This window comes from Mycolicibacterium sichuanense, assembly GCF_033741125.1.
In the GTDB taxonomy this organism is placed as follows: Bacteria; Actinomycetota; Actinomycetes; order Mycobacteriales; family Mycobacteriaceae; genus Mycobacterium.
On sequence record NZ_JAWQPU010000004.1, the window covers coordinates 112,078 to 225,294 of the forward strand.

113 protein-coding genes, 4 tRNA genes and 2 pseudogenes (2 of these 119 cut by a window edge) are annotated in these 113,217 nt (G+C 68.2%); 54 read left to right on the forward strand and 65 right to left on the reverse strand.

Annotation, left to right across the window (positions count from 1 at the left end; all coding sequences use genetic code 11):
* Nucleotides 1-1,046, reverse strand: partial view of an alpha/beta hydrolase gene (locus tag SBI80_RS13835; RefSeq protein WP_318975364.1) — the 5' portion only. It extends 526 nt beyond the left edge of the window; only the first 1,046 of its 1,572 coding nucleotides appear in the window; its start codon is at nt 1,044-1,046; its stop codon lies beyond the left edge, outside the window.
* Between the two features lie 67 nt (nt 1,047-1,113).
* Nucleotides 1,114-1,908 (reverse strand): pyrimidine reductase family protein, encoded by a 795-nt coding sequence (locus SBI80_RS13840; protein ID WP_318975365.1) that lies wholly within the window; start codon nt 1,906-1,908, stop codon nt 1,114-1,116.
* A gap of 25 nt (nt 1,909-1,933) precedes the next feature.
* Here SBI80_RS13840 and zapE point away from each other — a divergent pair, with 25 nt between their 5' ends.
* Nucleotides 1,934-2,968, forward strand: a complete 1,035-nt coding sequence (gene zapE, locus SBI80_RS13845; protein ID WP_318975366.1) for a cell division protein ZapE — start codon at nt 1,934-1,936, stop codon at nt 2,966-2,968.
* On the opposite strand, the gene SBI80_RS13850 is transcribed toward zapE, so the two are convergent.
* The 12 genes from SBI80_RS13850 to SBI80_RS13905 form a co-directional block, all read right to left on the reverse strand.
* Nucleotides 2,969-3,499, reverse strand: a complete 531-nt coding sequence (locus SBI80_RS13850; RefSeq protein ID WP_318975367.1) for a GNAT family N-acetyltransferase — start codon at nt 3,497-3,499, stop codon at nt 2,969-2,971.
* A gap of 28 nt (nt 3,500-3,527) precedes the next feature.
* Complete coding sequence (locus SBI80_RS13855; RefSeq protein WP_318975368.1) at nt 3,528-4,022, reverse strand: hypothetical protein; 495 nt, start codon at nt 4,020-4,022, stop codon at nt 3,528-3,530.
* A gap of 48 nt (nt 4,023-4,070) precedes the next feature.
* Entirely contained in the window at nt 4,071-4,493 is a 423-nt protein-coding gene (locus tag SBI80_RS13860; RefSeq protein ID WP_318975369.1) for a PPOX class F420-dependent oxidoreductase, read from the reverse strand.
* A 38-nt stretch (nt 4,494-4,531) separates the two neighbouring features.
* Nucleotides 4,532-5,017 carry an SRPBCC family protein gene (locus SBI80_RS13865; protein ID WP_318975756.1) on the reverse strand — a complete coding sequence of 162 codons (486 nt, stop codon included), beginning with the start codon at nt 5,015-5,017 and terminating at the stop codon, nt 4,532-4,534.
* 51 nt (nt 5,018-5,068) lie between these two features.
* Nucleotides 5,069-5,533, reverse strand: coding sequence for an Rv1352/Rv1906c domain-containing protein (locus SBI80_RS13870; RefSeq protein WP_413232721.1), 465 nt, complete (start codon nt 5,531-5,533; stop codon nt 5,069-5,071).
* Between the two features lie 48 nt (nt 5,534-5,581).
* Nucleotides 5,582-5,821, reverse strand: coding sequence for a hypothetical protein (locus SBI80_RS13875; RefSeq protein ID WP_318975370.1), 240 nt, complete (start codon nt 5,819-5,821; stop codon nt 5,582-5,584).
* Between the two features lie 137 nt (nt 5,822-5,958).
* On the reverse strand, nt 5,959-6,129 hold the full coding sequence (locus tag SBI80_RS13880; RefSeq protein WP_318975371.1) for a CsbD family protein: 171 nt from the start codon (nt 6,127-6,129) through the stop codon (nt 5,959-5,961).
* Nucleotides 6,130-6,590: 461 nt separating this feature from the next.
* Entirely contained in the window at nt 6,591-6,725 is a 135-nt protein-coding gene (locus SBI80_RS13885; protein ID WP_318975372.1) for an ANTAR domain-containing protein, read from the reverse strand.
* Nucleotides 6,726-7,309: 584 nt separating this feature from the next.
* Nucleotides 7,310-7,384 (reverse strand) — tRNA-Val (locus tag SBI80_RS13890).
* 15 nt (nt 7,385-7,399) lie between these two features.
* Nucleotides 7,400-7,470, reverse strand: a tRNA-Cys gene (locus SBI80_RS13895).
* A 27-nt stretch (nt 7,471-7,497) separates the two neighbouring features.
* A tRNA-Gly gene (locus SBI80_RS13900) sits at nt 7,498-7,570 on the reverse strand.
* A 199-nt stretch (nt 7,571-7,769) separates the two neighbouring features.
* Nucleotides 7,770-8,279 carry a DUF6636 domain-containing protein gene (locus tag SBI80_RS13905; protein ID WP_318975373.1) on the reverse strand — a complete coding sequence of 170 codons (510 nt, stop codon included), beginning with the start codon at nt 8,277-8,279 and terminating at the stop codon, nt 7,770-7,772.
* Nucleotides 8,280-8,389: 110 nt separating this feature from the next.
* On the opposite strand from SBI80_RS13905, the gene SBI80_RS13910 reads away from it, so the two are divergent.
* Nucleotides 8,390-8,461 (forward strand) — tRNA-Val (locus SBI80_RS13910).
* Between the two features lie 379 nt (nt 8,462-8,840).
* Nucleotides 8,841-9,275 (forward strand): pyridoxamine 5'-phosphate oxidase family protein, encoded by a 435-nt coding sequence (locus SBI80_RS13915; RefSeq protein ID WP_318975758.1) that lies wholly within the window; start codon nt 8,841-8,843, stop codon nt 9,273-9,275.
* 203 nt (nt 9,276-9,478) lie between these two features.
* Here SBI80_RS13915 and SBI80_RS13920 read toward each other — a convergent pair whose 3' ends face one another.
* Nucleotides 9,479-9,877 (reverse strand): hypothetical protein, encoded by a 399-nt coding sequence (locus tag SBI80_RS13920; RefSeq protein WP_318975374.1) that lies wholly within the window; start codon nt 9,875-9,877, stop codon nt 9,479-9,481.
* An 808-nt stretch (nt 9,878-10,685) separates the two neighbouring features.
* On the opposite strand from SBI80_RS13920, the gene SBI80_RS13925 reads away from it, so the two are divergent.
* Complete coding sequence (locus SBI80_RS13925) at nt 10,686-12,119, forward strand: sensor histidine kinase (protein ID WP_318975375.1); 1,434 nt, start codon at nt 10,686-10,688, stop codon at nt 12,117-12,119.
* On the opposite strand, the gene SBI80_RS13930 is transcribed toward SBI80_RS13925, so the two are convergent.
* From SBI80_RS13930 to SBI80_RS13940, 3 genes are all read right to left on the reverse strand, one after another.
* The gene (locus SBI80_RS13930; RefSeq protein ID WP_318975376.1) at nt 12,054-12,725 is read right to left on the reverse strand and encodes a response regulator transcription factor; all 672 of its coding nucleotides are present in this window, start codon (nt 12,723-12,725) and stop codon (nt 12,054-12,056) included. The two genes, SBI80_RS13925 and SBI80_RS13930, sit on opposite strands and share 66 nt — an antisense overlap.
* Nucleotides 12,726-12,844: 119 nt before the next feature.
* On the reverse strand, nt 12,845-14,101 hold the full coding sequence (locus SBI80_RS13935; protein ID WP_318975377.1) for a COG4705 family protein: 1,257 nt from the start codon (nt 14,099-14,101) through the stop codon (nt 12,845-12,847).
* Between the two features lie 618 nt (nt 14,102-14,719).
* Nucleotides 14,720-15,502 carry a hypothetical protein gene (locus SBI80_RS13940; RefSeq protein ID WP_318975378.1) on the reverse strand — a complete coding sequence of 261 codons (783 nt, stop codon included), beginning with the start codon at nt 15,500-15,502 and terminating at the stop codon, nt 14,720-14,722.
* Nucleotides 15,503-15,880: 378 nt separating this feature from the next.
* Here SBI80_RS13940 and SBI80_RS13945 point away from each other — a divergent pair, with 378 nt between their 5' ends.
* The 5 genes from SBI80_RS13945 to SBI80_RS13965 all read left to right on the forward strand — a co-directional run bounded on the left by SBI80_RS13945 (nt 15,881) and on the right by SBI80_RS13965 (nt 20,246).
* A complete protein-coding gene (locus SBI80_RS13945) occupies nt 15,881-16,135 on the forward strand; it encodes a winged helix-turn-helix domain-containing protein (protein ID WP_318975379.1) in 255 nt (84 codons plus the stop codon).
* Nucleotides 16,136-16,648: 513 nt separating this feature from the next.
* Nucleotides 16,649-17,020: a hypothetical protein gene (locus SBI80_RS13950; RefSeq protein WP_318975380.1), complete on the forward strand. Its 372-nt coding sequence runs from the start codon at nt 16,649-16,651 to the stop codon at nt 17,018-17,020.
* A gap of 702 nt (nt 17,021-17,722) precedes the next feature.
* A complete protein-coding gene (locus SBI80_RS13955; RefSeq protein ID WP_318975381.1) occupies nt 17,723-18,409 on the forward strand; it encodes a sensor domain-containing protein in 687 nt (228 codons plus the stop codon).
* 24 nt (nt 18,410-18,433) lie between these two features.
* The gene (gene pip / locus SBI80_RS13960) at nt 18,434-19,405 is read left to right on the forward strand and encodes a prolyl aminopeptidase (protein ID WP_318975382.1); all 972 of its coding nucleotides are present in this window, start codon (nt 18,434-18,436) and stop codon (nt 19,403-19,405) included.
* 130 nt (nt 19,406-19,535) lie between these two features.
* Nucleotides 19,536-20,246: a type III PLP-dependent enzyme domain-containing protein gene (locus SBI80_RS13965; RefSeq protein WP_318975383.1), complete on the forward strand. Its 711-nt coding sequence runs from the start codon at nt 19,536-19,538 to the stop codon at nt 20,244-20,246.
* Here the strand turns inward: SBI80_RS13965 and SBI80_RS13970 are convergent.
* From SBI80_RS13970 to SBI80_RS14005, 8 genes are all read right to left on the reverse strand, one after another.
* Nucleotides 20,237-20,941, reverse strand: a complete 705-nt coding sequence (locus SBI80_RS13970) for a response regulator (protein WP_318975384.1) — start codon at nt 20,939-20,941, stop codon at nt 20,237-20,239. The two genes, SBI80_RS13965 and SBI80_RS13970, sit on opposite strands and share 10 nt — an antisense overlap.
* Nucleotides 20,938-23,457 carry a DUF4118 domain-containing protein gene (locus SBI80_RS13975; RefSeq protein ID WP_318975385.1) on the reverse strand — a complete coding sequence of 840 codons (2,520 nt, stop codon included), beginning with the start codon at nt 23,455-23,457 and terminating at the stop codon, nt 20,938-20,940. The genes SBI80_RS13970 and SBI80_RS13975 overlap by 4 nt, the downstream gene beginning before the upstream one ends.
* Nucleotides 23,458-23,475: 18 nt before the next feature.
* Nucleotides 23,476-24,399 carry a potassium-transporting ATPase subunit C gene (locus SBI80_RS13980; RefSeq protein ID WP_318975386.1) on the reverse strand — a complete coding sequence of 308 codons (924 nt, stop codon included), beginning with the start codon at nt 24,397-24,399 and terminating at the stop codon, nt 23,476-23,478.
* 2 nt (nt 24,400-24,401) lie between these two features.
* Nucleotides 24,402-26,555, reverse strand: coding sequence for a potassium-transporting ATPase subunit KdpB (gene kdpB, locus SBI80_RS13985; protein ID WP_318975387.1), 2,154 nt, complete (start codon nt 26,553-26,555; stop codon nt 24,402-24,404).
* A gap of 1 nt (nt 26,556) precedes the next feature.
* On the reverse strand, nt 26,557-28,227 hold the full coding sequence (gene kdpA / locus SBI80_RS13990; protein ID WP_318975388.1) for a potassium-transporting ATPase subunit KdpA: 1,671 nt from the start codon (nt 28,225-28,227) through the stop codon (nt 26,557-26,559).
* The gene (locus SBI80_RS13995; RefSeq protein ID WP_318975389.1) at nt 28,227-28,316 is read right to left on the reverse strand and encodes a potassium-transporting ATPase subunit F; all 90 of its coding nucleotides are present in this window, start codon (nt 28,314-28,316) and stop codon (nt 28,227-28,229) included. Before SBI80_RS13995 ends, kdpA begins: the two co-directional genes overlap by 1 nt.
* Nucleotides 28,313-28,411, reverse strand: coding sequence for a potassium-transporting ATPase (locus tag SBI80_RS14000; protein ID WP_318975390.1), 99 nt, complete (start codon nt 28,409-28,411; stop codon nt 28,313-28,315). Before SBI80_RS14000 ends, SBI80_RS13995 begins: the two co-directional genes overlap by 4 nt.
* A 380-nt stretch (nt 28,412-28,791) precedes the next feature.
* A complete protein-coding gene (locus SBI80_RS14005) occupies nt 28,792-29,340 on the reverse strand; it encodes a hypothetical protein (protein ID WP_318975391.1) in 549 nt (182 codons plus the stop codon).
* A gap of 658 nt (nt 29,341-29,998) precedes the next feature.
* On the opposite strand from SBI80_RS14005, the gene SBI80_RS14010 reads away from it, so the two are divergent.
* Nucleotides 29,999-32,044: a cellulase family glycosylhydrolase gene (locus tag SBI80_RS14010; protein ID WP_318975392.1), complete on the forward strand. Its 2,046-nt coding sequence runs from the start codon at nt 29,999-30,001 to the stop codon at nt 32,042-32,044.
* Nucleotides 32,045-32,123: 79 nt separating this feature from the next.
* Here SBI80_RS14010 and SBI80_RS14015 read toward each other — a convergent pair.
* The 3 genes and pseudogenes from SBI80_RS14015 to SBI80_RS14025 all read right to left on the reverse strand — a co-directional run bounded on the left by SBI80_RS14015 (nt 32,124) and on the right by SBI80_RS14025 (nt 35,883).
* A pseudogene (locus SBI80_RS14015) lies at nt 32,124-33,093 on the reverse strand (IS481 family transposase).
* A gap of 119 nt (nt 33,094-33,212) precedes the next feature.
* Nucleotides 33,213-34,505 (reverse strand): HNH endonuclease signature motif containing protein, encoded by a 1,293-nt coding sequence (locus SBI80_RS14020; protein WP_318975393.1) that lies wholly within the window; start codon nt 34,503-34,505, stop codon nt 33,213-33,215.
* A gap of 64 nt (nt 34,506-34,569) precedes the next feature.
* Entirely contained in the window at nt 34,570-35,883 is a 1,314-nt protein-coding gene (locus SBI80_RS14025; RefSeq protein ID WP_318975759.1) for an alpha/beta hydrolase, read from the reverse strand.
* Nucleotides 35,884-36,089: 206 nt separating this feature from the next.
* On the opposite strand from SBI80_RS14025, the gene SBI80_RS14030 reads away from it, so the two are divergent.
* Complete coding sequence (locus tag SBI80_RS14030) at nt 36,090-37,400, forward strand: glycosyltransferase (protein ID WP_318975394.1); 1,311 nt, start codon at nt 36,090-36,092, stop codon at nt 37,398-37,400.
* Nucleotides 37,401-37,412: 12 nt separating this feature from the next.
* Here the strand turns inward: SBI80_RS14030 and malQ are convergent, their stop codons facing one another.
* The 7 genes from malQ to chvE form a co-directional block, all read right to left on the reverse strand.
* On the reverse strand, nt 37,413-39,419 hold the full coding sequence (gene malQ, locus SBI80_RS14035) for a 4-alpha-glucanotransferase (RefSeq protein WP_318975395.1): 2,007 nt from the start codon (nt 39,417-39,419) through the stop codon (nt 37,413-37,415).
* A gap of 194 nt (nt 39,420-39,613) precedes the next feature.
* A complete protein-coding gene (locus SBI80_RS14040) occupies nt 39,614-39,784 on the reverse strand; it encodes a CsbD family protein (protein WP_318975396.1) in 171 nt (56 codons plus the stop codon).
* Nucleotides 39,785-39,855: 71 nt separating this feature from the next.
* A complete protein-coding gene (locus SBI80_RS14045) occupies nt 39,856-40,275 on the reverse strand; it encodes a CsbD family protein (protein ID WP_318975397.1) in 420 nt (139 codons plus the stop codon).
* A 399-nt stretch (nt 40,276-40,674) separates the two neighbouring features.
* Nucleotides 40,675-40,956, reverse strand: a complete 282-nt coding sequence (locus SBI80_RS14050) for a hypothetical protein (RefSeq protein WP_318975398.1) — start codon at nt 40,954-40,956, stop codon at nt 40,675-40,677.
* Nucleotides 40,957-40,958: 2 nt separating this feature from the next.
* Nucleotides 40,959-42,194, reverse strand: coding sequence for a multiple monosaccharide ABC transporter permease (gene mmsB / locus SBI80_RS14055; RefSeq protein WP_318975399.1), 1,236 nt, complete (start codon nt 42,192-42,194; stop codon nt 40,959-40,961).
* Complete coding sequence (mmsA, locus tag SBI80_RS14060) at nt 42,195-43,703, reverse strand: multiple monosaccharide ABC transporter ATP-binding protein (protein ID WP_318975760.1); 1,509 nt, start codon at nt 43,701-43,703, stop codon at nt 42,195-42,197.
* Between the two features lie 32 nt (nt 43,704-43,735).
* Nucleotides 43,736-44,848, reverse strand: coding sequence for a multiple monosaccharide ABC transporter substrate-binding protein (chvE, locus tag SBI80_RS14065; protein WP_318975400.1), 1,113 nt, complete (start codon nt 44,846-44,848; stop codon nt 43,736-43,738).
* Between the two features lie 279 nt (nt 44,849-45,127).
* Between chvE and SBI80_RS14070 the strand changes: the two genes are divergently transcribed.
* Genes SBI80_RS14070 through SBI80_RS14110 form a run of 9 tightly spaced genes read left to right on the forward strand, consistent with a single transcriptional unit; the run spans nt 45,128 to nt 55,713 of the window.
* Entirely contained in the window at nt 45,128-46,114 is a 987-nt protein-coding gene (locus tag SBI80_RS14070) for an ABC transporter substrate-binding protein (RefSeq protein ID WP_318975401.1), read from the forward strand.
* A 7-nt stretch (nt 46,115-46,121) separates the two neighbouring features.
* Nucleotides 46,122-47,678: a sugar ABC transporter ATP-binding protein gene (locus SBI80_RS14075; RefSeq protein WP_318975402.1), complete on the forward strand. Its 1,557-nt coding sequence runs from the start codon at nt 46,122-46,124 to the stop codon at nt 47,676-47,678.
* On the forward strand, nt 47,675-48,772 hold the full coding sequence (locus SBI80_RS14080; RefSeq protein WP_318975403.1) for an ABC transporter permease: 1,098 nt from the start codon (nt 47,675-47,677) through the stop codon (nt 48,770-48,772). Before SBI80_RS14075 ends, SBI80_RS14080 begins: the two co-directional genes overlap by 4 nt.
* Before the next feature lie 7 nt (nt 48,773-48,779).
* On the forward strand, nt 48,780-49,781 hold the full coding sequence (locus SBI80_RS14085; RefSeq protein ID WP_318975404.1) for an ABC transporter permease subunit: 1,002 nt from the start codon (nt 48,780-48,782) through the stop codon (nt 49,779-49,781).
* A gap of 11 nt (nt 49,782-49,792) precedes the next feature.
* Nucleotides 49,793-50,806, forward strand: a complete 1,014-nt coding sequence (locus SBI80_RS14090; RefSeq protein ID WP_318975405.1) for a LacI family DNA-binding transcriptional regulator — start codon at nt 49,793-49,795, stop codon at nt 50,804-50,806.
* Nucleotides 50,803-52,470 (forward strand): ribulokinase, encoded by a 1,668-nt coding sequence (gene araB, locus SBI80_RS14095; protein ID WP_318975406.1) that lies wholly within the window; start codon nt 50,803-50,805, stop codon nt 52,468-52,470. Before SBI80_RS14090 ends, araB begins: the two co-directional genes overlap by 4 nt.
* Nucleotides 52,467-53,180: an L-ribulose-5-phosphate 4-epimerase gene (locus SBI80_RS14100; protein WP_318975407.1), complete on the forward strand. Its 714-nt coding sequence runs from the start codon at nt 52,467-52,469 to the stop codon at nt 53,178-53,180. Before araB ends, SBI80_RS14100 begins: the two co-directional genes overlap by 4 nt.
* On the forward strand, nt 53,177-54,688 hold the full coding sequence (gene araA / locus SBI80_RS14105; RefSeq protein ID WP_318975408.1) for an L-arabinose isomerase: 1,512 nt from the start codon (nt 53,177-53,179) through the stop codon (nt 54,686-54,688). The genes SBI80_RS14100 and araA overlap by 4 nt, the downstream gene beginning before the upstream one ends.
* A gap of 14 nt (nt 54,689-54,702) precedes the next feature.
* Complete coding sequence (locus tag SBI80_RS14110) at nt 54,703-55,713, forward strand: zinc-dependent alcohol dehydrogenase (protein WP_318975409.1); 1,011 nt, start codon at nt 54,703-54,705, stop codon at nt 55,711-55,713.
* Between the two features lie 131 nt (nt 55,714-55,844).
* Here the strand turns inward: SBI80_RS14110 and SBI80_RS14115 are convergent, their stop codons facing one another.
* Nucleotides 55,845-56,303, reverse strand: a complete 459-nt coding sequence (locus tag SBI80_RS14115) for a hypothetical protein (protein ID WP_318975410.1) — start codon at nt 56,301-56,303, stop codon at nt 55,845-55,847.
* Nucleotides 56,300-56,875, reverse strand: coding sequence for an RNA polymerase sigma factor (locus SBI80_RS14120; protein WP_318975411.1), 576 nt, complete (start codon nt 56,873-56,875; stop codon nt 56,300-56,302). The genes SBI80_RS14115 and SBI80_RS14120 overlap by 4 nt, the downstream gene beginning before the upstream one ends.
* 196 nt (nt 56,876-57,071) lie before the next feature.
* Between SBI80_RS14120 and SBI80_RS14125 the strand changes: the two genes are divergently transcribed.
* The 8 genes from SBI80_RS14125 to SBI80_RS14160 all read left to right on the forward strand — a co-directional run bounded on the left by SBI80_RS14125 (nt 57,072) and on the right by SBI80_RS14160 (nt 60,395).
* Nucleotides 57,072-57,533 carry an Asp23/Gls24 family envelope stress response protein gene (locus tag SBI80_RS14125; protein ID WP_318975412.1) on the forward strand — a complete coding sequence of 154 codons (462 nt, stop codon included), beginning with the start codon at nt 57,072-57,074 and terminating at the stop codon, nt 57,531-57,533.
* A 21-nt stretch (nt 57,534-57,554) separates the two neighbouring features.
* On the forward strand, nt 57,555-57,875 hold the full coding sequence (locus SBI80_RS14130; protein WP_318975413.1) for an Asp23/Gls24 family envelope stress response protein: 321 nt from the start codon (nt 57,555-57,557) through the stop codon (nt 57,873-57,875).
* Nucleotides 57,872-58,147: a hypothetical protein gene (locus SBI80_RS14135; RefSeq protein ID WP_318975414.1), complete on the forward strand. Its 276-nt coding sequence runs from the start codon at nt 57,872-57,874 to the stop codon at nt 58,145-58,147. The genes SBI80_RS14130 and SBI80_RS14135 overlap by 4 nt, the downstream gene beginning before the upstream one ends.
* A 65-nt stretch (nt 58,148-58,212) precedes the next feature.
* Nucleotides 58,213-58,392 carry a hypothetical protein gene (locus SBI80_RS14140; RefSeq protein WP_318975415.1) on the forward strand — a complete coding sequence of 60 codons (180 nt, stop codon included), beginning with the start codon at nt 58,213-58,215 and terminating at the stop codon, nt 58,390-58,392.
* On the forward strand, nt 58,385-58,768 hold the full coding sequence (locus SBI80_RS14145; RefSeq protein ID WP_318975416.1) for an Asp23/Gls24 family envelope stress response protein: 384 nt from the start codon (nt 58,385-58,387) through the stop codon (nt 58,766-58,768). Before SBI80_RS14140 ends, SBI80_RS14145 begins: the two co-directional genes overlap by 8 nt.
* Nucleotides 58,765-59,355, forward strand: a complete 591-nt coding sequence (locus SBI80_RS14150) for a DUF6286 domain-containing protein (protein ID WP_318975417.1) — start codon at nt 58,765-58,767, stop codon at nt 59,353-59,355. The genes SBI80_RS14145 and SBI80_RS14150 overlap by 4 nt, the downstream gene beginning before the upstream one ends.
* Nucleotides 59,356-59,919 (forward strand): alkaline shock response membrane anchor protein AmaP, encoded by a 564-nt coding sequence (locus tag SBI80_RS14155; RefSeq protein WP_318975418.1) that lies wholly within the window; start codon nt 59,356-59,358, stop codon nt 59,917-59,919.
* 68 nt (nt 59,920-59,987) lie between these two features.
* A complete protein-coding gene (locus SBI80_RS14160) occupies nt 59,988-60,395 on the forward strand; it encodes a nitrogen regulation protein NR(II) (protein ID WP_318975419.1) in 408 nt (135 codons plus the stop codon).
* 83 nt (nt 60,396-60,478) lie between these two features.
* On the opposite strand, the gene mbp1 is transcribed toward SBI80_RS14160, so the two are convergent.
* From mbp1 to SBI80_RS14175, 3 genes are all read right to left on the reverse strand, one after another.
* The gene (gene mbp1, locus SBI80_RS14165; protein WP_318975420.1) at nt 60,479-60,709 is read right to left on the reverse strand and encodes a microaggregate-binding protein 1; all 231 of its coding nucleotides are present in this window, start codon (nt 60,707-60,709) and stop codon (nt 60,479-60,481) included.
* A gap of 85 nt (nt 60,710-60,794) precedes the next feature.
* Nucleotides 60,795-62,234 carry a HAMP domain-containing sensor histidine kinase gene (locus SBI80_RS14170; RefSeq protein ID WP_318975421.1) on the reverse strand — a complete coding sequence of 480 codons (1,440 nt, stop codon included), beginning with the start codon at nt 62,232-62,234 and terminating at the stop codon, nt 60,795-60,797.
* Entirely contained in the window at nt 62,231-62,929 is a 699-nt protein-coding gene (locus SBI80_RS14175; protein ID WP_318975422.1) for a response regulator transcription factor, read from the reverse strand. Before SBI80_RS14175 ends, SBI80_RS14170 begins: the two co-directional genes overlap by 4 nt.
* Nucleotides 62,930-63,060: 131 nt before the next feature.
* On the opposite strand from SBI80_RS14175, the gene SBI80_RS14180 reads away from it, so the two are divergent.
* Together SBI80_RS14180 and SBI80_RS14185 are read left to right on the forward strand one after the other, a co-directional pair.
* The gene (locus SBI80_RS14180) at nt 63,061-63,750 is read left to right on the forward strand and encodes a hypothetical protein (protein ID WP_318975423.1); all 690 of its coding nucleotides are present in this window, start codon (nt 63,061-63,063) and stop codon (nt 63,748-63,750) included.
* Between the two features lie 92 nt (nt 63,751-63,842).
* A complete protein-coding gene (locus SBI80_RS14185; RefSeq protein ID WP_318975424.1) occupies nt 63,843-64,271 on the forward strand; it encodes a hypothetical protein in 429 nt (142 codons plus the stop codon).
* 22 nt (nt 64,272-64,293) lie between these two features.
* Here SBI80_RS14185 and SBI80_RS14190 read toward each other — a convergent pair whose 3' ends face one another.
* Nucleotides 64,294-64,596 carry a hypothetical protein gene (locus SBI80_RS14190; protein WP_318975425.1) on the reverse strand — a complete coding sequence of 101 codons (303 nt, stop codon included), beginning with the start codon at nt 64,594-64,596 and terminating at the stop codon, nt 64,294-64,296.
* 700 nt (nt 64,597-65,296) lie between these two features.
* Here SBI80_RS14190 and SBI80_RS28240 point away from each other — a divergent pair.
* The 3 genes from SBI80_RS28240 (at nt 65,297) to SBI80_RS14205 (ending at nt 68,066) form a co-directional block, all read left to right on the forward strand.
* Nucleotides 65,297-65,599, forward strand: coding sequence for a hypothetical protein (locus tag SBI80_RS28240; protein WP_413232722.1), 303 nt, complete (start codon nt 65,297-65,299; stop codon nt 65,597-65,599).
* Nucleotides 65,600-65,727: 128 nt separating this feature from the next.
* A complete protein-coding gene (locus tag SBI80_RS14200; protein WP_318975427.1) occupies nt 65,728-66,567 on the forward strand; it encodes a L,D-transpeptidase in 840 nt (279 codons plus the stop codon).
* A gap of 200 nt (nt 66,568-66,767) precedes the next feature.
* The gene (locus tag SBI80_RS14205; RefSeq protein WP_318975428.1) at nt 66,768-68,066 is read left to right on the forward strand and encodes a PAS domain S-box protein; all 1,299 of its coding nucleotides are present in this window, start codon (nt 66,768-66,770) and stop codon (nt 68,064-68,066) included.
* A 22-nt stretch (nt 68,067-68,088) separates the two neighbouring features.
* Here the strand turns inward: SBI80_RS14205 and SBI80_RS14210 are convergent, their stop codons facing one another.
* Nucleotides 68,089-68,982, reverse strand: coding sequence for a fructose bisphosphate aldolase (locus SBI80_RS14210; protein WP_318975429.1), 894 nt, complete (start codon nt 68,980-68,982; stop codon nt 68,089-68,091).
* Nucleotides 68,983-69,157: 175 nt separating this feature from the next.
* On the opposite strand from SBI80_RS14210, the gene SBI80_RS14215 reads away from it, so the two are divergent.
* Nucleotides 69,158-69,604 carry a pyridoxamine 5'-phosphate oxidase family protein gene (locus SBI80_RS14215; protein WP_318975430.1) on the forward strand — a complete coding sequence of 149 codons (447 nt, stop codon included), beginning with the start codon at nt 69,158-69,160 and terminating at the stop codon, nt 69,602-69,604.
* On the opposite strand, the gene dosR is transcribed toward SBI80_RS14215, so the two are convergent.
* The 3 genes from dosR to SBI80_RS14230 all read right to left on the reverse strand — a co-directional run bounded on the left by dosR (nt 69,596) and on the right by SBI80_RS14230 (nt 73,352).
* Complete coding sequence (gene dosR / locus SBI80_RS14220; protein ID WP_318975761.1) at nt 69,596-70,249, reverse strand: hypoxia response regulator transcription factor DosR/DevR; 654 nt, start codon at nt 70,247-70,249, stop codon at nt 69,596-69,598. The two genes, SBI80_RS14215 and dosR, sit on opposite strands and share 9 nt — an antisense overlap.
* A 101-nt stretch (nt 70,250-70,350) precedes the next feature.
* Complete coding sequence (locus tag SBI80_RS14225; RefSeq protein WP_318975431.1) at nt 70,351-71,175, reverse strand: universal stress protein; 825 nt, start codon at nt 71,173-71,175, stop codon at nt 70,351-70,353.
* Between the two features lie 134 nt (nt 71,176-71,309).
* The gene (locus SBI80_RS14230) at nt 71,310-73,352 is read right to left on the reverse strand and encodes an erythromycin esterase family protein (protein ID WP_318975432.1); all 2,043 of its coding nucleotides are present in this window, start codon (nt 73,350-73,352) and stop codon (nt 71,310-71,312) included.
* 304 nt (nt 73,353-73,656) lie between these two features.
* Between SBI80_RS14230 and SBI80_RS14235 the strand changes: the two genes are divergently transcribed.
* On the forward strand, nt 73,657-73,974 hold the full coding sequence (locus SBI80_RS14235; protein ID WP_318975433.1) for a dsRBD fold-containing protein: 318 nt from the start codon (nt 73,657-73,659) through the stop codon (nt 73,972-73,974).
* On the opposite strand, the gene SBI80_RS14240 is transcribed toward SBI80_RS14235, so the two are convergent.
* The 6 genes from SBI80_RS14240 to SBI80_RS14265 are packed head-to-tail and all read right to left on the reverse strand — an operon-like array spanning nt 73,946 to nt 77,918.
* The gene (locus SBI80_RS14240; protein WP_318975434.1) at nt 73,946-74,437 is read right to left on the reverse strand and encodes a DUF2231 domain-containing protein; all 492 of its coding nucleotides are present in this window, start codon (nt 74,435-74,437) and stop codon (nt 73,946-73,948) included. The genes SBI80_RS14235 and SBI80_RS14240 overlap by 29 nt on opposite strands.
* A 50-nt stretch (nt 74,438-74,487) precedes the next feature.
* Nucleotides 74,488-74,721 (reverse strand): ferredoxin, encoded by a 234-nt coding sequence (locus SBI80_RS14245; protein ID WP_318975435.1) that lies wholly within the window; start codon nt 74,719-74,721, stop codon nt 74,488-74,490.
* Nucleotides 74,718-75,941: an NADH-ubiquinone oxidoreductase-F iron-sulfur binding region domain-containing protein gene (locus SBI80_RS14250; protein WP_318975436.1), complete on the reverse strand. Its 1,224-nt coding sequence runs from the start codon at nt 75,939-75,941 to the stop codon at nt 74,718-74,720. Before SBI80_RS14250 ends, SBI80_RS14245 begins: the two co-directional genes overlap by 4 nt.
* Complete coding sequence (locus SBI80_RS14255) at nt 75,938-76,498, reverse strand: ferric reductase-like transmembrane domain-containing protein (RefSeq protein ID WP_318975437.1); 561 nt, start codon at nt 76,496-76,498, stop codon at nt 75,938-75,940. The genes SBI80_RS14250 and SBI80_RS14255 overlap by 4 nt, the downstream gene beginning before the upstream one ends.
* Nucleotides 76,495-77,445 (reverse strand): FAD:protein FMN transferase, encoded by a 951-nt coding sequence (locus tag SBI80_RS14260; protein ID WP_318975438.1) that lies wholly within the window; start codon nt 77,443-77,445, stop codon nt 76,495-76,497. Before SBI80_RS14260 ends, SBI80_RS14255 begins: the two co-directional genes overlap by 4 nt.
* Nucleotides 77,442-77,918, reverse strand: coding sequence for a hypothetical protein (locus SBI80_RS14265; protein WP_318975439.1), 477 nt, complete (start codon nt 77,916-77,918; stop codon nt 77,442-77,444). The genes SBI80_RS14260 and SBI80_RS14265 overlap by 4 nt, the downstream gene beginning before the upstream one ends.
* A gap of 61 nt (nt 77,919-77,979) precedes the next feature.
* Here SBI80_RS14265 and SBI80_RS14270 point away from each other — a divergent pair, with 61 nt between their 5' ends.
* Nucleotides 77,980-78,654, forward strand: a complete 675-nt coding sequence (locus tag SBI80_RS14270) for a response regulator transcription factor (RefSeq protein ID WP_318975440.1) — start codon at nt 77,980-77,982, stop codon at nt 78,652-78,654.
* Complete coding sequence (locus tag SBI80_RS14275) at nt 78,651-79,859, forward strand: sensor histidine kinase (RefSeq protein WP_318975441.1); 1,209 nt, start codon at nt 78,651-78,653, stop codon at nt 79,857-79,859. The genes SBI80_RS14270 and SBI80_RS14275 overlap by 4 nt, the downstream gene beginning before the upstream one ends.
* 35 nt (nt 79,860-79,894) lie before the next feature.
* Here the strand turns inward: SBI80_RS14275 and SBI80_RS14280 are convergent, their stop codons facing one another.
* The gene (locus SBI80_RS14280) at nt 79,895-81,058 is read right to left on the reverse strand and encodes a serine/threonine-protein kinase (RefSeq protein WP_318975442.1); all 1,164 of its coding nucleotides are present in this window, start codon (nt 81,056-81,058) and stop codon (nt 79,895-79,897) included.
* A gap of 30 nt (nt 81,059-81,088) precedes the next feature.
* On the reverse strand, nt 81,089-81,358 hold the full coding sequence (locus tag SBI80_RS14285) for a metal-sensitive transcriptional regulator (RefSeq protein ID WP_318975443.1): 270 nt from the start codon (nt 81,356-81,358) through the stop codon (nt 81,089-81,091).
* 222 nt (nt 81,359-81,580) lie between these two features.
* Here SBI80_RS14285 and SBI80_RS14290 point away from each other — a divergent pair, with 222 nt between their 5' ends.
* On the forward strand, nt 81,581-83,080 hold the full coding sequence (locus SBI80_RS14290; protein ID WP_318975444.1) for a multicopper oxidase family protein: 1,500 nt from the start codon (nt 81,581-81,583) through the stop codon (nt 83,078-83,080).
* Between the two features lie 7 nt (nt 83,081-83,087).
* Here the strand turns inward: SBI80_RS14290 and SBI80_RS14295 are convergent, their stop codons facing one another.
* Genes SBI80_RS14295 through SBI80_RS14310 form a run of 4 tightly spaced genes read right to left on the reverse strand, consistent with a single transcriptional unit; the run spans nt 83,088 to nt 86,890 of the window.
* The gene (locus SBI80_RS14295; RefSeq protein ID WP_318975445.1) at nt 83,088-83,996 is read right to left on the reverse strand and encodes an amino acid kinase family protein; all 909 of its coding nucleotides are present in this window, start codon (nt 83,994-83,996) and stop codon (nt 83,088-83,090) included.
* The gene (locus SBI80_RS14300; RefSeq protein WP_318975446.1) at nt 83,968-84,894 is read right to left on the reverse strand and encodes a universal stress protein; all 927 of its coding nucleotides are present in this window, start codon (nt 84,892-84,894) and stop codon (nt 83,968-83,970) included. The genes SBI80_RS14295 and SBI80_RS14300 overlap by 29 nt, the downstream gene beginning before the upstream one ends.
* Before the next feature lie 6 nt (nt 84,895-84,900).
* Entirely contained in the window at nt 84,901-85,809 is a 909-nt protein-coding gene (locus tag SBI80_RS14305; protein ID WP_318975447.1) for a 3-oxoacyl-[acyl-carrier-protein] synthase III C-terminal domain-containing protein, read from the reverse strand.
* Nucleotides 85,793-86,890, reverse strand: a complete 1,098-nt coding sequence (locus tag SBI80_RS14310; protein ID WP_318975448.1) for a 3-oxoacyl-ACP synthase III family protein — start codon at nt 86,888-86,890, stop codon at nt 85,793-85,795. Before SBI80_RS14310 ends, SBI80_RS14305 begins: the two co-directional genes overlap by 17 nt.
* A gap of 248 nt (nt 86,891-87,138) precedes the next feature.
* Between SBI80_RS14310 and SBI80_RS14315 the strand changes: the two genes are divergently transcribed.
* From SBI80_RS14315 to SBI80_RS14340, 6 genes are all read left to right on the forward strand, one after another.
* Nucleotides 87,139-88,503: a wax ester/triacylglycerol synthase domain-containing protein gene (locus tag SBI80_RS14315; RefSeq protein ID WP_318975449.1), complete on the forward strand. Its 1,365-nt coding sequence runs from the start codon at nt 87,139-87,141 to the stop codon at nt 88,501-88,503.
* Nucleotides 88,504-88,650: 147 nt separating this feature from the next.
* Nucleotides 88,651-89,748 (forward strand): 4Fe-4S dicluster domain-containing protein, encoded by a 1,098-nt coding sequence (locus tag SBI80_RS14320; RefSeq protein WP_318975762.1) that lies wholly within the window; start codon nt 88,651-88,653, stop codon nt 89,746-89,748.
* Complete coding sequence (locus tag SBI80_RS14325) at nt 89,741-90,568, forward strand: FAD/NAD(P)-binding protein (protein WP_318975450.1); 828 nt, start codon at nt 89,741-89,743, stop codon at nt 90,566-90,568. The genes SBI80_RS14320 and SBI80_RS14325 overlap by 8 nt, the downstream gene beginning before the upstream one ends.
* A complete protein-coding gene (locus SBI80_RS14330; protein ID WP_318975451.1) occupies nt 90,569-91,327 on the forward strand; it encodes an NADH-quinone oxidoreductase subunit B family protein in 759 nt (252 codons plus the stop codon).
* Nucleotides 91,324-92,616, forward strand: a complete 1,293-nt coding sequence (locus tag SBI80_RS14335) for a Ni/Fe hydrogenase subunit alpha (protein ID WP_318975452.1) — start codon at nt 91,324-91,326, stop codon at nt 92,614-92,616. The genes SBI80_RS14330 and SBI80_RS14335 overlap by 4 nt, the downstream gene beginning before the upstream one ends.
* A complete protein-coding gene (locus tag SBI80_RS14340; RefSeq protein ID WP_318975453.1) occupies nt 92,613-93,086 on the forward strand; it encodes a hydrogenase maturation protease in 474 nt (157 codons plus the stop codon). The genes SBI80_RS14335 and SBI80_RS14340 overlap by 4 nt, the downstream gene beginning before the upstream one ends.
* 21 nt (nt 93,087-93,107) lie before the next feature.
* On the opposite strand, the gene SBI80_RS14345 is transcribed toward SBI80_RS14340, so the two are convergent.
* Both SBI80_RS14345 and SBI80_RS14350 read right to left on the reverse strand, forming a co-directional pair.
* Complete coding sequence (locus SBI80_RS14345; RefSeq protein ID WP_318975454.1) at nt 93,108-94,313, reverse strand: arginine deiminase; 1,206 nt, start codon at nt 94,311-94,313, stop codon at nt 93,108-93,110.
* A gap of 14 nt (nt 94,314-94,327) precedes the next feature.
* Nucleotides 94,328-95,803, reverse strand: a complete 1,476-nt coding sequence (locus SBI80_RS14350) for an APC family permease (protein ID WP_318975455.1) — start codon at nt 95,801-95,803, stop codon at nt 94,328-94,330.
* A 231-nt stretch (nt 95,804-96,034) separates the two neighbouring features.
* On the opposite strand from SBI80_RS14350, the gene SBI80_RS14355 reads away from it, so the two are divergent.
* The gene (locus SBI80_RS14355; protein WP_318975456.1) at nt 96,035-96,748 is read left to right on the forward strand and encodes a VIT1/CCC1 transporter family protein; all 714 of its coding nucleotides are present in this window, start codon (nt 96,035-96,037) and stop codon (nt 96,746-96,748) included.
* A gap of 32 nt (nt 96,749-96,780) precedes the next feature.
* Here SBI80_RS14355 and SBI80_RS14360 read toward each other — a convergent pair whose 3' ends face one another.
* Nucleotides 96,781-97,602 (reverse strand): universal stress protein, encoded by an 822-nt coding sequence (locus SBI80_RS14360; RefSeq protein WP_318975457.1) that lies wholly within the window; start codon nt 97,600-97,602, stop codon nt 96,781-96,783.
* A gap of 241 nt (nt 97,603-97,843) precedes the next feature.
* On the opposite strand from SBI80_RS14360, the gene SBI80_RS14365 reads away from it, so the two are divergent.
* The 4 genes from SBI80_RS14365 to SBI80_RS14380 are packed head-to-tail and all read left to right on the forward strand — an operon-like array spanning nt 97,844 to nt 103,326.
* Nucleotides 97,844-98,728: a universal stress protein gene (locus SBI80_RS14365; protein WP_318975458.1), complete on the forward strand. Its 885-nt coding sequence runs from the start codon at nt 97,844-97,846 to the stop codon at nt 98,726-98,728.
* Nucleotides 98,729-98,757: 29 nt separating this feature from the next.
* Nucleotides 98,758-101,358 (forward strand): magnesium-translocating P-type ATPase, encoded by a 2,601-nt coding sequence (gene mgtA / locus SBI80_RS14370; RefSeq protein ID WP_318975459.1) that lies wholly within the window; start codon nt 98,758-98,760, stop codon nt 101,356-101,358.
* A 60-nt stretch (nt 101,359-101,418) separates the two neighbouring features.
* Nucleotides 101,419-102,369, forward strand: a complete 951-nt coding sequence (locus tag SBI80_RS14375; RefSeq protein ID WP_413232723.1) for a sulfatase-like hydrolase/transferase — start codon at nt 101,419-101,421, stop codon at nt 102,367-102,369.
* Between the two features lie 24 nt (nt 102,370-102,393).
* Nucleotides 102,394-103,326 (forward strand): bile acid:sodium symporter family protein, encoded by a 933-nt coding sequence (locus SBI80_RS14380; RefSeq protein WP_318975460.1) that lies wholly within the window; start codon nt 102,394-102,396, stop codon nt 103,324-103,326.
* A 22-nt stretch (nt 103,327-103,348) separates the two neighbouring features.
* Here SBI80_RS14380 and SBI80_RS14385 read toward each other — a convergent pair whose 3' ends face one another.
* Nucleotides 103,349-103,876 (reverse strand): flavodoxin domain-containing protein, encoded by a 528-nt coding sequence (locus SBI80_RS14385; protein WP_318975461.1) that lies wholly within the window; start codon nt 103,874-103,876, stop codon nt 103,349-103,351.
* Nucleotides 103,877-104,034: 158 nt separating this feature from the next.
* Between SBI80_RS14385 and SBI80_RS14390 the strand changes: the two genes are divergently transcribed.
* Complete coding sequence (locus SBI80_RS14390) at nt 104,035-104,868, forward strand: universal stress protein (protein WP_318975462.1); 834 nt, start codon at nt 104,035-104,037, stop codon at nt 104,866-104,868.
* A gap of 7 nt (nt 104,869-104,875) precedes the next feature.
* The gene (locus tag SBI80_RS14395; RefSeq protein ID WP_318975463.1) at nt 104,876-106,297 is read left to right on the forward strand and encodes an MprF family protein; all 1,422 of its coding nucleotides are present in this window, start codon (nt 104,876-104,878) and stop codon (nt 106,295-106,297) included.
* Nucleotides 106,298-106,360: 63 nt separating this feature from the next.
* Here the strand turns inward: SBI80_RS14395 and SBI80_RS28245 are convergent.
* Together SBI80_RS28245 and SBI80_RS14410 are read right to left on the reverse strand one after the other, a co-directional pair.
* A pseudogene (locus SBI80_RS28245) lies at nt 106,361-107,790 on the reverse strand (HNH endonuclease signature motif containing protein).
* Nucleotides 107,791-107,876: 86 nt separating this feature from the next.
* Nucleotides 107,877-108,881, reverse strand: a complete 1,005-nt coding sequence (locus SBI80_RS14410) for a zinc-binding alcohol dehydrogenase family protein (RefSeq protein ID WP_318975763.1) — start codon at nt 108,879-108,881, stop codon at nt 107,877-107,879.
* Between the two features lie 248 nt (nt 108,882-109,129).
* On the opposite strand from SBI80_RS14410, the gene SBI80_RS14415 reads away from it, so the two are divergent.
* Nucleotides 109,130-109,768, forward strand: a complete 639-nt coding sequence (locus SBI80_RS14415; protein ID WP_318975465.1) for a GAF domain-containing protein — start codon at nt 109,130-109,132, stop codon at nt 109,766-109,768.
* Nucleotides 109,769-109,808: 40 nt separating this feature from the next.
* Nucleotides 109,809-111,293: a sugar transferase gene (locus SBI80_RS14420; protein ID WP_318975466.1), complete on the forward strand. Its 1,485-nt coding sequence runs from the start codon at nt 109,809-109,811 to the stop codon at nt 111,291-111,293.
* A gap of 27 nt (nt 111,294-111,320) precedes the next feature.
* On the opposite strand, the gene SBI80_RS14425 is transcribed toward SBI80_RS14420, so the two are convergent.
* Complete coding sequence (locus tag SBI80_RS14425) at nt 111,321-112,124, reverse strand: universal stress protein (RefSeq protein ID WP_318975467.1); 804 nt, start codon at nt 112,122-112,124, stop codon at nt 111,321-111,323.
* Between the two features lie 279 nt (nt 112,125-112,403).
* On the opposite strand from SBI80_RS14425, the gene SBI80_RS14430 reads away from it, so the two are divergent.
* Nucleotides 112,404-113,217, forward strand: the 5' portion of a protein-coding gene (locus SBI80_RS14430; protein WP_318975468.1) for an Rv2629 family ribosome hibernation factor. The gene runs 326 nt beyond the window's last position; the window shows 814 of its 1,140 coding nt (coding positions 1-814); the start codon lies at nt 112,404-112,406; the stop codon falls past the right edge of the window.

Sequence of the window (113,217 nt, forward strand, 5' to 3'; positions counted from 1 at the left end):
GGGAACGCCAGCGCCGTCGCGATGGCATCGGCCAGCGCGGCCACCGACGCTCCACCGGGTCCCGCGCCCTGCTTGGCGCTGGCCAGCATGGAGTCGATCGCACCCTTCGGGTCGGGGCCCAGCGGGCACGCCGAGGCGATGCACTGGCCGACGAAGGCGTCCAGGGCGGCCTGCTGGCCCTTGACCTTCTGTTCGGCTCTGGCCTCGGCGGCGATGCCGAGCGGCAGCGGAGAGTCCAGCACCAGGCGGGACACCTTGTTCGGATGCGAACCTGCGTAGGCCAGCGCGACCTGCGCGCCATTGCCAACGCCCAGCAGCGCGATGGTGGGGACGTCCCAGGTGCTGCGTAGCCGTTCGATGTCCTCGGCGGCGTGCGCGTTGTCGTAGGCCGAGTCGCCTGGGGCAATGCTGTCGGTGCAGCCGGTAGTCGCCGTCTGGACGATGGCGCTGAGGCTGGCGACCGGATCGTCACCCGAGGCGAACTGCGCCTGGTCGAACATCTCCTGCCGGCTGAACAGGTCGCGGCAGTCCAGTGCGCCAGAGGTGCCGATGCCGCGGCGGTCGACGGCGACCACGGGGTTGGTCTTCAGTACGTCGGCCCCACCGCGGGAGAGCCACACCGGCAGCTGATCCGACGACGGCAGGTCGGTTCCGGTGGTCATCACCAGGGGCCCGGCATTGGCCGGCGTGGCGGCGGACTTCGCCCGCACGACGCCGATGCTCAGCGTGCCGGTGGCGCCGCTGATGGAGTCCAGGTCGGCGTCGTAGCTGGCGCACTCCAACGTCACGCCGGGGACGGCGGGCACGCCGGCCTGACCGAACGTACGAGTCGTGCAGTCCTTCCACCCCAGCGAGTCATTCTTGGGAGCCTCGATTGGGGGTGGGCTGGCGGGGGCGGGCGTGCTCTGCGGCGCACCCTGCGGGCCGGCACCCGTGTCGGTGGCGAAGCGTGGGTTGGCGGCCAGCCCCGGCGCGCAACCCGCCAGCACGACAGCCGCGACGGTGGGCAGACACAGGGCCCTGAGCAGCTGACGATGCCGACGCATGGGCACCACATTAGCGATCACCGCGCGCGGCCCCGCCCAGCCGCCGAGCCACGTCGGGGTCGTCGCGTCATTCGTCCTTGACGTAGCGCGTGTAGAGGTAGCCGTCGTCGTCGGTTAGCAGGTGGCTCCGACGCATCCGGGTGTGGGCCTCACCCGATCCAGTGGCGATGCGGCGGGCCTGCCCTCCGACGAGCACCGGCGCGAGCGTCACGCAGAGCTCGTCGAGCAGGTCGTGCTCGATGAGCAGGCTGATGAGCGACGGTCCACCCTCGGAGAGCACGCGTCGTAGACCGCGGTCGGCGAGGATCGCCAGCACGAGCGTGGGGTCGACGCGGTCGGGGTGGGCGCCTGAGGCATCGATGACCTCGGCCAGGGACCCGAAGCGCACGGTGGCGTCGTCGACGGTGTCCCGACACGTCATGATCAGCGGCGGCACCTCGGTGCGGGTGAAGATCTTGGCGTCGTGCTCGAAGTCGGCACCGTGGGTGACCACGGCGATCGGTGGCAGCTCGGCCTGGCCCCGGCGTTGGCGTTCCTGCCGCTGGGCAAGGGACATCTGCGCGCCGGAGTAGTTCTCGATGCGCACGGTCGAGGCGCCGACGAGGACGACGTCGGCCTCCTGGCGCATCCGGGAGAAGATCGCGCGGTCCCCGAGCCCGGCCAGGCCGCCCGACTTGCCGTCGTCGGTGGCACCCCCATCGAGGCTGGAGATCATGTTGGCCCGCACCCAGCAACGGTCGAGGTCCGGCGGGTAGGCGTAGAACGCGGCGAGGCGCTCGTCGTCGTCGGTGTCGAACGGCACGCCCGACGGTCCCAGCTCTGTGAGCTCAGTCGCAGCATCGGCATCGGACACGTGGACCATTGCAGCACGCCGATACAGTGCGAGCATGTCTGGGGCCAACGGTGTCACTCATCTAACCGATCGGCATCCGAGCGTGACGCCGGAGCGGCTGGTCGAAGGCCTGGTGCCCCCGCCCACGTTCGCCGACGTCAGCTTCGACTCCTACCGTCCCGATCCGAACGAGCCGTCGCAGACGTCGGCCGTGCAGTCCTGCCGGACGTTCTGCGAGCAGGCCGTGGCGCGGCGGGCGGGCAAGAAGAAGCTCTTCGGCAAGCGCGAGGTCCTTCCCGGTGTCGGCATGTACCTCGACGGCGGTTTCGGCGTCGGCAAGACCCACCTGCTGGCTTCGACGTACTACTCGCTCGCCGATGCGGACGCCGGGCCTGCGGCCTTCGCCACGTTCGGTGAGTTGACGCAGTTGGCGGGCGTCTTCGGCTTCGTCGAGTGCATCGAGCTGCTCGCCGGCTACGTGGTGGTGTGCATCGACGAGTTCGAGCTCGACGATCCGGGCAACACCACCCTGATCTCCCGGTTGCTGTCGGCCTTGGTCGAGCGCGGGGTGTCGATTGCGGCGACGTCCAACACGCTGCCCGAGCAGCTGGGTGAGGGCCGCTTCGCTGCGCAGGACTTCCTGCGCGAGATCAACACGCTGGCAGGCATCTTCACGACGGTGCGGATCGAGGGTCCGGACTACCGGCACCGCGATCTACCGCCGGCGCCGGTGCCGCCGTCGGATGAGGCGGTGCGCGCGGCGGCCACCGAGGTGGCCGGTGCGACGCTCGACGAGTTCGACGCCCTGTGTGCGCACCTGGCAACCATGCATCCGTCGCGGTATCAGGCGCTCATCGACGGGGTCACCGAGGTCTTCATCACCGGTGTCCATCCGCTCGACGACCAGAGCGTCGCGTTGCGGCTGGTGGCCCTGACCGATCGCCTATACGACGCGGGCATTCCGGTGGTGGCCTCGGGGTCGAAGCTGGACACGGTGTTCAGCGAGGAGATGCTCGCCGGCGGGTTCCGCAAGAAGTACCTGCGCGCGACGTCGCGACTGCTGGCGCTGACCGCCGCGGGCGCGCACTGACTACAGCGGGCGAACCATCACGTAGTCGTTCTCGACGTGGCTACCGAGGCGAAAGGTCTTGGTACCGCTGGCGGTGAAGCCGTGCTTGGCGTAGAAGCGTTGCGCGCGTTGGTTTTCCTGATTCACACCCAGCCAGACGCCCACTGCGCCCAGGCTGCGGGCGGCCTCGAGCGCGGCCGTCATCAGGGTGCCCGCCACGCCGGCGCCGTGGTCGCCGGGTGAGACGTACATCTTGGACAGTTCGACGGCCGGCCGGATCGTGACTGCGCGCTGGACGTCGATGTCGTCGGCGACGCCGCGAATCAGCATGGCGTAACCCGCGATTCGCTCGCCGTCGCGCGCGGTCAACACCAGCCGATGGGAATCCGTGAGGTAGGTCGCGAAGCGCTCCCGGGACAGGTTCTCGGCGATGAAGGCGTCGACGTCGTCGGGGGACACCGCGGGCGGGCAGGCAAGCGGGAACGTGGCGGCGGCCAGGTCGGCGAGTTCGGGAAGGTCGGCGGCGACGGCCGTGCTCACGTCGACGGGCATGCCTGCGCCGATCCGGATTCCGCTGGGCTCAGAGGTTCCATTGGGCGAGGTGGGTGCCGGTGACCTTGTCGAGCAGCACCACGTTGGTGACCAGGTCGCGGTAGACGTCCCAGTACACCCCGCCGCTGACGGTGGAACCCGGGGGAGCGTTCTGAAGCACGGCCCGCAGGTCGTCGGGGACGTCGGTGGGGCGGGGCTTGTAGGCGTCGGCGATCGGCGTCACGCCGTTGAAGTCGAAGACGATCGAGGTGATGTACGGGTTGGGCGCCTTGATGACGTGCACGGTGACGTTGGCCCGGTACACCTGGTACCGCGGGCCGCGCGGCGGATAACCGAATCCCGGTGGTACGTCGACGAGGTCGACGCTGGTCACGGCGACGTCGGCCACGATGCTCATGTAGTCGACGCGCAGGACCTCACCCAGCCTGCCTATCGGCGCCACCGCGGAAGCCCGTGGGGCTGGCGCGGCCAGAACGCCCGTCATGGCTAGCCCGGCAACGAGCAATACCAACCAGCGACGCATGCCTCGCATGATTGCACACCACCCCGAGGCCGGGAAGCCGATCGGCCGTCAGGGCGCCCAGGGGCCGTGGCCGCCGACCTTGTCGATCTGGATGCGGGTCAGCAAACCTGCGGGGGAGTTGGGCGGGGGGAAGTGCTCGCTGGAACCCAGCATCGCCTCGGCCAGCTGGGTCAGCAGTTCGGGCGCACCACCCTCGACGATGCGGGCGGTGCCGGTGATCGCGAGATATTGCGTCTGCTGGCCCGGCGGCGTCGGGCCGACGACGGTGAGCGCGACCCGTCCGTCGCGACGGACGTTGCGGGTCTTCCTGTACTCGTTCAGGTGCGCGCTGACGATCTCGTCGCCCTCGGCCGTCGATTGCAGGGCGACCCAGACGAGCGACACCTGCGGGCTGCCGTCGGGGTTGATGGTCACCAGGGTGGCGTCTGCCCCGGCGCCGATGAGGGCGCGGGCGGAATCGTCGAGTTGCATGACCTCTTCTACCGCACGATGGCGCGATTCATTCCCGGTCAGCCGCGCGGGTATCCTCGCCGCACCGTCCGGTCGAGGATGCCGAGCGTGCCGCGCAGGGCGTTCTCCGACACGACCGGGAAGATGCCGGCCTCGCGCCACTTCGGGTCGATGTCGGTCCAGTCGTAGAACGAGGTCACGACGGTGGCCTGGCCGTCGTCACCCTCCGGGGTGAGGCGGTAGCCGTAGACGTGGCCGATCGGGGGCTTGATCTGGCCGAGAATCGTCCAGGCGATCACCTCGTCGCGCTCGAACTCGGTGATCGACACCGTCACGTCGTACTTACCCATCGGGAAGTCGTTGAGCGCCTCGCGGTCCATGTGCACCACGAAGCTGTCGCCCACGGCCGTCACCGGATCGCCGTCGGCGTCCTGGAGCATGCCGGTCGCGTCGATCGCGACGTGGCCCTGCGGGTCGCACAGCAGTGCGAAGACTTCCGCGGGCGGTGCGTTGATGGTGCGTTGGACTTCGATGCGATCGGCCACGACGTCGATGGTGTCAGACGCCGTCACCGACGAATTGCGTACCCGGTCGCGTCAGGGCGGGGGAGCCTGTCCGGAGGCTGCCGCCCTGGCGTTCAGCTGGGCGAGGTAGCCCTGAAGTTGTAGCCCCGCGAGAGCAGGTGGCGGCCCTGCGGCGGGCGCGGCTCCGTCGGTGGACAGCTGCCAGGGCTGGCACCCGTTGGTCTTGAACGCCTTGTCGGTCGGGTCGATTTGCACCGTCTGCGGCTTCTTCGACAGAGCGTTGTCGATCGTCGCGCCATCCGGGTTGCCGGTTCGCCTCCAGAAGCAGGTTCCATCACCGACGGGACCGGCGGAGGTGTACACCCCTGGTGCGATGTCGGTGCCAACGGCGTACGTGCCGTCGGCGTCGATGGAGGTCTTGGGCGCCGGTGGCGGGGTCGGGGTGGCGGCAGTCGGATCGGCTTCGGCGACACCGCCGGCCATCAGAACGGCCGACACGGCAAGCGCCCCCGCTGCAAAGGCCCGATTCACCCACATGCCAAACAGCTTAGACGGTCTTCGGAATGTGCGGCGCCGGGAGTGACCTCAGGCGTTGACGGTGAGCGGGTGCTCGCGGTCCTGCAGGACTTCGGTTCCCAGGGCGACGATCGCCGCCTGCGCCAGTGCCACGACGAGGATGGGCCAAGCCGCGCCAGCGGCGACGCTCATCAGCCAACCGTGCTGGGCCGGTTCCCGATCGTCCCGCAGTCGTCCGGACAGCATCGCGGCCACGACCGACGTGACGATCCAGCCGATCAGATAGCCGTACCCCAGTGCACCCACCACGAGCCCCCCTTGCAATTCGCTGGGGGCAAACTTACCAGTACGTCATTTCTGCTGCTAGAGGTTCCAGCGGATGAGTTCATGCAATTCGGCCCGCCCTCCCTGGACGGGAGGACGGGCCGAACGACGGCTACGGGCGACTATTTGAAGGCGTCCTTGACCTTCTCGCCGGCGTCCTTGAGGTTCGCCTTGACCTGGTCGACCTTGCCCTCGTTCTCGGTGCTCTTGTCGCCGGTGACCTTGCCGCCGGCTTCCTTGGCCTGACCGCCGAGATCCTCGACCTTGTTCTTGGCCTTGTCCAAAGCACTCATGGATTTCAACTCCTCCAATTGTGTCCGGCGTGATCGTCCGAACGTGGCCTTGGTATGCCACCGATCGCCGATTTCGAAACGTGCCGAGTCGTCCTTGCCTGCCGCCGCTGGGTCGACTGGTCCTTCTCGTGGCGTTGGCCCTCAGTGCGACAAGCGGTTTCGTTCGGCCAGCGGGTCGTCGAACTGGCCGGCGACATCCACCCTCTTGACGACGGCCGCTACCCCGTCGCATGCCCTTTGACGCGCTGGGACGCGTCTTGGCGACAGCGGTCGACTCGAGGGGTCAGTCGCTCGCAGCGGCGCGCGTTCCACGAGCCCGAGGCCGGCGTAGCCCGTCGCTAGGAGTGAGTCGCAGGTCTTGACCAGTGCGTTGGGCTGGTCTTGGGGAAGCCCGTCCAGTTCCTCGGTCAGTTGGCGGGCCAGGACGCGCAGCTTGACGGTGGTGGCCTGTGACCACCACTTCAGAAGGTGAAGGCACGATCGGCGTCGATGTCGTAGACCTGCATCAAGAAGCCCTTCGCGCGCTCGATGCGCACCCGGCTCACCACTACGTCGGCGAGCTGCTCGGGAGTGAGGACGGCCAGCGAGGCTCGCACGATGGCCGACCTGACGGCGTCGACGTCGACGTCGACACCGTGGAGTTCTTACTCGGCGACGGCTCCGAGAAGCAACCTATCGAAGTTGACCTCGGCCACTCCCGTCCCCTTTGGATTTCCGTACCGGACAGTGGGTCGGCCCGAGGACTGGGGAGCGATTGACGTAAGCCTACGCGCGTCGAGAAGGGGACGAGGCGCCAAGGGGTTGAATCATCGCCCGGTGGGCAAGCCCGCACGGCGACTCGGCCCCCTCCGTGCCTGCGTCGCCGCGGTGCAGGCGTCGTCGGAAGTGTGGCTCTAGCCTGGTCCGGGGGCCCGATCGTGATTGCTGCGCAATGCCTTTGGCGCCGAGGTGATGGCAGGTCAGGTCTGCGGGGTCCCGACCCGAGGGCAGCGATCGTGACAGTGATTCGCCGCCCCCGATGGACGCTCTCACGATTTCCGCGTCGACTGCGCGGAACTTGGTAGCGCTGCACCCCGGGCCGGACAAGGAGAAGCTATCGACTCATTGCGGGTGCTCATTAGGGCCTAAAGTCACTTCGACGCGGTGCAGGTGCGAGGTGACCGCGGTCCTGCTAACTAACTGGTGCGCGATACTGGGATTGAACCAGTGACCTCTTCCGTGTCAGGGAAGCGCTCTCCCGCTGAGCTAATCGCGCCGGGATCCAACTCGGAGGTGGAGACGGGAATCGAACCCGTGTGCACGGCTTTGCAGGCCGTTGCCTCACCACTCGGCCACTCCACCGCTGGGGTTGATGCTTCTACACCATCGAGCGGATGACGGGATTCGAACCCGCGACCCTCACCTTGGCAAGGTGATGCGCTACCAACTGCGCTACATCCGCGCGCCACGGGCGAGTTCGTCGCCCATCGCGAAGGATGACGATAGTGCATCCATACGCGGGCACACAAATCCCGACGAACTCCCCGGTCAGGGGCCCCAATCGTCGCCAGGACGGCCCGTCGTCGAACTGCGGGACTCGCTCCGGTGCGCCACCGTCGTCGGCGAAAGCGGGAGTAACGCAAGCACTTCAACGCACGGCGTCAGAACAGCCGATACTGCTCGCGGGCGATCGTGAATCCGTGCCGGGTGGCCGAGTCCGTACAGGTGATGCCGGTCTCCGCACTGTCACACCGCAGGGCGCCCGCCGCGATCGACTGGCCGTAGGGCAACGGCGGCCCACCGTGCAGCGCGGTGTCACCCGCGCAGACGAAGGTCGCCGGCGAACCGGCCGACAGGGTGATGCCCTGCCCGTAGTCCAGATCGCAGTCAGTCGGTCGTGGCGGGGGGCTCCAGGCGCGCTCGGCGACGTCGCAGCGGACGCTGCGCGGATCGATGAAGCAGCCCACGTTGCCCGATGGCGAGGTGAACCCCACCAGCTCCGCAATGGTCACCGCGGGCGTGCTCGACGCCGTCGCCAGCGATGCGCGCCCGCCCTCGGAGCGTGCAGGTGCCGACGGACCCGAGGTCGGCAGGGGCGATGGCTGAGCGCCACACGCGCCGGCCGCCAACACGGCGGTTGCGATGACGAGAAGGCCAGCTCGGCGCGTCATGGCCGGACGATACCGCCGCGTTCGGCCCCCGGCCCGGTGGTCGGGATTCTCGGCGTCACGCAGGTGCGTGATAATGTTCGTCGTCCATCGATGATGGATCGATGCCCCCAGGTCTCGTAGCTCAGTGGGAGAGCGTCCGCCTCACACGCGGAAGGTCGCTGGTTCGATACCAGCCGGGACCACCCCCAAGAACCCCGCTCCAGGGGTTCGTCGCAGGCATCGGTGTCCTGGCCGGCGGTCGAAGCAGCCGGCGCGGGCCTCGAAGCCGACGTCCTCGGTGCGCAGGCCGGGCAACTCGCGAACCTCGGACCGACGAGGCGGCGGAGTCGCGCAATGGTCGCGTCTGGGAACGTGCCAGTTGCGTTCTCGACGTGGTGAATTCGGGCGATACGTGCGGTGTTCATCCTCGCCGACCCCCTGTGCGGAGGGGACTTTGTGCCCGGCTCTAGGTGACCCATGCCTCGATCCGGGCAGCAGGCTACTGATTTAGGTTCGAACGCAACGCTTCCGGGGCGCTGGTGGCGGATGCTTCACGGACGGATTGGATCGAACATGACCACCTTGGGTGCAGACTCGGTCGACCACCTGACCGATCTGGAGAGCTGGAACTTACTGGGTAGCGTTGCCTTGGGGCGGCTGGCCACGAGCGTTGCAGATCGGCCGGAGATCTTTCCGGTCAACTTCGCCGTCCAGCAGCACACCATTCTGCTGCGTACCGCAGAAGGCACGAAACTGGTGCACGCGATGTCGAATGAGCATGTTGCGTTCGAGGCCGATGGCTACGACCCCCAAGAGGGCTGGAGTGTCATCGTCAAGGGACGGGCCTACGTACTGGGTGCCTCGGAGTTGGCCGAAGCCGAACGTGGGCAGGTGCTGCCGTGGACCACGACGGTCAAGGATCGCTTCATCCGCATCGTGCCCAGCCAGATCAGCGGGCGCAGATTCCGCTTCGGGGACGGTATCGAGCAACCCACTGTGCCGCAGCACATCTGGTGAATATTCCCTGATTTATACGAACTCGCTGTCACCAATTCCAGCACACGCAACTGGCTCGAGCCCTATTTCCTACCGAATTTGCCGCACGGGCTACTCCAGGTGACGATCGCCAGCCGCAGTCGTTCCACGCTCGACCGTCGTCGTCCGTCGGCGAGGCAGAGGTCGAGGAGCTCCTAGTCGGTCAAGGCGGTGAGCCACGCCCGTTAGGAAGTCGCTGCCTTCGCCGCGGCAGCATCGGCAGCTGCCTTGGCGGCCCGCCCTTCCGGGCTTGCCGCGGAGAACCCTGACTTGGTGGCCGTGGCTTCTGGGTTTTCGCAGTTCAGCGACAGCGCGACGGTCTTCCCGCTTGTCGAATGGCTGCCCTGCTGCGCGATGCTCTCGTCGCGCTGGTTGACGACCAGACACTTGTCCCTAGCCAGCTGGTCGCCGAAGGTGGCGGAAACGATGGGCTTGAAACCCGCGCTGGTCAATGTCGATGAGGCGTCCGCGAACGCTTGGCCCGTCACCGAAGGTGACGCACCGGCGTCGGCATTGGACATCGCGAACATCGACAGGGTCATTGCCACCGGGCAGGCAATCCGGACGATCGAGGGATGCAACATGTCGACCTACTTCCCGCGCTACTTCCCGCGCTGAGTGCACTTGCCTTCGCCGGCCTGGACGCGGCGCGTCCCTCGGGCGTTCTGAAGTGTGCTAGCCGTCTGCTTAAGAATCGCTGAATGGCCTTGCACCCCGACCCCGTTCGTGCACGGTGACACCACGGGAGGCCAGCAACTCCGGGCAAGCTTCAGCGGTTTCTCAGGAGTGTCCATCTACGTTCGATGGTGCGACATCGGTGGACAGGTGGCGTACCGCCGAACACGAGCTGCCGGGCCGCTTGAGTTCAGTGCATACGGAAGTTGGGATGGACACATGCGAACGAATTTCGCAGTGGCACGGTGGCGGTCTGATTGGATCCGCCGATGGGCGGCCGGACTCGGTGGTCTGGCAGTGGTGGCCATGGCAGCTCTTGGCTTGCAAGCGAACGGCACGGATGTCGGCAACGTGCACGTCCGCAGCGCCGGTGCGATGCAAACGGGCGTGACGACGAGCCAAGCGGTCGAGACGGCGTCGGTTGCGCCGAGCCTTCTGGCGACGTCAGTGGCCTCGCCCACGTTGAAGGCCACACCGGAGTGGGGTCAGCCGGCCGAGCCGTGATTCGATGGAGCCAGTTGGCGCGCCACGCACTTCGCTCCGAACGCGACGCCCAAGACCCCTCGGCGGCGCGATGAATTCCATCAGGTCCTGACCTGCCCGTTGATGACCCAGGCGAATGTTGCAGTGTCGGAGAACTTGCTGATCCGGTTGATCCCGACGGGGGCAGGTCGGTGATCGTTCGAGAGATCGCACGATCGCGGTCACACTAGAGCCATGAGCACGTCATTCTCGGTTCTTGCATCACCCTCGAAGTGGACGGTGCGCACGCGAACCACGGTGGCGTCCATGGTCGTCGTGACACTCTGCCTGATGCTCGCCGGTAGCGCGCTGCTGGTGGTGTTGTTCCAGTCCCTGGAGTCCTCTGCTCGGCTGACCGCTGACGCCCGCGTGGCGCAAGTGGCCGAACAGCTGACAACGGAACCGCCGAGCGAACTCGACGCATCCCTGCTGGCCACCGACAGCCAAGTCGGCGTGGTGCAGGTGGTCGACCCGGCGGGCAAGATCCTCGTTGCTTCTGCGGGTAGCCCCGCGTCACCCCTGTCGTCGGCGAACGTGCCGACGGGCTCCCGGCGCTACCTCGGTCGGGTCGAACTCGACAACGCCGATGACTTCTGGGTCATCGGTACGACGGTGAGTACGCCCGCGGGGCCTGCGCTGGTACTGGTTGGCGCGGACCGGGAACCGGTCGAGACGGTCGTCACCACCATCGCCGGTCTGCTCGGCATTGGTGGTCCCATCGTCGTCGCGCTGGCTGGCTTCGGTACGCACTGGCTCGTCGGAGCAGCCCTGCACCCCGTCGAGCGCATTCGGGCGCAGGTGTCTGCGATGACCAGTGGCAAGCTCGCCGACCGGATACCAGTTCCCGCCGCCGACGACGAAATCGCCCGTTTGGCCGAGACGATGAACGAGATGCTGGACCGCCTCCAGGCCGGGCAAGCAACTCAGCAGCAATTCATCAGCGACGCTTCGCATGAACTACGAAGCCCGCTGTCCACGATCACCGCGGCGCTCGAGCTCGCGCAGGGCAGGCCCGATTTGCTGGACGATGCACTGATCGACGAATCCCTCCTGCCGGAGGCGCGTCGCCTGCACCGCCTCGTTGAGGACCTTCTGCTGCTGGCCCGTTCGGACGAGCGATTCGAAGCGCATAGAGACGTCGACGTCGATCTCGACGACATCTTGGATGCCGAAGCGGACCGGGTTCGGGCGATCACCGGATTGACGGTGTCGAGCCAGATCAGTCACGTCCGCGTCATCGGCGACCCGCGAGCACTCGCTCGGCTCGTGCGAAACCTGGTCGACAACGCGATCCGTCACGCCGACAACAACATTCACCTGGAGTGCCACAGTTCCCACGCCCACGCGACGATCGTGGTCGAGGACGACGGGCCCGGGATCCCTCCAACGGAGCGCCGCAGGGTCTTCGATCGCTTCGTGCGATTGGACACCCCACGTGCCCGTGATGCCGGCGGCGCCGGACTCGGTCTGGCGATAGTCAAGCAGATCGCGGAGACTCATCACGGCACCGTCGAAGTGAGTGAATCCGCTAGCAGCGGTGCACGGTTCGTTCTGCGCCTGCCGCTAATTGCAGGCCAGCCGGTACCCGATGCCGCGCACCGTCTCGATGCCGTGATCAGCGAGCGGTGAGCTGAGCTTGCGCCTCAGGTACCCGATGTAGACCTCGACGATGTTGTCGTCACCGTCGTAGTGGCTGTCCCATACCGACCGGAGGATGTCGCTCTTGGTGACCACGGACCCACGATGGCGCATCAAACATTCCAGCACGCCGTATTCGCGCGGCGTCAGTGACAGCTCGATGCCCGCCTGCGTGACACGGTGGCGTGCCGGATCGAGTTCCAGGTCGCCAACCGTCAAGACGGCCGGGCGCTCGGGTGCACCACGACGCACCAGTGCACGAAGGCGCGCGATCAGCACCACGAAGGAGAATGGTTTGATCAGGTAGTCGTCAGCTCCCAGGTCGAACGCATCCGCCAAGTCGTACTCTCCGTCCTTGGCCGACAGCATCAGAACCGGTGTCCATACCCCCCGTGCCCGCATCTCCCGGACGATCTCGTAGCCATTCTTCCGAGGAAGCATGATGTCGAGGACGATTGCGTCGAAGCTCTCGGCGACCGCGGTGTCGAAGCCGTCGTCTCCGCGGTGTTCCACGTCGACCACGAATCCCTCGGCGACAAGGCCGCGGCGAATGGTCTCGGCGAGGTGGACCTCGTCCTCGACGACCAACACACGCATTACGGGACCTCCATGGGCGGGGATTCAGTACATCAGAGCCAGCGGTACCGATCCGATGCCTTGGTGAATCGCGCAGTCACCGCCGTATGACGATCCCGTGTCTGCGTTGCTCTGCCCGGTCACGTGAGTGAAGTCATCAGCGTCGTGAGCGTCTGCGTCTCGGTTGCCGGATCGGGGTTGCTGGCTCGTATTGCCTTGAGAGCCTTGTCGATTCGTCCGTCCAGCACCGTCCATCCGCTGTCGTCCAGCGGTTGCAGGGTCGGCTGGTCATCGTCCCAGGCCGTTTCGAGGTCCTTGATGCGGGCCGTGGCACCGGCTTGATCACCAGCGCGAACCTTGGTGAGCGTGTCCTGGACGATGGCGCGGTATTTCACCACGACGTCCGGCGGGAACTTCGCAATTGCCGACTGACCGGGGGCCAGAGTCGCCGATGTCGACGGTCCGGATTCCTCGCTGGCTGCTGCGGTGGCATGCGGTTGGCCGTTGGCCCAGACGAGCAGCGCACCGGTGGCGATGGCGACGGCCGCGTACACCCCCAGCATGACCAGCTCGCGACCGCGTTTCGTCGACGTATCGGGCACCGGGGCCGCTTCGGGTGTCGCGATGACGTCCCTACGGGTGATGGTCAGATAGATGACGGTGGCCAGGATCGCCGCCAGGAAGACCAGGCTCGTCATTGCAGTACCCAGGCCGAGACCCTGCTGATCTGGTGGCAAGCCCAGCCAGTCGCCAAGGTTGGCACCCAAGGGACGGGTGAGGATGTAGGCCAGCCAGAAGGACAACACGGCGTTGGCACCTAGGCGCCACCCGAGCGCGATCGCGACGATGAGGCCAGTCGGGAGCAGCACCGACGTGCCCGGACCCCAGCCGGTGAGTTCCAGGATCCAGTCACCTGCGGCAGTCCCGAGCGCGAATGTCACCAAGATGGCGAGCCAGTAGAACAATTCCCGGGGACGTGTGACGATGCTGTGGATCGACAGCGTGCGCTCTCGGGCCCACCATAGGCCGAAGACGACCGCCAGTACTACCGCGAAGACGCCGGTGCTCAGCGCGAGCGGAACGCCGAGATCGTCGGTGAGGATATCGGTGTAGAGCGTGCCCGTGACGCTGATGACGACAACGGTCAGCCAATAGGCCACCGGCACGTAGCGGTCTAGGGTGAGCTGCCAGCCAAGGGCGCCGGCGAGGACCACGGTGAAGATGAGGGCCGTCGTGTTGAGGCCAAGCCCGAGGGTCATGTTGATCCAGTCGGCGAAGCTCTCGCCCACGGTGGTGCAGAGGATCTTGATGATCCAGAACCACACGGTGATCTCGGGAACCTTGCTCAGCATCGTTCGCGGAGACTCGACCTGCGCAGATATCGTTGGCTCGCTCACGAGGCTGGACGGTAGCGATGGGTGGCTGAACGAACGCTGAGAACACCGCGCGGCCAACTAGTTCGACGCCACCTCAGCCGACGAGTCGACCGTCCATTGGCAGTAACCCGAGCGAGGGGTTGGCTGCCGGTGCCTCATCCGTTGGTTCCGGGCGGTCCTTGAAAATCAGTCGTCTCCTGAGGGAAGGCGCGATGCGACGTCGGATGAACGCTTTCCGATGGTGGAGGAGTGGCTGCGGCGTGGGTGCTCGGTAGTGCAGGCCGGGGCGGGGGCTGGGTGCGATCGCCGTGGCCGGCGGGTGGGCGGCTCCGAGAGATGGGGCCGGGCCCGCCGGCGGCGGAATCGTGGTTTCCGACGGTGGCCCTGGGGAGCTCGGGGTGAGAGTCGCCGATGGCGAGGGGATCACCGCGCCGGTGGGACTGACCGATTCTCGGGACACCACGAGTATTGCCGAGGCGACGACGCCGATCGCCAGAACGCCCGCGACGCACGGGGCAAGCACGGCGTAGCGGTGCGAGGGCGCCCCGATCGCGGAGAATCCTGCAGGGCCGCAATCGTGGAGGTCAGCCTGGACCGTCGACCGCACTGAAGGGGGAACTCGACCAAGACCGTGGGCTGTTAGAACTTCTCGACGACGGTGGCCTGTTCACGCTCGGCCGGTCCGGTGGCTTGGACGGTGAGGATGAGCCCAACACCGCGGGCGTAGTACTTGTTCTCGGCGGGACCGGTCGGGTCGAGCAGATCGGTGTCCTTGGTGACCAGGAGGTCTTTCACGGGCCCGGTGAGGGGGGTGGTCTCAGTGCCGGTCAGGCTCAGCACCTCCCCGGTGTCTTCGGCGACGCCCCGGGAGTACTCCTGACGGTACTGGTCGCCGACCTCCGGCTGACCCGGCATGACGATGCCGGGTTCGGCTCCGTCGACTCCGGCTTCGAATGATCCCGTGGTGTCGACGGTGCCGGCGTCGAAGGCCTTCGTCGCTTCACCGAAGTACCAGACGTTGCCGTCGCGATCTTGAGCGAACCAGTCCAGGGTGTCTTCGCTGGGCGTGCCGTTCAAGGTGACGGTGTCGTGAACGACCACCGTGGTCACCCCCATGATCATCCTGGTATCTCTAGTGACCTCGGAGGTCGTCCGTTGGTGCCCCTGGGCGGTGTCGGATTCATAGATCATCCGGGTGCCGGGGGTGAGCGGCATGAAGGGATTGTCGATCGTGGTGGAGAAGGCCGCAGGATCGATCGCGGGGGCATAGGGTGCGCTGATCTTCATCGGTGCTCGGCCGCTCGGGGGTGGTGGGGTCGGTGCGGCGGCCGAGGCGACCGGCGGGGCCGACGTGCTGGTGACCGACGTCGAGGTGGTACCGCCCGTGCACGCGACGCCGGTCGCGGCCAGCGACGAAACCACGAGGGAACCCAGGAGACCCCTCCAGCGTCGGTAGGACATGGCCGGAAGTTACGGACCAACCGCTGAGTAATCGCTGAGAACGACGAACACTGTGTGCCGAACAGGTCACCGCGACCTTCGACGGGGACGACTCCACGTACATCTGCGCGACCCGCGTCATGCCAGGCGCCGAAGGACGCACGGTCGAATTGGGGCGTGACAGGCCTTCGACCCGCCAACCGTCATCGTTCGGCACGGTCTCCACCACGACCTGCGCGGTGTGTTCGTCGTCGCGGGGAGCGGCAAGGACCACCAACAGGTCATTCCCACCCGCAACGACGAATACGGCGCGGCCACTTCCCCGTGCGGTCTGGGCGCGGCCGCCCTCCCCTTGGCGGGGTGCGCCGTTCAACGCCATACCTGTGTCCTTCACGCCTCACCGAATTCGGCCTGCTGCGCTACCTCGTGCTGAATGCAGGGATTATCCTGTCCAAGAACACCATTCGCGACCAGGTTTGGCATCAGAGCCCCGCTCAGCGGAGCACGATCGTGGAGTCCTACATCTCACACCTGCGCCGCAAGATCGACTCCATCGGAGACCCTTTGATTCACACAGTCCGTGGAGTGGGATACGTGCAGCGCGAGGAACGGTGATTGCGACTATTCCGGCGGTGTGGTTGCCATGGCGCCGTCACGCGGCGCTGAACGCGGCCGGCCCACATTCGAGGATTGGTCGCTGAAGATGAACCCCACTCGCAACGAGTGCAGCAAGACTTTGCGCGCTGGCCGCGAGCAACCACAACGTCCAAACTGCGGCACATCCGAACTCGCCGTGGGTGTTTCGGGGTTGCCGTCCTGGCATGCCAGTCACGCCGATACTTCGCGCTCGGCTTCGGCTGGTTTCTGGCGGCAGGTCGCCCGGTCAGAGTGCATCCTCTCTGATCGGCCGCTCACGACTTCCTGCCAACATGCTGTCGGCTGTGGTATCGGGGGAAAGGCGGACCTAAGAATGGGAGGTCGTCGGGTCGACGCGATCCGGGGGCGTATTGGCCCTACTCGCGGTGAGGCGCGCAGCCTCGCGGCAGCCCTACAACGAGGAGACATGTCGACGTGACCACCAACGTAGGGGTCCGGGCCTCGCGTCCCACCATGAAGCACACTCTCATCGTGACCGGTCTCATTGGGTTCGCCGGCGCCGGTGGCTTCTTCGGGGCTGCGCCCGCATCCGCGGATTGCGCGCCCTCGTTCACCTCCATCCCCTGCACGATCGTGACCAATGTCGCTGCGGCGCCTGGGACGACGGCCGCTAGTCTCGCTGCGGCGCCGGGCACGTTGGCGGGCAGTCTCGCTTCGGCGCCGGGCACGTTGGCGGGCAGTCTCGCTTCGGCTCCGGCCACCTTGGCGGGCAGTCTCGCTGCGGCGCCGGGCACGTTGGCCAGTAGTCTTGCCGCCGCGCCAGCCACGCTTGCGGGCAGCCTTGCGGCGGCGCCCGGCAAGTTGTTGAGCGCCATCCAGAATGGTGGCAGTGCCCAGCCGTGATGTGGTCGAGCATGAATTGACCAGCGTGCCCTCGGATGACTGGGTTCTACGTGCAGTAGTGCCCGTGTTAGCAGAGGCTTGACCCGGCGCCTGCGAAGCGCGGCTGGGTGACTGCCTTGGCCAATCTCTGAGATTGGCGGCGACGCCATCGATCGGGTCATTACCCGATCGGTGACGTGCATTGCTGCGTCGAGGGCGTTCGCCCGGATCGCCGCCCAGGCAGTGGCAGCGTCCGGCCGTGCGGTGAGCAGCGGACCAAGGAGACCCCACGCGGTGGATGAGCCGCAGAAGGAGATGGCCGCGGTCCTGCCATCGAGTCGCGCTAGCAGGCCTCGATCGCGCCGTGGAGGTGGCGCGCACCAAGCTCGCCGACCATGGAGACTACCCGTCGGACGCCTTGCGGCTGTGCCGCAGCACATCTGGTGAACCTTCCCCTCTGATCTGGGGCGAAATCTCTCACCAAGTCCAGCACGTGACGGTGTCGTGAACGACCGCGGTGCCCACTTGCACGAGCGTCGCCGCATGACCGAGGGCCGAGCCGCAACCGTTACCGAGAACGTAGTGCATCGTTACCACGAAATGCGGCCGCGCTTATGGCATGTGGCGGTCGCGGTACCGCACCATTGGCGTTCACGTGTCACGCGGCACGGCCACGGTGCGCCGTCACCCCAGACCCCGGCCGGGCCGCAACGGGAGGTTTGAATGCGCCGAGTGCTTGTCACAGTCGCGATGGCGACTACCTGCATCCTCACCGTCGCCAGTTGCGACGACGCAACGGTCAGTGCCGAGACCCCCACCACCGAGACGATGATTCCTCGTCCCCTCGTCGCGCGCGAATTGGCTGGGCTGCTGCTCGACCCCGGGCAGCTCGACGCCGCGATGGGCGCATCGGCGCTTGCCGTGACGAACGACCAGTCCGCGATGTCCGACGACAGCAGCACGATCGCTCCCGCGGAATGCCTGGCGATCGACGGGGCGGCCGAGGCGGCCGCCTATGCCGACAGCGGATCGTGGGCCGAGCATGATCGAAGCCTCAACGACGGAGACCAGTTCACCCACTATCTCAAGCAGGCCGTGGTGCTCTTTCCCACACCGGAGAGGGCCGGTGAGTTTCTCGATGCTTCGGCCCGGCAATGGGCGACGTGCCGCCAGTACACCCACCTGCAGAGCGGGACGAACTGGTCGGTCGGGCAGATCTCCAGCGCGAGTGACGCGCTGAGCACCACCACGATCGAACAGGACGCGGCTGCCCCCGGTTGGGGATGTGGGCGGGCACTGGTGTGGCGCAACAACGTGATCGCCGACGTCAACACCTGCAGCGCGAACCCCGGCGACTCGGCGCTGACGATTGCCAACCAAATCGCCGCCAACGTGGCCGCCAGGTGGTGACGACTCGCCGCTAGCGTGACACCCGTGTCCGGTTTCGAAGCAGTGGACGAGGCGTTCGAGCGTGGGTTGCTCGACGTCGGCGATGGCAATCACGTGTACTGGGAAGCCAGGGGCAATCCCGACCGACGACCGGTGCTCATCGTGCACGGCGGCCCGGGAAGCGGGAGATCGCGCCGGGCGCACCGAGGTTTCGACACCGAGCGGTTCCGTGTCGTGGTCTTCGACCAGCGTGGCTGCGGTGACAGCCAACCCAGCGCTGCCGATCCGTCGACCGACATGACCGTCAACACCACCGAGCATCTGCTAGCCGACATGGAGATGCTGCGCGCGCACCTGGGTATCGACCGGTGGCTGCTGTACGGCGGATCGTGGGCGGCCACGCTGATCCTGGCCTACGCCGAACGGCACCCGGAACGGGTCGGCGGCATCGTGCTGATCGGCGTCACCATGACCCGATCGCAGGAGATCGACTGGCTCTACCGGGGCATGCGACTGGTGCGCCCCGCCGAATGGGAGCGCTTCCGCGCCGGGGTGCCGATCGCGGAACGGGACGGCGATCTCGTCGAGGCCTACCGGCGTCTGATGGAGCATCCCGACGCAGCCGTGCGGGAGCAGGCCGCACGCGACTGGTGTGCCTGGGAGGACGCGGTCATACAGCACGAAACCCTCGGCAGCCCTGGCCAGTACGGCGCCAAGCCGACATCGGACATGCTTGCGATGGTGCGGATCTGCACGCACTACTTCGCCAGGGGCGCGTGGCTCGGCGACGGTCAACTGCTGCGAGACGCGCACCGGCTGCGGGGCATCCCGGGAATCCTGATTCACGGCCGGCTCGATCTCGGCTGCCCGGTGCTGACCGCATGGGAGCTCGCCCAGGTTTGGCCCGACGCGGAGCTACGTGTCATCGAGGATTCCGGCCACACCGGCAGCCCCGCGATGAGGGCAGCCGTCAGCGCGGCCATCGCCGAGTTCGCCGCGCGACGATGGGATGGTTGAGCGCGTCAACGCCGTGTCAACGTTGTGGCGCCGAGCGTATGAAGGTCGTCAGGGTTTGGTTTCCGGGGTGCGATCGGGCGTATGACTTGATGATCGCCGCGCATTGGGCGGCGGGTCAGGAGTACTTCCGGTGGTCACCTTCACCGACGTCGAGCGGCCCCTCGCCGCTCGCGACGTCCTTCACCGAATGGGGCAGTACCGCAGGGCATTCCCCGGATGCAGCATCACCTGTCCGGCAGCTGTCCTGAACTCTTCGGACGTGGCGGACGCCGTGCGTGACCGCGGCCAATTGGTCGACGTGCGCTCCCGTGCCGAACTCGCGTTCGTGACGGTCCTGGGCGTTCCGGCGTCCCGGCTCGTCGTGCACGACGACGGCGTCACGGCCGCGCCGCTGCGATGCGCCGCCCGGGTGGGTGTCGGCCGGGTGGTGCTCGGCTGCCCTCAGCAGGTGCCGGTGCTCGCCCAGGCGGTCGCGCGCCGACGGCAACCCGTGCTCGTCGACACCACGACCGCTCTTGCGGATTGCACCGTCGCGGCGGCCGCCGCCGAACCCCGGCTCGACCTGGTCGGGTTGCACGCCACCCTGGCCGACGATGCGCCCGAGTCGGCGTACCTCGGTGCCGTCGCCGAGCTGATCGCCAGGATGGCGCACGTCCGCCACGAGTGGGGCGTCATTCTGGTGCGGGTCAGCCTGTCCGGCGGTTCGGTGCTCTGCGATCCGGATGCTCCGGTGGGCGCCCTGCACCGCCTGGCCGCCGGCCTCGAGGATGCCTTCGACGACGCGTGTGCGCGCACACGCTTTCCGCGGCCGGCGCTGACGCTGGCTCCGCGTCACGGCTGAAAGCGATACCCCATACCGGTTTCGGTCAGCAGATGCTTGGGATGCGACGGGTCGTCCTCCAGCTTGCGCCGAAGCTGCGCCAGATAGACCCGCAAGTAGTGGGATTGGTTGGCGTGGTGCGGTCCCCAGACCTCGGTGAGCAGTTCCTCCTGCCCGACCAGTTTGCCGGGGTTGCGGACCAGGATCTCCAGCATTCCCCACTCGGTGGGCGTCAGGTGCACGTTGACCCCCTTGCGGGTGACGCTCTTGGCGGTGAGGTCCACGCTGAACGCCGCGGCGTGCACCACCGGCTCGGCGATGCCGGCAGCCGCTGCACCGCGCCGCACCGCCGCGCGTAGGCGGGCCAGGAATTCGTCCATGCCAAAGGGTTTGGTGACGTAGTCGTCGGCGCCGGCATCCAGCGCCTGCACCTTCTGGTGGGGATCCGTGCGCGCAGACAGCACGATGACCGGCGCCGTCATCCACCCCCGTAGCCCTTCGAGCACCTCGATGCCCGACATGTCCGGCAATCCGAGGTCCAGGACCACCACCTCGGGACGCTGCTCGGCCGCCGCGCGCAGCGCCGCCGCGCCGGTGGCCGCGGTGATGACTTCGTACCCGCGGACGGACAGGTTGATGCGCAACGCGCGCAGGATCTGCGGTTCGTCGTCGATCACCAGGACCGTGGTCTTGGCGGTCGCCCCGGCCGGACTCACCGCTCACCCCGCGGCGCCGCCAGGTCGATGACCACGGTCAGGCCTCCACCCGGGGTGTCGGTCGCGTGCACCGAACCTCCCATTGCCTCCACGAACCCCTTCGCCACCGAAAGCCCGAGACCGACCCCGGTGGTGTTGTCGAAGTCGCCGAGCCGCTGAAAGGCCTCGAACACCTGATCTTCGGTGCCGCGCGCGATTCCCGGCCCCTCGTCGGCGACGTTGAGCAGCACCCGATCGCCAACGCGCGCGGCGTTGATGCGCACGACGCTGTCCGGTGCATAGCGCAGCGCGTTGTCGATCAGGTTGCCCAGCACGCGTTCCAGCAGTCCGCTGTCGGCCATCACGACCGCGTCGCCGACCTCCACCTTGACCCGGGCCAGCCCGGACTGGTTGAACCCGGTGACGCCCTTGCCGATCCCGACCAGTGCCCGCTGCACCGCCTCCTCCAGATACACCCGGTTCAACTGGGGTGTCACCACGCCGGCGGCCAGGCGCGAGGAATCCAGCAGATTGCCCACCAGGGCGGTGAGCTGATCGATCGATTCCTCGACGGTGGCCAGCAATTCGGCGGTGTCCTCGGGGGAGAAGCCGACATCCTCGGCCCGCAGGCTCGACACCGCGGCCTTCGCCCCGGCCAACGGCGTGCGCAGATCGTGGCTGACGGCCGAGAGCAAGGAGCGTCGAAGTTCGTCGGCCTGCGCTATCGCTTGCGCCCTGCCCGCCTCGTCGGTGAGCTCGCGCTGCTTGATCAGCCCCACGGCCTGCTTGGCCACGACGCCCAGCACGCGGCGATCGCGGGCGGCGAGCTGCCGCCCCGACATCAGCATCCAGAACTCGTCATCGCCGACCTCGATCGCCGTGTCCGCGGAATCAACCGTGACGCAGGGGCTTTGACCGACACAGGCTACGATCCCGGTGCCGGTGCGCAGGATGCTGACCGCGCGCTGGCCGTAGGTCTCGCGGACCCGCTCCAGCAGCGTCGGCAGATCCGCGCCGCGCAGCACGGCGCCGGCGAACAGCGTCAGCAGCTCGGCCTCCTGGGACGCGCGCCGGGCCTCGCGGGTGCGGTTCGCCGCCCGGTCCACCAGCACCGCCACGGCGATGGCCATCGCGAGCAGCACCACCTCGGTGACCGCGCTGTCCGGTTCGGCGATCGTGAAGCTGAACCGGGGAGAGGTCAGGAAGTAGTTGAGCAGCAGCCCGGAGAACAGGCCGCACAGGATCGCGGGAGCCACCCCGCCGAGCAGCGCCACCAGCAGCACCCCGACGAAGAACAGCGCACTCTCACCGCTGATGCCGAGGTACGGGTCGACGAGGAAGTAGGTGACCGCGCAGATGACGGACGGCACCACGATGGCCGCCAGCCAGGATGCCAAGCGTCGCTCTCGTGGCGAGATCGACTTCAACGAGAAGCCGCGGCTGGCCTCCTCGTGGGTGACCATGTGCACGTCGATCTTGCCGGATTGCTGAACCGTGCTGGCGGCGATGCCCTCGTCGAAGATGCGGGCCCAGCGTGACCGCCGCGACGTGCCAAGCACCAGCTGGGTGGCATTGTTCTCGCGCGCGAAGTCCAGTAGCGCCGCCGCGACGTTGCTCCCGGTCACGGTGTGCACCGTCGCGCCGAGGCTCGTCGCGAGCTCGCGGACCTTGCCCATCTGTGGTGCCGAGACGCCCGCGAGTCCGTCCCCGCGCACGACGTGGACGACCATCAGCTCGGCACTGGACCGGGAAGCTATCCGCGAGGCCCGGCGCACCAACGTCTCCGACTCCGTGCCGCCGGTGACGGCGACGACGACGCGTTCCCGTGCCTCCCACGTGTCGGTGATCTCGTGCTCGGCGCGGTACTTCGCCAATGCGGCGTCTACCTGGTCGGCCAGCCACAACAGCGCCAATTCGCGTAGCGCCGTCAGGTTGCCGCGGCGAAAGTAGTTCGACAGCGCCGCGTCGACCTTCTCGGGGGCATACACGTTGCCGTGAGACATCCTGCGCCGCAACGCCTCCGGTGAGATGTCGACGAGCTCGATTTGATCGGCTCCCCGGACGACGTCGTCCGGGACCGTCTCCTGCTGCTCGATCCCGGTGATCTGGGCGACCACGTCGTTGAGGCTCTCCAGGTGCTGCACGTTCACCGTGGTGATGACACTGATGCCGGCGTTCAGCAACTCATCGACGTCCTGCCACCGCTTGGCGTTGCGGCTGCCGGGGGTATTGCTATGCGCGAGCTCGTCGACCAGCACCACGTCGGGCCGCCTGGCCACCACCGCGTCCACGTCGAGCTCGGGGAAGCGTGATCCCCGATACTCCACGTAGCGCGGCGGAATCATCTCGATGTCGGCCACCATGTCCGCGGTCTTCTTGCGCCCGTGGGTCTCGACGACCGCGGCAACCACGTCGGTGCCCCGATCGATGCGGCGGTGTGCCTCGCCAAGCATCGAGAACGTCTTCCCGACGCCCGGGGCCGCGCCCAGGTAGATGCGCAACTCTCCGCGTTTGGTCCGGTACTGGGAGGTGGTCACGCCCGTCATCCAGCCGGATCAGCCCCGCGCCGGGTACTTTTGGTCCAGCTCCAGGTTCAGCTGAACGACATTGACCCGGGGTTCACCCATGAAGCCGAGGTCGCGACCCGCGGTGTTGTCGGCCACGGCCGCACGCACCTGGTCGACGCCGATGCCGCGGGCCTTGGCGACCCGGTCGATCTGGATGTCGGCATAGGCGGGGGAGATGTGCGGGTCGAGGCCGCTGCCGCTGGCCGTCACCGCGTCCGCGGGCACGGCGGGGTCGGCGGGCGCCGCACCCCGGATCGGGACGATCTGGCCGATCGAGTAGTCCTCGCCGAACTTGGCGCACTCGACCTTCACACCCTCGTAGGTGTCGAGGAACGGTGCCGAGGTGGACGTGCACGGTTCGTTGACGCTGACCACGCGGGTCGGGCCCACCACATTGCCGCGGGCGTCGCGTGGCCCGATCACCGAGAGCACCGCGCCGACACCGCCGCCGGTGCAGAAGGGCCGTCGGCCGTCGACGCCGTCGAGCGTGCCGATCGCGGCGCTGCGCGCACAGACCGTGGTGAGCAGACTCGGCTTGTAGCCGGCCTCGGCGGGATCGCCGCCAGGCTTGAGCTGCGCGGGGTCGGCCGGGGTGTCGACGATGCTCTCCGGTCCTAGATTGCTGGCGCCGCTGGCCAGCGGGTCGTAACCCGCGCCGGCCGCCGACGGCCTGCTCTGGAAGTACTTGGGAATGGGGTTGCCGTCGGCGTCGGTGAAGGACTGACCGATCAGGGAGCTGGCGACGGGCTTGCCGCCGACCTCGATGATCGAGCCCTGCGCCTTGTCGCTCAGACCGGGCACTAGGGCCAGCGCCCACACTACGAGCGGGTAGGCGATGCCGGTGATCACGGTGAGCACCGCGAGGGCGCGGATGGCGGCGAGGTGCTGGCGAATGAGGTTCTGCAGATTCATGTTCAGGACATCCCGGGGAGGAATTGAATGACGAGGTCGATGAGCTTGATGCCGACGAACGGGGCCACGATGCCGCCGACGCCGTAGATGAGCAGGTTGCGGCTCAGCAGCTTCGAGGCACTCGCCGGGGTGTAGCGAACACCCCGCAGCGACAACGGAATCAGGGCGATGATGACGATCGCGTTGAAGATCACCGCGGACAGGATCGCCGATTGGGGGCTGTGCAACCGCATCACGTTGAGCAGATCGAGACCAGGGAACAGCGTGACGAACAGCGCGGGGATGATCGCGAAGTACTTCGCGATGTCGTTGGCGATGGAGAAGGTGGTCAGCGCCCCACGGGTGATCAACAACTGCTTGCCGATCTCGACGATCTCGATGAGCTTGGTCGGGTCGGAGTCGAGGTCGACCATGTTGCCGGCCTCCTTGGCGGCCGACGTACCGGTGTTCATCGCGACGCCAACGTCGGCTTGGGCCAGGGCCGGCGCGTCGTTGGTGCCGTCACCGGTCATCGCGACGAGCTTGCCGCCCTCCTGCTCCCGCTTGATGAGTGCGAGCTTGTCCTCCGGGGTGGCTTCGGCGAGGAAGTCGTCGACACCGGCCTCGTCGGCGATCGCCTTGGCGGTCAACGGATTGTCGCCAGTGATCATCACGGTGCGGATGCCCATCCGGCGCATCTCGTCGAACCGCTCCCGCATGCCGTGCTTGACCACGTCCTTGAGGTGGATCACTCCGAGGACCGACGCGCTGCCGTCGCGCACCTCACCGACGGCGAGGGGAGTACCGCCCGCCGCGGAGATGTCGTCGACGATCTTGCCGAGCGCGGTCGGTACGTCACCACCCTGCTCACGGATCCACGCCGCGACGGAGCTGGTGGCACCCTTGCGCAACAGATGCCCACCGTCGAGGTCGACGCCCGACATTCTGGTCATGGCCGTGAACTCGACCCAGTGCGCACCGGTGAGCTCGCCGGGAGTCCGTTCCCTCAGCCCGAATTCGCGCTTGGCGTAGACCACGATGGAGCGGCCCTCGGGCGTCTCGTCGGCCAGGCTGGACAGCTGCGCGGCATCGGCCAGCTGCTCGGGGGTGATGCTGGGCAAGGGTACGAAGTCGGCGGCCTGCCGGTTGCCGAGGGTGATGGTGCCAGTCTTGTCGAGCAACAGGACGTTGACGTCGCCGGCGGCCTCGACCGCGCGGCCGGACATGGCCAGCACGTTGCGCTGCACCAGCCGGTCCATGCCGGCGATGCCGATGGCGCTCAGCAGCGCGCCAATCGTGGTCGGGATGAGGCAGACCAGCAGCGAGACCATCACGATCCCGGTCACGCCGTTGCCGTCGAGCGCCTGCGAGTCTGCAACCCCGGGGTTGTTGGCCTTGGCGAAGATGGCCATCGGCTGCAGGGTGGCCACCGCGAACACGAAGATCAAGGTCAGCGCCGCGAGCAGGATGTTCAACGCGATCTCGTTGGGCGTCTTCTGCCGATTGGCACCCTCGACGAGGGCGATCATCCGGTCGATGAAGCTCTCGCCCGGCTTCTGCGTGATCCTGACGACGATCCGGTCGGACAGCACGGTGGTACCACCGGTGACGGCCGACCGGTCGCCGCCGGACTCGCGGATGACGGGCGCGGACTCACCGGTGATGGCCGATTCATCGACCGACGCAATGCCTTCCACCACGTCGCCGTCACCGGGGATGGTTTGTCCGGCCTCGACGACGACGAAGTCGCCCTGCTGCAGCTGCGGTGCGGCCACCTCTTCCTCGGTGACGTCGGCACCGGGGGACCAGCTGGAGAGCCGGCGGGCGACCATGTCGGTCTTGGCCTTGCGCAGCGTGTCGGCCTGCGCCTTGCCGCGGCCCTCGGCCACGGCCTCGGCCAGGTTGGCGAACAGCACCGTGAGCCAGAGCCAGACGACGATCATCCAGGCGAACCACGTCGGTTCCCGAACGGCGAGCACCGTGGACCACACGGCGCCGACCTCGACGATGAACATCACCGGGTTGCGCCACAGGGTGCGGGGGTCCAGTTTGCGCACCGCGTCGGGCGCCGACTCGATCAGCATCTTCGGGTCCAGCAGGCCGCCCCTGCCTCCGCCCTTGGTGGCCGGTGAGGTCGAACGCCGCGCCGGTGTCGAATCGATGGTGGGGGTTGACATGTCAGTGAATTCCTTCGGCGAGGGGCCCGAGTGCGAGGACGGGCAGGAAGGTGAGGGCGACCAGGATCACGGTCACGCCGACGACCATGCCCACGAATTGCGGGCGGTGGGTGGGCAGCGTTCCGACTGATTCGGGCGTACTGCCCTGTCGAGCAAGCGAACCAGCCAGGGCCAGGACCAGGATGATGGGCAGGAACCGGCCGAACGCCATCGTGAGGCCGAGTGCCGTGTTGTACCAGGTCGTGTTGACGCTGATTCCGGCGAAGGCCGAACCGTTGTTGTTGGCCGCCGAGGTGAAGGCGTACAGCACCTCGGACAGACCGTGGGGTCCGCTATTCAGCATGGCGGCCCGCTGATCTGGCAATGCCATCGCCACCGCGGTGCCGATCAGTACGAGCAGCGGTGTCACCAGGAAGTAACTGGCCGCTAGCTTGATCTCGCGCGGGGTGATCTTCTTGCCGAGATATTCGGGGGTGCGCCCCACCATGAGACCGGCGACGAAGACGGTGATGATCGCCAGGATCAGCATGCCGTAGAGGCCAGAACCCGTTCCACCGGGGGCGATTTCGCCGAGCTGCATGTTGAACAGCGTCATCAGGCCGCCCAGGCTCGTGTACGAGTCGTGGAACGAGTTCACCGCGCCCGTCGAGGTCAGCGTCGTCGCATCGGCGAAGACGGCGGAGTCGAAGACACCGAACCGCTGCTCTACGCCCTCGGTGGCCGCCCCGATTGCGGTGGGAACGGTGCCGTGGTGCTGCATCTGGAAGACGCTCATCAACGTCACGCTGAACAGCGCGATGAAGCCCATCACGGCGGCGATCGCAAGACCCTGCTTGGGGCTGCCGACCATGCGGCCGAACGTCCGCGGCAGGGAGAAGCTGACGACCAGCAAGAGGAAGATCTCGACCCAGTTGGTCCAGGTGGTGGGGTTCTCGAAGGGGTGTGCGGAGTTGGCATTGTAGAAGCCGCCACCGTTGGTGCCGAGCTCCTTGATGGCCTCCTGGCTGGCGACCGGCCCGCCGGTGATCGTCTGCTGAACCCCGTTGAGGGTGGTCACGATCTGGTCGTGCAGGTGGAAGTTTTGGATGGTGCCGCCGGCGATCAGGATGACCGCGGCCACCAACGCAACGGGCAGCAGGATGCGAAGCGTGCCGCGAACCAGGTCGACCCAGAAATTGCCCAGCTCACCAGTGCGGGTGCGGACGAATCCGCGGACCAGCGCGACCGCGACCGCCATGCCGACTGCGGCGGAGACGAAGTTCTGCACAGTCAAACCAGCCATCTGGACCAGGTGGCCCTGGGTCGACTCGCCGGAATAGGCCTGCCAGTTGGTGTTGGTGACGAAGCTGATCGCGGTGTTCCACGCCAGTGCGGGCGTCATCGGCGTGGCCGGGTCGTTCAGACGCAGCGGCAGCTTGCCTTGAACGAGTTGAAGGACGAAGAGGAACAGCACGCTGATTGCCGAGAAGGCCAGCACGCTGCGGGCATAGGACCCCGCGGTCTGCTCGGAACGCGGATCGGCACCGATGATGCGGTAGACGATCCGCTCCGCGCGGGTGTCCTTCGCCGAGGAGTAGACGCGATACATGTAGTCGCCGAACGGCACGTGGACTGCCGCCAGCGCGAGGACCAAGAGGGCGAGGAACGTGATCCCCGCGGTGGTGGTGCTCACTAGAACCTCTCCGGGAAGAGCAGGGCTGCAACCATGAATACGGCCAGCCCCGCCACGAGGAAGAGACCGACCAGGTTCTCGAAGCTCACAGTCCCTCGACCAACTTCTGCACCAGGCCGAGCAGCGCGAAGATCGCCACCGTCAGCACGACGTACAGCAACACCGACATTTCGTCTCCATTCACCGAGCGAGCCTCGTGGGCTCGCCGCCTCGCGTCGCCGTCTCGACGTGCGCCAACTGGAAGTTAGACCCGGTGTCGGGGCGATGGCCGCCCATTTACGGTTCCTTTACGCCTCCGCGGGGGAACTTGACGCAATTCGTGCGCCGAAGTTTGAGCGCGACCGTTCGGCCGGGCCGGTCGACGGCACGGCGGGTGATGGATTCCCAAGCGTGAGAGCGGTTCTGGGGCCGCTTCGGTGCTTGGTCTTGGAGAGCTGCGCGGCCCTTCTCTTGCCGTGATCGGCGATCGACGCAGTCGGCGCCCCCCGCAGGGCCCCGGACGGCCGGCTGGCCGGAGCCCTCTTCCCTTTGCGGTCGGTGCGACTGAACGTCGTGGTCGTGCGCCTAGTTGCCCGGTACCGTCAGCCCGCCAAGCTGGCTCGATGACGCGGCGCCGGTGATCGACGACAACGGGTTGGCCCCCGCGTTCGTCATACCCATCATGCTGGCGGCATTGCTCAACACGGAGAAGTCGCCATTGGCCAACGACGTCATGAAATTGGGGCATTGCGACTGAATCGCCAGTCCCGCCACGCCGCCCGCCAATTGTGAGCCAAGGCCGCCGTGTCCGCTTGCGGTCGTCGCCGTACTGGCGAGCTGGCTTCCGGGTTGCACGAGCAGCGGGCATATCGAGGTGCCTATTTGGGCGATGGCCTGGCTGATCGGGCCGTTGTTGCCGATACCGATTCCGCTGAGCAGGCTCGAGACGTCTCCGTCGGCATTCGCCGACGCGGGCAGAGCAAGGCCGACGCCGATGGTCGCGCCAAGCACCGAGACGACGCGGATCGCGGCTCCACGGAATCTTGGGCGTCGGGTCCTGGGGGTCGGCGTTGGTTCGCGTTGGGAATTCGTTCGCACCGCTCGGTGCGGGGGTGCCAAGATCTCGGTATCCATTCGATGTCTCCATTTTCCGATTGGCTCGTGCTCCTCATCAAGCACAAATTTCACTCGGATAACGTTCTGGCACACCGGTCACGTTTGCAACACGAAACGGTCACCGTCTGGAACCTATGCGTTTCGCCTATCGAAGCCATGAGCGATACGTGTAATTCTGCGCAGTTTCGGTTCGACGGCACGCTGGGTCGCCCGTCGCCACTGGCAACTCGGCGTCCCGGTGCCCATTCGGGGAACCTTCGACCGGAATCTTCGATCGGACCTGTCTCGAGGAAGCGCGGCGCGTGCGTTCTCGCAGAACTCGAGGGCGCTTGTTTGCCGAAAGATCCGGTCCGGACGCGGTGGCTATGGAATGGCAGAGATTGGTTTGCAGGCTAGTCTTGCACACGGCAGGCAGGGGCTGCGCCGACGGCGGTGACCGCGCGTCGCTGGGCTGCTCCAGCAAGATTCGCAGGACGCGTGATTATTTGCAGTAATCGCACTTCGATGTGGAGAGATGGAAACTCTTTGGCACCCTATGGCGAATCCTGCAAAGTGGATGAAAAATTGATAGGTAATTCATAGCTTCTCGACCCAGTGCAATTTGCTGCCACGTGCGTGAATAAAGCGAATGCCAATGTTGGCGCGCGCCATGCCGGATCGGGGACGGGGAATGAAGATGACGAAATCGAATGCCAAGTGGGGTCGTCGGATCGCTACGCGCGGGATCGTGGCGGCGCTGCCCGCCGCGATGGTCGTCGCCTATGCGAGCAACCTGTTCGCGCCCTTACCACCTCGGCTCGCGAGCTACCAGTACGTCGAGACCGCCGAAATCGTCGACTCGCCCTCGACCGTCGGTGTCGCCGATTCGAACCTCTACGGCATGACCGACGAGCAGATCGCCACCGAACTCGACCAGTTGCAATCGCTTGGAGTCACCGACATTCGAGTGTTCGTCCCGTGGGGACTCGTCGAAACAGCCGACGATACCTATAACTGGTCCTATATCGACAGCATCACGAAGGCCGCCGCAGAGCGGAACATGGGCGTGATGATGGAGGTGAACGCGACCCCGACGTGGGCGGCCGCCGACCCCTCCGGCGGCAACTTCCCGGTGGGCTCGGCTACGCCCAATGTCGCGGACTTCACCGACTTCATGAAGACTCTGGCCACCCGCTACGGCGACACGGTGTCGGCCTACGAGATCTGGAACGAGCCGAACTACCTGGGATTCTCCAACCCCATAGATCCGACGGCCTACGCCGACCTGCTCAAGTCGGTATACCCGGTGCTCAAGGAGATCGACCCCACCGCAACCGTCGTCGCGGGTGCGCTGGGGACGGTCCAGGACACCGCGTTGACGATGAGTGCCGTCACCTTCGTCCAGAAGATGCTCGATGCCGGTGCCGGTGCCTACTTCGACGCCATTTCGGTTCACCCATATCAGGATTCGCTATTGTTCTCCGACGGGTACAACTGCGATTGCGGCGGTCAGCTGACCCCGTTGCAGGAGATCGACGCGATCAAGACACTCATCGGCACGGACAAGACGGTGTGGATCACCGAGTACGGCCTGTCCACCGTGAACGGTTCGACGGACGAAGCCAAGCAGGCCGAGTACATCAAGGACCTCCTCGACTACTGGCAGACCTACTCACAAGCCGGACCGATCTTCCTCTATACCGGCAGCGATACTGCCACCGGCAGTACGGATCCCGAGGCGAACTACGGCTTGTTCTACCAGGACGGCGATCCCAAGCAGGCCGCCGAGATGCTGGCGGCGTGGATCGCCTCGCACACGACCGGCTCCACCGACCCTGGGGGTTCGACGGGCGGCAACCAGACCAATCCGTTGGTGCAGGCGGTTCAGAGCCTTCTCAACGGCATCACCGGCACCATTTGGCAAGCCGTGCACTCGGTTTCGGTGTTCGCGCAGGCCATCGTGACGGCGATCACCAATGTGATCACCAACCTGCGGACCGCTCTCGCGTCGATCACCGGAACGTCGACTACGGCCAACACCGCGTTGGTGGCATCCACGACGGCGGCCACGTCGACGGCTAGCGACTCGACGGAATCGACAGCCGCCAAGGCGACGACGTCCAAGGTGGTCGAGGCGGCGGTGGTGAGCGGGTCCGAGGCCACCGCCGACACCGCGACGACGACGAGCGTAGACGCAGGTTCCGCGACGACCAGCTCGGCTACGTCGAGTAAGGACGCGGAAACTCCCACGACGTCCGCCGCGGCAGAATCCGCGGATGGGACTTCGGCCGCTGCGACTTCGGCCGCTGCGACGTCGACCGCGGTGCCGACGAGCACGGCGACTTCGGCCGCCGCGACATCGACCGCGGTGCCGACGAGCACCGCGACCTCGACGGCCGCGAAGGCTGATGAATCGACCTCTGATTCCACCACCCCCAGCGCCACCACGTCCGGTTCCACTACCAAGGACGCCACGTCGTCGAGCAGCAGCACGACCAAGTCCACGTCGACGAGTGGAACGAGCAGTGACTCGACGGGGTCGAGCAGTAGTTCGTCCGGCACGACGACGACCGGGTCGAGTTCGGCATCGACCACTCAGAAGGAGACCACTCAGAAGGAGACCACCCAGAAGGAAACCGCGGACGCCTCGACGAAGCACTTGGTCGGAGCGACCTCGTCGTCGTCGTCTTCTTCGGCGTCCTCCTCGTCGTCGGACGGTCACGAGTCCAGCGGCGGGGCGTGAGTGTGCCAGCGGCAACGACCGCGTGCGGCGATGGAACGAAATGCCGCAGCGTCCGTTGTCGTGACCTGAGACGTTGTTGTCAGGCGGCGAGCCGGCTGATGGGTGGTCGTCCGCCGAGGGCGGAGTGGCCTCGTTGAGTGTTGTAGCGGCGTAGGAATGGGTCAAGGCTTGGGTGCGCAGGCTGTTTGACGACCAGGCACGGGCGTAGGCCCATTCGGTGAGCAGGGTCTGGTTGAAGCGTTCTGCCTTGCCGTTGGTCCACGGGCAGCCGGGTCGGATGAACCGGCGTTTGAGCTGCCACGCCGAGCACACCGCGCCCCAGTTCGTACCGTGCCGGTAGACCATGGCGTTGTCGGTGAGCAGACGCCGCACCCGCACACCGTGGGTGGCGAACCAGGCCAAGGCTCGATGCAAGAACTCAGCGCAGGTCAGGTCCTTCTCGTCGGGCAGCACTTCGCTGTAGGCCAGCCGGTGTAGTCATCGATGGCCGTGTGGACGTAGTCGTAACCAATCCTGATTCGCTTGTGCCGGTTGGCCACTGAGACCGCGGCGTCGCGCCCGTGCAGGCGCCACCCGCCTCCGGTGGGGATGCGGCCAAGTTTCTTGACGTCGACGTGGACCAGCGACCCGGGTGTGCGGTGTTCGTAGCGGTTGGCGGGCCGCCGCGATGAGCGCACCGACTCGCCGGTGATCGGGTCGATCGCCGACAGTCGCGGCACCTGGTGGCGTGCCAGGATCCGTCCGACCGTGGAGGGGTTCAGACCCAGTTCGGCGGCGAGCACCACAGCGCCCCGCTTGCGGCGCCGCCGGGCGGCGAGCACTTTCTGCTCGACCCGCTTGGTGGTGCGGTGCGGCATGCGAATCGGACGCGACGACCGATCGGCCAACGCCGCGTCCCCGCCTTCGTCGTATCGGCGCAGCCACTTGTACACCGTGGCTCGCGAAATACCCAGCTGTTCAGCCACATGCGCGGGTGGCCAGCCAGCGGCGACACGCTCGACGATCAGTCGACGAGCGAACAGGTTGGTGCGGGCGTTAGCGTGAGACACGAGGACCTCCTACGGGTGAATGCCAGACACATCCACTCCGTCAGGAGGTCCTCCCACTTTCAAGCAGGCACGCCGTCAGCAACCTCCCGGGTCACGACATCTAGCCGGGCTCGGTCGTCTCAATTGGCTTCTCGCCGTGTGGGTTCGTAGGGGTTGTACCACCACCAGTCGGCGCGCTCCCCGAGCGGCCCGCGGCACGGCGGGACATCCGGCGGAGGTGTGGTCGGCGGGCGGGCCAGCGAGGCGTTGGTCAACGGGGTGCCCTCGGCGTCGGTGACGACGAGGTCGTCGGCGGTGCCGGCGATCGTGATGCCACCGCGGTGGTGCAGCCGGTGATGGTACGGGCAGACGAGAACGAGATTCTCCAGCTCGGTGGGACCGCCGTCCTCCCAATGCCGAACGTGGTGGGCGTGCAGTCCGCGGGTGGCTCCGCAGCCGGGGACCACGCAGCAGCGGTCGCGGTGTTCCAGGGCTCGGCGTAGTCGGCGGCTGATCTGGCGGGTCTCGCGTCCCGCACCGATGACCCGGCCGTGGCGTTCGAACCAGACCTCACACGATGCGTCGCAGAGCAGCAGGCGGCGTTCGTCGTCGGAGAGCAGGCCGCCCAGATGCCAGGCCGCCGCCCGGTTCTCTACGTCCAGATGCACGATCACGGTGGTGCGTTGCCCGTGTGGGCGGTGGGCGACGTCGGTGTCCCAGCCGGCCTGCACTAAACCCAGGAACGCGTCGACCCGGTTCGGGAACGGGGGCACCCGCACGTCATCACCGCCGGCATCGCGGTCGTCGGCATCGCGGTCGTCGCCCTCGTGGTCGTCGGCATCGTCGCTGCCGTCGGCGTGGTCGCGTTTCCATTGCGCGATCAGCGCGTCGTGGTGCGACTGCACCGCGGCGTCGAACACCGCCGCCTCCGCCGGTGGCAGGGTGATCTTCCACGTCGTACCCGCGTCACCCTCCCTCCGAATGAAGGAACGTTCCGGTTCCGGGCGCGGTCCGGGATCGGGCTTGGGTTCCAGCTTCACCGCGGTGCGCAGCTGGCTGACCGTCGCGACCGCGGCCAACTCGGCATAGTGATCGTCGGAGCCCGGTGCCGCACCGGCGGCGATGACCCCGATCTGATCCAGCGAAAGGCGGCCCTGGACGGTGGCTTCGGCCAGGCGGGGGAATTCGTGTAGTCGCCGCGCCACCGTCACCAGCGTGGTCGCATTGTGCGGGGAGATGCCCAACTTCCACGCCACCAGCGCAGGCACCGAGCGCGCGCCGGTGGAACCCCAGATGCCGTCGCGATCGATCTCGGCGGCGATCTGCGCCAGCCGCCCGTCGATGGCATTGCGCTGCCCGGCCAGCTCCTCCATCTCGGCGAACAACACCTCCAACCGCTCCTGAGGAGCCAAAGAGGTTGCCGCCGTGGACATACCACCATCAAAGCAGAGGGGTACGACAAGATACGGTCCGCGAACGGCGCCGAATCGGTGGACGCTAGACGCCCGGTGGCGGTGTGGCGCCGCTGATCCCGGGCGCACCGAGCGTACCGGCCAGCCACGGCAAGGTGGCCGCGAACGCGGTCGCGCCGAAGGGCCACACGTGTCGCCCGGGCAGCCGCGACACCGAGCAGTCGATGCCGTGCGTCGTGCCGAGCGCGCACAGCTCGTCTGCTGCCGCGGGTGACTCGGACTCGGGGACCACGAACACTCCCGCCGTGTCGCGGTATCGTCCGTGACGCGTGATGGCAGTCGCGGGGTCGTAGGCCGACCAAGCCTGCGCGTCGCCGCCGAACAACCGGTCGATGGTCTGAACGTGGTTGCCGGAGTTGGGTCCTGGGTCACCGGCGATGTCGACGAACACCGAGAAGACGTCGGGATGCATGACGGCCAGGTCGAGCGCGCATGTGCCTCCGGTGGAGAATCCGACCACACCCCAGTTGGCGGGGGCGTCGCTCACTCCGAACGTCGAGACGACGTAGGGGACGACGTCCTTCACCAGGTGGTCGGCGGCGTTGCCGCGCGGCCCGTTGACGCACTCGGTGTCGTTGGTGAAGGAGCCGCTGGGGTCGACGAACACTGCCACCGGGGCGCTCCCGCCGTTCGCGGCGGCGAACGCGTCGAGGGTGTGCACGACCTCGCCCGCGCGCACCCAGTCCGCAGGGGTGTTGAATTGCCCGCCGATCATCATCACGGTGGGCAACCGTGGCGGGACATCGCTGGTGAACCACGCAGGCGGAAGGTAGACCAACTCGTCACGATGTTCGAATCCCGAGGCCGCAGAGGACGTCTTCACCCGCACCAGCGCGCCGTGGCTGGACGGGGCCTGGCCTCGAGGCAGTTGCGACAGCGCGGCCCAGTCGGTTTCGTCGGGGAGCGGCCCGGCCGTCGCCTGGTTCCATGCGGTGCCGACCGTCGGGACGTAGCCAATCCACGTGTTCACGGCAAGTCCGGTGCTCAGCAGACACATCGAGGCGGTGAACACGCTCAGGTTTCGCCGGGCCCAGCCATGTCCACGCCAGGTGGCCACCACGATTCCCAGCGCCAGCATGCACGACCCGGCCCACGCCCACAGCGCGAACGGCGCGGGCTCGCTGGCCATCCCCAGGGTGGTGAATGCCCATTGCGCACCCACCGCAGCAGTGACGGCGAGCGCCAGAAGCAGGGGAGCCACCACCAGCCACCAGCGCCGCGTCCGTCCGCCGATGGCGCGGATCAGCGCCAGCGCCGTCAGAATCTGCACGGCGACGGGGAGCCAACCGCCCATCAACGACGAGGCCGACACCGCGTCGCCGACGTGTTCCCACGCCATCACCCCTGCCAAGCTAACGCAGACGGGGTGGCTGCCGGGCGGGTCCCGGAACGTGAATCATCATGGAGACGACACTTACCCGGCGCCGGGCCGAACAAACTGCGACTCACGGAGGTTGCTCACCGGCGAAACGGGCATGAGACCCATGTCGGCCGTAGTCGGTTTCTTGGCGACGCGTCGGCGCGAATCGATGGAGAGGATGAGGTGTGGCCCACTATCTGGTGGCCGCCAGTCCGCTAGCCGGACACGTGACGCCGATGCTGGGCATCGCGACCGACCTCCGGCGTCGGGGGCACTCGGTGACGTTCGTCACCGGCGCGCGCTATCACGACGCCATCGTCGAGCGCGGGTTGCGGGCAGTGGCCCTGCCCGAGGAGGCCCATCCGCGGGAACCGGTCCCGTCGGCGCTTCCTTGGCGCGGCCCGTCGATCATCGAGTCGTGGCGGTCGGGCCGGGCCGACATGCGGTCGGTGTTCATCACCCCGCTGTGTGCGCAGTACCGGACACTTCAGGCCGAACTCGAGCGTGATCGCCCCGATGCGGTGGTCGTCGACCTTGCCTTCACGGGTGCGCTGCCGCTGCTGATCGCAGAGCGCCACCGCCCACCGGTCGTCGTGTGCGGTGTGAGCCCGCTGATGCTATCCAGCGTCGATACTCCGCCGTTCGGGATGGGGTGGCATCCCCGGCCGGGTTTCGACTACGGCGCCATGAACGCGTTCGTGCACCACGTCCTGTTCGCCGATGTGCAAACTCGGCTGAACGCCGAACTACGCCGGCTCGATGTCGGCCGCTCGCCGGTATTCCTGAGCGACTGGCCGAAACTCGCCGATCGCGTGCTCCAGCTGACGGTCCCCGGCGCGGAATACCGGCGTAGCGACCTCCCGTCGTCGGTGATCTTCACCGGCCCGGTCGTCGCCGACGAGCTGGGCGAGGCGCCCAGCCTGGCGCCGTGGCAGTCGCGGCTGACGACCTCCCCGACGGTCGTTCACGTCACCCAGGGCACGTGGGACAACGGGGATCTCGGCCAACTGATCGCTCCGACGCTGCAGGCGCTGGCCGACCGCGATGACCTCCTGGTGATCGCGACGACCGGCGCGCCCGAGCGTTCGCTGCCCGCCGCGGTGATTCCCGCCAACGCCTACGTCACCGATTGGGTGCCGTACGCGTCGCTGCTGCCGCACGTCGACGTGATGATCACCAACGGGGGGTACGGCGGTGTGCAGCACGCGCTGTCGCATGGCATCCCCCTGATCGTCGCCGGCCGCACGGCGGACAAGCCCGAGATCGCCGCCCGGGTCGAATACATCGGCGCGGGAATCGACTTGAAGACAGAGCGGCCGTCGGCGGCAGCGCTCGCCGCAGCCGTGCGGCGAATCCTGACGGTCGAGGACTACCGCGCCGCTGCCCGGCGGGTCAGCCACGAGATGGCCGCGACGGCCCCGTTCGACACCATCGCCGACGTGCTCGCTCGGCTGCACGTCGTCGGCGATCGACCCCCGCTGGTGCCGGGTACCTAACCCGCGTACCTCCTAGCCGTGCTCGGCGGCATGGCGAAAGACGTTGGCGATCTGAGCAACCCGCGGATCGGATCGCAGCTGCTCCAGTGTCTCCGGCAACGGCAACCGCCAGTTCGGATACTCGTCGACCGTGCCGGGCAGGTTGGGCTGGCGGGTTTCGCCGACGACGTCGTAGGGGGAGATCAGCTTCAGCCTGCTGGGCGTGGCGGCCAGGAACCCGTGCATCGCGAGGATGATCGCCGCGTCGTCCGGCGCTGCGTCGTCAGCGGGAAGCAACCCCTCGGTGCGCAGTAGGTCCACCCACTCGGCACGTTCCCGGTCGGCGACGGCCCGTTCGGCCGGCACGTCGTCGAGCAGCCCGAGTTCGGCGCGTGCCCGGACGTGCTCGGCACGCAGGAAGCCCGCCGCGGTGGGGAGGTCGTGGGTGGAGATGCTCGCCGCCGCCCGCGACGGCCACGCCGCCGACGGCAGCAACGGTTCACCCGGTGCGGCCTCGTCACGGGTGAACCACGACACCGCGCACCCCAGCATCTCGTTGGCGGCCAAGGCCTCGGTCACCTCCGGCTCGACGGTGCCGAGGTCCTCGCCAACGACCGTGGCACCGGCCCGATGGGCCTCCAACGCCAGCACGGCGAGCATCACCTCGGCGTCGTATTGCACGTAGGTACCGCGGTCCGGGGTGTCGCCGGGCGGCACCCACCACAGCCGCCACAATCCGGCGACGTGGTCGATGCGCAGGCCGTCGGCGTGAACCAGCATGGCTCGCAACATGTCTCGTACGGCGGCGTAGCCCGTGGCCGCCAATCGGTCGGGGCGCCATGGCGGCAGGCCCCAGTTCTGCCCGCGGGGGGTGAAGTTGTCCGGCGGCGCGCCCACGCTCACCCCGGTAGCGAGGACGTCGGCCAGCGCCCATGCGTCCGCGCCGTCGGGATCGACCCCGACCGCCAGGTCGTGCAACACGCCGACGGCCATGCCCGCGTCGCGCGCCGCAGTGCGGACGGCGGCGAGTTGCCCGGCGCACTGCTGCTGCACCCAGCCGTGGAATGCCACCCTCGGCGCCAGGTCCCGGCGGGCCGCCGCCACGGCCGCCCCGGTGACGTCCCGCAGCTCCGGAGGCCAGTGCGTCCATCGCCCGCCGTGGCGCTCGGCCAGGGCGCAGTAGGTGGCCCAGTCGCGCAGCGCCTCGTCGTCGGCCTCCAAGACGTGGTCGAGCGGGTCGGGGCTGCCCTCGAACCTCCAGAGTGCCTCCAGCGCAGAACGTTTGGCCGCCCACACCAGGTCGTGATCGATCCGTTCGGTGTTCGGTGCGATCCGCAGGGCGTCGACCTCGGCGCGGACGGCTGCGTCGGCCCGACCGTAGGACGCCAGGTCCTCGATGCGAAGGGCCAACGGGTTGGCGAAGCGCCGGCTGGACGGGGTATAGGGGGAGGGCTGCACCGGATGGGTCGGCCCAGGGGCATGCAGGGGGTTGAGCAGCACCGCGCCGGCCCCATGCTCGGAAGCAGTCCACTCGACGAACTCACGCAGGTCCCCCAGGTCCCCGATACCCCAGGAGCGGGCTGACCGCAGGCCATAGAGCTGCAACATCCAGCCCCAGGTGGGCGGAGCTTGTGGGACGTGCGGGGGAGCGGCGACCAGGGTGCACTCCTGCCCGTCGCGCATCGTCATCCGGTACCAGCCCGGCGCCAGGTCGGCCGGCAGCTCACCGTCGATCGTCGTACGGATGCCGTCCTCGTCGACCAGTTCGATCGCCCCGGCGAACGCGTGCGGACCGCTGCCGACGCGGATTGCCACGGTTGGCGGCACCACCCCGGCGCGGTCGCGTTCGGCCAGCTTGGCCAGTTCGCGACGGCGATCGTCTGCGGTATCGGCGACGACGTCGAGCAGGCCGAGCACCCGGATGACGACGTCGGCGTCCACGTGTACGGGCTGGCGCTTCTCGTTGCGGTAGGACGTGGCAACGCCGTGGCGCTCGGCCAGTTGGCGCAGGTCCTCGGAGACCGGTCGTGCTGCGGTCATTTCCGGGCGTCGGTGGTCGCGCCGGCGGGTGTGTTGAGGAGGGAGATTGGTGTTCGCACGGCGCTCACATACCCGGGTCGAGCTGCCTTACACCCGTCCAGGTTTCGCCACCCTGGACGTCAGGCCCCGCCGACGCCAAGGGGCCGCACCCCGCGATGAGCGGATTGCGGCCCCGACTGGCGTGGTGGTGATCTCTAGGTGAGCTTGTCCTTGATGTTCTCGCCGACCTTCTTCACCCCGGACACGCCCTGATCCTTCTGGCCCTCGGCCTTGAGGTCGTCGTTGCCCGTGACCTCGCCGACGACCTCCTTCGCCTTGCCGATGGCGTCTTCGGCGGCGTTCTTGGCCTTGTCCACGATTCCCATGTCCAACTTCCCTTCACTCGGTGGTCTGCTCCGCCGGGTCGACGGAACAGCAGATCGTGAGCGCGCGGTGGCTAGCCGGTGACGAGGCGACCGACTCCGGCGGCCACGGCGCTCTTGGCGGCGGCCTTCGCGCGGCGCTTCGGCCGGGCGCGGCGGACCAGCAGCGCGGTCACGAGCAGGATCCCGGCGGCGCTGATTGCGGCGACTACCCGGGCGTTGGTCTGGCCGGTGGAGTCGGCGAAGTCCGACAGTTTCTCGGCGGCCTTCTCGGCGGTGTCCGACACGGTCTTCTGAACGTCTTCTGCCTTGTCGGCCACCGACTCGGCGACGTCCTTGGCTTGATCGGTCACCACGTCGACACCGTGCTCCACCTTGGCGCGGGCCTTGTCCGCCGTGCCTTCGGCGTGCAGGCTGTCATTTCCGGTGAGATCCCCGGCCACCTGCTTGGCGCTGCCGACGGCTTCCTCTGCCTTGTTCGAGATGTCAGCCATGAGTCGTCCTTCCCTCGTTTCGTGCGGCGGGCTCAACCCGTCCACTGGTTAGTCGCCCCGATGTCGGAGAAGCGCACGTGCCGCCGGCGTGAGGTCGGTCACAGTGCAGCGGCGGATGGACGCCCATCCCGAAGCGATTGCCGTGCAAGCGCTTTGGCGAATACCGCGGATGCAGCGCACCGTGCGGCGCCGCTGCTGGCGCTGCTGTTGGGCGGTGTAGGCCCGTTTGGCGGGACACCGGGGGTAGAGATCGCGCACCGTCGTCTGGACCAGCCGCAGCCATCTGGCTGACCATCGCGTACTCCTGGTCGGCCAGATGCGGGAGATCGTCGTCGGCCGGCCCCCGGCCCGCGTGATTGCTTGGGCTCCCGTACCGGCGCGCGGGGCGGTCTCGTTCCGCTACACCGCGCGCTTGGCGAGCGCCTTGATCTGGTGGGACGGGTTGCGCTGATCGCCGCCGTCGGCTGGGGCTGCGGCGCCTGCCTCTTCGCGCAGCCGCAGCCATGGCCTGCGCAACACGTACTCGCGCCGGGCGGACTCCTCGGCCAGCAACTGACGGGCCCGGTTTAGCAGCTGATCGCGCGACATGCCGAATTCGGTCCAGCTGTCATCGGCGGGCGGGCCGCCGTACGGCGCCCAGCTTCGGACGAAGTCGAGGAGCTCGCGATCGAAGCGGTCCATCGCTAGGACCCGCCCTTCTTCTTGTTGTAGATGTCGAAGCCGACGGCGGCCAACAGCACCAGGCCCTTGATCACCTGCTGTACGTCGCTGCCGATGCCGAGGAGTGACATCCCGTTGTTCAGCACGCCGAGGACGAAGCCACCGATGATGGCGCCCAGCACGGTTCCGACGCCGCCGCTGGCCGACGCGCCACCGATGAACGCCGCGGCGATGGCCTCCAGCTCCATGCCGATCCCCGCCTGCGGCGTCGCCGAATTCAGTCGCGCGGCGAACAGCAGGCCGGCCAGCGCGGACAGCAGGCCCATGTTGACGAAGACCAGGAACGTCACGCGTTTGGTCTTCACCCCGGAGAGCCTGGCCGCCGCGACGTTGCCGCCGACCGCGTACACCTGCCGGCCGAAGACGGTGCTGCGCATGACGAACGCGTAGGCGACGAACGCCACCGCCAGGATGATGCCGACCACGGGCACGCCACGGTAGCTGGCCAGCAGGAGGGTGAAGGCAGCCAGAGCGGCGACGATGGCCAGGCACTTGAAGGCGAACCAGCCCAGCGGGGAGACCTCGAAACCGTAGCGGGACTGCGTCCGCCTCTGCCGTACCTGTTGCCAGACCGCGGCGGCCATCACCAACACGCCGAGGATCACGGTGGGCCAGTGGTAGAGCCCGTTGCCGCCGAGCTCGGGTAGGAAGCCGCTGCTGACCTGACTGAAGCTGCGGGGGAACGGTGCGATCGACTGGCCCTCGAGCAGGTACTGGGTGGCACCGCGGAACACCAGCATGCCCGCGAGCGTCACGATGAACGACGGGATGCCAACGTAGGCGATCCAGAATCCTTGCCACGCACCGATCACCGCGCCCAGCAGCAGACAGAGCGCCACCGCGGCCGGCCACGGCATCTCGTGCCGGATCATCAGGACCGCCGACATCGCCCCGACGAACCCGGCGATCGAACCGACCGACAGGTCGATGTGACCGGAGATGATGACGATGACCATCCCGATCGCCAGGATCAGGATGTAGCCGTTCTGCTGCACGATGTTGGTGACGTTCAGCGGCTTGAGCAGGATGCCGCTGGTCCACACCTGGAACAGGACGACGATCACCGCCAGTGCCGCCACCATGCCGTATTGGCGGAAGTTGCCCTGGAGCATGGCCCGCAACCGGCCACCCGGCGGCGGGGGTGGGGCCGCGGGTCGGGGTGCACTCGGGGCGGTGTTCACCGTTCCGGTGGTGGTCATCTAGCTGCGTCCCTTCATCATGTGGCGCATCAGCGTCTCCTGTTTGGCGTCCTCGCGCGCGACCTCACCGGTCAGCCGCCCCTCGTTGAGGGTGTAGATGCGGTCGCACAGGCCGATCAGCTCGGGGAGTTCGGAGGAAATCACGATCACCGACTTGCCCTGTGCGGCAAGGTCGTTGATGATCGTGTAGATCTCGTACTTGGCACCGACGTCGATGCCGCGAGTGGGTTCGTCGAGGATCAGCACGTCGGGGTCGGCGTAGATCCACTTGCTCAGCACCACCTTCTGCTGATTGCCACCGGACAGATTTCCGGTGGTGGCCCGCACCGAGGACGCCTTGATCCGCATGTCCTTGCGGTAGCGCTCGGCGACCACCGTCTCCTCGTGCTCGTTGATGATCGACGCGCGGCTGACCTTCGGTAGTGACGCCAAGGTGACGCTGCGCGCGATGTCGTCCATCAGATTGAGGCCGAAGTGCTTGCGGTCCTCGGTGGCGTAGGCGATCCGGTGGGAAATGGCTTCGGGCACCGTACGGGTGCGAATCTCCTTGCCATCCTTGAAGACCGATCCGTTGGCCTTGATGCCGTAGCTGCGGCCGAAGACGCTCATCGCCAGCTCGGTGCGGCCGGCCCCCATCAGCCCGGCCAGCCCGACGACCTCGCCGCGGCGCACGTTGATCGACACGCCGTCGACCACCTTGCGCTGCTGATCCACCGGATGGAACACCGTCCAGTCCTCGATGGCGAAGGTGACCTCGCCGATCGGGTGCGCACTGCGCTCGGGGAAGCGGTCGACCATGTCGCGCCCCACCATGCCGCGGATGACGTGTTCCTCGGTGAGGTCGTGCTGGACCGGCAGCGTCTCGATGGTGTGGCCGTCGCGCAGGATGGTGATGGTGTCGGCGACTCGCATCACCTCGTTCAGCTTGTGCGAGATGATGATGCACGTCAGGCCCTGGTCCCGGAGCTCCAGGATGAGGTCGAGCAGGTGGCGACTGTCCTCGTCGTTGAGCGCCGCCGTCGGCTCGTCGAGGATCAGCAGCTTGACCTTCTTCGACAACGCCTTGGCGATCTCGACGAGCTGCTGCTTGCCCACTCCGATGTCGGCGATCCTGGTGCGCGGGCTCTCCGACAGTCCCACCCGCTCGAGCAAGCGGGCGGCGTCGGTCATCGTCTCGTGCCAGCTGATCACGCCGGCCGTGGCGTGCTCGTTGCCCAGGAAGATGTTCTCCGCGATCGAGAGCACCGGCACCAGGGCCAGCTCCTGGTGGATGATGCCGATGCCCCGTCGCTCGCTGGACCTGATGTCCTTGAACTCGCCGGGTTGGCCATCGAAGACGACCTCACCCTCGTAGCTGCCGTGCGGGTGGATGCCACTGAGCACCTTCATCAGCGTCGACTTCCCGGCGCCGTTCTCCCCGCAAATGGCGTGGATCTCGCCGGTGCGCACCACCAGATTGACGTCGTCGAGTGCCGTGACACCCGCGAATCGCTTGGTGATGCCTCGCATTTCGAGCAGGGGAGGTGCGGCCTGGTCGACCGTCACGCCAGCTGCCCCGCGGTGTAGTACCCGGAGTCGATCAGCACCTTCTGGTAGTTGGTCTTGTCCACGCTGACGGGTTGCAGCAGGAACGCCGGCACCGTCTTCACGCCGTTCTCGTAGGTCGTGGTGTCGTTCACCTCGGGCTTACCGCCGGTGAGCAATGAATCCGCCATCTGCACAGCGGCTTTCGCCAACTCGCGGGTGTCCTTGAACACCGTCTGCGTCTGCTCGCCGGCGATGATCGACTTCACCGACGCCAGCTCGGCGTCCTGGCCGGTGACGATGGGCAGCGGGTTGGTCGGCGTGCCGTAGCCCGCGCTCTTCAGTGCCGAGATGATGCCCAGCGACATGCCGTCGTACGGTGAGAGGACAGCGTCGACCCGGCCGCTGGTGTAGGCCTTGCTCAGCAGGTTGTCCATTCGCGACTGCGCGAGCCCGCCGTCCCACCGCAATGTCGCCACCTGATCGAACGACGTCTGACCGCTCTTGACGACGAGCTTTCCGCTGTCGAGGTACGGCTGCAGCACGCTCATCGCGCCCTTGAAGAAGAACGTCGCGTTGTTGTCGTCGGGAGACCCGGCGAACAGCTCGATGTTGAACGGGCCCTTGCCCTGTGCCAGCTCCAGCTTGTCGGCGATGTAGCTCGCCTGCAGCACGCCGACCTTGAAGTTGTCGAACGTTGCGTAGTAGTTCACGTTCTCGGTGCCGCGGATCAACCTGTCGTAGCTGACCACCGGGATCTTGGCGTCGGCCGCACGCTGCAGCGTGTCGGTCAGCGACGAACTGTCGATGGGAGCGATGACCAACACCTTGACGCCCTTGGTGATCATGTTCTCGATCTGGGACACCTGGTTCTGCACGACGTCGTCGCCGTACTGCAGGTCGGTGTCGTACCCGAGCTTCTTGAACTGCTCGGCCATGTTGTTGCCGTCGGCCACCCAGCGTTCGGACGACTTGGTGGGCATCGAGATGCCCACCGTTCCGCTGCGCTGGCCGCTGGTACCGGTCGTCTCCGTCGTCGTCGAACGCCCGCAACCGGCGCTGGCGAGCGCCACCAGCACGACCAGCACCCAGGCGAGCGCGCCCACTACTCGAATGAAGCCGTTACGCATGAAGTCCTCCGATTTGGTTCTGCGCCCACCGCGATCGCGATGCTCGGATCGCCAGTGATGTGAGCGCTAACATCGACGATCTTGTGACGGGGGTCACGCGTTTGTCAAGCCTCTGGAAGACCCGATTGTGAGCGCTAACAATTCGTTGACAGCCCGTGAATGTGAGCGTTAACATCCCCTCCGTGTAACGCCGGTCACATCGACTCCCGCTCCGCGCGGCCTGCCGAAGGGCACCGGCTCGAGCTCGGCTCGGCCTTTCCAGACAACGAAGGAGTTGTGGTGAACCGAATCCTCACCGCGGTGCTCGGCATCGCGACGGCAGGCGTACTCGCGGCATGCGGCAGTGGTCCGGCACCCGGTGGCAGCTCGGGCTCGAGCGGTGCCGGCGGACAGCTCGTCATGGGCTTTTCGCAGGTGGGCGCCGAGAGCGGGTGGCGAACCGCCAACACGCAGTCGATTCAGGACGCGGCCAAGGCCGCCGACGTCGATCTGAAGTTCTCCGACGCGAACGGTGAGCAGGAGAACCAGATCTCGGCCATCCGATCGTTCATCCAGCAACGGGTGGGCGTGATTGCCTTCAGCCCCGTCGTGCGTACCGGCTGGGACGCGGTGCTACTCGAGGCCAAGAACGCGGGCATCCCCGTCATCCTCACCGACCGCGCGGTCGACACCCAGGAGAAGGACGTCTTCAAGACGTTCCTTGGGGCCGACTTCGTCCAGGAGGGCAAGTGGGCAGGGGAATGGACGGTCAAGCAGTTCGCGTCGGCCCCCGGTCCGGTGAACATCGTGCAACTCGAGGGCACGACCGGGTCGGATCCCGCGCTCGAGCGCAGCACCGGCTTCTCCGGCGCCATCGCCGCCAACCCCAACCTCAAGGTGATCGCGTCCCAGACCGGTGACTTCACCCGGTCCGGCGGCAAGCAGGTGATGGAGGCGTTCCTCAAGGCCAACCCGAAGATCGACATGGTCTTCGCGCAGAACGACGACATGGCCCTCGGTGCGGTCGAGGCGATCGAGGCCGCCGGCCTCAAGCCGGGCCAGGACATCAAGATCGTGGCCATCGACGCCACCCACGACGGAATGCAGGCCCTTGCCGACGGGAAGATCGACTTCATCGTCGAGTGCAACCCGCTACTCGGACCGCAGCTGATGGATCTGGCCAAGAAGGTCGTCGCTGGGCAACCGGTGCCCGCCCGTGTCGTCACGCCGGACCAGACCTTCGACCAGCAGCAGGCGCAGGCCGCTCTGCCCAGCCGCAAGTACTGACGTCCGCATGACTCCCACCCCGATGACCCGAACCCCGAAGGCCGCACCCGGCTCCGGGCCCGACGCGACCCCCGTGGTCCAGATGCAGGGCGTCACCGTCGAGTTCCCAGGCGTCAAGGCGCTCGACGGGGTCGACTTCCGGCTGTTCCCCGGTGAGATCCACGCACTGATGGGGGAGAACGGCGCCGGCAAGTCGACGTTGATCAAGGCGCTCACCGGGGTTCACGACGTCGCCGCGGGCAGCATCGTCGTCGACGGTGTGCCGCAGCGCTTCGGCGGCCCGCGGCAGGCGCAAGAAGCTGGCATCAGCACCGTCTATCAAGAGGTCAACCTCTGCGCCAATCTCACCGTGGCGGAGAACATCCTGCTCGGCCGCGAACCCCGCCGGTTCGGCCGCATCGACCATCGCGCGATGAACGCCGCCGCCGCCGAACTGCTCGGCGAACTGGACCTCACCATCGACCCCAGGTCCCTTTTGGGTGCCCATCCGATCGCGGTTCAGCAGCTCGTCGCGATCGCGCGTGCGACGGCCGTGTTCGCCCGCGTGCTGATCCTCGACGAGCCGACCTCGAGTCTCGACGCCGACGAGGTCGGCGAGTTGTTCCGGGTGATGCGTCGCCTGCGCGACGGCGGGACCGCCATCCTGTTCGTATCGCACTTCCTCGATCAGGTCTACGAGGTGGCTGATCGAATGACGGTGCTGCGCAACGGCCGTCTGGTCGGCGAATACCCGACGGCAGCGTTGGACCGGGTGTCGCTGGTGGCGGCGATGCTTGGACACGACCTCGACCTGCTGGAGGAGATCGGCGACGCCGCTGCCGCCGTCACCACCGGCCAGACGGTGCTCAGTGCCAGGGGCCTCGGTCGCAAGCCTCGCTTGCAGCCCGTCGACCTCGACGTGCACCGCGGTGAGGTGGTCGGGCTGGCCGGGCTCTTGGGATCGGGTCGAACGGAGCTGGCGCGCTTGCTCTTCGGCGCCGACCGGGCCACCAGCGGCAAGATTGCCGTCGACGGCAAGCCGGCCGCGATGCGATCACCGCGGGCCGCCATCGCCAAGGGGCTGGCATTCTCCTCGGAGGACCGCAAGGGTGAGGGCATCATCGGTGACCTCAGCGTCCGCGACAACCTGGTGCTGGCTCTGCAGGCACGTCGGGGCTTCGCCCGCCCGCTGTCGCGAAGGACCAAGGACGAATTGGTGCTTCGCTACATGGACGCCCTCGACATCCGGCCGCGCAACCCCGACACACCGGTACGGAACCTCAGCGGCGGCAACCAGCAGAAGGTGTTGCTGGCGCGGTGGCTGATCACCGAGCCGCGCCTGTTCATCCTGGACGAACCCACCCGCGGAATCGACGTCGGCGCCAAGGCGCAAATCCAGAAGCTCGTCGCCGACCTCGCCAAGGACGGCATGGGAGTGGTGTTCATCTCCGCCGAACTCGAGGAGGTGGCCCGCATCAGCGACCGCATCGCGATCCTGCGCGACGGTCGATGCGTCGCGCAGGTCGGATCCGAGCGGAGTGTCGGCGAATTGACGTCGCTCATCGCCGCGGGAGGACGACGATGACGACGCTGCGCACGCGGCTGGGTGCATCCCCGCTGATCTGGCCGGCGCTGGCCCTGGTGGCGCTACTGATCGTCAACGTCGTAGTCACGCCCAGCTTCCTGTCCATCCGGGTCAAGGACGGCCACCTGTTCGGCAGCCTGATCGACATCTTGCGCAACGGCGCACCCACCATGCTGGTCGCGCTCGGCATGACGGTCGTGATCGCCTCGCGTGGCATCGACCTGTCGGTCGGTGCCGTGGTCGCCGTCAGCGGAGCACTGGCCTGTGCGCACATCGCCGGCTCCGTTGACCCGGCCGGGGTGGGCACGGTCGTCACCGCCATGGGCATCGCCCTGGGTGCCGCGGTGGGCCTCGGCCTGTGGAACGGGATGCTGGTCTCGGTCTTCGGCGTTGCGCCGATCATCGCCACGCTGGTGCTGATGACCGCAGGCCGCGGGATCGCGCTGCTGATCACCGACGGTCAGATCGTCACGGTGACCAGCGCACCGTTCAAGGTGCTCGGTGCGGGCTTCGTCTTCGGGCTGCCCGTGGCGATCCTGGTGAGCCTGACGGTGTTCGCCCTGGTCGGTCTGCTGACCCGGCGCACCGCCCTCGGCATGCTGCTGGAGTCGGTCGGGATCAACCCGGAGGCCAGCCGGCTGGCCGGCGTGCGTCATCGCACCATCGTGTTCACCGTCTACGTGTTCTGCGCGCTATGCGCCGGCATCGCGGGACTCATGATCGCGTCCAACATCTCGGCTGCCGACGCGAACAACGCCGGGCTCTGGATCGAGATGGACGCCATCCTGGCCGTGGTGATCGGTGGCACCTCGCTGCTGGGCGGACGGTTCAGCCTGACCGGGACGATCCTGGGGGCCCTGATCATCCAGACGCTGACCACGACCGTGTACACCGCGGGCATCACCCCGGAGACCACACTGGTGTTCAAGGCGCTGGTGGTGATCGCCGTCTGTCTGCTGCAGGCGCCGAAGTTCCGCGCGCTGCGGCTGCGCCGCCGATCACGCAACGACCCACCGGGCCGGGGCCTTCCGGCGCCGGATGCCGTTGCGGCAGCGCCCATTGCAGTCCCGCCGTCGGCGATGGCCGGGAAGTGAGGACGCCGTGACCGCACAACTCGTCACCCGGCCTCGGACCGCACCCGGCCAGGTGCTGCGCCGGGTGCGGGGGCAGTATCTGTCCCCGGTAGCGTCCCTGGTGTTGTTCGTGGTGATGTTCGGCGTCGTCGTCTCCCGCTACGACTTCGCGAGCCCGACGCAGGTGTTTCTGAACCTGTTGGTGGACAACGCCTATCTGATCGTCCTGGCGGTCGGCATGACCTTCGTGATCCTGACCGGCGGGATCGACCTGTCCGTCGGATCGGTGGTGGCGCTGTCCACCGTGATCGTCGCCACGGCCCTGAAGGCGGGCTGGCCGCTGCCGCTGGCCGTCGGCGTCGTACTGGTGGTGGGGCCGCTTCTCGGACTGCTGATGGGACTGGTAATCGAGTACTTCGACGTCCAGCCGTTCATCGCGACCCTGGCCGGGATGTTCCTGGCGCGCGGGCTCTGCTACGTCATCAGCGTCGACACCCTACCCATCAAGGACCCGCTGTTGCGTCGGTTCGGGCTGAACTACGTCTACCTCTACGACGCTCTGTTCATCCGCTGGACGGTGGTGGTGGCCCTGTTCGTGGTGGCGGTCGCGGTGTACGTGTTGCACCACACCCGGTTCGGTCGCACGGTCTACGCCGTCGGTGGCAACCGGCAGTCGGCACAGCTGATGGGCCTCGACGCCTCCCGCGCACGGGTGTCGGTGTATGCCATCAGCGGGTTCTGCGCGGCGCTGGCAGGTCTGCTGCTGGCCACTCAGAAGCTCTCGGGGTATAGCCTCAATGGCATCGGGCTGGAGCTCGACGCGATCGCCGCGGCGGTGATCGGAGGCGTACTGCTCTCCGGTGGCGCGGGTTTCGTGCTGGGCTCGCTGATCGGCGTCCTGGTGCTCGGCACCATTCAGACGTTCGTCACGGCGGCCAATCTCGACTCCTACTGGACTCGGATCATGACCGGGGTCCTACTGCTGATGTTCGTGCTGGTTCAGCGACTACTGGTGAGGAAGCCCAGATGAACGGTCACCCCGTGCCACCGACGACCGGCAAGCCGGTGATGGCCGACGTCGCCCGACTCGCCGGTGTCAGCCACCAGACCGTGTCGCGAGTCATCAACGGCGCAAGCAGTATTCGTCCCGCCACCAAGGCCCGCGTCGAGCAGGCGATCGAAGAGCTCGGCTACCGGCCCAACACCGCGGCGCGGGCACTGGTGACACGTCGGTCGGGCATCATCGGGATCGTCGGCACCAACAGTGCGATGTACGGTCCGTCGAGCATCCAGCGGTCGGTGCAGGAGGCCGCGCGGGCCGCGGGTTACTTCTCCAGCCTGGTCCCGCTGGCCGAGGTGACCGTGGAGGAGCTGCGCGGGGCACTCGATCATCTCGGGCGCCAGTCGGTCGAGGCGATCGTGATGATCGCCGCGCAGGAGGATGCCCTCGCCGTCGTGCACTCCGCCGACGCGGGCCTGCCCCTGATCGTCGTGGAGGGCGACCTGTCCGGGCGCGGACTCAGCGTCGGCGTCGACCAGATCGCAGGCGCCCGGCAGGCAACCCAGCATCTGATCGATCTCGGCCACCGCGCCATCGACCACGTCTCGGGCCCGCTGAGCTGGACCGAGGCCAAGGGCCGGCGCACTGGATACGAGCAGGCGATGCGAGCCGCCGGCCTCGAGCCCCGGGACCACTGGGAGGGGGACTGGACCCCGGCCTGCGGGTACGAGATCGGCCGCGAGCTGGCGGCCCGGGGCCAGGCGTCCGCGGTGTTCGTCGCCAACGACCAGATGGCGATCGGCGTGCTGCACGCCTTCGCCGAGGCCCGGTTGACGGTTCCCGGCGACATCAGCGTCGTCGGTTTCGACGACATTCCCGAGGCCGGCTACCTCAACCCCGCGCTCACCACCGTCAGGCAGGACTTTCAGGCGATCGGCCGCAACGCCATCGACCTGGTCACCGCCACCTTGGCCGGCTCGACCACCCACGTGCCGCTGCTGGCTCCCGAACTCATCGTCCGAGGCAGCACGGCCCCGTATCAGGAGAAGGCATGATCGCCGAGAAGTACACCGTGGGAGTCGATTTCGGCACCCTGTCCGGGCGGGCGCTGGTGGTGCGCATCAGCGACGGCCACGAGCTGGCCAGCGCCGAGCATCCGTACGCGCATGGCGTGGTGTCCGACGCGCTCCCCGGACGCGACGTTCGGCTGCCACCGCAGTGGGCCCTGCAGGTCCCGTCGGACTACGTCGACGTGCTGCGCATCGCGGTGCCCGAGGCGGTGACCAAGGCGGGCATCGACCCCGCCGACGTGATCGGCATCGGCACCGACTTCACGGCGTGCACCATGGTGCCGGTGCGCGGCGACGGTACTCCGCTGTGCGAACTCGACGAATTCGCCGACCGCCCCCATGCCTACGCCAAGCTGTGGCGCCACCATTCACCGCAACCGCAGGCCGATCGCATCAACGCGGTCGCCACGCGCCGCGACGAGAAGTGGCTGCCGCGCTACGGCGGGCTGATCTCCAGCGAATGGGAGTTCGCCAAGGCGCTGGAGATCCTCGAGGGGGATCCGCAGGTGTATCAGGCGATCGACCGGTTCGTCGAGGCGGCCGACTGGATCGTGTGGCAACTGTGTGGCAGCTACGTCCGAAACGCCTGCACCGCCGGGTACAAGGGCATCCGACAGGACGGTGAATACCCCTCACGCGAGTTCCTGGCCGAACTCCATCCCGGCTTCGCCGACTTCGTCTCCGAGAAGCTGGACCAGCCGATCGGATTCCTCGGCGATCGTGCGGGTGTGCTGACCGCTCAGGCTGCGGCATGGACCGGCCTGCCCGAGGGCATCGCGGTCGCCTTCGGCAACGTCGACGCGCACGTCACCGTCGCCGCCGCCGACGCACTGGAGTCGGGTGAGCTGGTGGCGATCATCGGTACGTCGACATGCCACGTGATGAACTCCGACGTGCTGCGCGAAGTCCCCGGCATGTGCGGTGCCGTCGACGGTGGAATCCTGGCGGGTGCTTGGGGTTACGAGGCCGGCCAGTCCGGCGTCGGAGACATCTTCGCCTGGTTCATCGACAACTGCGTGCCCGAGTCCTACCAGGTCGAGGCGCGCCGCCGCGGGGTGTCGCTGCACGAACACCTGACCGAACTGGCGAGCCGCCAACGGGTCGGTGAACACGGCCTGGTCGCGCTCGACTGGCACAGCGGCAACCGCTCGGTGCTCGTCGACCACGAACTGTCGGGCGTCATCGTCGGGCAGACGCTGGAGACCACGTGCGTGGACATGTATCGCGCGCTGCTGGAGGCGACCGCCTTCGGCACCCGGGTCATCGTCGAGACCTTCGTCGAAAGCGGGGTTCCCGTCAACGAATTGGTGGTCGCCGGAGGCCTGCTGAAGAACCGCCTCCTGATGCAGATCTACGCCGACGTGGTGGGGTTGCCGCTGTCGACGGTTCCCTCGGCGCAGGCGCCCGCCCTCGGCGCGGCCATCCACGCCGCCACGGCGGCCGGTGCGTTCGACGACGTGCGCGCGGCAGCCAAGCAGATGGGGAGACGCACCCGCGGGGCGTATCAGCCCATCGCCGAGAACGTGGCGCTCTATGACCGGTTGTACCGCGAATACGTGGCGCTCTACGACTGGTTCGGCCGGGGCAACGACATGATGCGCCGTCTGCGCCGCGTCGGTTCGGACGAGACCGTGGCGGCCCTGCGATGACACTCACCTCGGAAGTCGACCGCGTCGTCGCCACCCTGCGCCGCGAGGTGTGCGAACTGCACGCCCATCTCACCAACTACGAGCTGGTCATCTGGACGGCCGGCAACGTCTCGGCCCGCGTGCCCGACAGCGACCTGATGGTGATCAAGCCCTCCGGCGCCGACTACGCCTCGATGACCGCCGACGACATGGTGGTGTGCGATCTGCACGGCAACCTGGTCGACGGTGCGCTGAACCCGTCCTCGGACACCGCCGCGCACGCCTACGTCTATCGCCACATGCCCGAGGTCGGCGGGGTGGTGCACACCCACTCCACCTACGCCACCGCGTGGGCGGCTCGCGGTGAGCCCATCCCGTGCGTGCTGACGATGATCGCCGACGAGTTCGGCGGCGACGTCCCAGTCGGGCCGTTTGCCCTCATCGGTGACGATTCGATTGGGCGGGGGATCGTGGAGACGTTGCGGCACAGTCGATCTCCGGCGGTGTTGATGCGCAACCACGGCCCCTTCACCATCGGCCGCACGGCCCGTGACGCCGTCAAGGCAGCGGTGATGGTCGAGGACGTCGCGCGCACGGTCCACATCAGTCGTCAGCTCGGGGCGGCGGCGCCCATCGCGGCCGACGACGTGACTGCGCTCTTCGAGCGCTATCAGAACGTGTACGGCCAGTCCGGCCCGCACGCCATCGACACCAAGGAGAACCAAGGATGATCGCCTCCCGACTCGTCACGAGCCAGGTCTGGCTGATCACGGGCAGCCAGGCCATGTACGGGCAGGCAATCCTCGACCAAGTGGCCGAGCAGTCCCGTCGGATCGCCGAGCAGCTGGACGGCAGCAGCGAGATTCCCGTCGAGGTGCGCTGGCTTCCCGTGGTCACCGACGCCGAGCAGATCGCCCGCGTGCTGAGCGAGGCGAACACCACCCCGGAGTGCATCGGCGTGATCGCCTGGATGCACACGTTCTCTCCGGCCAAGATGTGGATTCGCGGGCTGAAGACGCTGCGCAAGCCGCTGCTGCACCTGCACACGCAGTTCGGCGTCGAATTGCCATGGGGCACCATCGACATGGACTTCATGAACCTGAACCAGGCCGCGCACGGCGACCGCGAGTTCGGCTATGTCCAGTCCCGGCTCTCCACCACCCGCAAGACCATTGCCGGCCACGTCAGCGATCCGCGCACGCGGAACCGGGTCGGATCGTGGACGCGCGCGGCGCTGGGCCACGCCGAGCTGTCGACGCTGAAGGTGGCCCGGTTTGGGGACAACATGCGCGGCGTCGCCGTCACCGAGGGGGACAAGGTGGAGGCCGAGGCGCACTTCGGTGCGTCGATCGACACCTACGGCGTGAACGACCTCGTCGAGGTGGTCCAGCGTGTCCGACCGGTCGACGTCGACAAGCGGATTCGCGAGTACGAGGGCACCTACGACATCGCGGCCGAGTTGCTGCCCGGTGGGGACCGTCACACCTCCTTGCGGCACGGCGCCCAGATCGAGCTGGGTCTGCGAAAGTTCCTCTCCGATGGTGGATTCCACGCGTTCACCACCAACTTCGAGGACCTGGGTGGGTTGCGGCAATTGCCCGGACTCGCCGTTCAGCGACTGATGGCCGACGGTTACGGCTTCGGCGGCGAGGGTGACTGGAAGACCGCGATGCTGCTGCGCACGGTGAAGGCGATGGCCGACGGGCTGCCGGGCGGCACGTCGTTCATGGAGGACTACACCTACGACCTGACCCCGGGTCATGAGCGCATCCTGGGTGCACACATGCTCGAGGTCTGCCCGAGCATCGCGGCGGGGGTGCCCACGCTGGAGGTGCATCCGCTATCGATTGGGGACCGCGAGGATCCGGTGCGGCTGCGCTTCACCGCGGCGCCCGGGGACGGCCTGGTGATCGGCATCTGCGACATGGGATCGCGATTCCGGTTGGTGGCAAACGAGGTTCGCGTGGTCGAGCCGTTCGCCGAGCTGACCAGGCTGCCCGTCGCCTGCGCCGTATGGGAGCCCCTGCCGTCGTGGTCGACCTCGGCGGAGGCGTGGCTGATGGCGGGCGCCCCGCACCACACCGTGCTGACCACCGCGGTTGGATCCGAGACCATCGACGACTTCGCCGCGATGACGTCCACCGAACTACTGATCATCGACGCCGCCACCACGGTGCGCGGCTTCGGCCACGAGCTGAAGTGGAACGACGTATATCACCACGTCGCGGCCGGGCTTTGAGGCCGGGTGGATCGATGATCGCGGCGCGCCTGCACGGCGTCGGGGATCTGCGGGTGGCCGCCGAAGCCGGTCCGGGTGATCCACCGCCGAACTGGTCGCTCCTCGCGGTCACGTCCGTGGGCATTTGCGGGTCGGACCTGCACTGGTTCACCGACGGGGGAATCGGTGAGAACCGCATCGAGCATCCCGTGGTGCCGGGACACGAATTCGCCGCGGTGGCGCTCACCGGGCCGTATGCCGGCCGCCGCGTCGCGGTCGATCCCGCCATCGCCTGCCGCACCTGCGAGATGTGCCGGGCCGGACACCACAACCTTTGTCCGTCGGTATGTTTCGCCGGGCACGGTAGCTTGGACGGTGCGTTGCAGGAGCGCCTCGCCTGGCCCGACCATCTGTTGCACCCATTGCCCGACGCGCTCAGCGACGACGCCGGTGCGCTGCTGGAACCGCTGGGCGTGGCCATCCACGCGGTGAGCGTCAGCCACCTGCAGCCCGGATCCGACGTGCTGGTCCTCGGCGGTGGACCCATCGGGGTGCTCGCCTGTCAGGTAGCTCGGCGGCGCGGTGCGGCAAGGGTGTTCGTCGTGGAGCCGCTCGATCATCGCCGGGCCACCGCACTGAGCTGCGGCGCCGATGCCGCCCTCACGCCCGAAGAGGCGGTCGATGCGGTGCTGACCGCGACGGCAGGCCGCGGTGCGGACGTCGCCGTCGAGATGGCCGGGACGAACGACGCCATCGCCACCGCCGTCGGGGCGATCCGGCCCGGTGGTCGCATCGCACTCGGGGGCATCCCGTCCGAGGACTGCTCGTCCTTCCCGGCCGCACCGGCCCGGCGCAAGGGTCTGACGTTCGCGATGGTCCGCCGGATGAACGACACCTACCCGCGGGCGATCGAACTGGCCACTGGCGCCATCGACCTCGACGCGCTGGTCTCGAGGCGCTACCCCGTCACCGCGGCCGCAGAGGCCTTCCGTACCGCCGCCGAGCGCCGCGGCGACAAGGTCGTGGTGGCGGTGTCGAGCAGCTGAGTGTCGATGGGGTGAGCCGGTTCACGGTGCACCGTCGTCGGTGAGCACGATGCGCGCCACCTCCTCGAGCACCCCTTGGCACGCCACCGGTGGCGTCGGAGCGCCGTCCCCTTCGCTCGACCCGATTGGGCTCAGGCTTGCAGCGGGTCGCCGGTGACGACGTCGGTGATGGTGATGTCGATCGGGTGCCGTCGACCCGCCGTCGCGCCAAGCAGATCGACGACGACGTCGGTGGTGGTAGCACGGATGCGGTTGGCCAACTCGCGAAGCTCGGTGCCGTAACTCCCGGTCACCTCGATGTGTACGCCGCGTAGTACGCCGTCCTCCACGTCGAGGTCGATCGCGGTCGGGACGCACAGGTACAGCTGGCGCAGCGTCACCGACAGCACGCTGCGCACCACGTTGTCGCTGACGCGCAGATGGCCCGAGCCGGGCAGGTCCGGGCCGTCGGCGTCGAGCGGCCATCCACCCGAACGTGGGGTGTTGCGCACGGCGGAGATCACGCGGGACGCGATGGCGTCCCATCCGGGTTCGGACGCGTCTCGCAGGATGCCTCCGGCCTGCGCCAGCAGGTCGACGGGTTGGTTCATCTCCACCTCCTCAGCCTCTCCCTCAGTGTGCGGGTGGCGCGAAAGTGATGCCCTCGCGCGGTGTCGGGGGTCAGCCCGAGTACGTCGCCGATCTCGGGGAACGTCATCTCCTCGATCTCCCTGAGTACCCAACTCGCCCGTTGCCGCGGTGGCAACTCGGCCAACGCGGTCTCCAGCGCGGTCAGGAACTCCGTTGACGAGGCCGACACGAACGGATCGCTCGCGGAATCGGTCGCGGGTATCACGTTCAAGGCCATGTCGTCGATGGGTTGGGCGCGTTTGACCCGATAGGTGTCGACGATCTTGCGTGCGCAGATGGAGAACAGCCAGGTCTTCAGTGACGACCCGCCGCGAAAGTTGCCGATTTGGCGCCAGGCGGCGACGAAGGTCTCCTGCACCGCGTCGCCGACGTCGTGCTCGTTGGCCAGCATCCGACGGGCGTAGCGGTACAGCACCGGGCCGTACCGGTGCACCAGCACTTCGAAGGCGGCCCGGTCGCCGAGGGCGGCGGCACTTGCCAGCGCCGCGTCCCCGGCCTCGGCCAGGTCGACCGCACCCCGGTTGACACTCACGCCTGCTCCTTCGTGGGTCGGTCGGCACCGTCCGGTCCGTCGATCCGGTGGCACGGTAGCGCACGGAGGATCACCGCAGTCTGGCATGGCCGACTCGGGATGTGGTACGGATCACGCGTCTGTGGCATTCGCATCGAGCCGTTCGCCCCGACTACACCACGTAGGCCAATCACGGATTCGAAGGAGTGAGGACACGATGACCAGCACCCAGCCAGCCAGCACCAAGAGCGAGGGCGTCGCCGCACGAGGCGAGGCCACGCTGGCCAGCACCCACGGCAAGACCACGATCGCCGACACCGTCGTGTCGAAGATCGCCGGCATCGCCGCCAAGGAGGTACACGGGGTGTATGCCCTCGGTGGCGGCGCGTCGCGCGTCGTCGGCGCTCTGCGCGAGCGGATCCCCGGTGCCAGCGTCAACCATTCCCAGGGCGTGTCGGTGGAGGTCGGGGAGAAGCAGGCCGCCGTCGACGTCGACATCGTCGCCGAGTACGGAGTGTCCATCGCAGACCTGGCGAACGGACTGCGCCGCAACGTGATCGCCGCCATCGAGCGGATGACCGGGCTCGAGGTCACCGAGGTCAACGTCACCGTGCACGACGTTCACCTCGAGGACGACGAGGACGGCTCCGACGAGCTCACCACCACCCGGGTCCAGTGACGCCGACAGCGGAGGCCCTCGATGACTGAGACTGCCGACGTGGTCGCGGCCGCGGTGCGGGGGGTGCCCGGCGTCGCCGACCTGCACGCCGGAATGTTCGGCGAGGTCGGAACGTATCTGCCCGGGCGCGTCGTGGCGGGCATCCGCATCCGCGAGGAACTCACCGAGGTTCACGTCACGCTGTACTTCGGCGCACCAGTGCGCGAGACGGCGGCCCGCGTCCGCGAGGTGGTCGGCGGCATCGTCGGCGGTCCGGTGGACGTCACCGTCGAGGACGTCGTGACAGAGGACGTCTCGGCGGAAGATGCTTCGGACGTGGCCGACCCGGCCCCCCGGCCGTGACCGAGGTCCGGTGGGAGCACCTCGGCGACCGGGCCAGCGCCCGCCGCGCCGCGGTGCGCTCGTTGCACCCCGATGTCGGCGGCGACGCCGATCGACTCGTGGCCGCCCTGGCAGCCATCGACCGAAGGTTCGGGGTGCAGCCCGGCGGGCCCGGTCGATCAGAGCCCGACGCCGTCGTCATCCGGCGGAGTCGGCTGTCGGTGGCGTGGCGGTCGCTGCGCCGCACCCGCAGCCGGCTCCCGCTGGGCCGCCGGCGTTACATCACCCTTTAGACCACCACCAGCACCGCCTTCCGGGCTGCAGAAGCGCTGCAGCTCAACGACCTTCGGAGGATTTCATGACAACGTCCAGTTTGGGCCTCATCGCCGGGCTGCTGCTCGGCGTGGCCGCCGCCGCCGGCGGGTTCACCGGGTTCCTCGTCGCGCTGATCCTGGGTGCGGTGGGATACCTGCTCGGCGGCCACCGCGATGGTGAGTTCGACCTAGCGGCCCTGCTCCGGGGACGCGGTCGTGGCTAGCCAACCACCCGTCGACGGAGCCGAACCCGTCGATCCCGGTGAACGTGGCTCGCTCGTAGTGCGCGACAAGGTCGCCCAGCGGGTGGCCGTGCACGCCGCGCTCGCCACGCCAGGCGTGCGCGCCAGGGCCGCCGGTCTGGACAAGTTGACCGGGCGTGATCTTCCGCGTGCCCGGGTCGACGTCTCCGCCACCAGGGTGCGCGCGCACCTCAGCATTGCCGTGGTGTGGCCCGCATCCCTGGCTGCCGTCGGGATTGCGGTGCAGCGCAACGTCACCCGTGCCCTCACTGACTCCGCGGGATTTCAGGTCGACGGCGTCGACGTGTCCATCGAGGCCGTCGTCTCCGATGACGAACACGGAAGGAATCTGTCATGACGGCGACACTCGGGCGGACGTCCTCGTCGGCCGACGATCAGGCGGCAACGCCGCTCACCCCTGCGAAGGCGCCGGTCGCGGCGCCCGCCGCGGGGTACGTCGGCACGTTGATCGCCGTACTGCTGCTCGGCCTTGGAGTGGTGGGTCTGCGGGACGGTGCAGTCGCCGCCGGCTGGCTCGACGGCATGTCGTGGACGGCGAGCACCGTCGGCTGGCTCGACGGGCTGAGCTTCGCCGGATGGATGATCCCGGTGGGCGTGGTCGCCGTGCTCATCGGCGTGTGGTCGGTGCTGTCGGCATTGCGGCCGCGGCGTCGCACTGCCACCGCCGTGAACGCCCAGAGCAGCGTGTGGATCGGCCCGGCCGACCTGGCGCGGCTGGCGACTGCTGTCGCAGAGGACGTTCCCGGGGTGCTGCGGGCGCGCTCGACTGCGACGCTGCGCAAGATCACCGTCACCGCTCACACCACCGGTGGCAGCGGTGCCACCGGCATCGACGCGGCCGTCGCCGATTCCGTGCGTCACGCCGTCGCCATCCTGCGCGAACCGGTCAAGGTTCGCGTCCGCACTCGCAGAGGAGATGCGTAGATGACCCGCCTGGCCACGACCGTCGACAGATTGGCCGCCCTGGTCTTCGGGCTCGCGATGATCGCCATCGGAGCCGGGCTGCTGGTATGGAACACGAACTGGATCCCGCACACCCCCGAAGTCATCACGGCACCGGAGTTGGTCTCGGCGAGCCAAACCGATTGGTGGCCTTGGGTCGTGGCTGCCGTGGGTCTGTTGCTGGTGCTGGTCGCGCTGCGGTGGCTGCTGACGCACACCCCGAAGTCCAGGGTCAAGCAGCTGCGGTTGGTGGTCGGCGAGGCTGGGACGGTCACCGCCGACATCGGTGACGTAGCCAGCGCGGCCGCCCGCGCACTCGAGGCCAGCACCGATGCCCACTCGGCGCGGGGCAGGGCGGTCATCGACCGCGGTGTTCGCACCATCGACCTCACGGTCACCGCCCAGACCCCGAACTCGTTGACCGGGCTGATCGCAGCGGTGGACGACGTCGGCGCCAAGACCGCCGGTGTGCTCGGCGACGCCACCGTCGCAATGCGCACGACCCTGCACGTAGACCGTCACACCCGTCGCAACCGCGTCGTATGAGGTCCAGCCCCGTGCACGCCCATGACGAGCGCGTCTGCCGCCCCGCACGAGCCAAGGGAGTTCACCAGATGCATGATCGGCGCCGCAATGATCCGCCCACTGCGACGATCGACTATCTGAATCGAATGCCTGCCGTCGTCCTGCTGGACCGGTTGACTGCACCGGTTCTCGGCATCGACGTGGATGGGCAAGTGGCGTATGCCAATTGGGCGTTCGCGCGCCTACTCGGTCGCGCAGATCCGGGCAGGCTCCTCGGAGGGGACGTACGGCACTTACTGGTCGGCGCCCACGCGAGCGCCCCGGAATGCGCCGCAGCCTTGCGAGCCGCCGGTGGGAAACTGGTGGGCTGGGTTCACAGCGAGGGCTTCACGGTACAGACGCTGGTCTCGGAGACGATGCTTCAGCGCGCCGACGATCCCCTGATCCTGATCAGCGTCACCGACATGACCGAATGGTCGTGGAACACCCGCGGCTAGCGCGGACGGGGCTATGCGCGCCAACCAAGACGATGGTGGGACGCCCGAGTTGGGCGCCCAACCATCGGTCGTCGACTACTGAACTACTCGGCTGCCTTCTGGCGAGCCTCGGCGGCCTTCTCGGCGGCGCGAGCGGCATCCGCCTCGGCTTCCTTCTTGGCGACGTCGCGTTGAGCCTCGGCCTTGTCCTGCTGGGCCTGGCCCTCTTCCTTGAGGTCGTCGCGGTCGGTGACGATGCCGACGACTTCCTTGGCCTTGCCCTTGACGTCCTCGACGATTCCCTTGACGGCTTCTTCGGGTCCGCTGTCGCCCATGACTGCTCCTTATCCAGTGGAAACGGTAGTGGCGCACGTATACCCAGCAACAGACGATCGCCAACCTCGCCCGTGGTGACGCCGGTCACCCTCGCAGCCGCAGCTGGAAGCGGGCACCGGGGCAATTCGGCAGGCAGACCAGATCACCGCCGTGGGCGCGAGCGAGCGCGCGGGCGATCGGCAGTCCCAGACCGGCACCGCCGCGATCGCGCGCCCTGGCCTCGTCGAGCCGAACCAGCCGCTCGAAGATCCGCAGGCGCTGTTCCTCGGGCACGCCGGGGCCGCTGTCGGTGACGGTGACGGTGGCGCCGGTCGGTCCGGGGCTGACGTCGATGGTGATCGTGCCGCCGGTGGGGGTGTGCCGGCGCGCGTTGTCGGTGACGTTGGCCAAGATCTGGGCGACCCGATTCGGGTCGGCCGACACCCGCAGCGAGGGCACTCCGGTGAGCGACACCTGAATCGACGGAGCGAGCAGCGCGGTGCGGTCGCGCTCCGTAGCGGCCACGCCCACCAGATCGCACTCCTGCAGGTCGAGGGGTAGTCCGGCGTCGATGCGGCTGAGGTCGAGCATGTCGCCGACCAGCCTCCCGGCCTGGCGGGCTTCGCCGAGGACGAGCTCGGCGCGATGACGCTGCTGCGCCGAGGCCGGATCATCGTCGCGCTGGGTGGCCGCCGACGCGATCAGTTCGGCACCGGCTTGGATGCCGGCGATCGGCGTACGGAGTTCGTGGGCGGCATCGGCGAGGAAGCTGCGCGTCGCCGCCTCGGCCCGGGCGGCGGCGTCGGCGGCACTGCGGGCCCGGCCTTCGGAGGATTCCAGGGCATCCAGCATGGTGTCGAATGCACTTGCGGCCCGGCCCAATTCGGTGGCGGGACGGTCCGGTCGCAAGCGGCGGCCACGATCGCCCGCGGTGATGGACGCGGCGACGGCGGTGAGTCGGTCCAGGGGGAGCATGGCAGCACGAACCACGAACGCGAGGCCGGCTGCCGCGACGATGAGCACCCCGATGCCGGACACCGCCATGACGATGCGCAGCTGCTCGAGGAGCGCGGTGGTCGACGTGGTGTCGGCCACCAGGATGATTCGGCCCCCGCCGGGGAGCGGGTGGGTAATCACCGTGGCGGTCGCCTCGTGTGGGGGCCTCGGTTTCGGTTGGCCGGGGGCCCCGCCAGGAGGGGGCGGCGGTGCCGGAGGGGGTGGCGGTTCGATGGAACCAGTTGACAGGTAGGGGCTTACTGCCGGGTCGCCGTAGGTCTGGCCGTCGCGCTCGACGAGCAGCGCGCGAATGCCACCTCCGTTGAGCTCGGCGGCCAGCTGGGTGGGTGCAGTACCGGCGGCAGCCAGCGCATCGGCCCGGGTGGCGCTGGCCATCACCCGGTCGTGCAGATCGCGGCGGGCCTGGGCGCCGATCAGCAGGTCGATCGTCACCCCCAGCAGCACCAGCAGCACGGCCAGCAGGCCCAACGCGCCGACGACGACCCGTAGACGCAGCGACGGTGTGGCGGTGCGGTCCGGCGTCGTCACGAGCGCGGGGCCTGCAGGCGGTATCCGATGCCGCGCGCGGTGTGCAGGATGCGGGGTCCGTGCGCCTCCAGTTTGCGGCGAAGACTGCTGATGTGGACGTGGATCAGATTGTCGTCGTAGGAGGTGTAACCCCAGACGGCGTTGAGGATCTGGTTGGCGCTGACGGTACGACCGCGCTGGTCGAGCAGGAAGTCGAGCAGTTTGAGCTCGGTCGCCGTCAGGTCGAGTCGGTTGCCCGCCCGGGTCGCGACTCCGGCACCGCGATCGACCAGCAGGTCCCCGACCTGGACGGTGGCGGGGATGCGGCCGCGGCGACGGAGGACGGCGCCGATGCGGGACAGCACCTCGGACAGTTCGAAGGGCTTGACCACGTAATCGTCGGCGCCGCCGTCGAGACCGCGCAGCCGGTCGGGCAACCCGTCGCGGGCGGTGAGCATGATGATGCCCACCTCGCCCCAGTCGCGGACGACGTCGACCAGGGCGAACCCGTCCCGGCCAGGCAACATCACGTCGAGCACGACGAGGTCGGGCCGGAAGCCCTCGAGCACGTCTTCCAGCCCCGTGCCGTCGACGGCGCCCTCGGCGACGTATCCCGCCGTGCCGAGCGCCTCGACGACCATCTCGCGGATCGCCTCGGAGTCCTCGACCACCAAGACCCGCGCCTGGCATCGATCGGTGTCGGCATTGGCGGTCATGAAGCCATTCTGGCCTGCCCTGCCTGAAGCCAGGATGAAGAACTCCGTCTCGACGCTGCTCTTCAGGTTCACTTCATGCTCGCTGGCTACCGTCGCGGTTACCGAAGCACGGCAACGATGGGAGTCAACGAATGACGAACGACGAACGCAAACAAGATCTTTCGGGTGACGAAACCGATGGGGACGCAGACACCGCGCAGATCCACCAACCGCCGCAGCCGGCTCCGGTGGAGCGCTCGGGGCGGTGGACGACCGTCACCGCTCCGGCGCGCCGCCATCCCGTCGGTGTCGCCATCGGTGCGGCGGCAGTCGGGCTGTTCGTCGGCTTGCTCGGCGGGCTCACCGTCGGTGCGCATCCCATGATGTCGCTGACGGTCGGTACCGGGGCGGTCCCGGCGTCCGCCGACCGTGCGCTGCCCGGTGGGCCGCCGGGGGCCTTCGACGACGGTGGGGGACCGGGGCCCGACGGGCCGCCACCACCCGGGCACCGACACCACGCACCACCCCCAAACGGGCCGGAGGGTCCCGCTGGACCGCAGGGGCCCGGTGGCCCGGGCGGACCTGCCGGGCCAGGTGGACCGGGTGGCCCGCCACCGCCTCCGCGTCCGGGAGCGGTTCCTCGTGGTCCCGAGGCGGGCGGGCCGGACGGCCCACCGGCAGCTCCCGGGGAGCAAACCCCGCCACCGCCCGGGGGTGCGCAGGCGCCGGTGGCCCCCGGCCAGCCCGGTACTCCTCGGTCGGCCAACCCGGACAACCCGGCTCCGCAGACCCCGCCGCTGCCTGCCGAGCGTGGTGGTGACGGTCAGACGACCGGACGGTGACGTCGAGGATCTGGCCCGACCGCTCGCGCGGTCCGGCCAGATCACTCGGCCGGGATCAGCCGACTCCCAGCCAGACGAGATAGGGATGAGCCATGGGTGAACTGGTCGCACGCGGGAGTGCCGTCAACGAGGCGGCCAAGAAGGTTCCGGCGAAGAAGGTGCCGGCCAAGAAGGCCAACAAGAAGGTGCCGGCCAAGAAGGCGCCGGCCAAGAAGGCGCCGGCCAAGAAGGTGCCGGCCAAGAAGGCCGCGAAGAAGGCCTCCGCGAAGAAGGCTGCCTCGAAGAAGGCCACGGCCGCGCAGCCCACCATGGGGCTGCCGGAGCTCCCCGCACCGCCGACGGATCCCGCCGTCGTCCTCGGTCTGACTGAACCCTTCACGGCGGCGCAGCTCCGCCGGGCGTGGCGCAGTCATGCCTCCCGTCACCACCCCGACCAGGGCGGCGACGCCGCCACCTTCGCGCGGGGGCGGGCGGCGTACGAGGCGCTGCTGGCGCGCACTCGCACGTCACCCCGCGACTGAGACGGTTTGCTGCGGGACTGGGTCAGAACGGAAGGTCGACCTCCCCATTGCTGGTGACGCCCTCGTCGTGATTGCGGTTGACGTAACCCGGCGTCACGGCAACGCCCGGATCGGTGCCGAAGGGCACCAGTGGGTCTTCGCCGTAGCGGGCGTCTCCCACCGGAGCGCCGGTGATGCCCGAGATGGGTCCGACGGGGTCGGATGCCGTCGAGGTGGGTCCGTCGGCGAGCAGGACGGCGGGCACGACGACGGTGGCTCCGACGATCGAGCCGCCGAGCAGCGCAGCGGTGAGCAGTGGTGCGGCGAGGGCGATCCTGGCGTTCATGGTGCACTCCTGGTGTGGTCGAGGTGGTCTGTGGAACATCTCGATCCTGTCGGCCACGCCACCCCCGGTCGCCATGGCCAGCCCCCAAAACCGGGGTGGTGCTAGCACTACCGGGTTGGCATGGGTGCCGGGGGTACCCACCCGACGTCAATGAATCACTGTTTCTTGCAACGATTTTCAGGAGTCATTCCTAGACGCTCCCGCCTCGGTGGCGGCAGCCCGAGCGAAGCGGCTCGCGAAGATCAGCCCGGAAGGTCGAAACCATCGCAGCGGGCCATCGAGACCGCCGAAACCACCTATTCGGGGGTAAATGACGACGATGGGATTCAAACCCGTAACCATTTGGGCACGGAGTGCTCCGCGCTATGGCGCGCAGTCGAAGTTGCTGCTGATATTGACGACGTCGTCGAGTGGCGACGCTGGTTGTGCTCCGACTTCCGGGAAAGCGGTCGTTCGGGCGGAAATGAAGGAGTCAACGTCTATGACGATCTGTGGTCGATTCAACATCGGGGTGGTAGCTGCCGGCGTTGGGTTGTTTGGGGTCGCGATTGCGTTGAGTCCGGGCGCTTCGGCCGCTCCGTTGCTCACCGGTGGTGAGGCGTGCGCTGAGTCGTCGGCAGGCAGTGTGGCTGGCGCGCCGGCCGCTGCCGCTGGCGCTGGCGCTGCGCCCATCTGCACCGCGAGTGCTCCCATCAATGACATGGCGGGGGTTCCTCTGGCATTCCCCGGCCCGCCGCCCGCGGCCATCCCGCCGGTTCCCGTTGCGGTCCCGCCGGTTCCCCTTGGCGTGCCGCCGGTGCCCGTCGGCGTGCCGCCGGTTCCCGTTGGCGTGCCACCGGTTCCCGTCGGCGCACCCATCGTCGCGGCGGCCGCCCCCGTCCCGCTCGCAGCCCCGCTCGTCGAGATGTCGGGCGGACTCGGCGGCAAGGGCGACCCGATCAATCCCGCCCCGGCCGGAGCGCCCGTCTCGGGTCAGCCGATCCTTCCTGGCCCCACGGGCTAGTCGCGGACGTCCCCGTCGTCGCACCTGTTCGGCGGGGACTGATCGAAACATGAAGGTGCATGGGCACATCGAGCCTCGATGGCGCCATCAGTCATTGACAACGGTGTAGATCGAGGAAGACGGGAGCCATGCGTCAGGTCCTGCGGTGTGTTCTTGCGACCCTGGGGGTCACGGTGCTCGTGACCACGGGTCCCGCCGGTAACGGGATGGCCGCGGCCAGTGATGCCCAAGGCCCGGCCATCGCGTCGGTCTCGCCGTCCTCGGGTGAGGTAGTCGGCGTGGCACACCCCGTCGTGGTGACCTTCCGCGGCCCGGTCGCCAACCGTCGCGCAGCCGAGCGGGCCATCGACGTCGAGTCCAACCTTGCGATGACGGGCAAGTACGAGTGGCTCGAAGACGATGTCGTGCAATGGGTCCCGGACCGCTTCTGGCCCGCCCACCGGAAGATCGGCATCTCGGTCCGCGGCATGGCGATGGACTTCGCCACCGGGCCCGCCGTCGTCGGTGTCGCCAACCTCTCCGAGCACACGTTCACGGTCACCATCGACGGTGTGGACGCAGGCCCACCGTCTTCGCTGCCGGCACCGCACCACCGACCCCACTGGGGTGAGGCCGGTGTCTTCCCGGCTTCGATGGGACGGCCGGACTACCCGACGCCGGTTGGTACCTACACCGTCCTTGGCAAGGACCGCACGGTCAAGATGGATTCGAGCAGCGTCGGGATCCCCGTCGACGCTCCCGACGGTTACCTGATGGACGTCGACTATGCCGTCCGCATCACCAGCCGCGGCCTCTTCGTGCATTCGGCGCCGTGGGCGGTGAACTCGCTCGGCTACGACAACGTCAGCCACGGGTGCATCAGCCTGAGCCCGGAGGATGCCGAATGGTACTTCAACACGGTCAACGTCGGTGATCCCGTGATCGTGCAGGAGAACAGCATCGAGGTACCGCACGCCGTCACGACCTGACGGTGTGCGGCAGTACGGGCCGAGCCTCGTCCAAATCTGACGAATCGGTGCCGTTGGCCGACGAAGCGCGAGTCGAGCTGCCCGTAGGTGCTTCGGTAGGTACATTCGCTGTCGATGTCGAATGAAGGAACGCCGGTGGTGATGTCGCCGACGCGCGATGACCACGTCGCCGCGCGGGTGCCGACGGGTTGTCAGCCGGGGTGAGCTTCGCGTCAGACCCAAGCGCGTCATTGGGCGCGCCGTCGCCCGAAGAGACTCGTCGGCTCTTGGCGCTGCTCAATCGCCTTCCCGCTCTGATCGGTTACTGGGATCGCGATCTGGCCAACGTCTTCGCCAACGACGCGTACCTGGAGTACTTCGGCGTCACGCCGGCCGAGGCGCGGGGACGCCACATCAGCGAGGTGCTCGGCGAAGCCGTCTACCAGCTCAATCTGCCCTACATCGAGGGTGCGTTGGCCGGCCGGGAGCAACTGTTCGAACGGACGCTGATCGACCGGCACGGGGTGACGCGTCACACCCAGGCGTCGTATCTCCCCGACATCGTCGACGGCGAGGTGCGTGGCTTCTGCGTCCAGGTCACCGACGTCACCGCTCGGGTGGAGGCCGAACACGCCAGGGACGACGCATGGCGGCTATTTCAGATCGGCATGGCCAACGCTCCGTTCGGAAAGGTGGTCACCACGGCCTCGGCGGTGACGCTGCACATCAACCCCTCGCTGTGCACGCTGCTCGGCTACCGAGCCGAGGAGCTGATGGGGCGGAACTTCCTCGACGTGATCCACCCCGACGACCGACCGGAAGCGGACTGGGAACTGAAGCGCCTGCAAGCCCGAGAAGTAGAGCAATTCGCTTCCGAGCGGCGCTACGTCCGACGGGACGGGAAGACGATCTGGATGCAGCGCACGGCCGTCCTGGTGCCGGGCGAGCATGGCGGAGACGATGTGATCGTGGCGCAGTTCCAGGACGTCACCGCGCGTCGACGCGCCGAGGCCGAACTTGCGCGACTGGCGCTCACCGACTCGCTGACCGGCCTGCACAACCGGCATGCGCTGAGCGAGCACGCCGATCGGTACCGACGCATCGCCGACGTGTCGGTAGGAGTGATCTTCGTCGACCTGGACGGCTTCAAGGCCGTCAACGACAACTACGGCCACTTCGCGGGTGACGGCGTCCTGGTGCACGCGGCACGGCTGCTCCTCGAGGTGGTCGAGGCGCCCAACACCGCCTACCGCCTCGGCGGCGACGAGTTCATCGTGCTGGTGCCCGACGCCCCCGATTCGGACCTAGTCGCGTCGCTGGCAGCTGCCTTGGGCAACGCGCTCACCGCCGACTATCCCACGACGCCGACGACCCGGCTCACGGCCTCCGTCGGCTGGACCTGGGGTCCCGCCGAAGACGTCGAAGTGCTGCTGCGACAGGCAGATACGGAGATGTATCGGCACAAGCACCGGCTGCGCAAGCGAGCCCCCGTCGGCGGGGCTGCCGAGCCAACGGGGTGACCGTCCACGGGCGAAACGATGCTCAGCCCGCGACGGAGGCGTCGTAGATGGACTGAATCGAGCGGTCGAGCGTCGCGTCGAACTCTGCGTCGGTCTGGCCGACCGACAGCCCCTCGGTCAGGGCGCGGCTGAAACTGGCGATCAGGCCGTGATTGCGGGCCAGCAGTGCGTTCGCCTCGTCGCGCGAATAGCCCCCGGACAGGGCGACCACCCGCAGCACCCCGGGATGCTCGATCAGTGGACGATAGTGATCGGCGACGGTCGGCAGGGACAGTTTGAGCATGACGTGGCGGTCGGCGGGAAGTCCGTCGAGATGTCCCGTGATCACCTCGAGCAGGAGGTCCTCGGCGGCGGCCTTGTCGGGAATCGAGATGGTGATCTCCGGTTCGAGGATCGGAATCAGCCCGTGCGCCGCGACGCGCTCGGCGAGCTCGAACTGCTGGTCGACGACCGCCGTGATGCCCGCGACGTCGGCAGCGCCGATCACCGAACGCTCCTTGGTGCCGAAGATCCCCTTGCCCGCCGCCCGGTCGAGCAGGTCGTCCAGTGCCGGAATGGGTTTCATGGTTTGCACACCGTCGGTGGGTTCGGCGAGCCCCCTATCGATCTTCAAGAAGGGCACGATGCCCTCGTGCTCCCAGAGATAGGTCGCCGACGGAGTGCCATCGATCTCGCGGTCCATGGTCTGCTCGAAGAGGATGACGGCCAGGATTCGGTCGCCGCCGAACACCGGGGAGGTGATGATGCGTGAGCGCATCTGGTGCATCAGGTCGAACATCTCGGTCTCGGACGAATAAGCCTCCGAGTCGATGCCGTAGAGCGCCAAGGCCTTTGGCGTCGACCCACCGCTCTGGTCGAGCGCCGCGATGAAGCCGCGACCCGTTCGCATCCGCTCGTATTGCCGGTCGTCGGTCACCGCACCGCTCCCATCCGCCGCATCGACACCCGGAGTCGGCCATCGATGCGGGCTCGAAGGTCCCAACCTTGCCGACGACGATAGTCGCCCCGTGGCGAGCGAGGGGTCTTTGGATCCCGATATCTGTGACTTAGGCCTCCGGAGAACGATGGCCCATCGGCATAGCGTCTGGCCCATGGTCATCACGTCTCAACCCATCAGCATCATGTCCGAGACCGAATGTTGGGAACTGGCTGCGAGCACCGCGCTCGGGCGGCTCGTCACCAGCGTCGACGGTCATCCCGAGATCTTTCCGGTCAACTTCGCCGTGCAGCACCGCACCATCCTGTTTCGGACGGCCGAGGGCACCAAGCTCGTCAGCACGGCGATCAACGACCGCGTCCTGTTCGAGATCGACGACCACGACACCAGCGGGGGATGGAGCGTCATCGTCAAGGGGGCGGCGCGCGTGGTCCGAACCGACGAGGACCTGGCCGACGCGGAAGCAGCCGAACTCCTGCCGTGGACTGCCACCACCAAGCAGCACTACGTCCGCATCCGGCCGCTGAGCGTCACGGGCCGGCGCTTCACGTTCGGGCCGGAACCGGAAGGCGATGCGGCGCGGACGTGGCCGTCAGACTGAGCCGTCGGGCTTGGACGGCCGTTCCAGCTTCGACGCGAAGACCGCCGCCTGCGTGCGCCGCTCCATGCCGAGCTTGGCCAGCAGGCGCGAGACGTAGTTCTTGACGGTCTTCTCCGCCAGGAACATTCGCGCAGCGATCTGCCTGTTCGTCAATCCCTCGCCGAGGAGGTCGAGCAGCACCTTCTCCTGTTCGGTCAAGCCGGACAACGGATCCGAGCGCTCCGCGGCTCCGCGCAACTTGGCCATCAGGGCCGCGGCGGCTCGGTTGTCCAGCAGGGAACGGCCTGCGCCAACGTTCTTGATCGCCTGCGCTAGTTCCATCCCCTTGATGTCCTTGACGACGAAGCCACTGGCACCGGCGAGGATCGCGTCGAGCATCGCCTCGTCGGAGGTGAACGAGGTGAGCATCAGGCACCGCAGGTCGGGAAGTCGGGACAGCAGATCTCGGCACAGCTCGATGCCGTTGCCGTCGGGGAGCCGCACGTCGAGGACCGCGACGTCGGGTCGCAATGCCGGGATCTGAGCCATGGCCTGGGCCACTGATCCAGCCTCGCCGATGACGTCGAGTTCGGGATCGGCGCTCAGCAGGTCGATCAGGCCGCGACGCACCACCTCGTGATCGTCGACGAGGAATACCGTCACCATCGCTACGCCCTCCCGGGTGCCGTCGCGCCGCCCCGGCCGTGATTGCCTCATCACGTCGGTGGACTGGCTGTCGTTTCGATAACCATTGTGCCTGTCGTAGGTCATTGCGCATCGCTTCCGGAGAACAGGACGGGACACGTCAGCGTGTCGAGGACGGCACCGCGGTCGGCTGCGGAGGGCTCGCGGATGGTCTGGCCGGGCCGAACGCCCCGCACGACGAGCTGGATGGATTCGCCGTGGCGGGCCAGGTATTCACCGGCGTCGTCCTCGACGGCCCGGATGTCGAGACCCGGTTCGGTGCGACGCCATCGGTCCAACTGAGATTCCAGCGGCGTCGGCGCATCACCGCCCCGCGATCCTTGCGCGGACAGCACCCGTAGCGGCGCCGACCGGAGCCGTGCTTCGGCGACGGCCTGACTGAGGGTCTCGGGGCAGGCGACCGCGTCGTCGAGTTCGACGACGATGGGCCGACTCTCGCGCAACGAGGGCCGCGCCTTCCGGACGATGGCCACCGGGCAGCGGGCCTTGGCCAGGACTGCCGCGGCCACCGAACCCTTGGACTTGCCTCCGACGTCGTTGATGCCGAGCGCGCCAACGCAGATCAAGGCAGCCGACGTCGACGCCTCGACGAGGGCGTCCACGGCGCGGGCTTGCACGATGGCGATCTCGAGCTTGACCGGCCGGTCGGTCGACTCGACGGCCATCGAGGCGTGCCGGATGGCCGCCTCCGCAGTCACGAAGTCGTGGCTGAGCGAACGGTTTCCGGCGACGGCCGGCGAACCCTGAGGTTCGATCGCATACAGCAGGCGCAGGGGGAGATCGCGTTCCACCGCTTCATCGATCGCCCAGAGCGCCGCAGCGACCGCCTCGGATGATCCATCGATGCCGACGATGACGGCAGGCGACGGCGGAGAGGTCGCGCGCATGTGGTTGCTCCAGGGTGGTCTCGGTGGTCACCACGACGGTAAGGCCACCGGGGCGCCGGCGATCAGGGGCAAAGGTCCCTCCTGGCGCGGCATTGGTCCTGCGGTCCCCGGAATGATCGGCGGGTCGCCAGGAATCAGAGACCGCTGGGATAGGTCTCGGGCGTCTGCCCTTCGATCCAGAGGCCCGTCGGCTCCATCGGCGTCAGCGCCCTCGTCACGTCGATGTGGGTCAGCGCGTCGTACTGGTCGGCTGGCCGAACGTGGAAGTAGTGACTGTGGCGTTCGGTCTCTGGCCGGTAGATGACCCCGATGGCGCGGTGCAGCCGTACGGCCGCCAGTACCTCCGCGGCGTCGGCGGATCGACCGTCGTCCATCCGGACGAGGAACGCCGGCTCCTCGCACTCGTGGAACAACTCCTCCAGGCTCCCTGGCAGGCCGGGCCGCACCGTCTTTCGCTCGGCCGCACCACCCCACTCGCTGGCCGCCGTCACCGTCCCCCGGTAGGTGCTGAACCCGAGCAGGCGGCACTGGTTCCCATGCCGCTCGCGGACCAGCTGGCCGAGGGTGTGCTGACCGTCGGCACCGACTTCGGTGGCCCGCGCATCCCCCACGTGAGAGTTGTGCGCCCATACCACGATTCGAGAACTTCCTGGCTCGCCGTCGCGGTCGAGGTGGGCCAGCAGGGCGTCGAGGGTTTCGGCCATGTGGGTGTCGCGCAGATTCCACGAGTCGACGCGGCCGCCGAACATGCTGCGGTAGTACTCCTCGGCGTCGCGCACGGTCGCCGCGTTCTGCAGCGCGTCGAACAACTCGTCCTCGGCCCGGGTGCCGTCGCGTCGGAGGTAGGCCAGGGAGTCGCGTTGCATTTCGATCAGCTGCTCCACGGCCTGGCGTTCGCAGGATTCTCCGGCTCCGAATGCCGCGGCGTAACCGTAGGCCTGGCCGTCATCCCCCGAGACGTGATCGAAGCAGGAGTAGCGCCGCCGTGCCCGGGCCGCGGCGACCTGGTCGACTGTGTCGAGGTAGTCGACCACGGCCCCCATCGAACGATGCAGACTGTAGAGATCGAGTCCGTAGAAGCCGGCCTCCGCACGGGATTCGCGCCGCTGGGTCTCGTTGTGGCCGTGTAGCCACTCGACGAAGTCACGGACGACGACGTTGCGCCACATCCATGCCGGGAAGCGTTCGAAACCGCTGAGGGCTTCGTCCGCGGTGCGGTCACCGCCGAGGCCGCGGACGAAGCGGTTGACGCGGTAGGCGTCGGGCCAGTCGGCCTCCGCGGCAACCGCGGTGAAACCCCTCTCCTCGATCAGCCACTGCGTGATCTCGGCACGGGCCCGGTAGAACTCGTGCGTGCCGTGCGAGCTCTCCCCGATGAGCACCACCCGGGCGTCGCCGATCACCTGGTCGAGCACGTCCGTGCTGGGCACGCCGTGCGGTGCGGGCACGGCGACGTTGCGGATGGCCTCCGCGGCGCGGCGGCGCGGAGGTGCGGTGCGGTTGGCCGTCACGGTCGCGGTGGCAAGGAGCTCGACGACCTCGTCGTCGCCGACTTGGGTGAAGTCCCAGTAGGAGGCCCCGACGGCCGTGAACGGTGTCGGCATCGATGCGCAGACGACGTCGTCGACGATGGCGGCGAACTCGCGGCAGGTCGACTCCGGAGCGGCGGGGACGGCGATCACGAGCTGCGCCGGTTCCTGCTCGCGGATCGCCAGCACGGCTGCCAGCATGCTGGATCCGGTGGCGAGTCCGTCGTCGACGAGGATCACGGTCCGGCCGGCCAACTGTAGGGGCGCCTTTCCGCCGCGGTATCTGCCCTCGCGCCGAATCAGTTCGCGGCCTTCGCGTTCGGCGATTTCACGCAGCTGGCGCGCATCGATGTGCAACCCACGCACGACGTCGTCGTTGAGTACCGTCCGGCCGCCGCTGGCGATCGCTCCCATGGCGAACTCCTCGTGGTCGGGGACGCCTAGCTTGCGCACGATGAAGCAGTCCATTGGCGCGTTCAGCGCGCGCGCCACCTCCCACGCCACGGGTATACCGCCTCGCGCCAGACCGAGCACTACGACGTCTTGGCGGCCCTGGTAGGCGCCAAGGAGTTCGCTGAGGACGCGACCGGCCTCGTGACGGTTGCGGAACACCGCGGCACCGGTGTCGCGGACGGGTTGAATGCTCATCGTTCGGATTCCTTCCCTAGCGGATGTTCACGCGGTCTGGGAGGCGGGCCGCGCGGTCCCGTCAGTGGTATCGAGCCGGGAAGGTCCGCGTCCGGACCGTCGTCGTCGATCCGATCCGATCACTCGCGCACCGCCCTCGATAGGGAAGGAAGTCCCTCGCCGCGGGTGCCGTTGGTCGCGCCGCCGCCCCTCGAAGGTGCGGGCGCGTTCGGATTCGCTGCCACCGGTAGTACCGGGGACCAACGACCCTGGCGTGGCACCGATGCCGCGAGCACAGTCGATGGCGTGAACGGAGGGAAACCCGATGAGCCACCACGACCACGACCGTGATGACGACCGCGATCATGACCGCGATCGTGACCACGAAGTGACCACGCGCCATGTGAGGATCACCGTCGAGCACGAGTCCGACCGCACCGAGGCCAAGGCTCACATGCGTTGGCGAAAGGCCGATCTGGTGGGCGTGGGAGAGGCGACGATCGATCCCGACGACCGCTATCCGAAACGGGTCGGGGAGGAACTGGCCGTGGCGCGGGCCCTTACGCACCTCACCCGACAGCTCTTCGTGACCACCGCCGGTGACATCGAATCCGTCACGGGTGAGGAGACGTCGGTGCGCTGACGGCGGCAGCGGTGTCACCCCAGGTGGCCCTGGCGCCCGAGTCGCCGATGCGGTACACCTGCACCGCCGTGGCGATGCTGATGACGATGACGACGGCCGCGACCACCCACGATGCCGTCCGCTCGACCGTGTGCCCGCGGGTCTCGCGCACGTGGATGCCCGCGATCAGGGCCGCCGCGACGAGCAGTGCGATCGCGAAGTAGATCATCGTGTCGCCCAATTCGGTGTGCTGGTGCAGCTGAGCCGACGGCCCGACCTGTCGTTCCAGCCATTCACCCGCGTCGGTGGTCAGCGGAGTCAGCGCCACCACCAGCAGCGCCAGACCGAGAACCAACCACACCAGGCGTCTTCGGGCGACCGGCCACACCGCGCAGACCGTCGCCAAGATGGCGACGAGGGGGGCGAGCACGACGATGAAGTGCACCAGCAGTGCGTGGACGGGAAGCCCACTGAACGTCGACACGGACTATCTCCTCTGGATCGGTGGAACGAGGATCGGGCGGCGCTGCCCGGTCAGGATGGGGGAGTGACGATGAGGGACAACGCAAGTCGCGGACAGCGGTTCACGGCGGTCCGTGCCTCGAAGATTCGTTCGGCGGGGACGACGACGTCGCGAGATCCATCGCGCGTCAGGGGGTAGCCCCAGTCGTCGCGATCGAGTAGCCCGGGCAGTAACTCGGTGCACAATCCGCGTCCGTCGCATCGCGTCCAGTCGACGTGCAGGCGCCGCACCTCGTGGCGCGTCACCGGGAATGCTCCGCGGGAGTCCGGTCGGTGCGACGAACCGCGGCAAGCACAGCGGCGCAGCGTCCGGCCCGATGGGCGGCTACGTCACCGGCGAAGGCGCGCAGAGCGCTGCGGGCGAATCGGACGACGCCATCCGGATGACGGCAGGCACCGCGGCCGTCGACGACGCCCAGGATGCGGTCGATCTCGTCGAGCACGAAGTCGTCCACCCGCCCGTAGGCGAGGTCGTCGAAGAGCTGGGCCAGCAGTGGCAGGCCGTTGCGGCACGGTCCACACTGCTGGGCTGCTTGTTCGGCGAGGTAGGCCACGACGTCGGCGGTGCGGGCGAGTCCGCACTGGTCACCGGCGAGGACGTGCACGATGCCCGCGCCCGGGGTCGCCCCGGACGATGCCAGGCCGGCGCGCGACAGGCGCAGGTGGGGAATGGCCGAGGCCGGGATCCAGGTGCCGTGGTAGCCACCGACGAGGACTGCTCCCACGTGCTCGGCACCACTTCGCGCCAGCACCTCGGTCAGCGCCGTGCCGGTCGCCACCTCCAGCACCGTTGGCCGATGCGAGGTTCCCGACGAGGTGATCAGCATCGTCCCCGGCTCGTCGGGGTCGCCGACCGACCGGAACCAACGGGGCCCGTAGCGGGCCACCAGCGCGACGTGGGCCAGCGTCTCGACGTTGTTGACCAACGTCGGCCGCCCCCGAAGGCCCGAGGTGGAGGCCGGGACGACGCGGTCACGAGGCGTGGCCCGGCCGCCCTCGATGCGCCGGATCGCGGCAGATTCCTCCCCGGCGATGAACGTGTCGGGAGCTTCGACGACGACCACGCGATGGCGGTCCAGCCCGGCTCCCGCGCGCTCGTCGATCGCGTACCGGGCTGCTGGCACTGCGCGCCTAGGCAGGTACAGGTAGACCTCGGTCGCGCCGATCGCCGCCGCCGCGAGTTGCAGGCCGTCGAGCACCAGGTGCGGCGCGTGCGTCACGAGCGTCGCGTCCTTGCAGCTGAGCGGTTCGCCTTCGGCGCCGTTGCCGACGACGACCGCCCTGCGTCCCGTGATCGAGGCCATCTTGCGCCCGGTGGGGAAGCCGGCACCACCGCGGCCCCGCAGGCCGGCGGCGTCGAGCGAGCCGATCAAACCCTCGGCGCAGCCCTCCGGCAGCACGCCGAACCGGGCGTGGTGATCCGGCAATCCCGGTCCCGACGCGGCCAGGAGTCGACTCGACGTCATCGGCCGGCCACCGAACGGGTCTGGGCGTATTCGACGAAGTCGGCCCGCAACCGCCACGTCAGTGCGGCGGCGACGCTCACCGCACAGCAACCGGCGATGGCGAGGAACCACGGCCGTCCTGTGTCTGTGCCGGTGCCCAGTGCGTGGGCGAAGGCGATCGGCCACATCAGGTAGGAGATCCAGTGAATGGCACGAAAGGTTCTCACTCCCAGCCGATGTCGCAGCAGACTGCTGGCGACGAGCACGATCAGCACGTCGATTGCGAGTGTTCCCAAGCCCAGCCAGAGGGGCCGGTAGGCGCCGAGGAGGGGCACGACGAAGTCGACCAGGCGCAGCTGGGCGTACGGATCGAAGAACAGCAGCGCGACGTGTGACGCGACCAGGGCGGTGCCAGTCAACGCGGCCACCAGGTGCACCTGGGCGACGGCGAAACGTGGCAGCACGCCGATTGGCCGGCCGGATCGGGTGGCGATACCCAGGGCAAGAGACACGGTCAGGAAGATCAGGGCCGTGACTCCGGTGCCGCGGCCCAGAGCCCACAGCGCTTCGCTGGTCATCTCCGCCGCTCCCGGTCGGGCGGCCAATCGCCGACGAAGTGGACCACGCGATGGCGGTCGACCAGTCGAGCCGTCAAACCAAGGGACCGAATCCATTGCGGCGCAGTCGAACCCCGCACGATCGCGGCAGTGGAGACGGTGTTCGCGGCATGACAGGTCGCGGCCGCGACGCTGACCGTCCGCCACACCGGGTTCGCGGGCCGTGCCGTGCGCGGATCCAGGATGTGGTGCAGAACGTCGTCACCGCGTCGCCAGCGGCGTCGAATCGTGCTCGAGGTGGCCAGCGCTGCACCGGCGGGGAGGGCAACCGAACCCTCGGGTTCACCGGTGGCATCGAGGACTCCCACTTGCCAGCCGCCGCTGGGGGCCGGCCCCGCGGTGGCGATGTCGCCACCCAGGTTGACCAGCACACCGGCGCGTGTGGTCGCGTGCACTCGCTTGGCGCACTCGTCCGCGGCGACGGCCTTGGCCGTGGCGCCGAGGTCGAGCAACATGCCCGGCGGCACGGTGACGACGCGGCCCTCGAGCGTCACCATCGACCACGACGTCGGGGTGAACACGATTGGGGGGAAGTCGGCGAGTGCCGTGGGGAGACGAGCGTCGAGGGACCGCGGATCGGGGTCGGCGCCAAGGGAGACCAATGCGGCGCCGATCGTCGGGTCGACGTCACCGTCGGTCAGCCGCGCCGCGGTGAGCGCAGCGTCCAGCAGGTCTGCCAGTTTGGCGCTCACCTCGGTGGGCAGGCCGGCCGCCGCGGCGAGCCGGCAGACCTCGGAGTCCGGCCGGAAGCGCGATGCGGCAGCTTCGACGGCGTCGAGTTCGTCGTCGACCTCGCGGCGCGCGGTCTGCAACGCGTCGGGATCGGTGACGACGATCTGCATCTCGCAGGTCCACCGCTGCCACTGCTCGCGCGCCAGGATCGGCGCCATCGTCGGCGGCGGGGTCACGAGCCGTGCGACATCGTGATGCGTGGCGAATAGTTCGGGGCCATCACCGTGGTGGGTGCGAGGGGGCGGCGCCTGGTGGTGGGTGGTTGCGAGGCGGGCGTCGTCGGCGCGGGCGCCTGTTCGGTGGTCCACGACGGGGTGTACTCGGGCGTCGGCGTCCAGTGCGTGGTGGGTGCCGGTTCGACCGGAGCCGGGTCGGTGGTGGGCGGAGCCGGGTCGGTGGTGGGCGGAGCCAGGTCGGTGGTGGGCGGAGCCAGGTCGGTGGTGGTGGTGACCGGGCTGCTGGCGGGCGGGGCCTCGGGGGCAAGCGCCGGCGCCGGCTCGATGGCGACGACGGGTGCCGTGACCGCGGGTGGCTTGTAGGTGTCGGCGTAGGCCAGCGAGGAGGCGCCCGCGACGCCCGCGACGCCGACACCGACCAGCGCCCACGAGGCAGCCCTCGCCCGGCGCAGTCCCGAACGGGGTGAATCCATGTGGCGATGCTGACAGCCGAATCTTCCAGCCTTCGAAGAATTGGCGTGGCAGGCTCGTCGGGTGGCCGACAGCACCGCGGCGCCGACGCTGCTCATCGTCGAGGACGATCGGGCCCTTGCGGAGCTCCTGCGCGAATTGTTCGTGGAGGAGGGCTATCGAGTCGAGGTCGTCCACGATGGCCAGCAGGGACTCCATCGTGGTCTGACGGGTGGATACGCCGGACTCATCGTCGACCGGGGTCTGCCGGTGCTGGACGGCGCCGAGCTCGTCGCGGTGCTCAGATCGCGGGGAATCGCCACGCCGGCATTGCTGCTGACGGCGCGCGGTGCGGTCGCCGACCGTGTTGCCGGCCTCGACGCCGGAGCCCAGGACTATCTGGTCAAGCCGTTCGAGGTGCCCGAGCTGCTGGCCCGGGTCCGTGCGCTCGTCCGACGGACCGACGCCGGTACCCGGTTGTCCGTCGGGGATCTCTGCCTGGACAGGGTCGCCCGTACCGTCAGCCGTCCGGGTTTGGCGGCCGACGTCGAGCTGTCGGAGCGGGAGGCGGCGCTGCTCGGTGTCCTGATGGCCGCACCGGGTCGCATCCACACCCGTGGGCAGTTGCTCAGCGCTGCGTTCGACGGCGTCGACACCCCCGGCGTCGTGGACACCTACGTGCACTACCTGCGGCGCAAACTGGGCAGGGGCATCGTCCGCACCGTGCACGGTACGGGATACCGCCTGGGCGCCGAATGACGCACGCCGACAACGACTTCCTCATCGTTCGGCGGGCTGGGCGGAGGGCTGCGCTGCAGGCCTCGCTGGCGCTGGCCGGGGTGTTGCTGGTGGTCGGCGGGGTCGTGTACGCCGTCGACGTCCGGGTCCAGAACCGGCAGATCACCGATCAGCTGACTGCGGTGGCCGCCACCGCCGACGACGCGGTCGATCCCCCGCCGGGTATGCAGATCGTCCTGCGCGATCAGGCGGGCAGGGTGCAGCAGAGCACCCCGGACCTTCCCTCTGCCGAGCTGCTCGCGCGGCCCGCGGGCTACTCGGCCATCCGGGTCGGCGGTGCGTCGAATCGTGTTCTGGTCGTGGACAAGCCCGAGGGCCGAATCGTCGTGCTGCTGGCCATGAACTCGTTCGAGGAGGCCCGTGGTCGATTGCTCCTCGCGCTCGGCGCAGCGGAACTGGCCGGCATCCTCGCCTCGATCGCCGTGGTAGTCCTGCTGACCCGAAGATCGCTTCGGCCGCTCACCCAGGCGCTGGCGCTGCAGCGCAGGTTCGTCGCGGATGCCTCGCACGAATTGCGTGCGCCGCTGACGTTGTTGCACACCAGGATTCAGCTGCTGGCTCGTCGATTCGAGGACGGCGACGCCCACCAGGCCAAGGAACAGATCGACGCTCTGGCCGCCGACACCAGGGTGCTGAGTGAGGTGATCGAGGACCTTCTGGCTTCGGCGTCGATGTCGGCCGGCGCGGTTCCCCGTGCCCGGGTGGATGCCGCGCAGGTCGCGGCCGAGGTTCACGCCAGCATGGTCGAACCCGCCCTGTCCGCCGGCGTGACCCTCGTCATGACGCGGGAACCCGAGGACTCGGACGTCACCGTCCTCGGTTCGGCGGTCGCGCTCCGTCGTGCCATCACGTCTCTGGTCGACAACGCGCTTGCCCACGAACATCGCGGCGGGGTGGTCACCATTCACGTCGAGCGACGCAACCTGGACGTCATCGTCGAGGTCCGCGACGACGGTGTCGGAGTCGACCCCGAGGCGGTCGCCGACCTGTTCACCCGGTTCTCGCACGGGAGCGGTCCCACGACCACCGGTCGGCCCCGGTACGGCATCGGGTTGACGCTGGTGCGGGAGACCGCGGTGGCCCACGGGGGACGCGTCGAGGTGGCGCCGACCCCCGGCGGGGGAGCGACGTTCAGACTGGTGCTGCCGGTCGCCACCGGCGCCTGACCGAGGATCCGGGGCCGGCCTCGCTCGGCGACCGGTCAGCCGTCGCCGCCGTGCCCTCGGCCCCGCTTCTTGGGCGGGTTGACCGGTACCGGCGGCGTGGTGTCCGTGGTGGTGGTGGTCGTGATGGTGGTGCCAGGTGCGGACGTCGTCGGGGGAGCGCTCGTGGTGCTGACCGGTGGCGGCGACGGAACCGGAGCCGGGTTGGCCCAGGAGTCGATGATGAACGCCGCCGCTGCCACGATGACGGCCACCACACCGGCGCCGAGTGCGACGAGTCGACGCGTCCGGCTCGGGGCCCGCCGGCGCACCTGAACCGGTGGTGGCATCGTAATCTGCGGGACCGGCGAGGTCATGACCATCGTCGACGGGCGCGGACCCACCGATACCGGGCGGCCGCGCCCCGCCAACGCGTCGGCCATCTCCGCGGCGCTGCCGAAGCGCCACTGGGCCTGCGGTGCCATTGCACGCTCGACGAACGCGGCCAAGGCCGGGTCGACGTCGGGCCGCAGTACGGCCAACGGACGCGGTCGCTGAGTCATGATGGCGTGCGACAGCGACCCGAGGGTGTCCTGCGGGAAGGCCCGGTGACCGGTGAGGGCCTCGTAGGCGACCACACCGACGGCATACAGATCGTCAGCCGGGGTGGCCGGTCTGCCCAACAGCCGGTCCGGGCTCAGGTAGGCCACGGTGCCGACGACCTGGCCGACCTGGGTCATGCTGGCGTCGGTGGTCTTCGCGATGCCGAAGTCGGCGACCTTCGCCGTGCCCGAGGCGGTGAACAGGATGTTGCCCGGCTTGACGTCGCGGTGCAGGATCCCAGCCTGGTGAGCCGCCGCGAGGGCTCCGAGCACCTCTGCGAGCAGGGTGCGGACGGCGGCCTGCGTTAGGGGCCCGCGGGCGACGAGGTCGGCGAGGCTGTGCCCTGGCAGGCGCTCCATGACGATGAACGACGTGCCCTGGTGCTCGCCGCGGTCGTAGATCGCCACCACGTTCGGGTGGCTGAGGGCGGCCGCCGAACGAGCTTCGTGTTCGAATCGGCGCAGGGTCTCGGCGTCCCCGGCCAACCGGGGATGCAGCAGCTTGACGGCGACCGCGCGACCGAGGCGGATGTCCCAGCCGTCGCGGACCTCGGCCATGCCGCCGTACCCCAGGACGCCGCGCAGCGCGTAGCGACCGCTGAGCAACTCGTCGGCCGGCATGGCGTCCACCGTAAACCGACGGTTCGACGGTCAGGCCAGGGCCATGAACAACTTCTCCAGCTCGGCCTCGCTCATCGGCCGGGAACCGTCGGCGGTGTCACCGGAGATGCACTCCCGCAGACCGGTCGCCACGATCTTGAATCCGGCCCGGTCCAGAGCCCGGGACACGGCGGCCAGCTGCGTCACGACGTCCTTGCAGTCACGGCCCTGCTCGATCATGGAGATCACCCCGGCAAGCTGTCCCTGGGCCCGTCGCAGCCGGTTCAACACGGCTGAAATGGCCTCTTCGTCTCCAACCATCCCTGATCTCCTCGTCCTCGGCGCCATGGGTCGACGTCATCGATCGACGCCGTAGTCAACACCGTACCCATGGGGGTATATGCCCGCCGGGGTCGACTCGAAGGTGCAGCCTTCGCCGGGCGTGGTGACGAAGGGCCCTAGGGCAGCAATACCACCCCGGTGTACGGTGGAAGCACCGCATCGATACCCCTGGGGGTACGTGCGTGGAACGAGGAGACGAGCGTGACTCGACCGCAACGGCCGCCTGCCCAGCTGACCCGCCGGGCCTTCGTCGGCGCGGCGATCCTGGGTGGTCTTGGTCTGACCGCATGCACCGATCGAACTGGGTCACCGGCTCCGGACGGTACCCGAGCCGTCGACCGGTCCGCCTCGATCGCCGCCGCGGAGGCCGCGCGGCCGCATACCGGCCACACCGTCGAAGCGTCATTGCGGCCCCAACCGACGACCGTCGATCTCGGTGGACCGGTAGTCCGCACCCTGGCCTATGGCGACACCGTTCCTGGACCCCTCATCCGGGCGAATGTGGGTGACGAACTGGCGGTCACCGTCGCAAACGGACTGGATCACCCCACCTCGGTGCACTGGCACGGCATCGTGATCCGCAACGACATGGACGGTGCCGCGCCGGCTACGCAGGACATCGCCACCGGAGCCGAGTTCACCTACCGCTTCTCGGTGCCGCATCCCGGAACGTACTGGGCGCACCCACACACCGGGCTGGATGCCGACTACGGCCTGTATCTGCCCGTGCTGGTGGACGATCCGCGCGAAACCGGGAGCTACGACGCGGAATGGATCGTCGTCATCGACGACTGGACGGACGGCGTCGGCCAAAGTCCGCCGCAGATCTTGGACCGGCTGCGCCAGGGTATGCGCGGAATGGGGCCCATGGGCGGTGGTGCCGGCACCAGCAGCCTCCTCGGCGGCGATGCCGGTGACGTCACCTACCCGTACTACCTGATCAACGGCCGCATCCCCGCGGCGGCGACGTCATTCACCGCCAAACCCGGTCAGCGGATCCGGATCCGTCTGGTCAACGCCGGCTCCGACACCGCGTTTCGCGTCGCGCTGGGTGGACACTCGATGACCGTGACCCACACCGACGGCTTCCCCGTCGCGGCCGCCGAGGTCGACGCGGTCCTGCTGGGCATGGGCGAACGCTACGACGTGATCGTCACCGCCGGGGACGGCGTGTTCCCGCTGGTGGCCGTCGCGGAGGGCAAGAACGGACTGGCGCGGGCATCGTTGCGCACCGGTTCGGGTACGGCCCCGGCTGCGGACTTCCTACCTGCCGAGCTCGGCCGCCGGGTGGGCACCGTCGACGGGTTGACCGCGGCTCCCCGAGCCGGTCTTGAATGGACTGGCGCCGACGTCGAGCTGGGCGCGGATCTGGAGGGTGGCATGATGCGCTACGACTGGGCGATCAACGGAAACCGTTACCCGCAAGGCGATCCGCTGACCATCGAGCAGGGGCAGAAGGCCATGCTGACCTTCACCAATCGGACGATGATGTGGCATCCGATGCACCTGCACGGGCACACCTTTCAGATGCTGGACGCCGGCGGCCACCTGGGTGCCAGGAAGGACACCACCATCGTCGCACCCATGCGCAAGGTCTCGGTCGCGCTGGTAGCCGACAACCCCGGAACATGGATGTTGCACTGCCACAACACCTATCACCAGGCGTCCGGGATGATGACCACGCTGGACTACGCCGGCTGAGCGGCGGTCACGGGTGGTGTGCGGCGATGGTCGTGCCGGCCGATCCGGACAGCAATCCGTCGACCTCGCTCAGTGCGCCGATGGCCGCCTGCGCGCCCGTGCTCTCCACGAAGCGTTGACAGGCCCGGATTCTGGCGCGCATCCTCGGGTCCGGCACGCGCGCGACGCGGGCGTCGTCGCCGGGCAGGTAGGGCAGGGGGGTGCCACCGGGAGCACCGGTTCCGGTCCCGGTCTCGTCGGTCAGGACGAGCAAGCGGTCGGCGTGCACGGCCGTGGCCAGCAGCGCCGCGACGTCGGTCTCGTCGACTACGACCTCGACCCCGGTCAGATGACCGGAGGCGTCCTCGGTCACCGCGGAACCTCCGCCACCGGCGCAAATCACCGTCACGCCGTCGTCGAGCAGCTTCTCGATGGCATCCCGTTCGACGATCCGGACGGGCGCGGGTGAGGCCACCACGCGGCGCCAGCGCAGGCCATCCAGGGCGATCATCCAGCCGTGCCTGATCGCCAGGTCGTGTGCCCGATTGCTGCCTCTGGCCGGCCCGATGAAGGTGGTGGGACGACGGAACGCGGGATCGGACGCATCGACCACCGTCTGAGTCACCACGGCCAGAACGGGCTTGTCGACGCCCGCGTTGACCAACATCTGGGCAAGCCAGTAGCCGATCATGCCCTGGGTCTGCGCGACGAGCGCGTCCAACGGATAGGGTTCCGTCAACGTCAGATTGGTGGCGCTCTCGGCAGCGAGCACCCCCACCTCGGGTCGATTGCCGTGGCAGATGGCGACCTCGTGCGCTGCCACCAGCGGAGCTAGGGTGCGGCCGATGAACTCGAGTCGAGACCTCTGGACCCCCGGCTCGATGGCTTCGCCATCGTCGCCAAGCGCCTCACCGCTGAGCGCTATCACGATGCGCATGGTGCATCCCCCTCCCTCGCGCCACGATGACCGGCACCCGGGCCAGCAGGACCACCGCAGCGCTGACCGATCCCAGGAGCATTCCGGCGAATCCACCGTTTCCCCGGCTGCCGACCACGACCAACTGCGCAGCCCGAGACTGGTCAACCAGGGACCGGCTCGCGTCGTCCCGCACGACGATCCGTCGCACCGGGACGCCCGGATGACGCGCAATGGGATCGGCGAGCCGGTGTTCCAGAGCCGATTCCTCCTTCGAATGCAGGGCGGGCCAGCCCTTCCCGGCGAAACTCACGGCGGTGTCGAAGGCGCCGACGTCCTTCCACGCGTGCAACGCCTCCACCCCGACACCACGCAGTGCTGCCTCCTCGAAGGCGATGTCGGTGGCGGCGTCCGAGCCGGCCGATCCGTCGACGCCGACCAGCACCGGCGCTCGCGAGTCGGCGTCCAACGCGATGCCGTCGTGGATGACCGCGACGGGACAGTGCGCGTGGTGGGTGAGCCCTGAGCTCACCGAGCCGAGGTGTCGGCCGCGAAGCGTTCCGTTGCCGAGGCACCCCACCACCGCAAGCGCGGCGTCGTGGGACATCTCCACCAGCGCCGAAACGGCATGTCCGGATGGCATTTCGGTACGGACGCACACCGATTCCCCCTGGCACGTCTCGGCGACGATCCGACGGGCTTCCGAGAGGATCGCCTGCCCTCGCTCCCGTTGCCCGTGCAGCCACTCCGGTACCACGGAGGACTCCCGCCACGCTCCAGACGTCGGTGAGACGACGTGCGCCACCGTCAGCGGGGCACGCCGCAGGGCGGCCTCACGGGCGGCCCAGCGCACCGCGACCTCGGAGCCAGCCGATCCGTCGACCCCGACGACGACTCCGTGACCGTTCCTGCCATCCATGCCGTTTCAGCCTCCTGTCGGCCCCGCCTGGTCGGGGGCCGAAGGAGGCGAGGAGTAGACCGCGGCGCCGGCGACGACACCCGCCCCCGCGGCGACGAGCAGTACGCGGCGGCCGTTGCGCAACCGGCCGTCGTCCCGCGCCATTGCCGTGAGCAAGGCCGCGGTGTGCACCCTCTCGTCACCGGCGGCGACGATGAGCTCCACTGGTACGCCAAGGTTCTCGGCGAGCCGGGTGCGGTACGCGCGGCGAGCGGGCGCCGTGATTATCGCGTCGAGGTCGGAGACGTCGAGTGCGGCTTCGCGCAGGCAGCGCCGTGCCACCTCGGCGGCGGTGCTGGCGAAGCGGTCGTCCATCGCAGCCGACGTGGCGAATCGGAGGACGTTTCGCGCGTCGGCGAATCCGACTGTGGCACGGAATGTCTCGCCATCGTCGCGGGAGGTGAGCCAGTGCACGCGGCCGAGTCCGCGATCGTCGTCACTCCAGTGGCAGAGCAGCGCCGCACCGGTGGGGGAGAACGGGAAGTCCTCGCTGCATCCTCGGCCCGGATCGGCGTCGCTGGCGACCACCAGTGCACAGTCGATGGTGTTGGACCGCAGGAATCCATCGGCGATCTGCAGCGCCGTGAGCACACCACACGATCCGTTGGCGACGTCGAAGGAGAACGTCCCGTGTCCTTCGGGGTGGGGATCTTCCGGATTGGCCCCGACGTCCTGCTGGATGAGGGCGGCCAGCGCCGGTTCGGCCAGGTTGCGGTCGCGGTAGATCCCGGTGTTGATCAGCAGGTCGACGTCGTCGCGGTCCCGCCGAGCGACGGCAAGGCAGTCCCTGGCCGCCGTCACCGCGAGGTGCAGTGCGCTGTGCCGGTGCCGCCACCGCCCCCGGGTGACCTCGACGTGATCAATGACCGTGCCCATGGCGTTTCACCAGATCCTCGTCGACGGTGAGCAGGACGATGCCGATCTCCAGACCGGAGGCGAGTGCGATCAGCGCGATGGTCTCGCCGGGCTTGATTCGGCCGGCTTCGAGTTCCTCGACGAGGGCGACGGTGTGGGTGGTCGATGCGGTGTTGCCATAGCGATCGACGGTGATGACGGCGTCGTTGCGCGGGCCGGCACCGAAGGACGCCGACACCGCAGCCATACCCTTGCGGATCGCGCGCGCCGAGGTCTGGTGGGTGATCACGTGGTCGACCTCGTCCATCGAAATACCTGCGGCATCCAGGATTTCGTGCAGCACGAACGGGGTGTCGGTGATCGCGGCGCGCTGGATGGCCCGCGAGTCGGTGAACATCCGAGCACCGGGGTCGTCACCCTTCGGGTAGGCCAGGCACAACCGGCTGTGGTCGGCGACCGTGGTGAAACCGGCAAGCCGAATGCCGGGGGAGTCGGCAGGGGCGCGTTCGAGCAGCAGGGCCGCACCCGCGTCGCCGAGGGTCAGACAGGCCAGCTCCTTGCTCATGATGGTGCGGATGTGCCGGGCGGCGTTCTGCCCGAGTTGCGAGATGTACTCACCGCTGACCACCAGACCGCGTTCCACGATGCCCTGGCGGATCCAGTCGTTGAGAACCATCACACCGGTGAGCATTCCGGCGCACGCATTGGACAGATCGAACGTCTGCGCGTGCCCGGCCCCGATGGCCGCCGCGACGGCACCGCTGGTGGTCGGCTCCACCCACTGCACCAGGCCGCCGCGAAACTTGGTGATACTGCAGCAGATGACGACGTCGATCGCCGCACCCGGCAACCCGGACCTGGCAAGGCAGTCCAGCGCCGCAGCCGTGGCGAGGGTGTAGGAGTCCTCGCCGCCCCGCGCCACGCGACGCTCCTTGATGCCGGTGAGCCGCTCCAGATCGACGTGCGTGTCGTGGCGGGTGGAGGCCATCAAATCGGTGGTGCTCAACCGGGTCGCGGGGAGATGACGTCCGGCGGCAGCCACCCGGCTCCGGAACGGCGCGGGCGGACCGTCGCCCTCCATCACCAGCCAGTGCATGCGCATGTCATCCTCCCTTCGCCTTCAGCGTGCGGCCTGGGTGACCCACGTCACCAGAGCACTTCGGCCCTAGGTGGGCGATCCGGACCGGGACCCAACCGATGACCTTCGGCCCCTGCCCGGCCGGACCGAGCACCGATACGTTGCAAGGGGTTCCGACGGCCACGCCCCGACTCGTCCGACCGGGTGTCGCGGCCGCCGGTCCCGATCGGTGGCAGCGTTGCCACCGATCGTTCGGCACGAGGCGGTCACCGATGAGCACCTTCATGCGCAACACCGACGCATTCACCTGGGCGATGGAGAGCGATCCGCGGCTGCGCTCGACCGTCGTGACGGTGCTGCTGCTGGACCGGTCCCCGGACTGGACCGAGCTGACCGACCGGATCGATCGGATCACCCGCACATTGCCCATGTTCCGGCAGTGCGTGGTGCCGTCACCGCCGCCTGCGCCGCCACGCTGGGAAGACGCCGAGGACTTCGACCTCGACTTCCATCTTCGCCGGGTAGCGGCGCCGGCGCCCGGCACCCTGGACACCGTGCTGGAGATGGCCCGGGTCGCCGCGATGGACGACTTCGACCGGGCTCGCCCGCTGTGGCACGTGACCCTGATCGAGGGTCTCCGCGATGACTCCGCCGCGCTGCTGTGCAAGTTCCATCACTCCCTGAGCGACGGGATCGGCGGCGTCCAGATCGGCATGACGCTCTTCGACGTCACCGAGACCCCCGAGCAACGGGCACCCCTGCCCGCCCCGGCGGAGCCAGCTGCCCGACCGTGGTTCGGTGGCTACCGCGACGTGATCGGTCACCAGGCGGGGCTCGTCGCGTCGGCGGTGGCCGGCGCCATCACCGACGGCCCGAAGATGCTCGCCCGCAGCCTTCTTCACCCAGTGAGCGCGATCGAGGCGGCCACGGCCACCACCGCGTCGGTGTATCGGACGGTGCGTCCGATCAATCGTCCTGGTTCACCCCTGATGCGCAAGCGCTCGCTGGTCCGGCGTCTCGGCGTACACGCTGTGCCGCTGCCCGCGCTGCGCGAGGCCGCGCACCGCTGCGACGCAGCGCTCAACGACGCCTTCCTCGCGGGTTTGGCCGGTGGGTTGCGCCGCTACCACGAACTGCACGGCGTGTCCGTCGGCGACCTGCACCTCACGATGCCGATCAGTCTGCGCGCCGAGGATGACGCGATGGGCGGCAACCGAATCACGTTGATGCGCTTCGACGTTCCAGTCGGTGTCGCGGATCCCGCCCAGCGGATCCGGGCCATCCGGGAACAGACCGGACGGGTGCGGCACGAGAGGTCCCTGCCCTACACCGAGTGGATCGCCGCGGTGCTCAACCTGGTACCGCGGTGGTACATCGGATCGATCCTGCGGCACGTCGACTTCCTCGCCAGTGACGTCCCCGGCGTTCCGGTTCCGGTCTTCCTGGGCGGGGCTCGCGTCCTGATGCAGTATGCGTTCGGCCCGACGATCGGCGCGGCGGTCAACGTCACGCTGCTCACCTACGTCGACACCTGTGCGCTGGGCATCGACGTCGACACGGGCGCGATACCCGACTACGACGTCTTCTACGACAGTCTCGTCGCGGGTTTCGACGAGGTACTGGCCCTGGCCGAGTGAGTCGGCGAGCGGCCGGCCGGGCAGAAGTGACGTTCGGCCCCGACTCGGGTGCCAAACGCCCTACCCATGCAGGATGTCCGGACGCAGGATTCGACCGTGACTGGACGGGGTGACGGAGCGGGGGGCAGTCCGGTACCGCCGGTGACGATGCCGGGCGAGGGGCTGGCCCGGCTGATCGACGTCCTGATCGCCAGGGGGTACCGCGTGGTGGCCCCGACGTTGCGCGACGGCGCCATCGGCTTGGCCGAGGTGCGCTCGGCCGGCGACCTCCCACGAGGATGGGGGGTGGACGTCGGGCCGGGGCGCTACCGGTTGCGACCCCGCGGTGACGCGGCGCTCTTCGGGCACTCCGCCGGGCCACAGTCCTGGAAGGAGTTCCTGCACCCTCCGCGTCAGCGAACCTGGTCGGGCGGAACGGATCTCACCGAGGACCCGACCACCGAGGCCACCCCCCGCTACGCCTTCGTCGGCGTGCGCGGCTGCGATCTCGCCGCGATCGCGCGGCTGGACCGGGTGCTCGGCAACCCGGCTCACCCCGACCGCGCCTACGTCGACCGACGCGCGGCGGCCTTCATCGTCGCGGTCGATTGCACCGAACCGGGGGGCTTGTGCTTCTGCGCGTCGATGGGGACCGGCCCCGCGGCGGGCCCCGGCTACGACCTCGCCCTGACCGAACGCGTCGACGGGGACGTGTGCCGCTACCTGGTGAACGTCGGCAGCCGCGCCGGGGCCGCGGTGCTGGCCGACGTTCCGCATCACGCCGCCGAGGTCAGCGAAATCGATTCGGCCCGTGCGGAAGTGGCCCATGCCGCGACCCGCATGGGCCGGACGATGCCCGACGGGGATCTACGCGACCTGCTCGCGCGCTCGCGGGAGTCGCCGCAGTGGGACGAGGTGGCCAGCCGGTGCCTGACGTGTGGCAACTGCACCATGGTGTGCCCCACGTGCTTCTGCACCAGCACCGAGGACGTCAGCGCGCTGACCGGAGACCACGCCGAACGCTGGCAGGAGTGGGCCTCGTGCTTCGAGCTGGACTTCAGCTTCGTCCACGGCGGGGAGGTCCGAACCTCGGGCTCCTCCCGGTACCGGCACTGGCTCACCCACAAACTCGGCACCTGGCACGACCAGTTCGGTTCCTCGGGTTGCGTGGGGTGTGGGCGATGCATCGCGTGGTGTCCGACGGGGATCGACATCACCGAGGAGATGGCCAAGATGTCCCTGGCGGCCGAGGCCGACCATGACTGAGGCGACGTCGCCGGTCCCGTACCGGGTGCGTCGGCGCGTCGTGGAGAGCGCGGATTCGGTGACCCTGTCGCTGACGCCGGTGGCCCGGCGGTTGCCCATCCCTCGGCCCGGCGAGTTCATGATGGTGTACGCCTTCGGCATCGGTGAGGTGGCGATCTCGGTCAGTGGCGACCCCACGATCACCGACGGGACGATCACCCACACCATTCGAGCCGTTGGAGCCGTCAGCCGGGCGCTGCACGACGCCGAAGCCGGTGCCATCATCGGGTTACGCGGGCCCTTCGGCACGGAGTGGGGTCTGACCGAGGCGGCGGGACGCGACCTCGTCATCGTCGCGGGCGGTGTCGGGTTGGCGCCATTGCGACCCGTCGTGCTTGGCGCACTGGCCGAGCGGGCGAGGTACGGTCGGGTGATCCTCATCGCAGGGGCCCGCTCGCGCGCCGACCTCCTGTTCGCCGAGGACCTCCGGCGGTGGGCCGACGATCCGGCCCTCGAACTCCACGTCACCGTCGACGTGCCGGTGCAGGGGTGGCGTGGCGAGGTCGGACTGGTCACCGAGCCGCTCCGCCGGCTGTCGTTGCACCCCGAGCGCACCACCGCATTCCTGTGCGGACCCGAGCCGATGATGCGGTTCAGCGCCGATGCAGTCATACAGAAGGGAATGGCGGCCGGCGACGTTCGCGTCTCGCTCGAACGCAACATGCAGTGCGGCATCGGATGCTGCGGGCACTGCCAGCTGGGTCCGCTGCTGCTCTGCCGGGATGGACCGGTCGTGGGCTACGACGTGGCAGGGCCACTGCTGAGGGTCCAGGAGCTGTAGATGAGTCCACCCACGCTGGCCGTATGGAAGTTCGCGTCCTGCGACGGTTGTCAGTTGACCCTGCTCGACTGCGAGGACGAGCTCCTGACTCTCGCCGAGCAGGTACGGATCGCCACCTTCGCCGAGGCCTCCAGCTCGATGGTCGGGGGACCGTACGACGTGTCCCTGGTGGAGGGCTCCATCACGACGGCCCACGACGAACGCCGCATTCGCGAGATCCGGGCGCAATCCGGGGTACTCGTCGCGATCGGTGCATGTGCGACCGCCGGCGGCATCCAGGCGCTGCGCAACTTCGCCGACGTCGCCGAATTCACCTCTCTGGTCTACGCGCATCCCGAGTACGTCGACACACTGGCCACCTCGACGCCGGCCTCGGCGCACGTCACGGTCGACTACGAGCTACGTGGCTGCCCGATCGACCGGGGCCAGCTCCTGAACACGCTGGCCGCCCTCCTGATGGGCCGCAAGCCTCGGTTGCCAGCGGCGACGGTGTGCACCGAATGCAAGCGCAGCGGCGTCACCTGCATCGCGGTCGCCGACGGCGTGCCGTGCCTCGGGCCGGTGACCCACGCCGGGTGCGGGGCACTGTGTCCACGTCACCACCGTGGCTGTTACGGCTGCTTCGGACCGACGGCCACGCCGAATGTGCCTGCGTTGATTCCGCTGCTGCGCCGTGATGGGTTGACCGCCGACGACGTCGACCGGGTCTTCGCGACGTTCAACGTCACTCAGTTCACCGCGGGCGGGGGTGACCGGTGACCGCGGCATCCCGGACGCTGACGGTGAGCACGCTGACCCGGGTCGAGGGCGAGGCCGCCCTGCACGTGCGGATCGCGGACGGCACCCTGCTCGGCGTCGAGCTGAACGTCTATGAGCCGCCGCGGTTCTTCGAGGCCTTCCTGCGGGGCCGCACCCATCCGGAACCCCCTGACCTCACCGCCCGGATCTGTGGGATCTGCCCGGTGGCGTACCAACTCAGCGCCTGCAACGCGATCGAAGACGCGTGCGGCGTGACCATCGACCCGGCGCTGGTCGAGTTGCGCCGGCTCCTGTACTGCGGGGAGTGGATTCACAGCCATGCGTTGCACGTCTACCTGTTGCACGCTCCCGACTTCCTCGGCTGTCCGGACGTCATCGCGATGGCCAGGGAGCATCGCGACGACGTGGAGCGGGGGCTGGCACTGAAGAAGGCGGGCAACCGCTTGATGGAGGTCGTCGGCGGACGTGCGATCCACCCGATCAACGTGCGTCTCGGTGGCTTCTATTCGGTGCCGACCTGGGAGTCGCTGCAGCCCTTGGCCGAACAGCTGCGCCGCGCCCTCGACGACGCCCTGGCCACCGTCGCGTGGGTGAGCGGATTCGCGTTTCCCGACGTCGAGGTCGACCACGAGATGCTGTCGTTGACCGCGCCTGGACGCTATCCGCTCGAGAACGGCACCATCGCCCGCAGCGCCGGGCCGGTCTTCCCAGTCGCCGACTTCGGCGACCACGTCGTCGAGTCGCAGGCGGCCCACTCCACCGCGCTGCACGCGACACTCGACGGGGGCCGCCATCTCACCGGGCCGTTGGCGCGCTACTCGCTGAACTCCGCGCTGCTCTCGCCGGTGGCACGCCAGAGCGCCGCCGAGGCCGGGCTGGGATCGCAGTGTCGGAACCCGTTTCGCAGCATCGTAATACGGGCCGTCGAGATCGTGTACGCCGTGGAGGAGGCGCTGCGGATCATCGAGAGCTACGAGCGGCCGGGCCGGCCATTCGTCGACGTTCCCGCGCGGCCGGGCGTCGGCCACGGTGTCAGCGAGGCGCCTCGGGGGTTGCTGTATCACCGGTACCGCATCGGGGAGGACGGTCTGATCGCGGGCGCGGACATCGTCCCGCCGACGTCGCAGAACCAGGGAGCCATCGAGGCCGATCTCGCCCAGCTGGTCTCGGCCAACCTGGCGTTGCCCGACGACGAGCTGACGGACCTGTGCGAGAGGGTGATTCGCAGCTACGATCCGTGCATCTCGTGCTCGGCACACTTCCTCACACTGCACACGAGCCGGACATGACGGCGAAGGTCGTGGTCATGGGGCTCGGCAGCCCGTATCGCCGGGACGACGGCGTTGGTCCGGTGGTCGCCGCGGCGGTGCAGCGGCGGGACGTCGACGGTGTCCGGGTGCTGACCGGGATGGCCGATCCCGTGGCAATACTGGACGCCTGGGCCGACGTCCCGCTGGCGGTCGTGGTGGACGCGGCGGTCGGTCCGGCATCGCCACCGGGTCGCGTCTTGCGGTGCACGCCGGGACAGCTCGACCGGGCCGGCCGGTTCTGCTCGCACGGACTCGACGTCGCCAACGTGCTGGCCCTCGGCCGGGAGCTGGGGCGAGTTCCGCTGCGGTTGAGCGTGATCGCGGTCGGCGTCGCCGACACCCGCCCGGGTGTCGGGCTGACCAGCGCGGTTGCGGCGGCCGTGCCGATCGCCGTGGCTGCCGTGCTCGCCGAGCTGTCGCCGCCGTCGGTCGCGGTGTCACGGGACTGATGCCACTGGTCGTCGCCAGCGTCAGGCGTCCCGGCTGATCGGACACGTCATGCACCGGGGGCCGCCACGACCGCGGCCGAGTTCGCTGCTCGCGATCGTCACCACCTCGATCCCGTGCTTGCGCAACATGGTGTTGGTGGCGACGTTGCGCTCATAGCCGATCACGACGCCGGGGGCGACGGCCAGATAGTTCGTTCCGTCGTCCCACTGCTCTCGCTGCGCAGCCCGGACGTCCTCGTCGGTGGTCAGCACCGCGACCTCGTCGACGTGCAGGATCTCGGCCAGGGCGGTCCACGGATCGCGATTCCTCGAGACGCTCAGCCCGCCGGGTTCGTCACCGGCGGTGATCGTCCAGCTGCGCAGGTGCCGGTCTAGGTAGGGGTACAGCACGAAGGTGTCGACGTCGACCATCGACATCACGGTGTCCAGATGCATGAAGGCGTGGCTGCGCGGCAACTCCACGGCCACCACCGCCGTGGCCTGGCCCGCGGCGAAGAGTTCGAGCGCCAACGCCTCCACCCCCATGGCGGTGGTGCGCTCGCCCATGCCGACGAGGACGGCACCCCGGCCGATGACGTGGATGTCACCGCCCTCGATGGTCGCCGGTCCGTAGTCGCGGTCCTCGTCGCCGTAGTAGACGGGGACGTGGTGACCGGCGAACAGCGGGTGATGACGGTAGATCGCCCTGGTGTGGACGGACTCGCGCACGCGGGCCGGTTTCGCCATCGGATTGATGCTCACCCCGCCGTAGATCCAGCTGGCGTTGTCGCGTTGGAACAGGTGATTGGGCAGCGGCGGCAGGACGAAGTCGTCGGCGCTCAACGTGTGCCAGGTCAGCCCGCGCCGGCGCAGGGGGTGCAGATCGGCCTTGAGTACCCCACCCACCAGGGCCTCGGCCAGCTGCTCACCGTCGAGGTCGTCGAAGACGCGGCGCACCTCGTCCGCCAGCGACGCACCCAACCGATCCGGGGTGCAGACCCTGTCGAGGACGAATTCTCGCCCGTCGGGGTTCTCGAGGGTCTCGGCGAGCAACTCCCCGAAGTAGTGGACGCGAACGCCCTTGTCCCGCAACGCCTGGACGAAGGAATCGTGTTCCTCCTTGGCCTTGGACGCCCACAGCACGTCGTCGAAGAGCAGCTCTCCGATGTTCTGCGGGGTGAGCCTGGTCAGTTCCAGACCGGGACGATGCACGATCACCTCGCGTAGGGGGCCCGTCTCGGAACTCACCGAGAATCGTTTCGTCATGCGACGTTCCGAGCGTGCCGTGGTTCGGCGGACGGGATCGGTGACGTGGGTGAGGAGGCGGCCGGCTCGTCCACCGGTGCGGACATTTCGCCGCGGCGCTCCCGGCCCGCGGCCAGGAAGGCGTAACCGACCATGCCGGCGAGGATGACGACCAGTCCCTGGTAGACCACCTGATAACCGGCGGCGAAGGTCAGCCACATGGAGAACAGCACCCCGGCTCCCGCAACCGAGAGGTCCCGTGCCAATTGCCATCGATTCACTTCGCCACGGCCGGAGATCAGGTGGGTGAGCTGGGCGAGCGCGGAGAAGAAGTACGCGATGGCCACCGTCATGACCGTGAGGTCGACCAGGTACGTGAAGACGGTCAGTCCGGAACCGGACACGTAGCGCCACAACATGAGCAGCGACGGCAGGACCGCTCCGATCACGATGCCGAACCAGGCGGTCCCGTTTCGGTCGGGCCAGGCGAACTGGCGCGGGAAGAGACCGTCCTGGGCAATCGCCCGGGAGCTCTCGGTGACGATCAGCGTCCAGCCGTTGAGCGCACCGATGCCGGAGACGACGGCGACGGCAGCGATGAACGTGCCTGCCCACGGGGTGCCGGGGAACATCGCGCGGAACGCGTCGACGAAGGGCGAACCGGTATTGACGAGTGTGTCGTGCGGGACCAGACCCATCACCGCCCCGCTCACCAGCAGGTATAGCAGCGCGCTAGCGGCGGTGCCGATCATCGACGCCCGACCCACGTTGCGACGGGGATCGGTCACCCGCTTGGCCGTGATGGCGGCGGCCTCGACGCCGATGAACGAGAACAACGCCACCCCTGCCGCGATCCCGATCGCGGAGTAGAGGCTGCCGCCGCTGGCATTGAACGCCCCGAAGCGGCCGACGTCGACGAAGAGCCAGCCAACCACCCCGACGAACAGCAGCGGCAGGAACTTCAAGACCACCGTGACGTTCTGGAACCACGCCATTTGATGCACCCCAATGAGGTTGACGATGGCGGGCACCCACAGCCCGACCAACGCGATGCCCCAGTTGACCAGGCCGCTCGGATTGCCGAGACCAAGGAGGGCGTCGACGTAGAAGACCCAGGAGGCGACGATGGCCGCGTTTCCGGCCCACGCGGAGATCCAGTAGCTCCACCCGACCAGGAACCCGGCGAAGTCGCCGAACTCGTGCCGCGCGTAGGCGTAGAGGCCGCCGTCGCTGTTGGGTACCCGCTTCGTCAGCTGCCCGAAGAGCAGGGCCAGGATCATCGCTCCCGCGGCGACCACGGCCAGCACGACGATGCTCATGGTGCCGGCGCCCGCCAGCACGGCCGGCATGGTGAACACTCCGGTACCCACCACGCTGCCGATGACCAGACCGGTCGCCGAGGTCAGGCCCAGCGCGTGCGCCTTCTGCTCGTCGCGGCCGGACGACGAGACGGTCGGACTACCCGGTGTCTCCGGTGTCGTGGAACGCTTCACGTCGGGACCTCCCGTTGTCGAATGTGCCCTGAGGAAGGGAGGTCTCGGCCGCAGGAACGTCGTCGTCGACCCTTCGTTGCATGGCACAGGCTTCTCCCGCCGAGGTGACGGCAGTAGGGTCTTTGGGCCTGCCACCGTGGATCGGTTGGTCCCGACTAGGCCTCCGCCGCAGCGGTTTGGCAAGGCTACGGTTGCTGGCGAAGGCGCGGGATCCTGTCTACCGTCATGCGCGTGTCGAACGAAACCCATCCCGCCGAGCCGCATTCCGGTTCGGTGTCCTCGAAGCTGAACTGGTTGCGAGCGGGCGTCCTTGGCGCCAACGACGGCATCGTGTCCACTGCGGGAATCGTGGTCGGCGTGGCGGCCGCGACCGCGGCGCGCGAACCGATCCTCACCGCGGGAATCGCGGGCTTGGTGGCCGGCGCCGTGTCGATGGCACTGGGGGAGTACGTCTCGGTCAGTACCCAGCGCGACACCGAGCAGGCGCTGCTGAGGAAGGAACGCGGTGAACTCGACGAGTTCCCCGAGGCCGAGTTGGACGAACTGGCCGCCCTGTACGAGGCCAAGGGATTGTCGACGGCCACGGCCCGGACCGTGGCCGAGGAGCTCACCGACCACGATGCCTTCGCCGCGCACGTCGAGGTGGAGCTGGGCATCGATCCCGACGACCTGACGAATCCGTGGCAGGCGGCGTTCTCGTCGGCGCTGTCATTCACCGTCGGTGCACTGCTGCCGTTGGTCGTCATTCTGTTGCTGCCCAGCGCGATTCGCATTCCGGCCACCGTCGTGGCGGTGCTCTTCGCCCTGGTCGTCACGGGCTCGGTGTCGGCCCGGCTGGGGGGAGCGCCCATTCAGCGCGCCATCGTGCGCAACGTGGTCGGCGGAGGACTAGCACTGGGCATCACCTGGGTCATCGGACACGTCGTCGGCGCGGCCATCGCCTGAGTGCGCCGGCCGTCAGCCGATCCGGTGACGGGTCAGTGACGGACGATCAGCACCGAGCATTCGGGGTGCCCCAGGATGGGATGGCTGTGGGGGCCGACTATCTGGGCCACCCGCCGCGACTCTTCCGGCCCGACGACCACCATTCCGATGGGCTCCTCGTCGTCGTTGAGGAACTGCACCAAGCCGGACCGGGTCGTCACCGGGTAGACGTGAACGTCCGGATAGCGCTGCCGCCATGACTCCACCGCGCGGTCGAGTTCGTCGTAGGGCGTGAAGCCGAAGTCCTCCTGCCACAATCCGACGGCCAACAGGGGCGCGTGTCTTAGGCGGGCCTCGTCCATCGCGGTCATGACGACGTCCTCGTCGTCGGTGCAGACCTTGACCGCGACTGCGATCCACTCGTGGTGCGGTCGCCGACCCTCGCCGCGGTCGCGGATGATGGCCACCGGGCAGCGGGCCTCGTTGGCGACCCCGGTTGCCGTGCTGCCCCAGAACTTCTCGGAGACGACGCCGATGCCCGTCGTGCCGAGGCACACCAACTCGGCGTTGCGGGACTCGGCGACGAGCAACGCCGTCGGGTCTCCGCGAAGGATCGCGGTCTCGACCTTGACGTCCTTGCCCGTGGCCTCGATCGCCGCATCGGCCTGACGCAGCACGGTCTCGGCGTATTCGATCCCGAGCGGGAGCTCGACCGGCGACGTGCGCGCAGTGGACGATTCACTGGCCACGTGAACGAGACGCAGCGGAACGTCACGCGAGATGGCTTCGTCGACTGCCCATTGAGCGGCGTGCACGGCGGCCCGGGAGCCGTCGATGCCGACGACGACCGTGGCGCCCGGTGGGATGTCTGTCACGTGAGTCTCCTTGGCACGGGAACCTTCAACCCCGCACGCTAGCCACCGTCGCGCCGGCGGGGCGGGGTCGAAGGTCCTCGACCGTTGGCCGTTGGTCACCACCTGGGAGTCCACCGGCCGCGGGGTGCCGTAGGGCAGACGGACCGGTGACCAATGGCCCGTGACGGGTTGCCCAGGCCCGTCTAGCGTCGACCCCGTGGACGTCATCGCACGTCCGGCGTTCAATCAGGGAGGACGAACGATGGCAACCGCCACCGGTCGCGCGGGCATCGTCGTCGGTGTCGACGGATCGTCGGCGTCGAAACTGGCCGTGCAGTGGGCAACCCGAGATGCGCTGCTGCACGACGACGCGCTGACGTTGGTACACGTCCTGCTACCGCCGGTGGTGATGACCCGGCCCCCGGTGCCGATGCCCACCGAGTTCCAGGAGTGGCAGGAGGCGCAGGGCCGGGTCGCCCTCGCCGAGGCGACCGAGATCGCCCACGCCCAAGCCCACGGTGCCGAGCTCCAGCTCGACACCGTGACGGCGACCGGTGCCCCCGTGACATGCCTGACCGACCTGTCGAAGGACGCACGGTTCGTCGTGGTGGGTAGCCACGGACACGATCCACTTCGGCCCATGCTGGGTTCGGTGAGTTCCGGGCTCACCCAGCATGCCCACTGCCCGGTAGCGGTGGTCCACGATGACGACCCACTGCTGCCCCTTCCTGCGTTCGCGCCGGTCGTGGTGGGCATAGACGGGTCGCAGATCGCGGAGGCGGCGACCGCGATCGCCTTCGACGAGGCGTCGCGGCGAGGTGTGGAACTGGTGGCCGTACACGCGTGCGTCGACTGGGGCGGCTGGGGCAACGCCGAGGTGGACTGGCCGTCCGCGGAGCCGGCTGGACGCGCGCTGCTCGCGCAACGGCTATCGCGTTGGCAACAGGACCATCCCGAGGTCACGGTGCGGCCCGTGGTGGTGCCCGACCACGCGGCCGTCCATCTCCTGGAGGAGGCCAAGCACGCCCAGCTCGTCGTCGTGGGAAGTCACGGCCGCGGCGGGTTCGCGGGAATGTTGCTCGGCTCGGTCAGTTCCGCCGTGGTGCAGACCGCTCGGATCCCCGTCGTCGTCGTCCGGGAACCGTGAACGCGTCGACCGGTGGAGCGGTCGCCCCCTTGGCACCGAACACGCCGTCATCGAGCGCTGCCGCACGGGTCGCCTCCGCATCCACCAGCGAGGTGCTGACTTGGCTGGACGCTTCGGTCGACGGACTGTCCAGCACGGAGGCGGCAGCCCGCTTGGCGATCCACGGCCCCAATGCCGTCAGGACGCACGCCGTCAGCGCGCTGGTCATTCTGGGACGCCAGCTGCGCAGCGCGCTGCTGGTCCTGTTGGCGGGAACGGCGGTGCTGTCGTACTTCCTCGGGGACAGCACCCAGGCGGTCATCATCGGCATCATCCTGCTGGCCAGCATCGGGTTGGGCTTCGTCAACGAGTACCGAGCCGAGAAGACCGCCGCCCGACTGCATTCGAGTCTCAGGTACACCGTCATGGCGTGCCGCGACGGACGCTTCGCCGCTGTCGACGTGACGACGCTGGTGCCCGGTGACGTCGTACGGCTCGCGCTCGGTGAAGTGGTGCCGGCGGACGTCCGACTGCTAGAGGTCGCCGGGTTGGAGTGCAACGAGAGCATCCTCACCGGTGAGTCCACCGCCGCCGAGAAGTGGGTCGAACCGACGAAGACGTCGGTCTCGCTGGCAGATTCGCACGACCTGGCCTTCATGGGCACCATCGTCAGCGCCGGGGAGGGCAGCGGGGTCGTCTACGCCACCGGCGCCGACGCGCAGTTCGGTCGCATCGCGGCGGGGCTCGGTACGCGTCAGCCAGAGACCGCCTTCCAGGTCGGCCTGCGGCAGTTCTCCTATCTGCTGCTCTGGGTGGCACTGGCCTTGACCGCGGTGATCCTTCTCACCAATCTGCTGTTGAGCAGACCCATCATCGACTCGGTGCTGTTCGCCCTCGCGATCGCGGTCGGCATCACACCCCAGCTGCTGCCCGCCGTGGTCAGCACCAGCCTGGCCACGGGTGCGCGACGGTTGGCCAGGCTGAAGGTACTGGTCAAGCGATTGGTGTGCATCGAGGACCTCGGCGACATCGACATCCTGATCACCGACAAGACCGGCACGCTCACCGACGGGCGGATCACGCTGGTCGACGCGATCGACTCCAACGGCCAATCGGTGGAGCGGGTCCTGCGCCTTGGGCTCTTGGCGACCGGGGTGGACTCCACCAGGGGTCCGGCCGCTACCAACGCGCTCGACGCCGCGCTGTTGGAGTCGCCACGCGCCGCCGATCTCACCGCGGCCGGCCCCGAGCTCGTCGCCACCCTGCCGTTCGATCACGATCGACGGGCGGCGTCGGCGTTGCTCGGCAGCGGTGCCGATCGAGTCCTGGTGGTCAAGGGAGCGCCCGAGCAGGTGATGGCCAGGTGCGTCGGCGTACCCGACGCGGCGTCGTCGACGCTGGATCGAGCCTTCGCCGCCGGACGGCGCGTCGTGGCGGTCGCCAGCAAGCCTGCCCCCGGGCTGACCGGGATCCGTGCGGACGACGAGTGCGGCCTGGCACTGGACGGCTTCCTGGTGTTCGCCGACGAACCCAAGGCCGCGGCACGGGACTCCCTGGCACAGCTCGCGAAACTGGGCATCGAGGTCAAGGTCGCCACCGGCGACAACGCGAAGGTCGCCGAACGGGTCTGCAGCGAACTGGGATTGACCTGCAAGGGCACCGTGACCGGGTCCGAACTGGAGATCCTCGACGACGCCGCGTTCGACGAGAGGGTCCAGGCGTGCACCATCTTCGCCAGGATCACCCCGGAGCAGAAGGCGCGGTTGATCACCTCGGCACGACGCCACGGACGATCGGTGGGCTTCCTGGGCGACGGGGTCAACGATGCGCTGGCCCTGCATGCGGCCGATGTCGGCATCTCGGTGGATACAGCCACCGACGTCGCCAAGGACGCGGCCGACGTGGTGTTGCTGGAGAAGGATCTCGGCGTGCTGGCCGCGGGAGTGGCCGAGGGGCGCCGGATCTTCGCCAACACCATCAAGTACGTGTTGATGGGCACCTCGAGCAACTTCGGCAACATGTTCAGCGCCGCGGCCGCCTCGGCGGTACTGACATTCCTGCCGATGCTGCCCAGCCAGATCCTGCTGAACAACCTCCTCTACGACACCTCGCAGCTGGCCATCCCGACCGACCGCGTCGACGAGGAGCAGCTGCATGCCCCCGCGCATTGGAACATCGCCTTCATCCGCCGCTTCATGGTGACCTTCGGGCCGATCAGCTCCCTGTTCGACTTCCTCACCTTCGGACTCATGCTGGGGGTTCTGCATGCCGGGCCGGTCGGCTTTCGCACCGGCTGGTTCGTCGAATCCCTTGCCACGCAGACACTCATCATCTTCGCCATCCGCACGCGCCGGATTCCGTTCTACCGCAGCACGCCGGGTGGCATCCTGACGGCGGCGACGCTCGTCGTGATCGGCATCGGCGTCGCGCTGACCCTGTCACCGCTGGCGCCGACCCTGGGATTCGCGCCGCTACCATGGCAGTACTTCGTAGCACTACTCGCGATGGCGGTCCTCTACCTGGTGCTCGTCGAGCTGACCAAACGGGTGTTCTACGCCGATCCGGTCCGGCTGCATGGTCAACCTCACCGCACCCGGGGCATCGAACACCGAATCCACCGGCGCGCTGCGATATTCAGTCACGGCGGCTGAGTGCCGCGGGACGCCAATGGAGTCCTAAGACCCTAGTCGCGGTGAGCCCGAAACCGCAGCATGAGGTGGTCTCGTGGCGATGGCCACGAGGGTTCGTCGTGGGAGGCCATCACGCGGCAGCACGAGGCCAACGTCCCGTTCTTCGTCTGGTTCAACTCGACGCACATGCACTTCCGCACCCACCCGAAACCCGAGAGCGTCGGCCGGTCGGGGCGCTGGCAGTCCACCTACCACGACACGATGATGGACCACGACGACCTGATCGGCAGCCTGCTGGACACCCTGGATGAGCTCGGCATCGCCGACGACACCATCGTGATGTACTCGACGGACAACGGTCCGCACATGAACTCCTGGCCGGACGCCGGAATGACTCCGTTCCGCAACGAGAAGAACTCCAACTGGGAGGGCGCGTATCGGGTCCCGGCGCTGGTGCGGTGGCCCGGCCGCATCGCGGCGGGAAGGGTGCTCACCGGCATCGTCAGCCACAACGACTGGTTCGTCACGTTGTTGGCGGCCGCCGGGGATCCCGACATTGCCGAAAGGTTGCGGGCCGGAACCGATCTGAACGGGGTTCGCTACCAGGTGCACCTCGACGGGCATGATCAGTTGCCATATCTGACGGGTGCGGTCCCCGACAGCCCGCGGCAACACTTCTTCTACGTCTCCGACGACGGGGATCTGACCGCGCTCCGGTTCGACAACTGGAAGATCGTCTTCTTGGAACAACGTTGCGAAGGCACACTGCGGATCTGGGCCGAGCCCTATACCGTGCTCCGCGTCCCCAAGATCTTCAACTTGCGCACCGATCCGTACGAGCGCGCCGACATCACGTCGAACACCTACTACGACTGGCTGCTGTCCCACGCCTACCTACTCGTTCCGGCACAGGCCTATGTGGCCAACGCGATCGCGTCGTTCGCCGAGTTCCCCCAGCGCCAGAAGTCGGACAGTTTCAGCCTCGATGAAGTCATGGCCACGTTGCAGGAAGCGACCAGCGGCAACAGTTGATCGGCTCGATGGCGGAGGCGGGTCGTGGATCTCGACCAACTGCTCGTCGTCACGTTCCAGATCAGTTCGTTCATCATCGTGTTCGGCTACGGACTCCGAGCCGAATTCGGCGATCTGCGCTACCTGCTTGGTCATCCGGTACTGCTGCTGCGTTCGTTCTTCGCCGTCATGGTGGTGATGCCCGCGGTGGCCGTCTTGCTGGCCCGTTGGTTCGACGTCGCAGTCACCGTCGAGATCGCGCTGGTGGCACTGGCCATCTCGCCACTGCCGCCCCTGCTACCGATCCGGGAGTCGAAGGCAGGCGGGGGGCAGGACTTCGGTCTCGGGTTGATGATCGTGCTGGCGGCGACGTCCATCGTCCTGGTTCCGTTGGCCGTCCGATTGATCGGCGCGAGCTTCGGCCGGACGTACGTGACCGCGCCCGCGACGATCGCGGTCGTCACGTCGACGTCGATCTTGCTTCCGATCCTTTCCGGCATGGTGACGCGGGCCTGCGCGCCGAAGTTCACCGCCACCGTCGCCGAGCGGGTCAATCGGGTGGGTGTGGTGTTCCTGCCGGTTGCGGCAGCCGTGTTGGTCGCCGCCGCGGCACCGGATGTCTGGCGTCTGGTTGGCGACGGGACGCTACTCGTCGTCGCGGCGTTCGTGGTGACGGGCTTCGCCGGCGGGCATCTATTCGGTCGACCCGAACTCGAACATTCAGCGGTGCTGGCGTTCTCAGCCGCATGTCGGCATCCTGGCACGGCGCTCGCGGTCGCGGCGATGAACTATCCCGACCACGATCTGAAGGCGGCGGTCCTGATCTACCTGGTGGTCAACGTCGTCGTGGGACTCCTGTATGCCTACTGGCTGCGGGCGAGGTTTCGGCGTCGTGGCCGCGGGCCGGCCCCTCGCCGAGTAGACCCACCTGCACCGGGCGACGCAGAGTCGGCGAGGAGGCCGAGAGGGTGGTCATAGCGCCGACCGTGCGGGCCCTCGACTAACCGCGTCCACCGCTGGCCGGTTCGGCGGCGTCGAGCCGCGCCAGCACCGAGTCCGCCCACCGGCGCACGTGTGCTGCATCCCGCCAGTCACCCGCCTTCTTCTTGGCCATGGCGCTGGCCGGGAATCCTCGCGCATCGGGGCTGAGGCGACCGCCGAAGGTGACGTGGCCGCGGGCACCCACCCTGGCCATCAGCTTCGCGACCTGCCTGGTCGGCGGGATGACCCCCTGTGTGGCGGTGTCATCGAGCGGGCCGGTGCTGACCAGCCAAACCGGCAGTCCGCGAAGCGCTTTGGCGTGGCGGCGGACGAGACGTCGCGCATCGCGGTGCCACCGGTTGGCATAGAGCGCACCAGCGACGATCACCACGTCGAAACCGTCGAGGTCATGGACGTCACGGGCGGGTGCGATCGTCACGGCGCACCCGGACGCCGTCAACGCGTCACCGATCATCGAGGCCAGGCCGGCGGTGCCACCGCGGGCGGATCCGAAGGCGATGAGTACTGTTCGTCGATCCGTGGTCATGCCGCCATGGTTCGCCGGCTGGAGTCGACGGCGTAGGGCCGATCGACGTCGACGGCGGTGCCGTTCGTCCCGGTGCCGATGACCTTGGACCCCTCTGCGACGGGTCTCGAGTCAATAGGGTCGGATGCAACCACATAGGACCGATCCGTGGAGCGCGAATGAGTCTGACGGAGTCAGCAACGGCGATCGTGGTGGGCATCGACGGCTCGGATGCCGCCGTGCGCGCGGCCGAATGGGCAGTGAACGAGGCCATCGGCAGGGGGCTGGCGTTGCGGCTGGTTCACGTCATCGAACCGGGTTCGGAGGCGGTTCGGCTGGAGGACGAGTACGCCCGGCTCGCGCTGGACACCGCCCTGCGCGCGGTGGCGGCCATCTGTCCGGATGTGGTGGTCGAGGCCGCCGTTCGCCGCGGAGGCATCGATGCGGTACTCGTCGAGGAGTCGCGGTGCGCCGCCATGATCTGCATCGGATCACCCGGTGATCGGGATGCCTGGGAGGGTTCGGCAGATGACGAGACCACGGCCGCCACGCTGACACGGTCAGCCGGCTGCCCGGTGGCCATCGTCGGTGTCGCTGATTGCGCCGACCACGAAGACGTCGCAGCCGCCGCCCGCTGTGTCGCCGTCGTCGTCGACGAGGCGTCCGAGTGCGAGCGACTCCTGATGCACGCCTTCACCGAGGCCGAACTGCGTGGGTGCGCGGTTCTGCTGGTGCAGCGTCGACGTTCGGTGTCGAGCCAGCACCGCCTCGACGCGTTCGAGCGTCTGGTGAACAGGATGCAGGCCGACCATTCCGAGGTCGAGGTGCACCTGGCGGCCGTGGGGACGGACGTTGCCGCGTTCCTGGCCGCGATCACCGCTTCGGTGGCGGTGACGATCGTCGACGGAGTTGGTGGACAGGCACGTCCGCGGCAGCGGGACGCGTTCCCGTCACACGCCCGATGGATTGGGGTGCAATCGCTTTCAGCGGAGTCGTGCGCCACGGTAGGATGAGTCGACGATGCGTGACGTGACGGTGCAGACCCGGGCGCCCGCCAACGTCGTCTTGGACGTCGACTCCAGTGCGGTGCGGCGGTCCAGCGCGCTGGTCCTGTTCCTGGTGTTCGCCTGGCTGGTGGTGCTGTTGCAGCGCAATCACCATCACCCCGACTGGCAGGCGGGCGGGCGTCTGGCGTGGTCGCTGGCCATCCTCGTCACCGTGGCGCTGATCTGCCGCGGGATCTTCCTGGGACGACCGGTGACGGCGGCCCATGCGGCCGCAGCGTCGGCAGCACTGCTGGCCGGCCTCGGGGCGCACCTTCTGTCGTTCGATCTGCTCGGCAACGTCATGATCGCCAGTGCGGGTTGGGTGTTGACGTGGCCGACCTCTGCCCGGCTTCGGCACGATGAACTGCCGAGAGTGTGGGCGCTGGTGGATGCCACCCACGGGGATCCGCTGGCGCCGTTCGCAATGCAGTCGCGCAAGAGCGCCTTCTTCAACGCCGACGGTACGGCGATGCTGGCGTACCGTACCCGGGCCGGTTTCGCGGTGGTCAGCGGCGATCCGATCGGCGATGCGACGCGGTTCCGGGAACTGGTCGAGGACTTCACCGCGACGTGCCACGCCCGTGGCTGGCGCATCGTCGTGCTGGGGTGCAGTGAGAAGCGTCTTGGATTGTGGGACGGGCGGATTCGGCCGGCATTGCGGGCGGTGCCGTTCGGCCGTGACGTCGTCATCGACGTGGCCCGTTTCGACATGGTCGGGCGCAAGTACCGCAACCTGCGGCAGGCCGTGCAGCGCACGAGGAACACCGGGGTGAGCACCGAGGTCGTCGCCGAGGGGGACCTCGACGACGCCACGCGGGCGGAGCTGATCGACGTGCTGTACGCCTCGCATGCCGGGGTGCGCACCGAGCGCGGGTTCTCGATGATCCTGGACGGCGCGCTCGAAGGGCGTTATCCCGGCGTGCTGTTGGCCATCGCCAGGGACCGATCCGGCCGCGTGCAGGCGTTCCATCGGTACGCCATGGCTGGTGGTGGCAACGATGTGTCGCTTGACGTGCCATGGCGCCGACCGGGGGCCCCGAACGGCATCGACGAACGCCTCAGTGTCGACATGGTGGCCTGGGCCCGCGCGCACGGCGCGCGTCGGCTGTCGCTGGCGTTCGCCGCCTTCCCCGAGATCTTCGACGACCGGGATCGCGGTCCGGTGCAGAGAATCTTCTACGTTCTGATCCACTTGGGGGACAGTCTCATTCGGCTCGAATCGCTGTATCGGTACCTGGCCAAGTATCACGCGCTGGGGGAGCGGCGCTATGTGTTGCTCTCATTGCGCCACGTGGTGCCCGCCCTGTTCGTGCTGTTGACGCTGGAGTTCACGCCGCACCGGCGCAGGCTGCCACTGCGCGCGGACTCCGAACGTCGCGATCCGCGGGCTGCGTAGGGTCCGGCGGTGTCGTCGCGCTGGTGGGCGGCGATGGGTGGGTCTGGTCGGGCGGATGGGGTGTCACCGGGTTCGGTGGCGGGGATGACGCCTCGGGGTGGCCAGGACGCCGGGTCGTGGGGGTTCTCGGGTGTGGTTGCGGTGCGGAGGCGTTGGGGGTGGTGGTAGTGGTTGATCCGGTTTTGGCCGGTGTCCAGGGCCCGGGGGTGGGTGCCATTCGGTGTCGTGGTGGGCGTTCATGCGGGTGGTCCAGCCGCCGGGGCCGACGGGGCGGTTGTCGGGTCCGCAGGCCAGGGTCATCTGGTTGACGTTGGTGTGGCCGCCGTCGCGCCAGTCGGTGACGGTGTGGTGGACCTGGCTGCGGTAGGCGGGCACGGGGCAGCCGGGTTTGGTGCAGCCGCCGTCGCGCAGGATGATCGCCAGTCGTTGCGCGGTGGAGGCGGTGCGGCGGGCCCGGAAGAGGTCCAGCACCGCGCCGGTGGCATCGTCGAACATCCCCAGGTAGTTGGTGGCGTTGCGGCGGGCGGCCATGGCGAGGACGTCGCTGATCGGGAGGGTGGTGCCGCCGCCGGTGGTGGCGGTCCCGGTCATCGTCATCAGGTCTTGCAGGGTGGTGCGGATCAGGATCGAGGTGGGCAGCCCGTTGAGGCGGCCGAGGTCACCGCGTTCGAGGGCGCGGCGTCCGATGTATTCGAGGGCGTCGTGGTGGCGTTGGGCCGGGGTGCGGGTGTCGGCGTCGATCTGGGCTTGGCGGGGGGTGCCCGAGAGGCACGGCTGGCCGTCGGCGGGGTTGCACATGCCGGGGCGGCGATTTTCGCCATCAGCACTTCCCATACCGCCCGGCAGGCCGGGGTCAACGTGGCGGTGAATTCGGTCATGGTGTCGTGGCGTTGGGGGCTCATGCGCGCGCCGCGGCGGCGGTGGCGTTCGGCGTCGTTGGGGGGTGCGCCGTCTTGGTCGAGCAGGAACAGGGTCTGGTCGATCTGATCGCGCAGGGTCTTGGGTCGGTCTGCGACGCCGTGGCGGACCCAGTCGGCTTCGATCTGAGCGCGTTCTGAGGGTTGGACCCAGCCGGGGATCTTGGCGATGCCCTTGCGGAGGATTTCGACGTGTTCGTGGGTGAGCATGCCCATCCGTTGGGCGATGGCGACCGCGGGCAGGGTCGGGGGAAGCACCTGGCCGGTGATCGAGCGGCGCGGGCCGAGCAGCGCGGCTTGGGTCAGGCGGATCCCGGCCTCGCTACCGGAGAGCCGCCATCGGGTGGCCAGGACCTCGCGCCAGTTCTTGGCGCCCATGTCGATGGCCGTGGTCTGCTGTTGCAGTTGGGTCAGGGCGCGGTGTCGGTGAGCCGCGGTGCGGCACTCGGCGTCCTGTAGGGCGTCGAGCAGTGTGACCGCGTCATCGGCGGTCAGCGTGTCCAGGTCGTAGGCGTCGAGTTCGTCGTGGATCGCGCGCAGCGCCGCGACTGCGGCCAGGACCCGATCCGATGACATGACTCGAACATACCTTCGACCACCGACAGGCACGCCCCTGCTGTGGCCACTGAAACCACAGTGGCACAAGAGCTTTTGGTGAACGCTCACCCCTGATTGCGTAGCACTGCCGCACCGTCGAAGCGGCCCGCCTGCAAGTCCTCGAGGGCCTGCTGCCCCTGCTCCATGGGATATTCGTGCGTGGTGACCTGGAGGTGATGGTCACCGGCGAACTGGAGGAACTCCCGGCCATCGGCGCGCGTGTTGGCGGTGACACTGCGAATCTCGCGCTCGTAGAACAGGTCTCGCTCGTAGTTCAGCTCAGGGACGTCGCTGAGGTGGATCCCGGCGATGGACAGGATCCCGCCGCGGTCGAGCGCCTGCAGCGCCGTGGGCACCAGGTCGCCGACGGGCGCGAACAGGATGGCACCGTCCAATGGCTCGGGGGGTGCGTCGTAGGCCCCGGTGGCCGATGCGGCACCGAGGCCGAGAGCGAGCCGTTGCGCTTGCTGGCCGCGAGTCATCACGTGGACGGTGGCACCACGCGCGAGCGCGATCTGAGCGGTGAGGTGTGCACTGCCCCCGAAGCCGTAGATGCCCAGCCGGCCGCCGTCGGGGAGGGAGACGCGCTGCAGGGCGCGGTAGCCGATGATGCCGGCGCACAGCAGCGGCGCGAGCTCGTCGTCGTCGTAGTGCTCTGGCAGGCTGTGTGCGAAGTCGGCTGGCACCGTGCAATATTCGGCGTATCCGCCATCGGCGTCCCACCCGGTATAGCGGGAATTCGGACAGAGATTCTCCGCGCCGCGCAGGCAGTACCGGCACCTGCCACACGTGTGGCGCAGCCATGCGACACCGACCCGGTCGCCGACCCGGTGTCCAGAGGTCCCCGGCCCGAGTTCTGCCACCGTACCGACGATCTCGTGTCCCGGGGTCACCCGCGCCCGGTGCGTAGGCAGGTCACCCTCGCTGACGTGCAAGTCGGTGCGACACACTCCGCACACGTGTACTCGCACCAACAGCTCACCCGCCGCGGGGCGTGGGATGGGGCGACTCTCCCAAGTCAGGGGGTGCGAATCGATGGGCCCTGGCTTGGTGACCGCCCACGCGTTCATCGTGTCGGTCACGGTGGCCCTCCATCGGCGTAGCCCGGTGGCCGTCGATACCCGCCGGAGTCGTGCCGTCCATCATCACACCAACGGCCGGATTGGGGGATGCGTCGGGCCTCGAGTTTACCGCGACGCGAAAATTGGCGGCCCGCAGTTGCGGCGCTTGCGCTACACCGAGTAGTAATTATTAAATGTGACGTTAATTTTTGCTGGACTAAACGAGATCAATTGCCCTTCGCGTTTATCATCGACCGGTGAACGACCGTAGATCGGGCAAGTCCTTCGTGGACGAGCGTTTCGGCGACCACGAAACCGCCCGGCAGTTCATCGTCGCCAATGCCGACGAGAATCCGGCATTTCGGGAGTTGATGGGCCAGCTGGCCGGCGAACCCGACGCCGTCGCCCGGTTGGTGAAGTCCGTGCTCACCGATACCGACCGGCTGAACGCTCTGCACGACACCGGACTGATGGACGGCGCCCCGCGAATGGCGCTCGATCAGTTCGCGGCACTCACTGCCGAAGCCCTCGGAATTCCATTCGCTGCATTATCCTTGGTCGACCAGCACAGGCAAGTCTTGATTGGGTGCAATTGCGGCACCGACTCGTTCGAGAGGTCTCGGCCGCTGGAACTGTCGATCTGCAAGTACACCGTCGCGAGCGGTCAACCGTTGGTCATCGACGACACGACAGCACATCCGCTGCTGGTCGACCATCCGATGGTCGTCAACGGTTCCATCCGCGCCTACGCCGGCGTTCCGCTGCGCGACGGCAGTGGCAACGCCGTGGGGACGTTGTGCGCGTGGGATGACCATCCGCGTCGGTGGACGGGCGGCCAGGTCCAGATCCTCGAGGACCTGGCGTCGGCGGCGAGAGCCAAGGTCTTCGACGAATGAACCCGTACCCCGAGATCGAGCACGAGGACCGACGCGACTGATGACGACACTGCAGGAACTCGACTTCTCGTCGCTGCGATCGACCACGCCCTTCAAGATCTCCCGTAAGCGGTCATTGGCCGAGCGAGCCAGAACCGACCCATTGAGCACGCTCATCACGGTCTCCATAGACGTGGCGTCGGCCTCGGTTGGTGTGGCACTTGGGACGTGGTGGGCGGTGATGACCGAACCGAGCCTGCCGCCGCTGTGGATCCCCGCGCTCTACGTCCTGATCGCCGTCGGGTTGCTAGCCGTTCGAAAGGTCTACCGGCGTCGGCTCAATCGCCGATTTCTCGACGAGATTGGACCCGTCCTCACCGCGCTGTCACTGGCGGCCATGCTGCTCCTGAGCGGGATGGAACTGACAGGGTCTCCCGGGCACATCGGCGGCCTGGCGGCAAGAGTCTGGATCTGCACCACGGCGCTGATGCTGCTGTGCCGATGGGTCAGGGCGGTCGTCCAACGCGCGCTGCGCAAGCGCAATCACCTGGTCTCTCCCGCCATCATCGTCGGCAATGGGCATGTTGCCCAACAGATCATCGAACGGCTGGCGGTCAATCCGCAGTACGGCCTGTCGATTGCGGGGCTGGTGGACACCCAGCCGCCGTGGTTCGGGACGGAACACGGTTCGGCACCCGACATCGACTACCTCGGTACGCCGGAGACCATCGATCGGGCGATCCGCCAGACGGGCGCCGAGGGAATCATCATTGCCTTCTCCCTCACCCAGGACCAGCTGCTGGCTCCCGTGGTGCGCGTCGCTCACCGTCACGGGCTACGGGTGTGGGTGGTGCCAAGGATGTTCGACTCGGTCGGCGCGCACGTCCGTGTGGAGCACGTCGGAGGTCTGCCACTGATCGCCGTGCCCCACACCAATCCTCAGGGCTGGCAGTTCACCATGGTCAAACACGTCGGCGATCGGATCGCCGCCGGCCTTGGGCTGCTGTTGATCTCACCGATCTTCCTGACGTTGATGGTGCTGGTCCGGATCAGTTCCCCGGGTCCCATCTTCTTCCGCCAACCCCGTGTTGGACGTGATGGACAGGTCTTCGATTGTCTGAAGTTCCGATCGATGCGACCGCCCCGGGCGTCGGACGCCGACTTCGAACCGGCGGCAGGCCAGGCGCCCGGTGGTGTCGAGGGGGTGGACCGCCGCACCAAGATCGGAAGGATCATGCGCAGAACGTCGTTGGACGAGCTGCCCCAACTGCTCAACGTCGTCAAGGGCGAGATGAGTCTGGTCGGTCCCCGACCAGAGCGCCCGGAGTTCGTCACCTTGTTCGACGCGCAGATTCGCCGCTACGGCGAACGGCACCGCGTCAAGGCCGGGGTGACCGGATGGGCACAGGTACACGGACTTCGTGGCCAGACCTCGATCGCAGATCGGGCTGAATGGGACAACTACTACATCGAGAATTGGTCCTTCGGTCTGGACATCAAGATCCTGTTGCTCACCGTCCTTGCGGTGTGTCGCCGCGCCGAATGATGCTCCAGGGGCGCCGCCGTGAGCGCGTCACCGGCGCGGCGGGAGCAACAGGACCGAACAGTCGGTGGCCCGCAGCATGAATCGGCCATAGTTGCCAAGGAGTCGCGTACCCGCATCTCCACGCGCGACCACGACCAATCGCAGCGGGGTGTCGAGTTCGGCGAGGAAGGCCGCGACATCGGTGGGCGTCATCAGTGATCGATGGCGAACGTCGGGATGCCCGTGGAGGAAGTCGGCAACCCGCCTGTCCACGTCCTCGGGGAGCAACTCGTGCAGGCGCGCCGTGGTCAGGTTCAGGACCAGCAACCGGGCATGGCGCAGAGTCGCCTCCCGAACCCCCGCGTCGAGCACGGCCTCCAGGTCCGACGGGTCGTCGACGATGACGGCGACGTCCGGTGGGGACGGGGACGCGCCGTCGTCGGTGGTGCGGATGACCGCGACGGGGCAGGACGCGGCAGCGGCGACGGCGGAGGCGGTCGCGCCGACGAACTTCGCGGCCTGTAGGGCGCTGCTGGCCGAGCCGAGACAGATCATCGAGGCGTCGGCGGACTGCTCCACCAGCGTCTCGACGACCGGTCCCTGGACGACGTCGCTCTCGACCTCGACGTCTCGACCGGTCTGGCCGATCGCGTACTCGACGGCGTGCAGGGCTGCCTCACCGTCGCGGACCTCTTGCTCGGTGTCGAAGGCCGTCGACTGTACGACGTGGATCAACCGCAGCGGAACGTCACGGGTGGTGGCCTCGTCGACTGCCCAGAGCCCGGCGCGAAGCGCCGATCGCGAACCGTCGATGCCCACCACCACCGATGACCGAGAGACGTTCTGCGGCATGCATGCTCCCAAACCGTCGTGACGATGATGCTGGCCTTCGACGTTAGCGCGGACCCACGGTGCACGACGCAGGCTTGGGACCCCTGGCCCGGGGCCGAAGGTCCCCGCCAGCAGGGGCAAACGTCCGCGGCCGTCCGAACGTGCTCTGGGAGAGGACCTTCGGCACTACCTGGCGGCGAGGTAGGCGAGCACGGTTGATCGGTAACGGTCATCAGTTGGAGGAGAAGACGTGAACGAAGTCGCCCGTGCCGCTGCCGTCGTCGCCGGAGGCGTCGTCTCGTGAGCGCCGCACTCGTGCAGTCCGATCACGTCCGTCGAATCCTCGCTGCGCGCGGACCGTTCGCATCGGTCTACTTCGACGACTCGCACGACGCCACGGACTCCGCGCGTCGACTGGACGTGAAATGCGGCGACATCTTGCGGGAGCTGGAGAGCCTTGGCGCGGGCGCTGCGCTGGTCTCTGCCGTCGAGCGCGCCGTCCTCGGGGCCCGGCCGCCGGCCGGCCCGAGCGGCCGCGGTCTCATCGTCACGGCCGACTGGACGGTGGTCGGTGAGCACCTTCCGGCGCCCCCGGCGCATTCGGTGGTACGGGTCTCCGAATTGCCCTATCTGGTCCCGCTGGTCGACTACTGGTCTACCCCGACGACGTACCTGGTCGTCGCGATCGATCATCTGGGCGCGGATCTGTCGACCTTCCTGGGTGATCGCACGCGCACCGAGACCGTGGAGGCGGGCGCGTATCCCGTGCACGCGGCGGGCAGTGCCGAGAACTACGGCTTCGGCGCCCAACAGCACCGGGTGGAGGAGGCGATCCGACGCAACGTCCGCGCGGTCGCCGACGCCGTCACCGAGAGCTACGACCGCGACGCGCCCGAGATCGTCTTCGTCATCGGTGACGATCGCGTCCGGGCCGAGCTCGCGTCGATGTTGCCCGAACGCGTCGCGGCGCGGCTCGTCCGACCCAGAGTCGGCGCCCGTCACACCGGCCTGGATGAGACGGTCCGCCAAGCGATGAACCTGGAGTTCGAGAACCGCCGGCGAGACGTGGTCGAGGATGCCACGAGCAGGTTCCGCGCCGAGTCGGGACGCAGAT

Bases quoted from the DNA above. Each gene is read 5' to 3' on its own strand.
- dosR (WP_318975761.1), bottom strand. From the start codon at position 70,249: ATGGTGACGGTATTCCTCGTCGACGATCACGAGGTGGTGCGTCGCGGC.
- SBI80_RS14235 (WP_318975433.1), top strand. From the start codon at position 73,657: ATGAGCCACCACGACCACGACCGTGATGACGACCGCGATCATGACCGC.
- SBI80_RS13930 (WP_318975376.1), bottom strand. From the start codon at position 12,725: ATGCGTGTGTTGGTCGTCGAGGACGAGGTCCACCTCGCCGAGACCATT.
- SBI80_RS14395 (WP_318975463.1), top strand. From the start codon at position 104,876: ATGCGTGACGTGACGGTGCAGACCCGGGCGCCCGCCAACGTCGTCTTG.
- SBI80_RS14295 (WP_318975445.1), bottom strand. From the start codon at position 83,996: ATGCGCATCGTGATAGCGCTCAGCGGTGAGGCGCTTGGCGACGATGGC.
- SBI80_RS14255 (WP_318975437.1), bottom strand. From the start codon at position 76,498: ATGACCAGCGAAGCGCTGTGGGCTCTGGGCCGCGGCACCGGAGTCACG.
- SBI80_RS14230 (WP_318975432.1), bottom strand. From the start codon at position 73,352: ATGAGCATTCAACCCGTCCGCGACACCGGTGCCGCGGTGTTCCGCAAC.
- SBI80_RS13880 (WP_318975371.1), bottom strand. From the start codon at position 6,129: ATGAGTGCTTTGGACAAGGCCAAGAACAAGGTCGAGGATCTCGGCGGT.
- SBI80_RS14050 (WP_318975398.1), bottom strand. From the start codon at position 40,956: ATGGACCGCTTCGATCGCGAGCTCCTCGACTTCGTCCGAAGCTGGGCG.
- SBI80_RS13955 (WP_318975381.1), top strand. From the start codon at position 17,723: ATGCGCCGAGTGCTTGTCACAGTCGCGATGGCGACTACCTGCATCCTC.
- SBI80_RS14020 (WP_318975393.1), bottom strand. From the start codon at position 34,505: ATGTCCACGGCGGCAACCTCTTTGGCTCCTCAGGAGCGGTTGGAGGTG.
- SBI80_RS14040 (WP_318975396.1), bottom strand. From the start codon at position 39,784: ATGGGAATCGTGGACAAGGCCAAGAACGCCGCCGAAGACGCCATCGGC.
- SBI80_RS14325 (WP_318975450.1), top strand. From the start codon at position 89,741: ATGACTGAGGCGACGTCGCCGGTCCCGTACCGGGTGCGTCGGCGCGTC.
- chvE (WP_318975400.1), bottom strand. From the start codon at position 44,848: ATGCGTAACGGCTTCATTCGAGTAGTGGGCGCGCTCGCCTGGGTGCTG.
- SBI80_RS13920 (WP_318975374.1), bottom strand. From the start codon at position 9,877: ATGTTGCATCCCTCGATCGTCCGGATTGCCTGCCCGGTGGCAATGACC.
- SBI80_RS13855 (WP_318975368.1), bottom strand. From the start codon at position 4,022: ATGCGTCGCTGGTTGGTATTGCTCGTTGCCGGGCTAGCCATGACGGGC.
- SBI80_RS14410 (WP_318975763.1), bottom strand. From the start codon at position 108,881: ATGAACGCGTGGGCGGTCACCAAGCCAGGGCCCATCGATTCGCACCCC.
- SBI80_RS14250 (WP_318975436.1), bottom strand. From the start codon at position 75,941: ATGACGTCGAGTCGACTCCTGGCCGCGTCGGGACCGGGATTGCCGGAT.
- SBI80_RS14425 (WP_318975467.1), bottom strand. From the start codon at position 112,124: ATGCCGCAGAACGTCTCTCGGTCATCGGTGGTGGTGGGCATCGACGGT.
- SBI80_RS14100 (WP_318975407.1), top strand. From the start codon at position 52,467: ATGACACTCACCTCGGAAGTCGACCGCGTCGTCGCCACCCTGCGCCGC.
- SBI80_RS13870 (WP_413232721.1), bottom strand. From the start codon at position 5,533: ATGTGGGTGAATCGGGCCTTTGCAGCGGGGGCGCTTGCCGTGTCGGCC.
- kdpB (WP_318975387.1), bottom strand. From the start codon at position 26,555: ATGTCAACCCCCACCATCGATTCGACACCGGCGCGGCGTTCGACCTCA.
- SBI80_RS14045 (WP_318975397.1), bottom strand. From the start codon at position 40,275: ATGGCTGACATCTCGAACAAGGCAGAGGAAGCCGTCGGCAGCGCCAAG.
- SBI80_RS14285 (WP_318975443.1), bottom strand. From the start codon at position 81,358: ATGGTTGGAGACGAAGAGGCCATTTCAGCCGTGTTGAACCGGCTGCGA.
- SBI80_RS14275 (WP_318975441.1), top strand. From the start codon at position 78,651: ATGACGCACGCCGACAACGACTTCCTCATCGTTCGGCGGGCTGGGCGG.
- SBI80_RS14190 (WP_318975425.1), bottom strand. From the start codon at position 64,596: ATGAACGCCAGGATCGCCCTCGCCGCACCACTGCTCACCGCTGCGCTG.
- mbp1 (WP_318975420.1), bottom strand. From the start codon at position 60,709: ATGGGCGACAGCGGACCCGAAGAAGCCGTCAAGGGAATCGTCGAGGAC.
- SBI80_RS14280 (WP_318975442.1), bottom strand. From the start codon at position 81,058: ATGCCGGCCGACGAGTTGCTCAGCGGTCGCTACGCGCTGCGCGGCGTC.
- SBI80_RS14115 (WP_318975410.1), bottom strand. From the start codon at position 56,303: ATGAACCAACCCGTCGACCTGCTGGCGCAGGCCGGAGGCATCCTGCGA.
- SBI80_RS14140 (WP_318975415.1), top strand. From the start codon at position 58,213: ATGACAACGTCCAGTTTGGGCCTCATCGCCGGGCTGCTGCTCGGCGTG.
- SBI80_RS14365 (WP_318975458.1), top strand. From the start codon at position 97,844: ATGGCAACCGCCACCGGTCGCGCGGGCATCGTCGTCGGTGTCGACGGA.
- SBI80_RS14010 (WP_318975392.1), top strand. From the start codon at position 29,999: ATGACGAAATCGAATGCCAAGTGGGGTCGTCGGATCGCTACGCGCGGG.
- araA (WP_318975408.1), top strand. From the start codon at position 53,177: ATGATCGCCTCCCGACTCGTCACGAGCCAGGTCTGGCTGATCACGGGC.
- SBI80_RS14215 (WP_318975430.1), top strand. From the start codon at position 69,158: ATGGTCATCACGTCTCAACCCATCAGCATCATGTCCGAGACCGAATGT.
- SBI80_RS14320 (WP_318975762.1), top strand. From the start codon at position 88,651: ATGCCGGGCGAGGGGCTGGCCCGGCTGATCGACGTCCTGATCGCCAGG.
- SBI80_RS14225 (WP_318975431.1), bottom strand. From the start codon at position 71,175: ATGCGCGCGACCTCTCCGCCGTCGCCTGCCGTCATCGTCGGCATCGAT.
- SBI80_RS14155 (WP_318975418.1), top strand. From the start codon at position 59,356: ATGACCCGCCTGGCCACGACCGTCGACAGATTGGCCGCCCTGGTCTTC.
- SBI80_RS14080 (WP_318975403.1), top strand. From the start codon at position 47,675: ATGACGACGCTGCGCACGCGGCTGGGTGCATCCCCGCTGATCTGGCCG.
- zapE (WP_318975366.1), top strand. From the start codon at position 1,934: ATGTCTGGGGCCAACGGTGTCACTCATCTAACCGATCGGCATCCGAGC.
- malQ (WP_318975395.1), bottom strand. From the start codon at position 39,419: ATGACCGCAGCACGACCGGTCTCCGAGGACCTGCGCCAACTGGCCGAG.
- SBI80_RS14300 (WP_318975446.1), bottom strand. From the start codon at position 84,894: ATGGATGGCAGGAACGGTCACGGAGTCGTCGTCGGGGTCGACGGATCG.
- SBI80_RS14265 (WP_318975439.1), bottom strand. From the start codon at position 77,918: ATGGATTCACCCCGTTCGGGACTGCGCCGGGCGAGGGCTGCCTCGTGG.
- SBI80_RS14125 (WP_318975412.1), top strand. From the start codon at position 57,072: ATGACCAGCACCCAGCCAGCCAGCACCAAGAGCGAGGGCGTCGCCGCA.
- SBI80_RS14175 (WP_318975422.1), bottom strand. From the start codon at position 62,929: ATGACCGCCAATGCCGACACCGATCGATGCCAGGCGCGGGTCTTGGTG.
- SBI80_RS14075 (WP_318975402.1), top strand. From the start codon at position 46,122: ATGACTCCCACCCCGATGACCCGAACCCCGAAGGCCGCACCCGGCTCC.
- SBI80_RS13850 (WP_318975367.1), bottom strand. From the start codon at position 3,499: ATGCCCGTCGACGTGAGCACGGCCGTCGCCGCCGACCTTCCCGAACTC.
- SBI80_RS14130 (WP_318975413.1), top strand. From the start codon at position 57,555: ATGACTGAGACTGCCGACGTGGTCGCGGCCGCGGTGCGGGGGGTGCCC.
- SBI80_RS14315 (WP_318975449.1), top strand. From the start codon at position 87,139: ATGAGCACCTTCATGCGCAACACCGACGCATTCACCTGGGCGATGGAG.
- SBI80_RS14200 (WP_318975427.1), top strand. From the start codon at position 65,728: ATGCGTCAGGTCCTGCGGTGTGTTCTTGCGACCCTGGGGGTCACGGTG.
- SBI80_RS14340 (WP_318975453.1), top strand. From the start codon at position 92,613: ATGACGGCGAAGGTCGTGGTCATGGGGCTCGGCAGCCCGTATCGCCGG.
- mmsB (WP_318975399.1), bottom strand. From the start codon at position 42,194: ATGACCACCACCGGAACGGTGAACACCGCCCCGAGTGCACCCCGACCC.
- SBI80_RS14180 (WP_318975423.1), top strand. From the start codon at position 63,061: ATGACGAACGACGAACGCAAACAAGATCTTTCGGGTGACGAAACCGAT.
- SBI80_RS13905 (WP_318975373.1), bottom strand. From the start codon at position 8,279: ATGACGCGCCGAGCTGGCCTTCTCGTCATCGCAACCGCCGTGTTGGCG.
- SBI80_RS14185 (WP_318975424.1), top strand. From the start codon at position 63,843: ATGGGTGAACTGGTCGCACGCGGGAGTGCCGTCAACGAGGCGGCCAAG.
- SBI80_RS13860 (WP_318975369.1), bottom strand. From the start codon at position 4,493: ATGCAACTCGACGATTCCGCCCGCGCCCTCATCGGCGCCGGGGCAGAC.
- SBI80_RS28240 (WP_413232722.1), top strand. From the start codon at position 65,297: ATGGCGGGGGTTCCTCTGGCATTCCCCGGCCCGCCGCCCGCGGCCATC.
- SBI80_RS13980 (WP_318975386.1), bottom strand. From the start codon at position 24,399: ATGAATCTGCAGAACCTCATTCGCCAGCACCTCGCCGCCATCCGCGCC.
- SBI80_RS14375 (WP_413232723.1), top strand. From the start codon at position 101,419: ATGAGGTGGTCTCGTGGCGATGGCCACGAGGGTTCGTCGTGGGAGGCC.
- mmsA (WP_318975760.1), bottom strand. From the start codon at position 43,703: ATGCGAGGCATCACCAAGCGATTCGCGGGTGTCACGGCACTCGACGAC.
- SBI80_RS13925 (WP_318975375.1), top strand. From the start codon at position 10,686: ATGAGCACGTCATTCTCGGTTCTTGCATCACCCTCGAAGTGGACGGTG.
- araB (WP_318975406.1), top strand. From the start codon at position 50,803: ATGATCGCCGAGAAGTACACCGTGGGAGTCGATTTCGGCACCCTGTCC.
- SBI80_RS14025 (WP_318975759.1), bottom strand. From the start codon at position 35,883: ATGGCGTGGGAACACGTCGGCGACGCGGTGTCGGCCTCGTCGTTGATG.
- SBI80_RS14305 (WP_318975447.1), bottom strand. From the start codon at position 85,809: ATGGGCACGGTCATTGATCACGTCGAGGTCACCCGGGGGCGGTGGCGG.
- SBI80_RS14385 (WP_318975461.1), bottom strand. From the start codon at position 103,876: ATGACCACGGATCGACGAACAGTACTCATCGCCTTCGGATCCGCCCGC.
- SBI80_RS14005 (WP_318975391.1), bottom strand. From the start codon at position 29,340: ATGGATACCGAGATCTTGGCACCCCCGCACCGAGCGGTGCGAACGAAT.
- SBI80_RS14110 (WP_318975409.1), top strand. From the start codon at position 54,703: ATGATCGCGGCGCGCCTGCACGGCGTCGGGGATCTGCGGGTGGCCGCC.
- SBI80_RS14330 (WP_318975451.1), top strand. From the start codon at position 90,569: ATGAGTCCACCCACGCTGGCCGTATGGAAGTTCGCGTCCTGCGACGGT.
- SBI80_RS14390 (WP_318975462.1), top strand. From the start codon at position 104,035: ATGAGTCTGACGGAGTCAGCAACGGCGATCGTGGTGGGCATCGACGGC.
- SBI80_RS14160 (WP_318975419.1), top strand. From the start codon at position 59,988: ATGCATGATCGGCGCCGCAATGATCCGCCCACTGCGACGATCGACTAT.
- SBI80_RS14150 (WP_318975417.1), top strand. From the start codon at position 58,765: ATGACGGCGACACTCGGGCGGACGTCCTCGTCGGCCGACGATCAGGCG.
- SBI80_RS14420 (WP_318975466.1), top strand. From the start codon at position 109,809: ATGACGACACTGCAGGAACTCGACTTCTCGTCGCTGCGATCGACCACG.
- SBI80_RS13840 (WP_318975365.1), bottom strand. From the start codon at position 1,908: ATGGTCCACGTGTCCGATGCCGATGCTGCGACTGAGCTCACAGAGCTG.
- SBI80_RS14310 (WP_318975448.1), bottom strand. From the start codon at position 86,890: ATGCGCATGCACTGGCTGGTGATGGAGGGCGACGGTCCGCCCGCGCCG.